105 protein-coding genes and 1 tRNA gene (2 of these 106 cut by a window edge) are annotated in these 115,343 nt (G+C 37.6%); 38 read left to right on the top strand and 68 right to left on the bottom strand.

Annotation, left to right across the window (positions count from 1 at the left end; genetic code table 11):
* From P0077_RS06890 to P0077_RS06865, 6 genes are all read left to right on the top strand, one after another.
* Nucleotides 1–81: the 3' end of a FecR family protein gene (locus tag P0077_RS06890; protein ID WP_276168392.1), read on the top strand. Its footprint begins 1,041 nt before the window's first position; the window shows 81 of its 1,122 coding nt (coding positions 1,042–1,122); its start codon lies beyond the left edge, outside the window; its stop codon occupies nt 79–81.
* Between the two features lie 225 nt (nt 82–306).
* On the top strand, nt 307–3,708 hold the full coding sequence (locus tag P0077_RS06885; protein WP_276168391.1) for a TonB-dependent receptor: 3,402 nt from the start codon (nt 307–309) through the stop codon (nt 3,706–3,708).
* A 10-nt stretch (nt 3,709–3,718) separates the two neighbouring features.
* Nucleotides 3,719–5,449: a RagB/SusD family nutrient uptake outer membrane protein gene (locus P0077_RS06880; RefSeq protein ID WP_276168390.1), complete on the top strand. Its 1,731-nt coding sequence runs from the start codon at nt 3,719–3,721 to the stop codon at nt 5,447–5,449.
* Nucleotides 5,450–5,524: 75 nt separating this feature from the next.
* Nucleotides 5,525–8,230 carry a GH116 family glycosyl-hydrolase gene (locus tag P0077_RS06875; RefSeq protein WP_276168389.1) on the top strand — a complete coding sequence of 902 codons (2,706 nt, stop codon included), beginning with the start codon at nt 5,525–5,527 and terminating at the stop codon, nt 8,228–8,230.
* 74 nt (nt 8,231–8,304) lie between these two features.
* Entirely contained in the window at nt 8,305–11,049 is a 2,745-nt protein-coding gene (locus P0077_RS06870; RefSeq protein WP_276168388.1) for a GH116 family glycosyl hydrolase, read from the top strand.
* A 6-nt stretch (nt 11,050–11,055) separates the two neighbouring features.
* A complete protein-coding gene (locus P0077_RS06865) occupies nt 11,056–11,637 on the top strand; it encodes an RbsD/FucU domain-containing protein (protein ID WP_276168387.1) in 582 nt (193 codons plus the stop codon).
* 20 nt (nt 11,638–11,657) lie between these two features.
* Here P0077_RS06865 and P0077_RS06860 read toward each other — a convergent pair whose 3' ends face one another.
* Nucleotides 11,658–12,842 (bottom strand): helix-turn-helix domain-containing protein, encoded by a 1,185-nt coding sequence (locus tag P0077_RS06860; RefSeq protein ID WP_276168386.1) that lies wholly within the window; start codon nt 12,840–12,842, stop codon nt 11,658–11,660.
* 155 nt (nt 12,843–12,997) lie between these two features.
* Here P0077_RS06860 and P0077_RS06855 point away from each other — a divergent pair, with 155 nt between their 5' ends.
* The 9 genes from P0077_RS06855 (at nt 12,998) to P0077_RS06815 (ending at nt 23,144) form a co-directional block, all read left to right on the top strand.
* The gene (locus tag P0077_RS06855; protein ID WP_276168385.1) at nt 12,998–16,192 is read left to right on the top strand and encodes a DUF1553 domain-containing protein; all 3,195 of its coding nucleotides are present in this window, start codon (nt 12,998–13,000) and stop codon (nt 16,190–16,192) included.
* A gap of 10 nt (nt 16,193–16,202) precedes the next feature.
* Nucleotides 16,203–17,681: a DUF1501 domain-containing protein gene (locus P0077_RS06850; protein WP_194528991.1), complete on the top strand. Its 1,479-nt coding sequence runs from the start codon at nt 16,203–16,205 to the stop codon at nt 17,679–17,681.
* A gap of 26 nt (nt 17,682–17,707) precedes the next feature.
* Complete coding sequence (locus tag P0077_RS06845; RefSeq protein ID WP_276168384.1) at nt 17,708–18,754, top strand: NHL repeat-containing protein; 1,047 nt, start codon at nt 17,708–17,710, stop codon at nt 18,752–18,754.
* Nucleotides 18,755–18,873: 119 nt separating this feature from the next.
* Entirely contained in the window at nt 18,874–19,410 is a 537-nt protein-coding gene (locus P0077_RS06840; protein ID WP_276168383.1) for a RidA family protein, read from the top strand.
* A 3-nt stretch (nt 19,411–19,413) separates the two neighbouring features.
* Nucleotides 19,414–20,424, top strand: a complete 1,011-nt coding sequence (locus P0077_RS06835; RefSeq protein WP_276168382.1) for a TRAP transporter substrate-binding protein — start codon at nt 19,414–19,416, stop codon at nt 20,422–20,424.
* A complete protein-coding gene (locus tag P0077_RS06830) occupies nt 20,414–20,878 on the top strand; it encodes a TRAP transporter small permease (RefSeq protein ID WP_276168381.1) in 465 nt (154 codons plus the stop codon). Before P0077_RS06835 ends, P0077_RS06830 begins: the two co-directional genes overlap by 11 nt.
* On the top strand, nt 20,875–22,149 hold the full coding sequence (locus P0077_RS06825; RefSeq protein ID WP_276168380.1) for a TRAP transporter large permease: 1,275 nt from the start codon (nt 20,875–20,877) through the stop codon (nt 22,147–22,149). Before P0077_RS06830 ends, P0077_RS06825 begins: the two co-directional genes overlap by 4 nt.
* 11 nt (nt 22,150–22,160) lie before the next feature.
* Nucleotides 22,161–22,976, top strand: coding sequence for an alpha/beta hydrolase (locus tag P0077_RS06820; RefSeq protein WP_276168379.1), 816 nt, complete (start codon nt 22,161–22,163; stop codon nt 22,974–22,976).
* Nucleotides 22,977–23,072: 96 nt separating this feature from the next.
* Nucleotides 23,073–23,144, top strand: a tRNA-Arg gene (locus P0077_RS06815).
* Nucleotides 23,145–23,658: 514 nt separating this feature from the next.
* Here P0077_RS06815 and P0077_RS06810 read toward each other — a convergent pair.
* The 3 genes from P0077_RS06810 to P0077_RS06800 form a co-directional block, all read right to left on the bottom strand.
* On the bottom strand, nt 23,659–24,087 hold the full coding sequence (locus P0077_RS06810; RefSeq protein ID WP_276168378.1) for a hypothetical protein: 429 nt from the start codon (nt 24,085–24,087) through the stop codon (nt 23,659–23,661).
* A gap of 194 nt (nt 24,088–24,281) precedes the next feature.
* Complete coding sequence (locus tag P0077_RS06805) at nt 24,282–24,902, bottom strand: hypothetical protein (protein ID WP_276168377.1); 621 nt, start codon at nt 24,900–24,902, stop codon at nt 24,282–24,284.
* A 210-nt stretch (nt 24,903–25,112) separates the two neighbouring features.
* Nucleotides 25,113–26,231 (bottom strand): PIN domain-containing protein, encoded by a 1,119-nt coding sequence (locus tag P0077_RS06800; RefSeq protein WP_276168376.1) that lies wholly within the window; start codon nt 26,229–26,231, stop codon nt 25,113–25,115.
* 529 nt (nt 26,232–26,760) lie between these two features.
* Here P0077_RS06800 and P0077_RS06795 point away from each other — a divergent pair.
* A complete protein-coding gene (locus P0077_RS06795) occupies nt 26,761–26,898 on the top strand; it encodes a hypothetical protein (protein ID WP_158499738.1) in 138 nt (45 codons plus the stop codon).
* 139 nt (nt 26,899–27,037) lie between these two features.
* Here P0077_RS06795 and P0077_RS06790 read toward each other — a convergent pair whose 3' ends face one another.
* Together P0077_RS06790 and P0077_RS06785 are read right to left on the bottom strand one after the other, a co-directional pair.
* A complete protein-coding gene (locus P0077_RS06790; RefSeq protein WP_276168375.1) occupies nt 27,038–27,553 on the bottom strand; it encodes a hypothetical protein in 516 nt (171 codons plus the stop codon).
* A 670-nt stretch (nt 27,554–28,223) separates the two neighbouring features.
* Nucleotides 28,224–28,955, bottom strand: coding sequence for a DUF4488 domain-containing protein (locus P0077_RS06785; protein ID WP_276168374.1), 732 nt, complete (start codon nt 28,953–28,955; stop codon nt 28,224–28,226).
* A 452-nt stretch (nt 28,956–29,407) separates the two neighbouring features.
* On the opposite strand from P0077_RS06785, the gene P0077_RS06780 reads away from it, so the two are divergent.
* From P0077_RS06780 to P0077_RS06730, 11 genes are all read left to right on the top strand, one after another.
* A complete protein-coding gene (locus P0077_RS06780; RefSeq protein ID WP_276168373.1) occupies nt 29,408–30,865 on the top strand; it encodes an arginine decarboxylase in 1,458 nt (485 codons plus the stop codon).
* A gap of 15 nt (nt 30,866–30,880) precedes the next feature.
* The gene (gene speB / locus P0077_RS06775) at nt 30,881–31,822 is read left to right on the top strand and encodes an agmatinase (RefSeq protein ID WP_194528987.1); all 942 of its coding nucleotides are present in this window, start codon (nt 30,881–30,883) and stop codon (nt 31,820–31,822) included.
* Nucleotides 31,809–32,786: a deoxyhypusine synthase family protein gene (locus P0077_RS06770; protein ID WP_276168372.1), complete on the top strand. Its 978-nt coding sequence runs from the start codon at nt 31,809–31,811 to the stop codon at nt 32,784–32,786. The genes speB and P0077_RS06770 overlap by 14 nt, the downstream gene beginning before the upstream one ends.
* Nucleotides 32,783–33,115, top strand: a complete 333-nt coding sequence (locus tag P0077_RS06765; protein ID WP_276168371.1) for a hypothetical protein — start codon at nt 32,783–32,785, stop codon at nt 33,113–33,115. Before P0077_RS06770 ends, P0077_RS06765 begins: the two co-directional genes overlap by 4 nt.
* A 113-nt stretch (nt 33,116–33,228) precedes the next feature.
* Nucleotides 33,229–34,758, top strand: coding sequence for a bifunctional GNAT family N-acetyltransferase/carbon-nitrogen hydrolase family protein (locus tag P0077_RS06760; RefSeq protein ID WP_276168370.1), 1,530 nt, complete (start codon nt 33,229–33,231; stop codon nt 34,756–34,758).
* A gap of 1 nt (nt 34,759) precedes the next feature.
* Nucleotides 34,760–36,130 carry a 30S ribosomal protein S6--L-glutamate ligase gene (gene rimK, locus P0077_RS06755; RefSeq protein WP_276168369.1) on the top strand — a complete coding sequence of 457 codons (1,371 nt, stop codon included), beginning with the start codon at nt 34,760–34,762 and terminating at the stop codon, nt 36,128–36,130.
* Nucleotides 36,131–36,608: 478 nt separating this feature from the next.
* The gene (locus tag P0077_RS06750) at nt 36,609–37,103 is read left to right on the top strand and encodes a CAP domain-containing protein (protein WP_276168368.1); all 495 of its coding nucleotides are present in this window, start codon (nt 36,609–36,611) and stop codon (nt 37,101–37,103) included.
* A 582-nt stretch (nt 37,104–37,685) separates the two neighbouring features.
* Complete coding sequence (locus P0077_RS06745) at nt 37,686–38,183, top strand: CAP domain-containing protein (RefSeq protein WP_276168367.1); 498 nt, start codon at nt 37,686–37,688, stop codon at nt 38,181–38,183.
* A gap of 365 nt (nt 38,184–38,548) precedes the next feature.
* Entirely contained in the window at nt 38,549–41,530 is a 2,982-nt protein-coding gene (locus P0077_RS06740; protein ID WP_276169175.1) for a T9SS type B sorting domain-containing protein, read from the top strand.
* A gap of 42 nt (nt 41,531–41,572) precedes the next feature.
* Nucleotides 41,573–42,496 (top strand): PorP/SprF family type IX secretion system membrane protein, encoded by a 924-nt coding sequence (locus P0077_RS06735; protein WP_276168366.1) that lies wholly within the window; start codon nt 41,573–41,575, stop codon nt 42,494–42,496.
* An 11-nt stretch (nt 42,497–42,507) separates the two neighbouring features.
* On the top strand, nt 42,508–44,460 hold the full coding sequence (locus tag P0077_RS06730) for an OmpA family protein (protein ID WP_276168365.1): 1,953 nt from the start codon (nt 42,508–42,510) through the stop codon (nt 44,458–44,460).
* Between the two features lie 67 nt (nt 44,461–44,527).
* On the opposite strand, the gene P0077_RS06725 is transcribed toward P0077_RS06730, so the two are convergent.
* Nucleotides 44,528–45,469, bottom strand: coding sequence for an NAD-dependent epimerase/dehydratase family protein (locus P0077_RS06725; protein WP_276168364.1), 942 nt, complete (start codon nt 45,467–45,469; stop codon nt 44,528–44,530).
* A 64-nt stretch (nt 45,470–45,533) separates the two neighbouring features.
* On the opposite strand from P0077_RS06725, the gene P0077_RS06720 reads away from it, so the two are divergent.
* On the top strand, nt 45,534–46,028 hold the full coding sequence (locus P0077_RS06720) for a hypothetical protein (RefSeq protein WP_276168363.1): 495 nt from the start codon (nt 45,534–45,536) through the stop codon (nt 46,026–46,028).
* Nucleotides 46,029–46,093: 65 nt separating this feature from the next.
* Here P0077_RS06720 and P0077_RS06715 read toward each other — a convergent pair whose 3' ends face one another.
* The 5 genes from P0077_RS06715 to P0077_RS06695 all read right to left on the bottom strand — a co-directional run bounded on the left by P0077_RS06715 (nt 46,094) and on the right by P0077_RS06695 (nt 51,989).
* Nucleotides 46,094–47,395 (bottom strand): esterase-like activity of phytase family protein, encoded by a 1,302-nt coding sequence (locus P0077_RS06715; protein ID WP_276168362.1) that lies wholly within the window; start codon nt 47,393–47,395, stop codon nt 46,094–46,096.
* 161 nt (nt 47,396–47,556) lie between these two features.
* Nucleotides 47,557–48,264: a hypothetical protein gene (locus P0077_RS06710; protein ID WP_276168361.1), complete on the bottom strand. Its 708-nt coding sequence runs from the start codon at nt 48,262–48,264 to the stop codon at nt 47,557–47,559.
* Nucleotides 48,265–48,418: 154 nt separating this feature from the next.
* Nucleotides 48,419–48,790 carry a hypothetical protein gene (locus P0077_RS06705; RefSeq protein ID WP_276168360.1) on the bottom strand — a complete coding sequence of 124 codons (372 nt, stop codon included), beginning with the start codon at nt 48,788–48,790 and terminating at the stop codon, nt 48,419–48,421.
* A gap of 117 nt (nt 48,791–48,907) precedes the next feature.
* A complete protein-coding gene (locus P0077_RS06700) occupies nt 48,908–49,711 on the bottom strand; it encodes an SDR family oxidoreductase (RefSeq protein ID WP_276168359.1) in 804 nt (267 codons plus the stop codon).
* Entirely contained in the window at nt 49,704–51,989 is a 2,286-nt protein-coding gene (locus P0077_RS06695; protein WP_276168358.1) for a M28 family peptidase, read from the bottom strand. The genes P0077_RS06700 and P0077_RS06695 overlap by 8 nt, the downstream gene beginning before the upstream one ends.
* Nucleotides 51,990–52,195: 206 nt before the next feature.
* Between P0077_RS06695 and P0077_RS06690 the strand changes: the two genes are divergently transcribed.
* Nucleotides 52,196–52,663: a CBS domain-containing protein gene (locus tag P0077_RS06690; protein WP_276168357.1), complete on the top strand. Its 468-nt coding sequence runs from the start codon at nt 52,196–52,198 to the stop codon at nt 52,661–52,663.
* An 88-nt stretch (nt 52,664–52,751) separates the two neighbouring features.
* Here P0077_RS06690 and P0077_RS06685 read toward each other — a convergent pair whose 3' ends face one another.
* From P0077_RS06685 to P0077_RS06670, 4 genes are all read right to left on the bottom strand, one after another.
* On the bottom strand, nt 52,752–53,102 hold the full coding sequence (locus tag P0077_RS06685) for a hypothetical protein (RefSeq protein ID WP_276168356.1): 351 nt from the start codon (nt 53,100–53,102) through the stop codon (nt 52,752–52,754).
* Between the two features lie 4 nt (nt 53,103–53,106).
* Complete coding sequence (locus tag P0077_RS06680; RefSeq protein ID WP_276168355.1) at nt 53,107–53,595, bottom strand: DUF6265 family protein; 489 nt, start codon at nt 53,593–53,595, stop codon at nt 53,107–53,109.
* A gap of 62 nt (nt 53,596–53,657) precedes the next feature.
* The gene (locus P0077_RS06675; RefSeq protein WP_276168354.1) at nt 53,658–54,233 is read right to left on the bottom strand and encodes a pentapeptide repeat-containing protein; all 576 of its coding nucleotides are present in this window, start codon (nt 54,231–54,233) and stop codon (nt 53,658–53,660) included.
* Between the two features lie 83 nt (nt 54,234–54,316).
* Entirely contained in the window at nt 54,317–54,529 is a 213-nt protein-coding gene (locus tag P0077_RS06670; RefSeq protein WP_276168353.1) for a hypervirulence associated TUDOR domain-containing protein, read from the bottom strand.
* Between the two features lie 198 nt (nt 54,530–54,727).
* Between P0077_RS06670 and P0077_RS06665 the strand changes: the two genes are divergently transcribed.
* The gene (locus P0077_RS06665; RefSeq protein ID WP_276168352.1) at nt 54,728–55,267 is read left to right on the top strand and encodes an alpha-ketoglutarate decarboxylase; all 540 of its coding nucleotides are present in this window, start codon (nt 54,728–54,730) and stop codon (nt 55,265–55,267) included.
* A 52-nt stretch (nt 55,268–55,319) separates the two neighbouring features.
* Here the strand turns inward: P0077_RS06665 and P0077_RS06660 are convergent, their stop codons facing one another.
* Nucleotides 55,320–55,937, bottom strand: coding sequence for a chloramphenicol acetyltransferase (locus P0077_RS06660; protein ID WP_276168351.1), 618 nt, complete (start codon nt 55,935–55,937; stop codon nt 55,320–55,322).
* Between the two features lie 44 nt (nt 55,938–55,981).
* Nucleotides 55,982–56,839, bottom strand: a complete 858-nt coding sequence (locus P0077_RS06655) for a helix-turn-helix domain-containing protein (protein WP_276168350.1) — start codon at nt 56,837–56,839, stop codon at nt 55,982–55,984.
* Nucleotides 56,840–57,053: 214 nt separating this feature from the next.
* Between P0077_RS06655 and hxlB the strand changes: the two genes are divergently transcribed.
* Together hxlB and hxlA are read left to right on the top strand one after the other, a co-directional pair.
* On the top strand, nt 57,054–57,638 hold the full coding sequence (hxlB, locus tag P0077_RS06650) for a 6-phospho-3-hexuloisomerase (protein ID WP_276168349.1): 585 nt from the start codon (nt 57,054–57,056) through the stop codon (nt 57,636–57,638).
* Between the two features lie 54 nt (nt 57,639–57,692).
* Nucleotides 57,693–58,322, top strand: a complete 630-nt coding sequence (hxlA, locus tag P0077_RS06645) for a 3-hexulose-6-phosphate synthase (protein ID WP_276168348.1) — start codon at nt 57,693–57,695, stop codon at nt 58,320–58,322.
* A gap of 173 nt (nt 58,323–58,495) precedes the next feature.
* Here the strand turns inward: hxlA and P0077_RS06640 are convergent, their stop codons facing one another.
* The 21 genes from P0077_RS06640 to P0077_RS06540 all read right to left on the bottom strand — a co-directional run bounded on the left by P0077_RS06640 (nt 58,496) and on the right by P0077_RS06540 (nt 76,945).
* Entirely contained in the window at nt 58,496–59,212 is a 717-nt protein-coding gene (locus P0077_RS06640; protein ID WP_276168347.1) for a 3-ketoacyl-ACP reductase, read from the bottom strand.
* Between the two features lie 14 nt (nt 59,213–59,226).
* A complete protein-coding gene (locus P0077_RS06635) occupies nt 59,227–60,753 on the bottom strand; it encodes a Dabb family protein (protein WP_276168346.1) in 1,527 nt (508 codons plus the stop codon).
* A 28-nt stretch (nt 60,754–60,781) separates the two neighbouring features.
* Nucleotides 60,782–61,219 carry a GlcG/HbpS family heme-binding protein gene (locus P0077_RS06630; RefSeq protein WP_276169174.1) on the bottom strand — a complete coding sequence of 146 codons (438 nt, stop codon included), beginning with the start codon at nt 61,217–61,219 and terminating at the stop codon, nt 60,782–60,784.
* Between the two features lie 138 nt (nt 61,220–61,357).
* A complete protein-coding gene (locus P0077_RS06625; protein ID WP_276168345.1) occupies nt 61,358–61,930 on the bottom strand; it encodes a Crp/Fnr family transcriptional regulator in 573 nt (190 codons plus the stop codon).
* 57 nt (nt 61,931–61,987) lie between these two features.
* Nucleotides 61,988–62,410: a VOC family protein gene (locus P0077_RS06620; RefSeq protein ID WP_276168344.1), complete on the bottom strand. Its 423-nt coding sequence runs from the start codon at nt 62,408–62,410 to the stop codon at nt 61,988–61,990.
* A 170-nt stretch (nt 62,411–62,580) separates the two neighbouring features.
* The gene (locus P0077_RS06615; protein WP_276168343.1) at nt 62,581–63,228 is read right to left on the bottom strand and encodes a hypothetical protein; all 648 of its coding nucleotides are present in this window, start codon (nt 63,226–63,228) and stop codon (nt 62,581–62,583) included.
* Nucleotides 63,229–63,335: 107 nt separating this feature from the next.
* The gene (locus tag P0077_RS06610) at nt 63,336–64,310 is read right to left on the bottom strand and encodes an alpha/beta fold hydrolase (protein ID WP_276168342.1); all 975 of its coding nucleotides are present in this window, start codon (nt 64,308–64,310) and stop codon (nt 63,336–63,338) included.
* A 4-nt stretch (nt 64,311–64,314) separates the two neighbouring features.
* Nucleotides 64,315–64,722: a nuclear transport factor 2 family protein gene (locus tag P0077_RS06605; RefSeq protein ID WP_276168341.1), complete on the bottom strand. Its 408-nt coding sequence runs from the start codon at nt 64,720–64,722 to the stop codon at nt 64,315–64,317.
* Between the two features lie 141 nt (nt 64,723–64,863).
* Nucleotides 64,864–65,427: a TetR/AcrR family transcriptional regulator gene (locus P0077_RS06600; protein ID WP_276168340.1), complete on the bottom strand. Its 564-nt coding sequence runs from the start codon at nt 65,425–65,427 to the stop codon at nt 64,864–64,866.
* Nucleotides 65,428–65,527: 100 nt separating this feature from the next.
* On the bottom strand, nt 65,528–66,439 hold the full coding sequence (locus P0077_RS06595; protein WP_276168339.1) for a helix-turn-helix domain-containing protein: 912 nt from the start codon (nt 66,437–66,439) through the stop codon (nt 65,528–65,530).
* A gap of 1 nt (nt 66,440) precedes the next feature.
* Nucleotides 66,441–66,953, bottom strand: a complete 513-nt coding sequence (locus P0077_RS06590; protein WP_276168338.1) for a hypothetical protein — start codon at nt 66,951–66,953, stop codon at nt 66,441–66,443.
* A 39-nt stretch (nt 66,954–66,992) separates the two neighbouring features.
* Entirely contained in the window at nt 66,993–67,598 is a 606-nt protein-coding gene (locus P0077_RS06585; RefSeq protein ID WP_276168337.1) for an SRPBCC family protein, read from the bottom strand.
* Nucleotides 67,599–67,634: 36 nt separating this feature from the next.
* Nucleotides 67,635–68,585 (bottom strand): SDR family oxidoreductase, encoded by a 951-nt coding sequence (locus P0077_RS06580; RefSeq protein ID WP_276168336.1) that lies wholly within the window; start codon nt 68,583–68,585, stop codon nt 67,635–67,637.
* A gap of 164 nt (nt 68,586–68,749) precedes the next feature.
* The gene (locus P0077_RS06575) at nt 68,750–69,283 is read right to left on the bottom strand and encodes a leucine-rich repeat domain-containing protein (RefSeq protein ID WP_276168335.1); all 534 of its coding nucleotides are present in this window, start codon (nt 69,281–69,283) and stop codon (nt 68,750–68,752) included.
* Between the two features lie 50 nt (nt 69,284–69,333).
* Nucleotides 69,334–70,347, bottom strand: coding sequence for a DUF262 domain-containing protein (locus tag P0077_RS06570; protein WP_276168334.1), 1,014 nt, complete (start codon nt 70,345–70,347; stop codon nt 69,334–69,336).
* Nucleotides 70,340–70,936, bottom strand: coding sequence for a hypothetical protein (locus tag P0077_RS06565; RefSeq protein WP_276168333.1), 597 nt, complete (start codon nt 70,934–70,936; stop codon nt 70,340–70,342). Before P0077_RS06565 ends, P0077_RS06570 begins: the two co-directional genes overlap by 8 nt.
* A gap of 294 nt (nt 70,937–71,230) precedes the next feature.
* Nucleotides 71,231–71,761 carry a nuclear transport factor 2 family protein gene (locus tag P0077_RS06560; protein WP_276168332.1) on the bottom strand — a complete coding sequence of 177 codons (531 nt, stop codon included), beginning with the start codon at nt 71,759–71,761 and terminating at the stop codon, nt 71,231–71,233.
* A 282-nt stretch (nt 71,762–72,043) separates the two neighbouring features.
* Nucleotides 72,044–72,925, bottom strand: coding sequence for a PhzF family phenazine biosynthesis protein (locus P0077_RS06555; protein WP_276168331.1), 882 nt, complete (start codon nt 72,923–72,925; stop codon nt 72,044–72,046).
* A gap of 52 nt (nt 72,926–72,977) precedes the next feature.
* Complete coding sequence (locus P0077_RS06550) at nt 72,978–73,514, bottom strand: sigma-70 family RNA polymerase sigma factor (RefSeq protein WP_276168330.1); 537 nt, start codon at nt 73,512–73,514, stop codon at nt 72,978–72,980.
* Between the two features lie 14 nt (nt 73,515–73,528).
* Nucleotides 73,529–74,734, bottom strand: a complete 1,206-nt coding sequence (locus tag P0077_RS06545) for a serine hydrolase domain-containing protein (protein ID WP_276168329.1) — start codon at nt 74,732–74,734, stop codon at nt 73,529–73,531.
* 210 nt (nt 74,735–74,944) lie between these two features.
* Nucleotides 74,945–76,945 (bottom strand): tetratricopeptide repeat protein, encoded by a 2,001-nt coding sequence (locus P0077_RS06540; RefSeq protein ID WP_276168328.1) that lies wholly within the window; start codon nt 76,943–76,945, stop codon nt 74,945–74,947.
* A gap of 206 nt (nt 76,946–77,151) precedes the next feature.
* On the opposite strand from P0077_RS06540, the gene P0077_RS06535 reads away from it, so the two are divergent.
* Nucleotides 77,152–78,723, top strand: a complete 1,572-nt coding sequence (locus P0077_RS06535; protein WP_276168326.1) for a thiol-activated cytolysin family protein — start codon at nt 77,152–77,154, stop codon at nt 78,721–78,723.
* A gap of 242 nt (nt 78,724–78,965) precedes the next feature.
* Here P0077_RS06535 and P0077_RS06530 read toward each other — a convergent pair whose 3' ends face one another.
* The 15 genes from P0077_RS06530 to P0077_RS06460 form a co-directional block, all read right to left on the bottom strand.
* Complete coding sequence (locus P0077_RS06530) at nt 78,966–80,726, bottom strand: CocE/NonD family hydrolase (protein ID WP_276168324.1); 1,761 nt, start codon at nt 80,724–80,726, stop codon at nt 78,966–78,968.
* A 32-nt stretch (nt 80,727–80,758) separates the two neighbouring features.
* Complete coding sequence (locus tag P0077_RS06525) at nt 80,759–81,868, bottom strand: alpha/beta fold hydrolase (protein ID WP_276168323.1); 1,110 nt, start codon at nt 81,866–81,868, stop codon at nt 80,759–80,761.
* 69 nt (nt 81,869–81,937) lie between these two features.
* Nucleotides 81,938–83,983: a M13 family metallopeptidase gene (locus P0077_RS06520; protein WP_276168322.1), complete on the bottom strand. Its 2,046-nt coding sequence runs from the start codon at nt 83,981–83,983 to the stop codon at nt 81,938–81,940.
* 654 nt (nt 83,984–84,637) lie between these two features.
* A complete protein-coding gene (locus tag P0077_RS06515) occupies nt 84,638–85,015 on the bottom strand; it encodes a DUF2200 family protein (RefSeq protein WP_276168321.1) in 378 nt (125 codons plus the stop codon).
* A gap of 231 nt (nt 85,016–85,246) precedes the next feature.
* A complete protein-coding gene (locus P0077_RS06510; RefSeq protein WP_276168320.1) occupies nt 85,247–85,636 on the bottom strand; it encodes a DoxX family protein in 390 nt (129 codons plus the stop codon).
* A 23-nt stretch (nt 85,637–85,659) separates the two neighbouring features.
* On the bottom strand, nt 85,660–86,316 hold the full coding sequence (locus P0077_RS06505) for a peroxiredoxin-like family protein (protein WP_276168319.1): 657 nt from the start codon (nt 86,314–86,316) through the stop codon (nt 85,660–85,662).
* 69 nt (nt 86,317–86,385) lie between these two features.
* Complete coding sequence (locus P0077_RS06500) at nt 86,386–87,558, bottom strand: MFS transporter (RefSeq protein WP_276168318.1); 1,173 nt, start codon at nt 87,556–87,558, stop codon at nt 86,386–86,388.
* An 85-nt stretch (nt 87,559–87,643) separates the two neighbouring features.
* Nucleotides 87,644–88,546 carry a helix-turn-helix domain-containing protein gene (locus P0077_RS06495; RefSeq protein WP_276168317.1) on the bottom strand — a complete coding sequence of 301 codons (903 nt, stop codon included), beginning with the start codon at nt 88,544–88,546 and terminating at the stop codon, nt 87,644–87,646.
* Between the two features lie 74 nt (nt 88,547–88,620).
* Nucleotides 88,621–89,013, bottom strand: coding sequence for a hypothetical protein (locus P0077_RS06490; RefSeq protein ID WP_276168316.1), 393 nt, complete (start codon nt 89,011–89,013; stop codon nt 88,621–88,623).
* 125 nt (nt 89,014–89,138) lie between these two features.
* Nucleotides 89,139–89,543, bottom strand: a complete 405-nt coding sequence (locus P0077_RS06485) for a hypothetical protein (protein WP_276168315.1) — start codon at nt 89,541–89,543, stop codon at nt 89,139–89,141.
* Entirely contained in the window at nt 89,540–89,836 is a 297-nt protein-coding gene (locus P0077_RS06480) for a hypothetical protein (protein ID WP_276168314.1), read from the bottom strand. The genes P0077_RS06485 and P0077_RS06480 overlap by 4 nt, the downstream gene beginning before the upstream one ends.
* 432 nt (nt 89,837–90,268) lie before the next feature.
* Nucleotides 90,269–90,985: a hypothetical protein gene (locus tag P0077_RS06475; RefSeq protein WP_276168313.1), complete on the bottom strand. Its 717-nt coding sequence runs from the start codon at nt 90,983–90,985 to the stop codon at nt 90,269–90,271.
* A 213-nt stretch (nt 90,986–91,198) separates the two neighbouring features.
* On the bottom strand, nt 91,199–92,386 hold the full coding sequence (locus P0077_RS06470) for a M24 family metallopeptidase (protein ID WP_276168312.1): 1,188 nt from the start codon (nt 92,384–92,386) through the stop codon (nt 91,199–91,201).
* A gap of 236 nt (nt 92,387–92,622) precedes the next feature.
* Nucleotides 92,623–93,177 carry a GNAT family N-acetyltransferase gene (locus P0077_RS06465; RefSeq protein WP_276168311.1) on the bottom strand — a complete coding sequence of 185 codons (555 nt, stop codon included), beginning with the start codon at nt 93,175–93,177 and terminating at the stop codon, nt 92,623–92,625.
* Nucleotides 93,178–93,588: 411 nt separating this feature from the next.
* Nucleotides 93,589–94,014, bottom strand: a complete 426-nt coding sequence (locus P0077_RS06460) for a winged helix-turn-helix transcriptional regulator (RefSeq protein ID WP_276168310.1) — start codon at nt 94,012–94,014, stop codon at nt 93,589–93,591.
* A gap of 89 nt (nt 94,015–94,103) precedes the next feature.
* Here P0077_RS06460 and P0077_RS06455 point away from each other — a divergent pair, with 89 nt between their 5' ends.
* On the top strand, nt 94,104–94,547 hold the full coding sequence (locus tag P0077_RS06455) for a hypothetical protein (protein WP_276168309.1): 444 nt from the start codon (nt 94,104–94,106) through the stop codon (nt 94,545–94,547).
* 402 nt (nt 94,548–94,949) lie between these two features.
* Nucleotides 94,950–95,918, top strand: coding sequence for a transposase (locus tag P0077_RS06450; RefSeq protein ID WP_276166423.1), 969 nt, complete (start codon nt 94,950–94,952; stop codon nt 95,916–95,918).
* 131 nt (nt 95,919–96,049) lie between these two features.
* Here P0077_RS06450 and P0077_RS06445 read toward each other — a convergent pair whose 3' ends face one another.
* Nucleotides 96,050–97,588: a hypothetical protein gene (locus P0077_RS06445; protein WP_276168308.1), complete on the bottom strand. Its 1,539-nt coding sequence runs from the start codon at nt 97,586–97,588 to the stop codon at nt 96,050–96,052.
* Nucleotides 97,589–97,871: 283 nt separating this feature from the next.
* Between P0077_RS06445 and P0077_RS06440 the strand changes: the two genes are divergently transcribed.
* The 3 genes from P0077_RS06440 to P0077_RS06430 all read left to right on the top strand — a co-directional run bounded on the left by P0077_RS06440 (nt 97,872) and on the right by P0077_RS06430 (nt 100,789).
* On the top strand, nt 97,872–98,204 hold the full coding sequence (locus P0077_RS06440) for a single-stranded DNA-binding protein (protein ID WP_038237398.1): 333 nt from the start codon (nt 97,872–97,874) through the stop codon (nt 98,202–98,204).
* 84 nt (nt 98,205–98,288) lie between these two features.
* A complete protein-coding gene (gene recQ, locus P0077_RS06435) occupies nt 98,289–100,409 on the top strand; it encodes a DNA helicase RecQ (RefSeq protein ID WP_349292976.1) in 2,121 nt (706 codons plus the stop codon).
* 62 nt (nt 100,410–100,471) lie between these two features.
* The gene (locus P0077_RS06430; RefSeq protein ID WP_276168307.1) at nt 100,472–100,789 is read left to right on the top strand and encodes a GIY-YIG nuclease family protein; all 318 of its coding nucleotides are present in this window, start codon (nt 100,472–100,474) and stop codon (nt 100,787–100,789) included.
* 318 nt (nt 100,790–101,107) lie between these two features.
* Here the strand turns inward: P0077_RS06430 and flxY are convergent, their stop codons facing one another.
* From flxY to P0077_RS06365, 13 genes are all read right to left on the bottom strand, one after another.
* Nucleotides 101,108–102,397 carry a flexirubin biosynthesis putative acyl-CoA ligase FlxY gene (flxY, locus tag P0077_RS06425; protein WP_276168306.1) on the bottom strand — a complete coding sequence of 430 codons (1,290 nt, stop codon included), beginning with the start codon at nt 102,395–102,397 and terminating at the stop codon, nt 101,108–101,110.
* Entirely contained in the window at nt 102,397–104,073 is a 1,677-nt protein-coding gene (locus P0077_RS06420) for a C45 family peptidase (RefSeq protein ID WP_276168305.1), read from the bottom strand. Before P0077_RS06420 ends, flxY begins: the two co-directional genes overlap by 1 nt.
* Nucleotides 104,074–104,123: 50 nt before the next feature.
* Complete coding sequence (locus tag P0077_RS06415; RefSeq protein ID WP_276168304.1) at nt 104,124–105,005, bottom strand: cupin-like domain-containing protein; 882 nt, start codon at nt 105,003–105,005, stop codon at nt 104,124–104,126.
* The gene (locus P0077_RS06410) at nt 105,005–106,552 is read right to left on the bottom strand and encodes a phytoene desaturase family protein (RefSeq protein ID WP_276168303.1); all 1,548 of its coding nucleotides are present in this window, start codon (nt 106,550–106,552) and stop codon (nt 105,005–105,007) included. The genes P0077_RS06415 and P0077_RS06410 overlap by 1 nt, the downstream gene beginning before the upstream one ends.
* A complete protein-coding gene (locus tag P0077_RS06405; protein ID WP_276168302.1) occupies nt 106,552–110,238 on the bottom strand; it encodes an MMPL family transporter in 3,687 nt (1,228 codons plus the stop codon). The genes P0077_RS06410 and P0077_RS06405 overlap by 1 nt, the downstream gene beginning before the upstream one ends.
* Nucleotides 110,231–111,400 (bottom strand): DUF2062 domain-containing protein, encoded by a 1,170-nt coding sequence (locus tag P0077_RS06400; protein ID WP_276168301.1) that lies wholly within the window; start codon nt 111,398–111,400, stop codon nt 110,231–110,233. The genes P0077_RS06405 and P0077_RS06400 overlap by 8 nt, the downstream gene beginning before the upstream one ends.
* Before the next feature lie 92 nt (nt 111,401–111,492).
* Nucleotides 111,493–111,996, bottom strand: coding sequence for a hypothetical protein (locus tag P0077_RS06395; protein WP_276168300.1), 504 nt, complete (start codon nt 111,994–111,996; stop codon nt 111,493–111,495).
* 5 nt (nt 111,997–112,001) lie between these two features.
* The gene (locus tag P0077_RS06390) at nt 112,002–112,370 is read right to left on the bottom strand and encodes an ApeI family dehydratase (protein WP_276168299.1); all 369 of its coding nucleotides are present in this window, start codon (nt 112,368–112,370) and stop codon (nt 112,002–112,004) included.
* Between the two features lie 4 nt (nt 112,371–112,374).
* Nucleotides 112,375–112,962: a porin family protein gene (locus P0077_RS06385; RefSeq protein WP_276168298.1), complete on the bottom strand. Its 588-nt coding sequence runs from the start codon at nt 112,960–112,962 to the stop codon at nt 112,375–112,377.
* The gene (lolB2, locus tag P0077_RS06380; protein ID WP_276168297.1) at nt 112,959–113,570 is read right to left on the bottom strand and encodes a flexirubin biosynthesis protein LolB2; all 612 of its coding nucleotides are present in this window, start codon (nt 113,568–113,570) and stop codon (nt 112,959–112,961) included. The genes P0077_RS06385 and lolB2 overlap by 4 nt, the downstream gene beginning before the upstream one ends.
* A complete protein-coding gene (gene lolA2 / locus P0077_RS06375) occupies nt 113,551–114,168 on the bottom strand; it encodes a flexirubin biosynthesis/transport protein LolA2 (protein ID WP_276168296.1) in 618 nt (205 codons plus the stop codon). Before lolA2 ends, lolB2 begins: the two co-directional genes overlap by 20 nt.
* A complete protein-coding gene (locus P0077_RS06370) occupies nt 114,161–114,937 on the bottom strand; it encodes a polysaccharide deacetylase family protein (RefSeq protein WP_276168295.1) in 777 nt (258 codons plus the stop codon). Before P0077_RS06370 ends, lolA2 begins: the two co-directional genes overlap by 8 nt.
* On the bottom strand, nt 114,931–115,343 hold the end of the coding sequence (locus P0077_RS06365; RefSeq protein ID WP_276168294.1) for a beta-ketoacyl synthase N-terminal-like domain-containing protein. Its footprint extends 652 nt past the window's final position; only the last 413 of its 1,065 coding nucleotides appear in the window; the start codon falls outside the window, past its right edge — the gene reads right to left on this strand; its stop codon occupies nt 114,931–114,933. The genes P0077_RS06370 and P0077_RS06365 overlap by 7 nt, the downstream gene beginning before the upstream one ends.

Below are 115,343 nucleotides of genomic sequence, written 5' to 3'. Positions count from 1 at the left end.
GAAAAGGTTCTTTCTGAATTAAAGGAGAATTACGGAATTGATTATACGGTTAAAAGCCCAGGAACAATTCTTATTAAATAATCTAACTGAACTTTAATTTAAATAATAGCCAATGAACAAAGACTAATAAACCAAGAAAGTTGCACTGGTATATAATATAAAAAAATCGGAAAATGCGCCAACATTTCCCGATTCAATACCTGTGATTAGATTAAAACAAATAACCACATTTAACACCTTAAAAGTATGAAAAAACTTCTTAATTGTACAAGAAGCTCATATCCTATATTTAAATATGATCTAAAGATGAAACTCAGCACGCTGTTTATATTGGTAGCTTTCTTTTCCTTGCAAGCCAATGATACTTATTCACAGCGGATGAAAATTACATTAAAGTTGAATAAAGCTACGGTAGGGGAGCTTATAGACGAAATAGAAACAACATCGGAATTTCAATTTGTATACAAGTTGGAAGATGTTGATTTAGACCGTCCGGTCTCTATAAATGTAAAGAATGAGAGGATTGCTCAAGTCTTGAAGCAAGTTTTTAAAGGCACCAAAACCACTTACAATTTAAGCGGCAAACGGGTCTATTTGGTTCGCCAAAAGGAAGTGTCTATAGATACAATTTCCGGTATTAGGATACCTTCGCTAATTCAAAGAACAGAAATCAGAGGTACGGTAACGGATTTGGAAGGTATTCCTCTGATGGGCGCCAATGTGGTAGAAAAAGGCACGACCAACGGTACCCAAACCGATTTTGATGGAAATTTTTCCATTTCGGTTGCCGATGAAAATGCTGTTCTCGATGTGAGCTATATCGGTTTTGCATCGAAAGAAATACCGTTAAATAATCAAACCAATTTGACTATCACCTTAGAGGAAAGTGCTGCCGGCCTTGATGAGGTAGTGGTAGTGGGTTTTGGAACAAGAGGAAAAAAATCATTAACAGGAGCTATTGAAAATGTAGATGTCGGACCCATACAAAAAAGGTCAAGTTCCAACCTTATCGTAAACTTACAGGGGGCAATTCCTGGATTAGTGGTGTCACGCGGTCAGGGAGATCCCGGAGATGAACGGGCAGATATACAGATTAGAGGTGCTTCAAGTATAAATGCTACGAAACCTCTGTTGATTATTGATGATGTTCCCTATGATAACTTATCCGTTTTATCTTCACTTAACCAAAATGATATTGCCCAATTTTCTGTATTAAAAGATGCTGCTGCTGCTTCGCTTTACGGCGCTAGAGCTGCAGGAGGGGTCATATTGGTAACTACCAAAAATGGAAAACTAGGAAAGCCTAAAATTAGCTATTCAGGTAAGTCAACCTTTGAGTTTCTCGGTCGAGAGGTGCAACCGGCTACTCAATCCCAATATTATCAAATGTACGATGAGGCCAGTGTGCTAGACGGCATTTCAAATCATCGATATAAGGCAGGAGAAGAGTTTTGGCTAAACGGTGCCGAGGGAACTGGTCCCTCACCCTTTTTCGATGCTATCGATTTCACATATGCAGATAGAAATTTTGTAGACGAGATGTGGAAAGATTATGCGTTGGGTCAGATTCATAACCTAACCGTATCAGGAGGGTCTGAGAAGCATACCTATAATTATTCTCTAGGTTATATTGATACCGAAGGTTTACAGGCACCAGCCGAAAACAGTTACAATCGCTTTAATATAAGACTAAATAATAATCTGAAGTTTTCCGATAAATTGAACTTGGGTTTGTCTTTTTATATTGAAAGAGGTGTTAAAGATCGTCCCACTTTATTGAATAGCGTTTTTCATGGAGGAAACGATGTGTATTGGTATACGCTACCAAATATGGCCTACTTGAATTCACAAGGAGAAAATTATGGGTTTGGAGGCACCACAGACCCCATATCAATGCTTGAATTGGGAGGAAGAACAAAAGATGTTAGTAATAGATTGAATTCTAGGGTGAAATTGAGTTACGATATTTTACACAATCTTGATATAAATGTCATTGGAGGAATTAATGTTGATAAGAATTTTAGTGACGGAATCACCAAAATTATCACCTATTATGATTGGACTGGCGAGCAGGTCAATAAGAGAAGTCCTGATAGAAATCGGGTGAGCAAGAGTTATAATCAAAGAATTTTTCAAAATTATTCAGCTTTTGCCAATTACAATGAAAGCTTCAACCAGATTCATAACGTAAGTGTTTTATTAGGTGGGTCTTACGAAAAGAGCGAATTTGATGGGTTCTCAGCTTATAGAAGAGACTTGCTAACAGAAGAATTGCAATCGCTGCAATTGGGTGATGTTGACGAGCAGTATAATGATAGTTCCGCTAATGCTTGGGCTTTAGGGTCTTTTTTTGGTAGATTGAACTACTCTTTTGATTCCAAATATCTTATAGAGATTACTGCTAGACGCGATGGAAGTTCACGCTTTACAAAAGACAATCGTTGGGATAATTTCGGAGGAGTTTCAGCAGGTTGGAACATCTCTGAAGAGAAATTTTTTGACGTCAAATCTTTAGATAGGCTTAAGTTGAGGGTTTCCTATGGTGTGGTAGGTAACCAGAGTAGTATTGGTTTGTACGACTATATTCAATCAATAAATGTAAATAGTGGTATTTATCCCTTTGGTACCACCCAATCTAGAAATTTGGCAGCCTCACTTGGAGCATTGGCAAGTGAAAACAGAACATGGGAGCGAATATCGACCACAAATTTCGGTGTAGACTTTGGTTTGTTCGATTCTAAGATTACAGGTTCGTTCGATTATTTTAAAAAACGGAACAAAAATATGCTAGTGGGTATAACCCTTCCGTCGGTTTTGGGAGCGACACCGCCTACTAGTAATTTCGGTGAGTTGGAAACTACCGGGTGGGAAGCATCTTTGGTCTATAAAAACCATGATAAAGAATTTAAATATCAATTCGATGTCGGGGTAAGTGACAATAAGAACAAGATTGTCTCTTTAGCTGGATCAAATGTGATTTCTGCTAGTAGAATGGGAGCTGTTGAGGGGTATCCAATGAATTCACTATTTGGGTATAGCCGAGAAAAACTATTGACGAGCCAAGAAGAATTAGAGGCATATAAACAATTAGATGGTGTACCTCAAGGTCTTAGAATCGGCGATGTCAAATTTGCCGATTTGAACAACGACGGTAGAATTAGTGTCTATGATGATAGCGGTAATTTGGCGGATGTTAAGTATTTGGGAAGCAATAATCCCCGGTACAACTACTTTTTCAACACGAGTTTTATGTGGAAAAATTTTGATTTCTCAGCTTATTTTAGTGGATGGCTGAAAGATGATATGATTCGCATGGGTACCTCTTCAATACCCTTTAATCAATGGTGGCATAATCAAGATTCTTATTTCTATAATAATACTTACCACTCAGAATTAAGACCTGAGAAAGAATTACCATCCCTTAGTGTTAACGGCAGTATTGTTAATTGGAATTATCGCTTTGCTGATTGGAGAGTGTATAATAACAGTTTCATTAGGTTAAAAAATATCAACTTAGGATATACACTTCCCGAATACCTATCCAAACAATTGAGAGCTACTAGTATTAGAGCTTTTATTAGTGGAGATGATCTATTTGAGTTTATTAATGCTCCTGATAAGGCTAAAGATCCTGAAAGACCTTATAACTGGGCCGGTGGTATACCGTTCACCAGAAGAGTGACTGTAGGAGTGGATATTAATTTTTAAGAGAATAAAAATGAAAAAACATAATACATACAAAAGCATAAAAATATATGGCCTTTTTATGCTTTTACTAGGCACCCTTTCTTGTAACGATGATTTAGAATTGTTACCAGAAGATAGTATTTCAGATGTGTCTTTTTGGAAAAATGCCAATGATTTTGAATTGGCCGCCAATAATTTCTATTTTTCGTTAAAGACCTATTCAAATGAACCTGATGCCAATTCAGATATAGTAACATCTTGTGAAACTTATAATACGGTAAGTGACGGTAGTTACATACCCTCCGAGCAAAGCTCGGTCTGGAACAATACATACAATGAGATTAGGGGTGTCAACAATTTAATTTCCAAAGCCCAAGAATATGAAGGGGAGGTTTCTGAAATTCAGCAGTACGTAGGAGAGGCTAAATTTTTTAGAGCCTATCTGTATTTTAGGCTATTGAAGAATTTTGGGGGAGTTCCTTTGATTTTGAAACCTTTGGACATTGATTCCGAAGAACTCTTTGCAAAGAGAGCGGATAGAAAAGAGGTTGTGGCCCAATTGCTTGAAGACCTTCAAGAAGCCATAAACATGCTGCCTTCGGCAGCTAACCTGGCAGATGAAGAAGAAGGGAGAATTAGTAGCGAGGCAGCAGAGTCATTTATGGCAAGAGTGGCCCTTTTCGAGGGTACTTGGCAGAAATTTAGAAATAATGGTTCAGATGCAGCGGAATATTTAAAAATAGCTGCCGATGCGGCCAATAATGTCATCAATAGTGGTGCCTATGGAATTTTTGACCAACTCGGAGATGACAGTTACAGGTACTTGTTTTTAATAGATAATAATGCCGTGGCCAAATCTAATCCTCTTAATCTCAACAAATCCGATATAAACGAATTTATCATTACCAGAAAGTATTCCTTTGAATTTGGCATTACAAATGGCCATTCTCACGGAGTGACACAAGAGAATGCGCCAACCAAAAAAATGGCGGATTTTTATTTGTGCTCCGATGGGCTTCCTATTGACAAATCACCTTTGTTTCAGGGTAGGTCAACATTTACCTCCGAGTTTGAGAACCGTGATAATAGAATGCGTAACTCTTTGGCCATTCCAGGTATTCGTTATTACAGTTATGGTGCGTTAGGTAGGGATTTTGATAATTCTGAAAACCCTGGGGAGGGCACAGGAATCCACAAAGCTAACTTTGGAGAAAACACCTGTACCGGTTATACTTTAATTAAGTTTACTACAGAAAAAAAAGACATTAGCTTAGGGCAAGAAGAAACTGATTACCCTGTTTTGCGCTATTCTGAGGTTCTCTTGATTTTTGCCGAAGCCAAATATGAGTTAAACGGTAGTATAACGGACGAAGAATTGAATAGATCGATCAACTTATTGAGAAATAGGGCCAAACTGCCCAGTTTGACGAATGCTTTCGTAGAGTCTAATGCCCTTGATATGCGTGAAGAAATTAGAAGGGAACGTACTGTTGAATTATTTATGGAAGGTTTTAGGTTAGAAGATTTAAAGAGGTGGAAAACTGCCGAAACCGAATTGCCAAAGTCGCTCAGGGGAATTCTGTACGATAATACGGCCTATGCGGATGATCCTGATTATGATAAGCTGGAACGTTTCGACGAAAATGGTTTTTATGTATGGCAATTTTCCGCAAATAGAAGGTTTGAAGAAAAACACTATTTATTCCCTCTACCCACACAACAGGTAGAATTAATGGGCATAGAGCAGAATCCGGGGTGGTAAATTAGTGATTGAAAAAACGGCGGACTGCCTTTAATTCCTATCTATCAAAAGTCATAAAATCAAGAAAAAATTATTATGAAACATAAAATTTTAGTACTAGGTGTTTTATTTTGCTGCGCCTTGTGCGTTCGTTCACAAAGTACCATAACGAAGGATCAATTAGAGTTGAATTCTGATAAAACTCCTGTGGTCAAAAATTTTCCTGAAAATTTCGAGGCACAATTGGTAGAAAGGGGAGAGCCTCTAATTTATACCAAAGAAAACTCAAACAACTTTGAGTTTATAGGCATGCCCATAGGAGGTATAGGTGCTGGGCAGCTGTATTTGGGTGGAGATGGAAAACTTTGGTTTTGGGATATTTTCAATACCAATTACAAAAAAGGACAATTAAAAGGTGAGGAAGCCTATGAACATCCCTACAAAAGAAGTGAAGAAGGCGAGTATGGCACGCACGAAGTTGAGCAGGGTTTTGCCGTAAAGGTCAAAAGAAATGGGGCTAAGGCAATCATAAAAAAACTTGATCGTGACCATATTTCCGATATTCAGTTTAAGGGTCAGTATCCCATTGGTGAAGTCAAGTATGCAGACAATGAACTGCCAGTAACATTGAGCTTAGAGGCCTTTTCGCCCTATCTGCCATTAGATGTCGAATCGTCTAGTTTTCCGGCTACGATATTCAATTTTACCATTACCAATGAATCCGATCATGATTTGGATGTTGAACTTGGAGGGTGGTTAGAAAATGCAGTATTTATTGAGACTCGTGGTAGTCACACCATTGAGCTTCAAAATAAAATAGCTAAAAGTTCAGATAAAACTTTGCGGTTGAACTGTAGCTCGGTAATCGAGAATGAAAGTGATACATTGGTGAATAAATATGACTACGGGTCTATGGGTTTGACCTTACTTGAAGGTGGTGCCAATAGTTATGCGGTTAGTGCTATTGACGTAACCAGACTTGACGAAAGTCTCTTCGTTGAAAATGGTAAACTCAGCGCTTCCAGTAAAAATAACCAGAAACCTTTAGTAGGTGCATTGATTAAGAAGCTGACTTTAAAACCTGAAGAATCTAAAAAGGTAAGTTTTGTTTTAACTTGGTATTTTCCCAATAGTCAAGTAGCCCAAATAATTGATAAAAAGGGTAAGTCTTATAATAATGCCTTCAATGACGCTGATGAGGTGGCAACTGGCATTGTGTCTGATTTCAAAAGACTATCCGCGAAAACCAAACTTTGGCGAGATACCTGGTATGACTCAACTTTACCTTACTGGTTTTTAGACAGAACGTTTTTAAATACTTCCATTCTTGCCAGTAGTACAAGCCATATTTTTGAGAATGGTCAATTTTATGGTTTTGAAGGCGGGTATCAAGGTTTAGGAACCTGTACCCATGTTTGGAGCTATGTTCAGGCAATGGGTCGCTTATTTCCGGAATTAGAGATTAGTTTGAGAGAACATACTGATTTTTCCTCTTTCCCTGATGGTGGTCTGTTCCCCTCCGGTGTTGTTAATTTTAGGGGGCGAACCAAAATGGGAGAAGGCTGGGGTAACGGTATGGCCGTTGATGGCCAATCTGGTTTGGTGCAAAGGTCGCTCTTGACCCATCAATCTTCCGTCGATAATCAGTTTTTAAAGAATAATTACGATGGAATTAAGACGGTAATGAACGGACTTATAAATGCCAATGATGATAATCATGATGGTATTCTAAGTGGCCCCCAGCACAATACTCTAGATGCTGATTGGTACGGAGAAATTACATGGTTGAGTTTACAATACCAGTCAGCCTTACGTGCAATGGCCGTTATGGCACAAGAAATGAAAGATGAGGCGTATGCCCAATTTTGTATTTCTCTTGCCGATAAGGGAAAGCATTTTATTGAAAATAATTTGTTCAATGGTGAATATTTTATTCAAAAAGGCGATCCAGAACACCCTCACTCACCGGGGGTTTATAACGGATGTGAATACAGTCAATTATACGGTCAAAGCTGGGCCTATCAATTAGGTCTTGGCCAAATTATCGATTCAAGTAAAGTAACCGAGGCGCTAAATAGTTTGTGGAAATTTAACTTTACCACTGATGTAGGCCCATACCGTGAAATTAAACCGGCAGGCAGATGGTATGCCATGACAGGTGAAGGAGGATTCGTTGCCTGTACTTGGCCTAATGGCGGGTCTGAGGTGTTGGAAAAAGGCAATCCTAGATTTGCAGCTTACAATAACGAAAGTCAAAACGGATACGAATATGCCCTCTCTCATTTGATGATGTCACATGAGATGCCGTTGCGTTCATTGGCACATACTTGGTATATGCATAATAATAGATATCATGGTTCAAAAAGAAACCCGTGGTGTGAAGTAGAATGGGGAATACATTATTCGCGGTCTATGGCCAGTTACGGTGTATTTATTGCGGCCACCGGGTTTGAATACCACGGACCTAAAGGTTACATTGGTTTTGCACCAAAAATCACACCTACGGATTTTAAAGCACCTTTCACTACAGCACAAGGTTGGGGCACTTTTGAGCAAAAAATAGCTAAAAAAGAACAGCAGGTACAAATCGGCATAAAACACGGTCAAGTAAAATTGAAAATGCTCGCGTTTGAGGTACCGGTCAATTTTGGGGTCGCTCAGGCCGTGTTAAATGTCAATGGGAGAGAATTGAAAAACTTTGAGTTCAATCAGAGTCTAGATAAGGTAGTGGTAACGTTGCAAGATGATATTCTACTTGAGGAAAATCAATCGCTGCAAATACACTTTAAAAATGCCAATTAGGCTTCAGCGTATAGTTTTTGCGATCAACTAAAATTTGATTTAATCCATATTTAAAATAGAAGTACCGTATTTACATGAATATTGAAAAAAGCGAAGTTCAGATGTGTGTCCGTTATTGGCTAATCCTGATTTTTATATCCGGTTTTCTTAAAAGTTTTGCTCAAGAGCAAGTACCTTATATTCCTTTAGAAAAGAACCTCGATTCAATCTGGGTGAAATCGCTATACGAAAAAGGGGAACGTAAAATATATACGGGCGATGAGCTTAATTATATTTACATGCCTTGTGGTGGAATCGGCGCTGGACAAGTCAATGTAACCTCCGATGGAAGGCTAGCCTTTACCGAATCGGTCTATAATGTTTTAGAACGACCGAATAGTGGTCATGGTTTATCAACAGGGTACAATTACCTGCATCCTGAGATGCCCACATCCAAAATAGAAAACTCCTTTTCCCTAAAAATTGAGACTGAAAAGGGTTCTGAAAGCACCTTTGAATTGAATAACAGTGATTTTGACGATATTCGTTTTATTGGCGAGTACCCAATGGCCCAAATTCAATACAGAAGTAAAAACAGTGATATTCCTTTGCAGGTAAATGCAGAAGTTTTTTCCCCTTTTGTGCCCTTGAGCGTCCGTAGTTCTGCAAACCCGGTCACCGTAATTAAATACACTGTTGAAAATAAAAGCAGCGAAAAACTAAAAGTTTCCGTTGATGGATTTCTGAAAAATATCGAATTTCCTGATGCGTCAAAAGTGTCTCATGTTAACTCGGTCTTTAGAAAAAAGAACTTATCCGGAGTTTCTTTTGAAATGCAACCGAAAGTGAAAGATAGTGCTTTGGCCAAGCATCCTCAATTGGGAGGTTTTTCCTTAAGTGTCTTAGATCATAAGGCTCAGTTATTGGTGAGTGAAGACCCTAATGCAGGTAATTTGAAAGTTTATGTTTCAGATAGCCCAGAATGGGGAAAAGTAGGGTCGACCGTCAATTTAAAACCTGGTCAGGCCAAAGAAATTACTTTTTTAGTGAGTTGGTACTTTCCTAATAAATATGAAAATGGGAAAAGATATAAAGATGCCATGGCAGAGGCACCGGGTTGGGTAGGTCACATTTACAACAACTGGTATTCAAATTCCTTCGAAGTTGCTGAATATATTGCCCTAAACTTTGATCGTTTATATGAGGAAACCGAGCGATTTAACAAAACGTATTTTAATACCACTTTACCATATTGGCTGGCCAACCGAATTACTATGCCAGTCTCAACCTTGGCCGCGGGTAACATTTCTATTTGGGAAAATGGGCGCTTATATGGTTACGAGGGTATCGGTTTCTGCCAAGGCACTTGCGGTCATGTGTACAATTTTGTAACTGCTATCTCTAAACTGTTCCCAGAATTGGAACGTTCGGTACGTTTGTTACAAGACTTCAATAGTACCGAAAAATACAGTGGTTTTAGTCCGTCCGGTAGAATCAATTTTAGAGGGTACGGAGTAAACAAGCCAGAAGTTCCCCATAGTTACGCCTCAGATGCCCAGAGTGGGTATGTATTAAAGGCTTATCGTGAACATTTAAATTCTCCGAACAATGAATTCTTGGATACGGTTTGGGAGAAAGTAAAAATGGCAATCGGATATCATATTTTTAAAGATGGTGCAGAAATCGGTCTAGAACCAAATGGGGTATTGGAAGGTGAACAGACCTTTTGGGATCCCATGTGGTACGGCCCCAATCCGTATAACAACACTTTATACCTTGCCGCATTACGGGCGGCCGAAGAGATGGCCAAGGTAAAAGGAGAACCTGAACTGGCCAGTCGTTACCATAAACTATTTGAATCTGGACAAAAGTTTATGAACGAAGAAATGTGGAACGGTCAGTTTTATGTCCACCTCTACCCTGTGGGCCTTAACGGAAATGTTGGCGTAAAAAACGGATTTAAATTACCTTCGGAAATAGATGATAATGCAGAGAGCTACATAAAGGCGTTCAATGCAGGCCAATCGGGCTATTATAAAGGTACCGCTTGTGATGCTCAACAATTGTTCGGTCAGAATTGGGCACATCAACTTGGTTTGGGTTATATTCTTGAACCTGAAAAGGTAAAAAAAGCCGCACAAAACATTTTTAAGTATAATTGGACACCAGACATAGCTACCATCTATAATTTCGAAAAACCAAATGCCAGAACGTTGGCAGCTACCGGAGAGGCGGCTATGATAAATGGGGGATGGTCTAATGAGAGACCCAAAGAGTTTGAGAATACCCATGACAAAACCAATGTTTGGACCGGGCTTGAATACGAAGCATCTTGTGATATGATCAACGAAAGTCTTTTAGACGAAGCACTGGTAGCACTAAAGTCCATTGACGATAGATATGACGGAGCAAAAAGAAGTCCGTGGAACGAGGTGGAAGGATCAAATCACTACTCACGCGCCATGCACTCATGGAACGTATTGTTGTCTCTTAGCGGATTTACTTATGATGGTCCTCAAGGAAATATCGGTTTTAACCCTAGATTACGTCCTGATGATTTTAAAAGTTTCTTTTCCGCTGCTGAAGGTTGGGGGAGTTTCTCCCAGAATAGAGATGTTAAGGGGCAGACAAATACAATAGAGCTAAGCTATGGTAAACTAAAACTCAACGCAATTACGATTAATATAGATGATAGATTACATGTAAATAATATAGCGCTAAAGTTGAATGGAAAAACTATAAGATCCACCTATGAGCAAGATGGTCAAAAAATTAAAATTTTAATCGATAATGCTATTTTACTTCGGGCAAAAGATATATTAGACATCAATTTAAAGTAAATTAAAATGAAAAAATATATAGTTCTATCCCTCATGCTTTGTTTGGTTGTTGGATGTGTAGATACCAATCCTAATTCGCCAAAATTAGAGTCAATTAGAGAAAATGGCTCAACCTGGGAAGACGTTCTTCAGGGTCAGATAAAATTCTTAGGACATAGAAATTGGATTGTAGTGGTTGATGAGGCCTACCCGTTACAAAGCAGTCCGGGTATTACTATGGTTAGAAGTACTTCTGGGCATGTCCAGACCTTAGAGACAGTTAAGAAAGTTCTTGATCGGCAGGGGCATATAAAACCGATTGTTTATTTGGATAAGGAAATCGATTATATTGATGAAAACATGGCCAAGGGAATAACCGAATATCGTGAATCTTTAAAGGATGTAATTGGTGCAAATGAAGCCAAAAAGATAATTCATGAAGATATTATTGGCATGTTGGATAGAGCTTCTAAGCAATTTAATATTCTCGTAGTAAAAACTGATTTTACTATACCTTATACTTCTGTTTTTTTTGAACTTGATTGTAAATATTGGAATGCGGAATCGGAGAAAATAATGAGAGAAAAAATGGAAGAATCTAGCAAATAAAGGTATTGGACAAAAAAAAATTAATCCAATTCCAATTCTTTCACGTGAAGAATCTTTGAACTCAGTTCCATTCTGTCAATACCGTTTACTTCCATAAAGACCTCAAAATAGGCAGGTATTTTTCCTAAGTCGGCTTTCATTCGGTTTTCCAATTGCTGGACCAATATAGGGTTGGTGAAATTTTTCAGGCTCTGTGATGCGCCAGTATCCCACAAACCCGCAAAAACATAGATGGAATTATTGTTTGGTCCCGGCGCCTTTATGATTAAAGCGTAGTCCTTATGGTAGGTTTCAGCATCTCCACTGGGTTTAAAAAAGGTTGAGGTGTTCTTGAAATTAAAGTTATCCGTATCCGCATTGTAATTTATGCTGGTCTTGTTGATGTAATCTTTGAAAATACCTAGGGTCTTTGCCATTCCAACAACCATAAAGTCGTTTTCAGGAAGTTCTTTAGGGCTAAAACGTAAAACTGTACGCACGTTAAAGTCTTTATCTTTTGAAGTCAAAACTTTACCTACGTCCTTTACCCATTCAGTACTATTTCTAATTAGAAAACTATACTCCATAGGTTCATACTCATTTTTCAACGAGGAAGGAAGGGAGTCGTAGAGTTGAGTTTCTGAATTAATAAAGGGATTACGAATAACCTTTTCTTTATGGGTAGTGGTATTAATTTCACGATAAATAAAGAGGTCCCCCAATACCAATATCATTGGTTTTTTTGAATTGAAAATTTCGGTCCATAGGACAGACTCTGAAAAGGGGTTTGGCTGCCTATTTTTTGTCCAGAGAAACCAATTTCCGATAATTGATAAAAGGAGAACTGATGAGACTAAAAATAGAAGCTGTTTTTTGGTTATGATTTTATTTGATGGTTTGGGCTCTTTTTTTCTACTATCAAACTCTACTTTGTAACTCCCCTTTGGAATGCGCAGAATAATCTGGTCTTCTATCCCTTCCTTTTGGTAGTATGTTCTCAGTTTTTTTCTAAGATTATAAATGTAAACCCTAATGAGTGTACTCTGAGAAGGGTCAAATTCCTTTTTCCCAAATATTTCTGTGGCAATTGTGGTTTCTTTTGGCACGTCTTCCTCTATAGTGCATTGAACGAGGTACCTGAGCAAATTGGCATAAGTGGTTGAATTGCCAAAAGATTTGCTGGAAATTATTTTATTGACATACGTATGGTAATCCTTGGTATTCATAGCCTCAAAGAAGGAATTTTTTAAAGATAATTAAAATTATTAACAGTTAATGAAACTGTTTTTTAACTCATTAACAGTTAAAATGCGGTCGTATATTGAAGAAAATTCCAAAACCAATGCGATTCTTATCGAGATTTTTTTCTGTACTCTGCATCATGTTATTACACAGTTGTGGATGGAATGCACCTGACGAAATTGAAGAGGCAATGGCTAGATTGCCAGAGAAAATAGATTTCAATTACCATGTTAAACCTATTTTGTCCGATAAGTGTTTTGCTTGTCATGGACCGGATATGGCAAATCAAAAAGCGGGCCTTCGTTTAGATATTGCAGAAAGTGCATATGAGGCTTTAGAAGGTTCGGGAAAGCATCCTATTGTTCCTAATAAACCGGAAAAGAGCGAAGTTGTTACACGTATTTTATCTACTGATCCGGACATCACAATGCCGCCTCCAGAGTTTAATATTACACTTAGCAAAAATGAAATAGCCACCATCACAAAGTGGATTGAGCAAGGAGCGGAGTACAAGCCGCATTGGTCTTTTATAAATCCCCAAAAAGAAGGCGTTCCGAACATAGTGAATAAGGAATGGCCAAATAATACTGTTGACCAATTTGTTTTGGCCAAATTGGAAGGTAAAGGCTTAAGTCCTTCACAAAAAGGTTCAAAGGAACATCTCATTCGCCGCCTCAGTTTCAACTTAATAGGGTTGCCACCAACTTTGTTGCAAATTCAGGATTTCGTAAATGATACATTGCCGGATGCTTATGAAAAAGTGGTAGATCGCCTTTTGGCTTCACCTGCCTATGGAGAACGCATGGCTGCCGAGTGGATGGACGTTGCTCGTTATGCGGATAGTGATGGGTATTTGGATGATAAACATCGCGATTTTAGTCCGTATCGGGATTGGGTCATAAAGGCGTTTAATGAAAATATGTCGTACGAGCAGTTCGTAACATGGCAATTAGCGGGAGACCTTATAGAAAACCCATCGCAGGATAGTATTTTAGCAACGGCCTTTAATCGGTTACATAAAAAGAACTCTGAAGCGGGAATTGTTTTTGAGGAGTACCGGGTAGAGTATGTGGCGGATCGTACCTTGTCTGTTGGTAAAGCATTTTTAGGATTGAGTGTGGAATGTGCCAGATGCCATGACCATAAGTATGACCCGATCAGCCAAAAAGACCATTATGAGCTTTTTGCATTTTTCAATAGTACAAATGAGATTGGGACACCAGTGTATGGGCCGGGTCAAGTACCTGGACCTTCACTTTTATTGACCAATGACGAGCAAAAAGAGGTGTTGGAGTTCATTGATAGGGATATCAATCTAACACAAAAACAATTGATATCTGTTGAAAAGGAAACACCTGAGGAGGTACGTACTTGGTCTAAAAAACCATTGGTTCTGGAGACAGTGTTGCAAAAAAGCTTAAAAAAAGGATTGCAGGCCAGTTTAAATTTTGATTCGTTTTCATCAGAAGATAAGAAATCGTTCAGTACCGAAAATAGTGGGGGTGATGGACGGTCGGTAACCATCAAAGAGCCTATAATTGAGAATGGGATAAACGGAAAAGCTGTGTTTCTTGGTGATTATACCACTATGAGGATGCCCGGAAAAGTAGGATGGTTTGATCAATCCGATCCTTTCACCGTTTCCATAGCCGTTAAGCCGGATAGAAACTATGAAGAGGCCGCAATTTTCACGCATTCCGAAGAAGTTAGGCAAGGGCTAAAAGGGTATTCCATGCATCTAGAGGATAACAGGCTTAAGTTTATAATTGCGCGTTCCTGGCCATCCAATGCCATTCAAGTAAAAACGGAGGAATCTATACCTGAGAAAGAATGGAGCTCCGTAACCGTGTCCTATGATGGGTTGGGCAAAGCGGATGGGGTCAATATTTACGTAAACGGAAAAGAGGTGCCGGTAGAAATTGAAATAGACAACCTGTATAAATCTATACTGTTCAAGAAAAATGCGCATAACTACGCATTTAACGGTTTCACTGTAGGGGTAAGTGGCAAGTTTAAATCTTTTAAGGATGGCGGTGTGGATAATCTCAGGATTTATAACCGGCAACTATCGGATTTGGAAGTGCTTTACAGCATAGCCCCAAAAACGGCAATGGATAGAGTAAAAAGTAGTGAAAAGGAATTAATTACGGATTTCTATTATCTGAGTATAGACAAGGAAACGGAAAGGACAAGGATTAAACTGAAGGAACAAAGAGAAAAACAGATGGATGAACTGGAACCTATAAAAGAGATTATGGTTTTGGGAGATTTGCCAAAGCCCAGACCTACTTATATTCTTGATCGTGGGATGTACGATGCTCCTACGGAAGAAGTGCAGCCAGACGTGCCCGAAGCGGTAATGCCTTTTAGTGAAGATTTGCCAAGAAATAGATTAGGGTTGACCAAATGGTTGTTCGATAAGAACAATCCGTTAACAGCCAGAGTTTTTGTGAACCGTTTATGGCAAATGCATTTTGGACAAGGGTTGGTGGCCACTTCTGATGATTTTGGCAACCAGGGTAGTTTGCCCTCGCATCCTGAGCTATTGGATTGGCTTGCCGTAGCGTTTATGGAGTCCGGTTGGGATATCAAGAAAATACAAAAGTTAATCGTTATGTCTGCTACCTACCGGCAAAGCTCTGAACTAACCCCGGAATTGTTGGAGATCGATACGGACAATATTCTATTGGCGCGAGGACCTAGTATGCGAATGACTGCGGAAATGGTAAGGGACAATGCATTGGCTATCAGTGGGCTATTAGTTTCAAAAATTGGAGGAACAAGTGTTTACCCCTATCAGCCAGAAGGGCTTTGGGACGAAATTAGTAACAAACCTTGGCGTTACAAATACAAACAGCAGCCAGGGGAGGGTTTGTACCGAAGAAGTCTTTATACGATTTGGAAGCGAACCTCGGCACCACCGTCTATGCAAATTTTTGATGGCGGAGACCGTAGTGTTTGTACGGTTAAGAGAAGGGAGACCAGTACGCCATTACAAGCATTAGTGCTTTTGAACGATCCCCAATATATAGAAGCTTCATATGTCCTTGCCGAAAGTTTGATTGATGAGGTTGAAGAAAATAAAGAACTACAGTTAAAGAAGGCATTTCAGTTGAGTATAGGACGAAAGACCTCAAAAGAGGAATTATCGATTTTAAAGAAATTTCTTGACGAAGAGTTAGAGCGCTTTTCGAACAATAAAGAAGATGCGATCGCCTATTTGAATATGGGCGAAACCAAAATTAAAAACACCTCCGATCCTGTTAAAGTAGCAGCATTGGCAACGGTTATTAACGGAATTATGAATACTACCGAAGGATTCACCATACGATAAGAAGAAGATTATGAGAGATATTCATGAACAAAAAAAGTTTGAAGATACCCGTAGGGGGTTTTTAAAGAAGGCATCCTTGGGGTTTGGGTCTATTGCACTATCCAGTCTTTTAGGACCAACGGAATCCTTTGCCAACGATTTGTTGGTTTCCAAAAGGCCTTCGCTAGTAAATGCCAATGGAGGGGCATTGGGCGGAACCCATTTTCCCGCCAAGGCAAAGCGCATTATTTATTTATTTCAAAGTGGTGGTCCGTCTCAAATAGAAACGTTTGACTATAAACCTTCCTTGGCAAAATGGCATGGTCAGGAAATACCTGATTCGGTTAGGGGAACACAGCGTAATTCTGGAATGGTAACTTCGCAAAGTACTTTTCCCTTGGTGCAGTCCATTTTCGATTTTAAACAACATGGTCAATCCGGAGCTTGGGTGAGTGAACTTTTCCCCCATACTGCTGGTGTTGTAGATGACCTATGTATAATAAAATCAATGTATACCGAAGCCATTAACCATGAGCCGGCAGTTATGTTTATGCAAACGGGGTCCCAGTTAAGCGGGAGGCCTTCAATTGGGTCGTGGTTAAGTTATGGTTTGGGGAGTGATAATAAGGATTTACCCAATTTTGTAGTTATGCTTTCCAAAGGAGGAGGCGCCCAACCCTTAAGCTCGGCGGCATGGGGCAATGGATTTTTGCCTTCTCATCACCAAGGAGTTCAGTTTCGTTCTGGGAAAGATCCGGTGTTGTATTTGAACAATCCGCATGGGGTGCATGATCATGACCGTAGGCGTGCATTGGACTATATTTCCGAATTGAACAACCAACAGTATGATATCTGGAAAGATCCGGAAATTCAATCTAAAATAAATCAATATGAAATGGCGTACCGTATGCAGAATTCGGTGCCGGATGCTGTAGACACTTCCAATGAGCCGGACCATGTTTATGAATTATATGGTGAGGATGCTAAAATTCCGGGAACCTATGCTGCAAATTGTATTCAGGCAAGACGACTTGCTGAGAAGGATGTAAAATTCATTCAGTTGTATCACATGGGGTGGGATCAACATGGTGGTCTTCCCAATGGTATAAAAAGACAGGCATTGAGTACGGATCAAGCAACAGCTGGTTTAATTACGGATTTAAAACAACGTGGACTTCTAGAGGATACTTTGGTAGTTTGGGGCGGAGAGTTCGGGCGCACTAGTTTCTCGCAAGGTAGACTAACTGCGGAAAGTTATGGCAGGGACCATCACCCGGGTTGTTTTACCATGTGGATGGCGGGTGCAGGAGTGAAGGCGGGGATGGTCTACGGCGAAACCGATGATTTTAGTTATAATGTTTCTCGCAACGGGGTACATGTACATGATTTTCAGGCTACCCTAATGCATTTATTGGGTATAGATCATGAAAAGCTTACCTTTAAACACCAAGGGAGAAGATACCGTTTGACCGATGTTCATGGTCATGTAGTAAAAGATATTTTAGCCTAGTTAGCATGTCAACAAGAAGAGAATTCATGAAAAAAACAACCATGGGTACAGGAGGGCTTTTAGCAATGTCCACTGTGCCGTTCTATATTAATAATTCAAAAGTAAATCTGAGTGAAGAAATAATTGGTCACGGTGATTTTAAATATAGGGTTGAAGTGGGTTGGGGAGATTTAGATCCTAAAAAATATCCGGTTAACAATTGCCATGAAATGGTGATGGATAAAAAAGGTAGGCTAATTATGCTTACCGATCATGCTAAGAACAATGTGTTAATCTATGACAAATCTGGAGGGCTTTTGCATAGCTGGACACTCAATTTGCCGGGTGCACATGGCCTTACCATTCATGAGGAAGGTGGAGCTGAATTTTTATATATCACGGACCCTTCTCTAGGAAGGGTTATAAAGACCAATTTAGATGGTAGGGTTCTTTTAGAAATTGCATCACCTACTAAAATTGGAGCTTATGATCTGCATGCGCCTTTTAAACCAACGGAAACCGCTATTGGTCCAAACGGAAATATTTATGTGGCAGATGGGTATGGTTCTCAATTTATCTTGCAATACGATTCTAAAGGAAATTTCATTCGTAAATTTGGGGGTGATAGTTTTCTTTCTCCGGAAAAATTCAAACAAGCACATGGGGTTGTCGTAGATTATAGAGACCCTTCCAATCCCACTTTATTATGTACCGCGCGGATAAAAAATTCTTTCAAAAGATTTTCTTTGGAGGGTGATTATATTGAGGATTATTATATGCCCGGACTTTTCGTAAGTAGACCGGTAATAGATGGTGAAAATGTATATTCCGGGGTTTGCTTTGGAATGGAAGACGGTAATTTCAATATGCATGCGAACAAGGGCTTTGTAACCATTCTGGACAAGGATAATAAAGTAATCTCTAATCCGGGTGGTACTGAGCCGGTTTACGAGAACGGAAAATTAAAGTTAATGTTCCAAGAAAAACCCATTTTTAAGCATTGTCATGATGTGTGTGTAGACAATGATAAGAATCTATACGTTTGCCAATGGAATGCGGGTGGAGTCTATCCTTATAAACTACATAGGATTTAGAAACTAGTTTCATATATGAAACTAGTTGAAACCCATTAAAAGTTTGTTTTCTGTTTTTTAGGGTGTTAAGAAATGTAAGAAATCCTTATATTGTAGCTCTAAGATTGAACTCAAACTTTATGAAAGGACTGTTTTTAGTTGTATGTATTTCCGTTTTTGCTTCGTTTAGCGGATTCACTCAAGAGGAAACCGAATATAATCCCGAAGCCAAACTTTTAGAGTTGGGAATAGAACTTTCAAAACCTTCGGCCCCTATGGCCAATTATGTAAATGCGGTACGTACGGGAAATTTAATTTTTTTGGCGGGTAAAGGCCCAACTAAAGCTAATGGTGAAAATATAACCGGTAAACTAGGTGCGGACCTTACTATTGAGGAAGGGTATGAAGCCGCTAGAATTACGGCTATCAATCAAATTTCCGTCTTAAAATCGGAATTGGGAGACCTTAAAAAGGTAAAGCGTATTGTTAAGGTTCGCGGTATGGTAAATGCCGTTTCTGATTTTACGGATCAACCTAAAGTTATCAACGGATGTTCAGACTTAATGGTCCAGGTTTTTGGTGAACGCGGCAAACATGCTAGAGCTGCAGTAGGTATGGGTTCTTTGCCCGGTAATATTGCTGTAGAAATTGAAATGGTTGTTGAAGTAGAAGACTAGACCATGTACAGACAATTGTTAGCCAACTCTCTTTTTCAAAAGACCATTCTTTGTATTCTCATTCTCTTCAGCTTTAATAGTTGTAAATCCGATAAACCGGAACCGGAATTTTTGTTGCGAACCGCTCTTTTGGTGAACGAAGAACACACGTGGTTTAAGGCTTTCGTGTATTTTGGACAAATTCTTGAAGAACGAACCGAAGGGCGAATCAAGGTAGAGATTTATCCTTCCGAGCAGTTGGCCAAAGAAGTTGAGGCCATCAGGCTCATTCAGGCAGATGTTATAGATATGACCACTACGGGTTCTATCCTAACCAATTGGTTTGAGGTGGCCACCTTCTGTGAGCTTCCCTTTTTAATGCAGGATTCTACGGATATGAATAGATACATCAATGGCCCAATTGGTAAATTGATGGAGGAGGAAATGATAAACAAGGCCGGTTTGCGTTCACTAGGCCATTTTGAGCGTGGCCCTAGGTATTTAACATCCAACCGTCCAATCCGACATCCGGATGATTTAAACGGACTCATCGTAAGAATACCCAACGTTCCTTCTTTTGTTACGCTTTGGAAAGCTCTTGGGGCAAAACCTACGCCCATGGCCTTTTCGGAAGTTTTTACTTCTCTGCAACAAGGCACTATAGAAGCACAGGAAAATCCGTTTGCATTAATTAATAATGCAGGTTTTTCCGAAGTACAGAAATACTTGAACCTAACAAGCCATGTTGTAAGTTGGGTATATCCTGTTATAGGCGAAAAGCAGTTTCAAAGGCTGCCTCCGGATTTAAAGAAAATTTTCATGGAAGCCGCAAGGGATATGCAGGCGTACGAGCACCATCTTTTTCTAGAGAATGAGAAAAGTGTTCAAGAAGAATTAAAAGCAAAAGGCATGGAATTCATAGAGGTGGATAAAGATGCTTTTCAACAAAAATGTGAGGAAGCCATTTACAATAGCCTTTCGCCGGAAATGCAAAAAATTTACCGTCAACTGAAAACAGAAAAGGATGCTTCATAAAGCTATTGGACGTATTTTAAAAGTGGGTGCGTTGTTAAGTACATGGGGGCTAATTGCTACTGTATTATTACAAATTTTTTGCAGGTTTACACCGCTTGCCACCCCATCTTGGACGGAAGAAGCCTCAAGGCTCTTTTTTATCTATGCAACTTCTTTTGGTGCCGGTCTGGCCATGAAAAGTGACTATTATGTTCATTTGGATATGTTCTTTAGCCGGTTCCCTGTGCGTATGCAGCGTACATTGGTTAAGATTATTCCCGTAATCGTGTTGTTTTTGTTTATCGTTATGGCTATTTACTCTATCCATTTTGTGGTGTTGGGTATTCCTGAGAAGTCTCCCAGTATGGGTTTTAATATGGGCATTGCGTTTTTTAGCATGTTTATTATGTCGGCTTCTATTAGTTATTACTTGTGGAAAGGAATTCAGAAAAATTATAAAAATTCTAAAGCATGATTTGGATTCTCGTTCTTGTGTTTGTAGTCTGTCTTGTGTTGCGTTTTCCTATAGCCTTTGCGCTCGGACTGTCTTGTTTGAGTTATATTTTAGTAAAGGGTATTCCAATGATTATTGTACCTATGAAAATGTATGCGGGCATAGATGTGTTCGTGCTTTTGAGTGTTCCCGGTTTTATTATGGCGGGAAACCTTATGAATCAAGGAGGCCTAACGGAAAAAATCATCGCTTTTTGTAATCATTTATTAGGACATATTAGAGGTGGGCTTTCATTGGTGAACATTGGGGCATCAATGCTATTTGCCGGTATTTCCGGTACGGCTATCTCAGATACGGCAAGTATGGGGTCCATCATGATTCCCGCGATGAAAAAGGAAGGTTATGATACCGGTTTTTCATGTGCGGTAACGGCAGCTTCGTCTACCATAGGCCCTATTGTGCCTCCTAGTGTACCAATGATTATTGCCGCTACCTTAAGCGGACTTTCTGTTGGTAAACTATTTTTGGCAGGAGCCGTACCTGGTTTGCTTTTGGCTTTAGGATTGTTGATTACGGCCTATGTGATATCTGTAAAGAAAAATTACCCTAAACATAAGCGAAGTACCCTTAAGCAGGTGGGGCGTGGTTTTATTGATACGTTTTGGTCCTTATTGATGACCTTTATTATACTGTATGGCATTATTGGAGGAATATTCACCCCTACGGAGGCATCTATAATAGCCGTTGTGTATGCTTTGATTATTGGAAAGTTCGTTTACAGACGATTGAATTTTAAAAAGATTCAGGTAGTCTTTTTAGATAGTATGAAAACTTCCGCCTCATTGATGGTGCTGGTGGGTTTCGCTAATTTGTTCGGATATATTTTAATTACGGAACAGATTCCCCAAAGCATCTCAAACGAAATTTTAGGCTTTACGGATAACAAATATGTGGTGCTTTTACTTATCAACCTGCTTCTAATAATAGTGGGTACGTTTATGGAAACCATTGCCGCACTTCTGATTCTGTTTCCTATTCTATTGAAAGTGGCTTTGGCGGTAGATGTAGATCCAATTCATTTTGCGGTGATAGCGGTCTTAAACTTAATTATAGGTCTGACAACCCCACCGGTTGGCGTCTGTCTATTTGTTGCATCCAGTATTGGTAAAATTTCTATTGGCGAAGTCAGTAAGGCAGGACTTCCATTTTTGTTGGTCAGTTTTGTTGTGTTGATTTTGGTAACCTTATTTCCTTGGTTTTCGTTAGCTTTACCTAATCTGTTTTTAGACTAAAAATACGGTGTATGGCATGTATGGCGAGGTTTATTTTTTTCAGTTTGTTAATGGTAGTCACTACTTCCTTTGGTCAGGAGGGGTACATTTTAAAAGAGAATATAGCCTATTACCCAGAAGACGCTCAATCACAGGATACATACTTAAAAGAGCGCTGCAAGTTAGATGTTTACTATCCTAAGGATAATGTTAGTGCTCCCGTTGTAGTTTGGTTTCATGGCGGAGGATTGGAAAATGGAGAGAAGAATATTCCAGAGGGCCTGGAGGAAAAAGGTATTGTTGTTGTAGCCGTTAATTATAGGATGCATCCTAAGGTAAAACATCCTGTTTATATAGAAGATGCTGCAGCGGCAGTGGCCTGGGTTTTTAAGAATATCTCGGAGTATAATGGCAGTGCCAATAAGATTTTTGTTTCTGGTCATTCTGCTGGAGGGTATTTGGCCAGTATGGTAGGGCTGGATAAATCCTACTTGAAAAAACATAGTATAGATGCCAATAAAATTGCAGGTCTGGCTCCGTTAAGTGGGCATACCATAACCCATATGACCATTCGTAAGGAAATGGGAATAGAAGGCACCCAACCTATTGTTGACAAATATGCACCCTTGTTTCACGTTCGTAAAGATGCCCCTCCAATGTTGTTGGTAACTGGCAATCGTGAGTTGGAATTGCTAGGGCGTTATGAAGAGGTAGCCTATTTTTATAGGATGATGAAGGTTTTGGGACACACAAATGTTCAGCTCATGGAGCTTGATGGTTATGACCATATCATGGTCTATCCGGCATTGCCATTGATCGTTAATTTTGTAAAGGAAATAACAGAGTAGTTACAAAGGCTTTTTTACCTGAAAGGGTTTAAAAATTAGTTGTCCGGTTGTTTCAACACTTCTAAAAAAACTTTATTTTTGCCCTCTTGTTTTATGGGCCCCGTAGTTCAATGGATAGAATAGAAGTTTCCTAAACTTTAGATGCAAGTTCGATTCTTGCCGGGGTCACTTTTTGTAAAAACTGGACTTCACAAGCTCCAAAGTTGGTTTCCATGCCCTGTAAAAGCAATGTATTTAAAAAACAAGACCGCCTTAAAAAGCGGTTATGGAGGTCATTGTTTTAATCATTACGTGCTTGTGCAACGGTTACTTTTGTTGTCATTAGTAGCGACACGTTGGAGTAAACACTTTCCACTAAGTAGATTAGGATTCGATTCCGCAAAGATTCGAGAACGATTCTTTTTTGATTGCGCAGATTGACACGTTTTAAAATCAGTTCGGTTGTAAGGGAAGCTTACAATGCACCTCTCGGCGATTGCCTATAATCTGAAGAAGTACCTGAAGTTCGAACAAAAAAGTTCCAAAAGTGGGGCGGGACGGCTTAATTTGGCAGCCTTGGTAAAAAGTGCCCTTCAATACTTGTTCGGGACTTGCATAAAACATCGAAATTTCGTGCCTCGATTCTGACCCGAGATAAAAAAAGCTCAGTAAAGAGGCTTATGTGAATACGGTCCGTGGAGAATCAACGGCTTGTGCAACGGTTACCTTTGTTGTGTGTAGTTTTTATTCTTTTCATACTTGCATATTCAATTATTTTTCCACAAATAAAAACAAACAATGATATAATTCCAGAAAAAATAAGTCCAGTTATAAATGAAAAATTCCGTCCTGTATCTGAAATCATTTTTTGCATCGCTTCTTTTTGTTCAGTCGTGATTTCCTCTCCATTCAAGTCAAATTTTTGTAGAGTCAGTTCCGATGTAATGTCAGAATAAGTCGCTCCTCCAACAATCAGAAGATAAATTCCGAAAAATACAGTTGTGCTTATCCAAAACCATTTCCATTTTCCATTCGCGAATAACTTTTTTCTTTTCAGAAATATTATTCCCAAAGCCAATATTGAAATCAGGCTTGGAATTATTAAGTGATATGGTAAACTTATTTCGTTCATTAGTTTCGTCTCGGTTTTGTCAAATTACACATAACGGTTTAGCTATGCGTAGTGCGGAGGCAAGGAAACTTTTCGTTTCCGTCTACGCACGAAGCTAAAGCTTATTGTTTATTTTTTTTGTTCGAAAGCTAAATCCATAAGATTTGGCGGGCTTAGTAAATAAACCCAAGCCATTAAATTTAGCACTTTATGCCCTATTTGCTATAGGTATTGTTGTAATGCGTTATTTCTTTTTTAAAGTCCTGAATTTTATTATAATCTTCGATTCCTAATATGTCAATAAGTGGTAACCATCCAAGAATTCCATTTTTATGATAGTGCGTCAGTACTTCTTTAAAATGACTCAGCCTTTCAGATTCGGTTTGTAAAAAATTACATTTTATTTTTTGTCCATTTTTCAGTTCAAGAGTCATTACGTTGTTTAATCCATTGGACAAGTGTGGAGTGAATTCCAGCATAGAATTAACAAACATTCCTCTAATATCATATGCTTGAGTAAAGTCCAATTTTGATATTTGAGATAGGTTATAATTTGTCTCGTCCACTTGTATTCTGTCTTCCCAAAAAGTCAATTTACCGCAATATTTACCTATTTCTCGTTCATAGCGAAAGAAGGTGCTAATCATAAGTCCGATTACATAAACTAGCCATAGAATTAATAGAATAGTGTCCCAACCATTATAATCATATCCGCGAGATTGCTTTAAATATGCCGTTAAAAATACCAAGGCTGTCCAAAAAATACCGACCAATTTTTCAGGAGAAATATAAATACCTTTTCTTTTTTGAAATATTCTAAGACTTCTAGGTCGCATTCTATAATTATTGCCAACATTAAATATATGGCAAGTTGGGCAGAAAATAAATGATTATTCTCGGTTTAGCCACAAGCTAAATCTTTTGTAATTTGTTTTAATTTTTTCTTTTAATACCAAATCAAAAGATTTGGCGACTTTGCAAATAGACAACAACCTTTTGATTAAGCACTTATCGCCCAATTTGCTATATAGTGTTAGGCAACGTTTTTATTCATCTAAATACATATCTGGTATATAATCTAAAAATCTAATACTTTTAATTGATTTACGGTCTAGATTAACTAATCCACCATAAAAGAACATTATAGGTTTTTGAAAATAGGGTCTTTTTTGTTCATCATATGTTTCTAAACTTCTCCATCTACTTTCTTCTATTTTTAAACTTTCCTTATATCCATTTTCATCTTTCTCAAAAACAACTCTAACCCATACTTTTAAGTTAGCGGTAAATTTATGTTTATTGTCATTTGAATCGATATAAGTATAATGTTCTAGCACTTCTACTTTTTCAATTTCAGATTCTTCAATTTTTTTGTCATAGCAATTTGAATTATACCTTTCGCTAACATAGCTCAAAAGTGCTCCGATATCTTTGCTTAAATCCTTCAGAATGCGATTAAAAGTAATTTTTTCTTTAATTAGTTCAGATGTTACAAAATCAAAATAGAACCCTTTTCTTTCTAAGAATTCTGGAATTGAATTTATTACCTCCAAATTATCAATTTTGTATTCCCTAAGGAGGTTTTGGAATATTTCATTTTTCCCAAAACCTTTGTCTTTAGTTATGAAAGTGACAATGCTTTTATTGAATGTAATTTTTCTACAACCAATCTTAGTTATCCTATCTTCGTTTTCTTCTTTTGCAAAGTTTAAAACAGAATCCCATATTAAATAATCTCTTATCTGAATATTACTATCTTTTGTTTCTTTACTATCTAATATGAATTTTGTAAGTACTAAACCACTAATTAAAGTAGGTCTTAAAACAGATATATTGTGATTATGAATGGGGTCTTTTTGTAAAGTGTCTCTAAAATTTTTAATTGCTTTGTCTAATTCCTTTTTTACACCACTTTCAATTTCATTAGGTGAATTAAAATATGGGTCGCGTACTAAATCTTTATTAGCTTTTATATAAGCACTTGTTTTGTAATTCAATACCGATTCATAATAGTTACTGAATTCTTCCAGCACTATGTCAGATAGCAAGACTTCGCCATCTGTATTCATTGTAAATGCGCAAAGATTTTTGTAATCCAAGTTTTCATTAAACTTAAGACCAAGTTCTCTATAAATTGAAGTATCTAAAACTACATAATTTGCCATTCTTTAAATGTTGCCTAACGTTTTAGCTATGAACAGTACGGGAGCAAACTGGCGTTTGCTTTCCGCCACGTACATAGGGAAATCTTTTGGTTTTGTTTTTTCTTTTTTATTTATTAATACGAAATCCCAAAGATTTCGCGACCTCATAAAAATACTCAAACCTTTCGTTTAAGCCCAAAGCCCGTATTGTTTATAGGTTTTGTGTGTGCCCAGTATGGGCATCTTTTAACTACAGAAAAGTAGTTAATTAATCTAGAGGGTGCAAGTCCCTTATGCGCTGGAGTAACGTCTGGAAGCATTAGTAAGTCGCAAGGGTGGTAACCGTGAGGTTACATCTGAAGAAAGCGAGACTACAAAACTCGGTACTGACGAACAGGAACCGTATACAGAGGCATATTTACTTGGGGTAAGCAAGCACATCATTGTAACGCCCTAAGAACATCAAAAGGGTAGATATGTAGATACGGCAGGGATCGAGCGAAAGAAGATGTTCTTACCTGGGGAGGTCTCCAAAGTTACGTGTAGCTACATGGAGAAGTCAGCAGAGGTCATAGTACTTACGGGAAACGAGCTAGGGCAGTACCCTAGAGGTCTCACAAACAAGGAAGGACCGAACGTAATTCTCTTCAAAATTCGCATAGGAGCACATGTTGTAGCCTATGCCTAAATTAGAAGATAGTGCCAAGGGTGAAAAGAGCCTTGGTTTGATGATTTACGAACCGCCGTATACGAGACCCGTACGTACGGTGGTGTGAGGGGTGCACTCCGTCATTTGATGGCGGAGCCATCCACTCGATTGTAAACAGTTATTTTACATAGCTTCTATTTTCTATGCTTTCAGAGTTCCATTGAATATCAATAATCCATTTTCCAAATTTTGAGCATTCTAGATAAATTTCATCTCCAATGTTTACTTTTTCAAAAGTATTTTTACTAACCGCATAAGTAGTTAAAAACTCATTGTCATTAAAATATATTGCATACCCCGAAATAAAATACGAACCAGCTTTTTTAGTCAACTTTTTATTTTCAATTTTAAGTTTAGTTATTATTTTCTTCTTTTGATTAAGATCTCTTATCAGGCTGTTAGGACTAAAAAATAATCCTAAGAGATTTAATAGACCCATAAAAAGAAAAAATCCAAGAATTATTAAAAACATCAATGTACCTATTTGAAAGGGTTTGGAGTGACTATCATAAACGAGGTAAAAAATGAAAGAGAATATAGTACCAAAAAAAAGCATTCCAAATATTGAACTAATCCATTTATTATAGATTTTTTTCAATTCTTTTTGATTCATTTTTACTTCTTTAAAACTCATTTAATGATAATTGTTTACAACGTAGGAATATAGATCATATGATCTATATATATTATATATGCGGAACTAAGATAAGAGATCTTTTATGCTTTTAAACGAGGTTTCTGCCACATGAGTGTAAATTCTCTTGGTAACGATTGACCTGCACCAACTATAATAAAGCAAGACGGAGAAAATAGGTGAGGATTACTTGGTGAGATTATATGTAGGAAAGTTTTGGGCCGAACATATAATAGAAATAGAATACCGGTTTAATCTAACGAAGCAGTTTCTTATGTGCTTTATACACTTTTCTTTAGATGCAATGTACACGTTGGCTATAGCGGAACTAAAATTACAAATGGAAAATATTGTAATCAGTACGTTTTGGTAATACCTCAAAAATAGCGGTAGCAACTAAAGTGCTGTTGTTGCCAAGGTCAGTAGCTTTAAAGATTACTAAATTTCATAGACATCGAATTTTTTCACCAATTCGTCTATCCTCTTTTTATTTTCTTCTAGCTTTTCCTCAAGTTCTTTAATCTGTTCTTTCGTAAGGGGGTTCATACCATCATTATTATGATTGTCCGTTTATAACGGCGCATGAAGGCTTACATTGTGTTTTATTTTTATCAATTACGATATTTTTATCATAAGAATTGTTGATAACTTGTTTTCGTATTATATAATTTTAGCTTTTTCTCTTTGCCCAAATCTCATACATAGGTTCTCCTTTGCTATTGTTTCCGGTATGATGCCAGTCGTTTTCTTTTAGGTTATAGTCAAATTTTAAAGTGGCTCCAACCCGTGAATCATCTTTGGAGAAAAATTCAATATGCTCCGTGTATTTACCATCTTTTGATGTAAAAGAACCACCGCCTGTGCCGGAAAATTTCATAGTTTCGGTTTGGTAGGCAATCCATTGAAAACGGCCGTTAGTTAAAACTTTTAGTGTCTTTCTGGGGTTTTCCTCTCCTCTTCGCTCTTGTCCTTCATCCGGCCCACGGGTAGCAAACAACCATTGCCCGTCTAAATCTTGGGACTGGGAAGGGATTGGGGTAAACACCTTTTCTGATTTCATGTCCAGAACTAGCTTCTCCCCATCTTGTCTAAAAGGGATGCTCAGCTTTCGGAGTTCATCATTTTGGTAATTGGAATTGAATTCTAACAAAACCACGAGTCGGTTCCCTTCAATCTTGGCAAAACCGCCACGGGTCATTCTAAAATGAGCAGGGTTCTTTTCATACGCAGTATGTATAAAATAATCACCATCCCAATGAAGCTCATGAGTAATTGTTTTTTCATCTATTTTCTCTTCAGAAAAGTAGGTTTTTGACGGTACTTGGGCATGTAGTATGCTCATTGAGGTCAAAAGAAGACCTAAAATGATACCGGTAACGTGTTTTTTTATGCTATTTTTCATTTTTCTTATGGTGTTTTAAAGACTTAAAAATAAGGGATTTGCACTGTATTTCATAACATTTTTTAAGCTGTAAAAACTTTTTTTATCGTTTTATCGTAATTTCTTCGAAAACGCTTGTTTTTACATTTTTTTTGTTTTCATTTGTCCTGTCTTTAGCGAGTTAAAACTGAAGGCATTTTGAGCTTTTAGCTGAACAACATGCAATGTGTTTCTATGTTCGGGCTATGGGAGATTAGGAAGTCAAATCTCATAGCAACCCATCAGATGGGCGGCCGAATTTTAAAGCTAACTTCCGATTTCTTCACTTCAATTGTGCAAAGCCAGCACAACTATTTTTTTATTCCTACTACTCAGGAACAAATTCTTATATGATACCATCGGTAACAATTTCATAACTTATATAGCACACATTAGTTAAAAAATATCCCGATTTTCATTCACAAGAATTCACAATGAACAATAAATATATCGATCTAATCGATCAGACTTACTTTTTCCCTCAAGAAGAGTTTACACTTGAGAACGAGCATTTAAAATTTCACAATATACCACTCCAAGAGTTGGTTGAGAAATATGGTAGCCCGTTAAAATTCACCTATTTGCCTAAAATATCCGACAATATCAATAAGGCTAAAAATTGGTTTGCAAAGGCTATTGAAAAGAACGCGTACAAAGGTAAATACCATTATTGCTACTGTACTAAAAGTTCTCATTTTCAACATGTTTTGCATGAGGCGCTTAAAAATGATATACATATTGAAACGTCTTCTGCTTTTGATATTAATATAGTTGAGCAACTAAAAAAAGATGGCAAACTAAAAGATAGTGCATACGTTATCTGTAACGGTTTTAAACGCGAGCAGTATATTGATAATATTGCTAGACTTATTAATAATGGACACAAAAACTGTATACCGATAATCGATAATTATGAAGAAATCGATTTGCTATCGGATGCAATTGATGATACTTTTAAAATAGGTATTCGTATAGCTTCGGAAGAAGAGCCCAAATTTGAGTTCTACACGTCCCGTTTAGGCATTGGCTACAAAAATATTGTGCCTTTTTATGAAAACCAGATTAAAGATAATGACAAGGTGGAGCTGAAGATGCTTCACTTTTTCATCAACACCGGTATTCGTGATAATGCGTATTATTGGAACGAATTGGTTAAATGTTTAAAGGTGTACACCAGATTAAAAAAGATCTGTCCGTCTTTAGATAGTTTAAACATAGGGGGCGGTTTCCCAATTAAAAATTCCTTGGCTTTTGAGTACGATTATCAATATATGATCGATGAGATTTTAAATCAAATCAATATTACTTGCCAAGAAGCAGATGTGCCCGTACCTCATATTTTTACAGAGTTCGGGAGTTTTACCGTAGGTGAGAGTGGTGGAGCTATTTATGAAATTCTTTACCAGAAACAACAGAACGACCGTGAAAAATGGAATATGATAGATTCATCTTTCATTACCACTTTGCCAGATACATGGGCTATTAACAAACGTTTCATCATGTTGCCTATTAACCGTTGGAACGATGAATATGAGCGTGTGCTTTTAGGCGGGCTAACGTGTGATAGTGATGACTATTACAACAGTGAGCAAAACATGAACGCTATTTATCTTCCAAAATATAGAAGGGATAAGCCTTTGTATATAGGCTTTTTTAACACAGGGGCTTACCAAGAGACTATAGGAGGTTATGGTGGTTTGCAACACTGTCTGATTCCACAGCCTAAACATATATTGATAGATAAAGATGCCGAGGGCAACTTTACCTATGAGCTTTTTAGTCCGCAACAAAAAGCGGAGGATTTACTTAGTATCTTAGGTTACGAAACTGGGAAATCTGCAAATAAGGGCAGTGAAGCTGGTATTGAAAATAAAATTACATCAAACCTATAAATTCATTTAATCAAGATGAGCACAACAAAGAATTACGCGGGTATTCCCGATAAATTCGCACAATTAGAAACGGCAAAGGTTATTTTAATACCTGTGCCTTATGATGGAACAAGTACCTGGGGAAAAGGAGCCGATAAAGGCCCTCAGGCATTTTTGGAAGCTTCTGAAAATATGGAGCTTTATGATATTGAAACCAATACAGAAGTCTATGAACAAGGCATTCATTTGGCTGAAGCTATCACAGAAAATAGTTCGCCGGAAGCAGTGGTAAATGCGGTTCATAAGAGAACTAAAAAGTACATAAAACGTAACAAATTTGTTACGTTGTTTGGAGGTGAACATTCTATTTCAATTGGTACCATTCGTGCCTTTAATGAGTGTTTTGATAATTTAACGGTTCTTCAGATAGATGCCCATGCAGACCTACGTGAGTCGTATGAGGGAACGAAGTACAATCATGCCTGTGCAGTTCATGAAGCTAGCCAAACTACGAATTTGATTCAGGTTGGTATTCGTTCAATGGATAGTATTGAAAAGTCGTTTATGGATGAAGAAAAAACATTCTTCGCTCATGATATGGCCCAAGATGAGTATTGGATGGATAAGGTTATAGAGGCTATGACGGACAACGTTTTAATTACTTTCGATCTTGATGCTTTTGACCCGTCCATCATGCCGTCTACCGGAACCCCGGAACCAGGTGGTTTGTTCTGGTACGAGACTTTGGAGTTTTTAAGAAAGGTGTTCGAAGAGAAAAACGTAGTTGGTTTTGATATTGTTGAGCTATGCCCTAATCCGTCAGAAAAATCTTCAGATTTTCTTGCTGCAAAATTGTATTATAAAATGCTTAGCTATAAATTTATGGGTGAAGCGGCAGATGACGAGTATGACAATACCTATGATGTAGATAGTAAAGTAAACACTAACGGATTAAAATTTGAAGATGACGAAGACTAAGGGAGCGATTTCCGAATTTATTGAAAAATATTATTTGCATTTTAATGCTGCGGCTCTGGTAGATGCTGCAAAAGGGTACGAAGAGCAATTGAACAAAGGTTCTAAAATGCTTGTTTCGTTAGCAGGAGCTATGAGTACTGCTGAATTAGGTAAGATTTTTGCCGAAATGATTCGCCAAGATAAAGTGCAGATTATATCTTGTACAGGTGCCAATCTTGAGGAAGATATCATGAACTTGGTAGCACATTCACATTACAAGCGTGTACCTAACTACCGCGATTTGACCCCAAAAGATGAATGGGCTTTGCTTGAAAAAGGATTGAACCGTGTTACGGATACGTGTATACCGGAAGAAGAAGCTTTCAGAAGGTTGCAAGAGCATATTTTCAAAATTTGGAAAGATGCCGAGGCAAAAGGAGAGCGTTATTTGCCGCATGAGTACATGTATAAAATGTTACTTTCCGGTGTTCTTGAAGAGCATTATGAGATTGATTTAAAAGATTCTTGGATGTACGCTGCCGCGGAAAAAAACCTTCCTATTGTTTGCCCAGGTTGGGAAGACAGTACTATGGGTAACATTTTTGCCTCCTATGTGTTGAAAGGCGAATTGAAAGCCAGTACCATGAAATCCGGTATTGAGTATATGACCTTTTTGGCAGATTGGTATACCGATAATTCTGAAAACGGAATTGGGTTTTTCCAAATTGGTGGTGGAATCGCGGGAGATTTTCCTATCTGTGTGGTGCCTATGCTGTACCAAGATATGGAAAGAACAGATACACCGTTTTGGAGTTACTTCTGCCAGATCAGTGATTCTACAACAAGTTATGGGTCGTACTCCGGTGCGGTGCCCAATGAAAAAATCACTTGGGGTAAATTAGATATAGATACGCCCAAGTTTATAATAGAGAGTGACGCGACCATTGTTGCGCCGTTAATTTTTGCTTATCTTCTAGACTTATGAGCCCTAAAAAAGAAAATGCAAATTTAAAACGTGTCATCGTAGATTTTAAAAAGCTGACACCAGAAGTCCTAAAACTATTAGTAGAGGCATACCCTGATGGGTATGATGACCGAAATATTATTTCATTCAAAAATGCTAATGGTGAACGTATAGAAGCTGTTGAAGTGTTAACTGAGGATACCAAATATTTGGTAAAAATCAGCGCGAAGCTAGAGTATACCATGGAGAATTATGATGAGGATGATTACGAAGATTTTGAAGATAATGATCCAGAAGCAGTGGTTGAGCCAGCCCCAGAAGACATGGCTGACGACGAAGACGATGAATAACATCATAATTGGGTTTGTAACGAACCTGTCTGCGCTTGTCGTTCAAGCGGAGAATCCCCTTGTTCTATCCCGAGGTTTTATTGATAGCAAAAAATGTATTTAATGTCTATTCGATGAAAATAGAGGAAATAGAAAATATAGAGTTGAAGTTTTTGGACCTTGATGATTATCAGGAGCTTAAAACGGCCATGATATCTGTGTATACCAATATGCCAGGCTCTTACTGGAAAGAGAAGCACATAAAATCGCTGATCGATAAATTTCCTGAAGGGCAGGTCGTTATAAAGATTAATGGACAGTTGGCCGGTGTGGCACTGTCCATTATCGTAGATTATGATAGGTTTGATGACGAACATACTTACGAGCAGATTACTGGCAATTATACCTTTGCGACACATAATGATGAAGGTGATGTACTATATGGCATTGAAATCTTTATAAAGCCCCAGTTTCGAGGTCTTCGTTTAGGTAGGCGATTGTATGATTACCGAAAGGAGTTGTGCGAAAAATTAAACCTAAAGAGTATTGCTTTTGGTGGTAGAATGCCCAATTTCCATAAATACATGGATGAGCTTACACCAAAAGAATATATTGCCAAGGTGCGTAGAAAAGAAATAGCCGATCCGGTTTTGAACTTTCAGATCAGCAACGATTTTCATCCTGCCAAAGTGATGAAAGGTTATTTGGAAGGGGATAAAGATTCTAGCGATTTTGCGATTTTGATGGAATGGGATAATATCTATTATCAAAAACCCTCTAAAAAAGCATCCGCCAAGAAAACAGTTATTCGCTTAGGCCTTATTCAATGGCAAATGCGGCCGTACAAAGACTTGGAGGAGCTGTTGCAGCAGGCCGAATATTTTATTGATGCCGTATCCGGATATAGGTCGGATTTTGCTCTGTTTCCTGAGTTTTTTAATGCACCCTTAATGGCGAAGGACAATCACTTGTCCACGCCGGATGCCATTCGTGAGCTTGCAAAGCATACAGATGCTATCGTACAGAAGTTTTCGGAGTTTTCTATTTCGTACAACATCAATATCATTACAGGTAGTATGCCCGAAATGATTGATGGACGTTTGTACAACGTAGGTTACCTGTGCAGGCGTGACGGAAGTATGGAACGTTATGAAAAGCTACATGTAACTCCAGATGAAGCTAAAGTTTGGGGGATGCAGGGTGGAAACCAGTTAAAAGCATTTGACACAGATTGTGGTAAAATCGGAATTTTAATCTGTTATGATTCGGAATTTCCGGAACTAAGCCGTTTATTGGCAGAAGAAGGTATGGATATTTTGTTCGTTCCCTTTTTGACGGATACGCAGAACGGGTATTCCAGAGTACGGCATTGTGCGCAGGCAAGAGCCATTGAAAATGAATGCTACGTAGCCATTGCTGGTAGTGTGGGCAACTTGCCCAACGTACAGAATATGGACATTCAGTTTGCACAGTCCATGGTGTTCACGCCTTGTGATTTCTCGTTCCCCACAAACGGAATAAAAGCAGAGGCCACACCCAATACAGAAATGATATTGATTGCAGATGTTGATATCGATTTGTTACGCGAACTCAATCAATTTGGGGCCGTTCGCAATTTAAAAGATAGAAGGAAAGATATTTTTGAACTTAGAAAAAAAGTATAGTTTGACTGATTTAAAGATTATAGGTAGTGAAGAATGGTGTGTTTTTGAAAACTTGGGTATTCCCGCTATAAAAGCGAGGGTGGATTCAGGGGCTAAAACATCATCCATACAAGCCACCAATATTAAAATTATCATGAAAGGTACCCAAGAATGGGTAAAGTTTGAGGTGAGTCCTTTACAGGAAAACCGAAGTATTGCCATACCCTGCCAAGCCAGATTGGTAGATCGTAGAATGGTAAAAAGCTCTTCCGGTATATCAGAAGAACGCTTGGTAGTACGTACGCCTATTACAATGGGTGAAGATACTTTTGAGGTAGAGCTTACCTTGGCAAACCGTGATACAATGGAGTTTCGTATGCTGTTAGGTAGAGAAGCTATAAATGATAGATATATTGTAAACTCGGCGGTAAACTACCAAATACAAGATTTTGACGATGCGGCCATTACTAAGATGTATGCGCCCTATTTTAAGGAAAAATCCGGATTGAAAATAGCGTTGTTGGCTAGCAATCCCAACCTGTATAGTAACAAACGTATTATTGAAGCAGCGGAAGCACGCGGGCATGAGATTGTCTTTCTTAATGTTGAACATGCCTATATGAAGCTGGATGCACGTTCACCTGAGATACGTTATAGGGGCGGTAATATTCTAAATGCTTTTGATGCGGTCATTCCCAGAATAAAACCATCGGTAACTTTTTATGGTTGTGCGCTAATCAGACAATTTGATAATTTGGGCGTGTATTGCCAAAATAGTGCGGAAGCGATTACCCAATCTAGGGATAAGCTTTTTGCATCGCAATTATTCTCTAAGAACGATATACACATACCTATTACTGGTTTTGCAAAATCTCCAATGGATACCAAAGACCTGATTAAAATGGTTAACGGTGCTCCATTAATTATAAAATTATTAGAAAGTACCCAGGGTAAAGGTGTTGTACTTGCTGAGACCAATAAAGCGGCCGAGAGTGTAATTAACGCATTCAAAAGTGTAAACACCAACATTTTGGTACAAGAGTTCATTAAGGAAGCCAATGGTCAGGATATTCGCTGCTTTGTTGTAAACGGAAAAGTAGTGGCCTCAATGCAACGTCAGGCAGAGAAAGGAGAATTTAGGGCGAACATACACCAAGGTGGTAAAGCTTCTATAATAAAAATTACCTCGGAAGAGCGTAAATTAGCCCAAAAGGCGGCCAAAGTATTGAACCTTGCCGTGGCTGGTGTAGATATCATCCGCTCCAACAAAGGACCGTTATTATTAGAAGTAAACTCTTCACCAGGTCTTGAAGGTATTGAAAATGCTACCGGCAAAGATATTGCCAACGAAATGATTGTGGCTATTGAGAAAAAGTTGAGGTTTAGTATTTAGCCTTATATATAAGACTAACAATTTAACCGATGTTAAATGTATGATGCGGTTGTCGCTACTTAGAAGTAGATGACAACCTCATTTTGCATTTAGAAATCCATCTACAAAATACTATAGAATTTTAAATAGTTAAGGGGAACGCTGATTTCAGGAATTCCAGAAAATTTATTCTTACAACTAATAAAACATCGTTTTTAAGCTAAAAGTGTTTTTCATCTTCATTTTTTAGTGCCTCACCGATATTGATAGAACGAGGCTATCGTTCAACTAATTTCTTTCTCCGTTAAAGTGTCAAATCATCGGTATAGTGTATTATATCTTCGATGTAAATCTAACTATTTCGCATTGTAACTAATTGATTTACAATTTTTTACACTTTAACGAGTAAAACGTACCACTTAAGAGAATTTCCTCAGGCAGCCTACAATGTGCCGTTCATAAATGGAGGAAACGAATTACAAAAACAAACTCTTAAGCTATGTTACGATTCAACATTTTACTTCTTATCGCTTTTGCAACCTTAATGACATCATGTTCAACTTCTACTACTGAAGAAGATGAATTGTACAAGGCAGTTGCAACAACAACTGAAGAAGTAGAAATTTCTTCTATAGAGCAAGAAGTTATAGATGTTGTTAACGAATATAGAGTTTCTGTTGGTTTAAACGAAGTAGTGTTTAACGGTGTAGCTTACGGTTATGCAAATGCGCATAACGAGTATATGATTTCTGAAGGAGTAATCAGCCATGATAATTTTGATAAAAGAGCTTCTGACTTATCCATAGATGCTAATGCCGATTTCGTTTCCGAAAACTTGGGTATGGATTTCACAAATGCCGATGATATTCTTGAAGCTTGGAAAAATAGCCCAACACACAAGAAAGTAATGGAAGGTAATTTTAAGTATACTGCGGTTAGTGTTACTGCAGATGAGAACGGTGTTCTTTATTTTACTCAGTTGTTTTTTCAATAGGATAAGGGTATTTAATTTGGTTTAAGTCAATTAATAAAAAGTAACCTAACTATATAATAATGATTATGAACTTAAAGTAGAACTAGAATACAAACATTAAAACTAAGTACGTTTCCTATCCACATAGTTTCCATAACTGATTTTAGAACTAAAAGAATGTTTAATTATAAATTTAAAAACCACTGTACATGAAATGATATTTATGAATTGCTTTTCAATATATCTATATGTTACCCAAAGTTCGAGTCATTTTCATCCTTTTAGAAGATTTCTTTTCTACAAGTCAATACTGCCTGATTTTTGAAAGAAAGTGTTTTTATCCTCATTTTTTAGTGCCTCACCGATTTTGACAAAACGAGGCTATCGTTCAACTAATTTCTTTCTCCGTTTAAGTGTCAAATCATCGGTATAGTGTATTATATCTTCGATGTAAATCTAACAATTTTTGGTTGTAACTAGTTGACTTACAATTTTTTACACTTTAACGAGTAAAACTTACCGTTTAAGAGAATTTCCTCAGGCACCCTACAATGTACCGTTCATAAATGGAGGAAACGAATTACAAAAATAAACTCTTAAGCTATGTTACGATTCAATATTTTACTTCTTATCGCTCTTGCAACTTTAATGACTTCATGTTCTACTTCTTCAACAACGGAAGAGGATGAATTGTATAAAGCGGTTGCCACAGCAACTGAAGAAGTAGAAATCTCTACTATAGAACAAGAGGTTATGGATGTTGTTAATGCGTATAGAGTTTCCGTTGGTCTTAATGCAGTTGAGTTTAACAGTGTAGCTTACGATTTTGCAAATGCACATAATAAGTATATGATTTCCGAAGGGGTAATCAGCCATGATAATTTTGATAAAAGAGCTTCTGATTTATCTGTTAAAGCTAATGCCGATTTTGTTTCTGAGAATTTAGGTATGGATTTTACAAATGCCGATGATGTTCTTGAAGCTTGGAAAAATAGCCCAACACACAAGAAAGTAATGGAAGGTAATTTTAAGTATACAGCGGTTAGTGTTACTGCAGATGAGAACGGTGTTCTTTACTTTACTCAGTTGTTTTTTCAATAAGATAATTGAATTGGTCTGTTATAGAGTTTCTTGCAATTTTGTAACCTCCTATTTCCTATGGAATAGGAGGCCTATTTTTTGAAATAGTTTCTGTATGCCATAGCTTTTATTAGGAATAAACAATAAGGATATTCGTGTAGGTTATAACTATATGATACTGTATTACTTTTATTCGATTAAATGTAGTATTAAACTGTATTTTGTCGATTTAGTAACCGTTTGTCGAAAAAATTAACACTTTATCGATGGTATATAATAGCATAGGCAATAAGGTGTGGGAAAACACTGTTTTTTATAGGACTTAACCTACAGTTATTTTGCCTATGATACATAAAACTACTCTAAAACAATTTTTTTTATGTTTGGTGTTATTTCTTAGTGCTATCTCTTACGCACAGAACAGGGTTTACGCTGATGCCATCACAAGTGAAAGTGAAGTATACCAGCCAGATAATGCTATTGATTCAGATTTGTCAACCAACTCAATCGTACGTTCCAGTTCGGGTATCCTTTTAGGTGTGGGTGCTTATGCAGGTCATTTAGAACTGGCTTACCCAAATACACTACCTGCAAATACAACAAGTTTCATAAAGATTGCCACTGAAGATGATATATTGTCCAGTTTATTAGGAGGTAGCCTTGGTGGTTTACTTTCTGATATTGTTGGTACGCTCCTTGCCGGAAATCAAGAATTTTCCGCAGAAGCATTTAATATTGATGATAGTGTACTTCTAACCCATTCAGGTCTAGTTGACGCGTTTTCTACGGATGAAGCCCGTGTTGTAACAGATATGAACGGCGATTATTTTCTTGCTCTAACCCCATCTAGTCCTTACGATAGAGTTCGTATAACAAACAGTGTTGGGTCTTTAATAGGGTTAGGTCAAGAAAGGGACTTGAATGTATCTGGGGCCTATTACGGAGAGGGAGACGCTACATGTGGTGATTCCAACTATACTTCTTTTAGTGGAGATGGTCTATCACTAGATTTTTTAGGTTTGGGCGGGGCAGGAGTTACTGATCCTAAATTAGCCATAGATGATGATGACGATACTTTTTCTGAATTAGGTTTAGGGCTTGTTGATGCTTTAGCCAGTATTGAACAAACCTTCTATTTTGATAGCCAGGAAGGCACCAGCGATAATTATTATATAAAAATGGCTATGGATCCTTCTTTACTTCAATTGGGTATTGCTAATTCTATTGGTGTAATTGGTCAAAATGGTGCGGAGATTCCCATATTTACGGAAAACTTATCAAGTCTATTAGATTTAGATGTATTGGGGCTATTAGAAAGTGGACAAACTGCTATTGTTGGTTTAAATCCTACAGCTCCTATTGATCGGGTAACTGTGCGTCTATCATCCTTACTTGGTGTGGGCATTGATCAGGAACTTAAGATTTTTGATGTATTCAGAGCTCCTGCCAGTCCAGTTGTAACTTCTACAGCAGATGATTTGAATATCTGCGCTGGTTTTAGTACAAGCGTAGTTGCAGAAGTAGAGAATGATACTAATGTTGAACTAAGATGGTATGATGCCCAAGAAGATGGTAATCTATTGGCAACTTTAAATTCAGGTGAAGCTTTTGTTACGCCTGTGCTGAATACGGATACTACGTATTATGTGGCAGCTGCAGAAATTGGCTGTCTTAATGAATCCCCTAGAACTAAGGTGTTAATTACTGTAGAACCTATTCCAACAGCAAGTGATATAACTGTTTTAGGAAATGAGAATCCTATTTGTTCTTCAGATAATGTATCCCTTGTTCCAACCAGTTCTATAGATGGTACGTTTTCGTGGTATTTTGATACTAATAAAACTAATAAAATCACAGACGGAATGGTTTCTGGAGGCGCTGCCTATGAAATAGATTCTAATGGAGTGATGACCGTAGCAGGTCTTACTGAAGCTGGTGGCCCATATACTTATTTTGTATCGGTAAAACATGATTTGGCTGGTTGCGAGAATGCCCCTGGGGATTTACAATTGGTTGAAGTTGATATAGTTGACTTTTCAAAAGCAATATCTATTGATTCTAATCCAATGATTAATCTAAATGGTCTAATTGATATTTTTAGCGGGAACGATATAATAAACGTAACCGGAACTGTTTCTGGAGATGTTATGGTTGGTGAGCCTATATCCTTAAATATAAATGGAAAAGTTTTTGACGGTGTCGTAGCTGCAGATTCATCTTTTAATATTTCTGTAAACGCAATAGATTTAGTTTCGGACGTAGATAATACAATCGAAGCTTTTGTACAAGGTGCCTTGTGTTCTGTGTCTGACGAGATACTGGTAGATTTACCGGACTTAATTATAGATGATATTTTTCAAGTTTTTTGTGCCTCGGATTTTGCTACCATAGCAGATTTGGAAGTTGGCCTAAATGACATTGCTTTGTTTAATGACATTACAGCAGGGGTGGAACTAAGTGCATATACACCTTTGGTTGATGGCGAGGTTTATTTTGCAGGGATTGCGGGTATACCTGCATCCGTATTGGCTAGGGTACGGATAACAGTACAGGTTAATGATGTTCCAATGCCAACTACAAATTCTAGAAGTCAAGTATTTTGTGAGAGTGATGGTCCCACAGTTGGGGATATTCAGGTTGATCAACCCAATGTTGTGTTTTACGATAGTCGTTTACGTGGAAATGCAATTGACCCTTCTACACCCGTAGAAGATGGTCGTTGGTACTATGTTGCCGCAGTCGAAAACGGTTGTGAAAGTAGTGAACGGTTAAGAATTATGACAAATATTTTTGCCGATGGTATTTCTCCTATTACTATAATTGGTGAATCCGAAGAAGTATGTCGAGGGCGTTCATATACATATGAAACCAATGCTGATAAAGAAGATTATGTTTGGACAATAGTAGGTGGTACTATTACAGAAGGAGGAACTTCTACAGATAACATGGTAACCGTTCGTTGGACGGAGTTAATTGATACCCAAATTAGTGTTTCATATACAGATGATTCTATATGCAGCCCAAGTAAGATGCTCACTTTAGATGTAGAGGTAGGTACCTGCGGAATGGTTTTAGGAGAGGAATTCTGTCTAAAAGTATTCAATGAATTCTCGCCTAATAATGACGGTTTTAACGACTTTTTTACCGTACAGTGTATAGAAGATTATTCTAACACAGTAGAAATCTATAATCGTAATGGAAACCTTGTTTATAAAACAGCGGACTATCGTAATACTTGGAACGGTCTAGCAAATGTAAACGGAGTTTTAAGCAGTGGAGACCATTTGCCGTCAGGAACTTACTACTACGCTATTAAGATACCTGAATTAGAAAGAAACCTAGTGGGCTGGTTACAATTGGCCAGATAACAAGTTGTTCTTTAAACTATTCACACCAAACCTTTACTTATCATGAAATCAGTTTATACTATTATAAATATAGTTATGCTCTGCTATCTCACATTTAATATGAGCACGGCATACGGTCAACAAGCACCGCAATACACACAATATATGTATAATACAGCGGTATTGAACTCAGGCTATTCCGCTAGAGGAATTCTAGAGGCTACTCTTTTGCATCGTTCGCAATGGGTTGGTATAGATGGAGCTCCAGAGACACAATCGCTTTCAGTACAAGGAAGATTGCGAGAAAGAGTTGGTGTAGGGTTAACGGTCATTAATGATAACATTGGTGCTGCAAACGACCTTGATATAAACGGTACTTTTTCGTATGAGATACCAACAGGGTATTTCACCAAATTATCATTGGGAATCAATGCTGGTGTTGATGTCCTTAAAGTAGATTGGTCCAAAGGAACGTATCAAGATGGTCAGGACCCTATTTTTGCTGAAAATGTAAATAAATTGCGCCCCGTTTTTGGAGCCGGCGCATACTTTCATAGCAGCAATTGGTACATAGGTGTTTCTACTCACAATTTTTTGAATTCTCAAATCTACAATGATAATGAACTAGAAGTAACAGATAGAAAAAGCCAATATTACCTAATGGCAGGTTATGTTATGGAACTTTCTGATAACTTAAAATTTAAACCGGCTATTTTAACAAAGCATGTGGCCGGAGCTCCCATAACAGTAGATATATCAGGTAATTTTTTAATAAAAGAAACTTTGGCATTGGGCTTGGCATATCGTTATGATGATGCTATTAGTGCATTAGCGGGTCTGCATATTTCTAAGAGTTTCTTTTTGGGGTATTCATACGATTACTCCGTAACTGGCCTTCAAAGTTATAATGATGGTTCACACGAGATCATTCTTAAATACAATTTATTCGATGCTTCAAAAAGAGCGTTGTCACCTAGATTTTTCTAAAACAGACCATCATGAAAAAAATTGTACTATATATTTTTATGGGTACGTGCCTTATGGTTACTGCGCAAAGTAAGGAAGAAAGAGCCAAGGCTTATTTCTCAGATTTTAAGTTCGATAAGGCAGTTGAGTTGTATAGCGATTTGGCAGCGGAGAAAAAGAGACCTTCTCTTGATGTTATTCAGCATTTAGCAGATAGCTATTTTAATATGAACAGATATCAAGAGGCCGTAAAGTGGTATGATAAATTGTATCTGATCAAAGGTAAAGACGTTGGTGAAGGTAACATTATTAAACTGGTACAAAGCCTTAAGGCTAGCATGCAAAATGAAAGAGCCGACCAAGTACTTCGTGATTTTTATACAGATGAGGATAGGTTGAATATGATGCTGGCTCAAAAGAAATATTTGGACAGTATACTTGGGGAAAAAGAAAAATATGCCACAACTAACTTAGCATTCAATAGTAAGAAGTCAGATTTTGGGCCTATGCTTTTTAATGACGGCTTAATTTTTGCTTCCGCCAGAGATACTATAAAGGCTAACGGGGAACTATATCCATGGAACAAGCAGCCTTATTTAGACTTGTATATTACAAGACCAGATGACCCTAACTTTATTCCGGAGAAATATTTAGAGAATTTAGAATCTTCCTATCATGATGCTACCTTGAGCTTTTCTTGGGATGGGCAGACGGTATATTTTACCCGTAATTATCTTAAGAAGAAAAATAAGCTGAGCGCTAATGAAGATGGATTGTCCAATATGCAGATTTTACGCGGAACCATACGTAATAACCAATTGGTAGATGTAACTTCTTTGAGCTTTAATAGTAAAGAATACTCTTGTGGGCACCCTGCTTTGAGTCCAGATGGTAGACACTTGTATTTTACCTCTAATATGCCAGGTGGATTTGGTGAGAGTGATATTTACGTGGTGGATTTGAATAATGATGGCGATGTACTTTCAGACCCTATGAACTTGGGGCCTGCTATCAATACGCGAGGTAGGGAAATGTTTCCTTTTGTGAGCAATGAGGTATTGTATTTTTCTTCGGACAGTCATTATGGGCTGGGCGGGTTAGATATATTCGGGTCCGTGATTACGTCTAAGACAGATCATTCTTTACCTCTTAATATGGGCAAACCTTTAAACAGTAATATGGATGATTTTTCATTCATTAGAATGGATAAAAAAGGGAATGGTTATTTTGCCTCTAACCGGTCGGGAGGAAAAGGAGATGATGATATTTATCAATTTGAAAAGGTGAAAGCTGTAGATTGTCTAGAGTATTCTGGGTATGTATTGAACGAGCAAACAGGAGAGCCTATAGCCAATGCCAATGTAGAAATCAAAAATGTAGTTGATGAATTGGTTGCCATTTATAGAACTGATGAGTTTGGTTATTTCAATGTGATTCTTCCTTGTAATAAAAAAAACGTGCTTGTTTTTTCTAGAGCAGGATTTTCTAAAGAAACTGTGGTAATTGAAACAGGAGAAAACCCTGAAGAGCCTTCCAAGAATAATAAAGTGTATTTAACCCCTTTTGATAGCTTGGTGGAGAAAGAAGGTGATATTGAGAAAATTAAGGTAGACCCTATTTATTTTGAATATGACAAGTATGCTGTAACCGAGAGGGCGGAAATAGAACTTGAAAAGGTGCTATTTGCCATGGAGAAATTCCCCGAAATTAAAATTAAAATAGAGTCGCATACAGATGCTAGAGGTTCTGATGCGTATAATTTGGAGTTGTCCGATAACCGGGCAAAATCTACAAGAAGGTACCTGCTTTCAAAAGGTATTGATGCAGATAGAATTGAGAGCGCTTATGGCTATGGGGAATACCGCTTAAAAAACGAATGTTCCAATGGTGTAAAATGTAGCAATCAAAAACACTTTGAGAACCGTCGGTCAGATTTTATCATCGTATCCAAACAGATGTATGAAACCAGAAACGCAAAAAAATAACTTAAAGTTTGGAAAAACTACTTTGCGTAGGGTATATAAGTTTACGGTAGGGTGTTGGGTCATTTGACTAGGGAGCCAAATTTCCCAACATTTCTTTCGTTGTTTTTTCCAAATCAAATTCTGCTTGCCAATTCCAATCTTGTCTTGCCTGTTGGTCATCAATGCTCGCAGGCCAAGAATCGGCTATGGCTTGTCTAAAATCGGGTTCATAGGAAATCTTAAAATCAGGAATGTGTTTTTGAATGCTTTTTGCCATTTGGGCAGGGGTGAAATTCATGGCGGACAGATTGTATGAAGAACGTACCTGCACGTTTTCAGTATCGGTTTCCATGAGTTGTAATGTGGCCTTTATAGCATCATCCATAAACATCATGGGTAGTTCCGTATCTTCTTTTAAAAAGCAAGTATATGCGCTTTCGGCAAGTGCTTTGTGGTAAATTTCTACCGCATAATCCGTTGTACCTCCACCAGGCATGGTTTTCCAGCTAATTAGTCCAGGATACCGAATACTGCGCACATCAACCCCGTATTTATTATGGTAGTAATCGCACCAGCGTTCCCCAGATTGTTTGCTTATTCCATACACGGTACTAGGCTCCATAATGGTGCTTTGCGATGTGTTTTCTTTTGGAGTGTTGGGACCAAAAACGGCAATACTGGAAGGCCAGAATATTTTGTCTATTTTCTTCTCTTTGGCCAGATTGAGCACATTAAAAAGCGAATTCATATTCAGGTTCCAAGCGCGCATAGGAAATTTTTCTGCTGTGGCGCTAAGCATAGCGGCCATTAAATAGACTTCCGTAATTTCGTAATAAGCCACCACTTCTTCCAGTGCATCATAATCGGTAGCGTCTAGAATCTCAAACGGACCGGAATCCATTAAATGTTCATTACCCTCACGAATATCACTCGCAATTACACTTTCATTTCCGTGCATGGTACGTAATGCAAATGTTAGCTCCGTACCAATTTGGCCACAAGCACCTATGATTAGAATCGATTTTTCCATTAATGTCGCGTTAAATGAATTCGGGAATAAAGGTAACGCTTCTTAAAATTTGTACATTCGCTTTATGAAAAGAATCTTCTTTTTTAGTCTGATGCTATTATTGGCAATAGCTTGTAAAGAACAGAAACAAGAACTGGTCGTAGAGGATGTAAATGCCCGCGAAATAAGCAGGGAAAAATGGGCCAAGAAACTTCCTATAAAGCCTAAAGCGGAAGATATGCTGAAAGATTGGATAGAGTTTTCATCTCTAGAAACTAGTTTTGATGCACTTCACACGGTTGCCAATAGGGAGGACTTAAGCTTGGTAATTGAAGATATGCTTACCAAACAAAAGCAGTTGGAAGAATCAACTTACCCTAAGGAATTTGATATTCCGCAGATAAAAAGTAGGCAAAAAGTATTTAAGACCTATATGCTTAAGGTAAAGGGCGATTTGTTTTATAGAACAGATCCTCAGGAATCGCTAGCACAAATGATAGAGGCTTATAACGATTTTCGGAACCAGTTCAATGTGGTTGTGAGCAACACGTTGGATACCGATTTAATTCTGGAATTCTAATAAAATAAAGCGACCTACACCAGAATAGGTAAGCCGCTTTTATATATGAACTTGGTAAGAATGGTCTATTTATAGTTGGCTTTAACCAAGTAAAGCGAACTAGCATCTATATCCGTACTGCCTGGCAATATCTTTTGTTCTATTACACCATCTCCATCGTTATCGGATACGGTAAAGTCGTCATCGTTTATAAAACCTAGCGTGTGGTCATCAACAAGCCAAACACCTTCCAATTTATCATGGGGGTATCCTAGTTCGGCAACTAAATCGACTACCAATTCTTTTTGGACAGGAATAATATTGGCTGCGGCCAATTCTTCGGCTGTAGATTGCTCAATAGTTTTATCATTGATCATTAATCCAAACTCATCTTTGGGGTTAGTACCGGAAATATCCGTAGCACCCATTAAATTTATTTTGTAAATGTGTTTTTGCGCAGCACCTGCACCCGCAAATTTTCCATCGCGCTCTACTACTAAAAACTCGGTATTAGAAATAGCGGTAATTTCTGAGTTTGACAGATTGGCGGCCTCTTGAACATAAACGTATTGTCTTGTGTAGTCAGTTTCTAAATCAAAAGTTACGATACGGGTAATGTTGGATTGAATTTTCTCAGGATTGTACAATGTAGATTGCATAATGCCTACCAAAGTCTTTTCGTCTGGGGTAATGGCTAAACCTTCCATACCTCTATTAGCTCTTCGGCTTGCAAAAACGGCGGGCAACTTACGATCTCCGGTGCCTTCATTTACTCCAATAGGAGATATTCGCTCTAGTTGCGTACCGTTAGCATCGTAATGTACTATATGTGGACCATATTCATCGGATACCCAAAAAGTACCGTCTTTAAGCGCAACTATTCCTTCCGAGTCTAATCCATAGTCATCAAAACCTATAGCATTTCCAGCATCATCATAAGGAATCTCACCTGTGGCTCCTTTTCCTTCTGGATTAGGTATGCCGGAAATCAGTTTTCCCATTGGGTCTTTTAAAAGAATTTCTTCTAAGAGTTCTATTTTCCCTTCGGCGGTTACGGCATAATGACCAATACGTGGTGTATACTCGGCAACTGGAAATTTTTTTCCATCTAAGTAGTTTGTGTTAGGGCCGCGATCAGTGATAGCGTAGAATTCATTTTCTTTGGTAGGGTGAGCCGTTGCTCCTGATCCAAAACCTCCGTTTCTAACCTCAACATTCCCGTTTATAGTAGATAGGACATTATAGGGTAAGGGGTATTGGGTGTTCATCTCAAGCACTTTGGTGGGGGATACGGCAACGGGTGTGGGACCGCCACCTATAAAATCATCAATGTGATCGCAAGAATTTAGAAGGCAAACGCTTACAAATAGAAATACTAATTTTTTCATTGTGTTCAATTGGATTAAAGGTTATTTCTGGTAGCCTTAAAGTTCCAATAATAATACAGGCCTATTGTTAAGTCTGGATAAACAGATAGTTATGAAAAAAATATGCCGCACATTCCATTAAGGAATGTGCGGCAAAATTCTATGTAGAAAATGCAAAAATCTTATTGCTTTGGTTCAGCTTCTTCTGCGGGTGGGTTTTTTCTAGATAGTAGAGCTTGCTTGCTCAGACTTGCTAAATTAAAATTGGGGTCCAAGGCAAGAGCTTCATCTATTTTGGCAATTGCGGCATCAATATTTGCCTTGTCATTATTATATATAGTAAGTGCTTTTAAGTGGAAGAAAGCAGCTTTTAAAGGAACCTCGTAAGGCTGTTGTCTTTCGTAGAAAGCATACTTCATGTCATCTTTAGCATTGGCAATACCGTAATCAATGTTGGTAATAGCATCTTGGGTTGCTCCGGTCTGTATCTTTAGGTCCGCAATTTCATATGCTAAATAAGGGTTGGGTGTTCTTTTAAAAAGTTCTTCAAACTGCTCTAGGGCACGTTTTGGTTGGTTTAGCGCTTTTAAAGAAATGGCTTTTACCTGAACGGCCATGTCAGAATCCGATGATTCCTTTTCAATACCAATAGTGTTCAATGCTTGCATATGCTGGTTGTTGTTCGCATATACAAAGGCTAAAGTGTCTTTTCGTTGTTTAGAAGGGGTAATTACGTTAAGGTGGGTCAATGCGTTTATTACACCATTAACATCTCCTTGAAGTCTCATTTCTTGATAAAATGCTTCATAATGCTTTTGCAAATCGCCTTTGGATTGTGCAGTGGCCGAAAAACTGATGCTTAAAAGCAGTACGACAATTAATTTTTTCATGTGTTGCTATTTTACGATTCTCTCGTTTTGGTTGCGGTTGGCAAAATTAGCAATATAATTGGTATGTAACTGTGAATAAAAGCATAATGAAAGGGAGCAAAAGAAAAAAGGATGCCCTAGGGCATCCTTTTTTATGTCGGTTTGGTTGTTTGTTCTAGGCAACAAGAGAAATCTCGTTGTTTTGATACGATTTTAAAAGCATGGCGTAAAAGGCCAGGCTTTTAGGGTCTTGATCAATACATGACATTAAAAAATCATATAAATTCTTAAACCATAGGTTGGTGTGCAACGTTGGAATAGACAGATTTACCTTTTTAGGGTCGTAATCTTTATCATCCATAACAATGTCCATTTCAACCCTTCGTCTATGATAATCTATAGACACATTTGCGGCATTATAGTGATTTTTTAATATCGCTATATGCAACTTTTTTAATTTTGGGGGAACTTTTTGCTTGGTGCAGCTCGAAGCTATAAGAGTCTCGATGTCCTCAAGAATCCTGCTTCTTAAACCCGAATTTTCCATGGCAAATAGTTTTAAATTATATGCCAAAGTTAGTTCTAAATCGATGAAATGCATGGTGTATTAACAACTATCCAATTAGTTTGTTGTGAAACGGTAAATAGCTGTGGTGAAAATTAACTATAACGTTGTAGTAAACTTGAATTTCTTAACGTTTGTAAGGGTGTAGGAGTGTATTAGCTTGCCTTTTTTTTCTTTATCGGTATCATATTCAGGTATTTGTAACTTATTTTTAATAGCCTGTAATGTGTAATATTCCTTTTTGGTAGGATGGTAGGGAAATACGCCGTTAAACAACCCTGGTGTCCAATTTTCATGAACGGATTTATAGATTATGCGTACGCAATCATTTAGATGAATGAGATTAATAGGTGCATTTCCGTTTTTGAGATTTTTTCGCTTAGATAGCATCGTAACCGGGTTTCTATTTGGACCGATCAATCCGCCAAATCTTATGATAGTGGTTTTAAGTTGAGGTTCATTTTGAAATAGCTGCTCGCATTCTAACAGTTGTCTTCCGGATTCTGTGGAAGGTTGAGGCGTAGTTTCTTCCGTTACCTCGCCATTAATATTTCCGTAAACCGATGTACTACTGACGAAAATTACATTTTCAACTGTAGAAGATTCAAGTGCATGCAATACCAATAGCATTTTCTTGACATAATTTTCTTTATGGTCGCCACGTAATTTAGGAGGTACGTTTATAATTAGAACATCCATATCACTTAAAAATGAATCGATATCTCCCGTGATTTTTGTTTCCGAAAGTGAAATTATAAAAGGTTGAATGCCTTCAGCTGATAATAGGTCTAGTTTTCCTTCTGCAGTGGTGCTTCCATTTACGGTGTACCCCTTTTCAATAAACTTTTTGGCCAATGGTAGTCCTAGCCAACCGCAGCCCATAATAGCTATGTTCTTATTCAAATCTGATAGTTTTAGTAGTTATAATTGCATCATTTAGCACAAATGGCATGGGAATGCTGGTTTCTGGTCTTTTGGGTACCTCAAAGAGAGGATGGGTCAAAAGGTCATTGGAAGCCTCAGAGAAAGTGAGCTCAAGAACATTGTCTTTTGGGATGCTTATTTCAAGTTCGGTATAGGCATTGTCCGTAATATAATGGGTGAGCAACTTGTTCGTCTTCCTTGCGTTTAAATAGAAGGGAGAGAGTTCTTGCCCATTAACTTTTACATTTTTGAAACTGGTACTTTCTGTAAAAATATCCAAACGGTTTATATTACGTTGCGGTGTTATACATAATTCAATGACTCTATTGTTGCCAATTAAGGTATCTCTTGTGGTTTCAATTTTAGGTCCTTTTAACGGTTTTAATGGGGCATCTGCAGCTTGGGTAAAAAGTGTGTTGTACTTGCTGCTAATGATATTCTTGTTTAATGGTTCGGATAGTCCTTTTTCGTTTCCTAAAAAGGCTTGGTTCCATTCAATAGGTAGGTGGTCATAACTTGCCCATTGTGCCGTATTTGTATCCGTATCAAGAAGATATACCAAACTACTTGGTTTTCCGTTTTCAGAATCAAAACCGGAGCGGACATGGACATACACCATAGTTATTCCAAAAGCCAGTAACCCTACATAAGCCCATTTCTTTTTGCGTTTATACATGCCGAAGATGGGAAGTAATAAAAAGAAAGTAAGGGTGACCAAAAGCGTACAGCCTACCATCATTTTAAGACCAAGACCAACTGGGAATCCTTTTACGAACGGTGCGTAAAGCCAAATGGCCGGTAACCCTAAAAAGACCATTAAAAGTACGTTGGGCGCTTTTTGATGTAGAACTACGTACCAAGACGCAAGAAGAGCAAATACCGGTATGGTAAAGAAACTGGCACCAGGCAAATATTGGGCAATTGCAGTACAAAGTATCAGCCATAAAAATAAAGGGGCTACCACTAAATCTTTTGTAGATAGGCTTTTAAATTTATGATATATCCCAAAACAAATAGTTAAGGAAAGGAATACAAAAGCTAAAATATAAGCATATCCGTTATAGGTGAAGCCATGTAAAATGTCATTATAAGCAGGGTACGCCCATTTTAAGGTAGACCAACTGAAGTATCCAAAAAGTCCGTTTATAATCAATGAAAGTAGTAACGGAACAAAACCGATGAAAACGCCCTTAGCGGTCAATAATTTTTCCTTGAATCCGTAAACCAGAACACAAAGAAATAGGAGCGCGGCTAGACCTAGCATAGGCCAAATCCAATCAAACGGATAGGACACGACTCCAAAAAGCGGCATATTGAAATACACATAATCATTTGGGCTTTGCAGCTGGTCCAGTTCGGTAGCGCTAAAATGTTTCAGGAGGGGCATAAGATAGCTGCCCTGGTGCGCTAAAGTTTTTTTGTCTAATCGTTTATAAGAGTCCTGAGCGGTGTGGTAATCAAAATGGTCGTCTATAAAAGCAAAATTGAACCCTTGGATATCGCGGTCCTCTCTAAAAATGGTCAGGTCAGTGTCATTGGGGAGCATTTTATATATACTATAGTAAAGGGAATTTGCCATGGGGTACTTTGGGTTGGCCTTTATAAATTCACTTATTAAATGCTGATTTCCTGTATTGGTCTCAACGAAGGTATAACTTGGGCCACCACTTCCACGAGCTTCAAAATTGAGCACCAGGCCTACGTCTTTTGCCCATTCATGTTGGTTTACAAAGAGGTCGGCGCCATTTAGTCCTAACTCTTCCCCATCCGTAAATAGAATAATAATATCATTTTTAGGTTGCTTTTCTTCGGATAAAAAAGCCCTTACACTTTCTAAAATAGTAGCAACACCGCTACCGGCATCGCTAGCGCCCAAGGATGAATGTGGGTGACTATCATAGTGAGAAAGTAAAAGAAGTGCTTTACCTGGGCCACTACCTTTAATTTTTGCTATAATATTTTCAGGTTTGCTCATATTTCCCCAATCACCAATAGTGTACCCTGTTTGTATGGAAGTTGGTAGACCCAGCTTTTCCAACTCGCCAACAATGTAATTTTTGACTTTTTTATGTCCTGGAAAGCCTATGCCATGTGGTTCTTTTGAAATTTCCTTTACATGTTGTAATGCACGATCTGTAGAAAACGAGCTTTCGGGGGTGGAGGTACCTTCTTCATACACCGGCATGGATGAATGGAAACCCCAATAAATGGCAGCCAATAGAAGAAGAAAGGAAAGGGACGAGGAAAATCTTTTCATACGTTAAAGTTCTTGAATAAAAATATGAAATTCTAATGGAGATTGTGTTTTATTACGGGTAGATGTAAAACAACAATCGACATATTTTTAATGAAAATAGTAAGAATGTGACTAGTAATTCGTCGAATAAGTGAATATTCCATTAAAAAATTTACTATCTTTAGTAATTAACCTAACCCGCCGCTAGGCAATAAAAACTAAATTATATGGGAATAAAGAGTTTTCAAGGCCCAAGGGCAAAAGTAGATGTTAAGAAAGAATACAATGCGCCCATATTGGTGTCTGACTATATGACCAAAAAACTGGTGACTTTTACTCCGGACCAGTCTATTCTGGAGGTCATGGAGCAGTTTGCCAAATACAGTATTTCGGGTGGCCCCGTCATGGATGACAACGGTTTTTTAGTAGGTATTATCTCTGAGGCCGATTGTATGAAACAGATTTCTGAAAGTCGATATTTTAACCAACCTATACTTGATAAAAGTGTAGAGAAATTTATGACTAAAGAAGTTGAGACCATTCCCCATGATATCTCAATTTTTGACGCTGCAGGTATCTTTGACAAACACAATAGAAGAAGGTTGCCTGTTATGAAAGACGGTATTCTAGTGGGCCAAATAAGCCGAAAAGACATTGTTATTGCCGCTCTAAAATTGACGGGCCATAGTTGGTAATGTCACTTTAGCCCTAAACGCATTACTTAAAATGAACGTAAAATGCTTTCCTAGTAAGGGGAGCATTTTTTTATGCTCTTATTATTGATTATTCACGTTTCACAATCATGTAAAAATCATTGTCTAGAGGTAGGTAACCCAAGTCATATACAAAAAAGTACACTGTACCTTTTTTGGTAGTGTAGAGGTTTGTTATAAAATCAAAATCAAAACCTTTGTCCTGTAGTTTGGCTTTGGTAGTCGTGGTTTTTCCTTCTTTTAGTTTGTAGCTATCTAAAATTCTGTAATTTTTTCTAAGGCGATTGTTCGTATTACGGATAAGGTTGTTACTGTCCTTGTTCGCATTATTATGATATGCGTTACGACAGTAATCAGAGCAGAATTTTTTATCTGCCCTACCCATAATCTCAGTACCACAATCTAAACACTTTTTCTTCAATCTATTACTTTTTAAAGTTGAAAGTCACCTCTTCGGAGGAACCATCTTCGTTACCTATTTGAGCGTAAATATTAATTTCGTTGCCACTCACTTTTTCAAAAGTAAAACCTTCAAAATAGACACGGTTACCATCTACTTTAACCAATTTAAACTGTTGTACCTCATCTTTTTCTTCCCATCCTTTTAAATCCCCATGAAAATGTTTGAGTTCATATACCAAGGTTTCATCAAGCTCACGAATGTGTCCAAGTTCATAAAAAGAGACTTTCCCATCTGATATTAGTTTAAAGGAAAAAAGCATAGATCCACCTGATGGGGCTCCCCAAAACTCTTCGGTTTTACCTCCAAAAGCTTCACCGGACCAGTTGCCTTGCATCCAAGAAATGTCCGCTAGAGTTGCGCTTGGAGAGTTTGAGCCTTCGGGTAGGGTAGTAGTGTTCTGAGCGTTAATATGTAGCGAGACCAGAAAAAAGGTATAAAGGAAGTATTTCATTTTATATACGGTTAGTGGTCTGTAAGATACAGATTTATCCGTTTGCAAACGCATAAAACCGTTTAGGCTTCAATAGAAAGGTTGTATTTCTTTAGTAGGCCGATGACACCGTTTTTTGAAAATCGTGCTTTTGTAACTTTATTTTGCTCCGGGTCTATAGTGAAGTTAAGGGCGGTTCGTAAATCGGCTTTTTCTAGGTTCGTTCGGCTAAAAATAGCGCCTTGCAAATCACAGTCGTCAAAAGTGGCATTTTTAAGAACAGCTTCCGTGAAATCCGTTTCAACCATTTTGCAAGAAACGAACTGTTGTTTCAGTAAGGTCAAACCATAAAAAGAGGAATAATCTAGATTACAATTGTGAAAACTAAAGTCGATTAAAAAGGTATTACAGTCTTCAAATTTTAGACCCATCATTTTGCAGTGAGAGAAGGTTACTTCTTTAAATGTAGTATGTCTAATATTTGCGTTGCTGAGATTACAATCTATAAACTCACACTCCATAAAATTTTGGTTGTCCAAATAACCATCAGAAAAATTACATCCCTCAAAAATGCAGTTCTCATAATCTCCTTTAGCCAGGTTGTTTCCTGTAAAGTCTTGGGAAGAGAAGGTTTGGTCCGTGATAAAAGGTTTGTCCATAAACGAATAAACTGAATTTTGAGATTGAAAGCAATTTCTTATGAAAAATTTTAACCCCAATTTTATCTATCTGCACTAACCTGTTAATCCGCTCGCTCTACTTCGCTCTCCAGTTTCAATACTTCACTGCCATCCTCTTGCTTAATTAATAGGGCTTTGTTATCTTTTGAACCTTTGCGTGTAATTTCATTCCCTTCAATTTTCCGGGTTATTTTCTTGTTGTAGGTGTTCTCTACTGTTCCTGTAGCGCTGCCTGAGCCCCATTTCCATTTTACTTCTGTTCCTTTTCTAATCATCTTTTTAGTATTAAGGTTTCAAAAAAGAAAAAATACAGCAGATTCATGCATCTAGAAAGAAAAAATTATAATCTAATGAGTACGCCTGAAAAGCACCGGGCAATGAATGCAAATAAAATGTTAAAATTTATTATAAAAACTTTATATTTATCGCCAAGAGGGGAAGTCGTAAAACTCATTCTATATTAAATGATTAAAATGAAACTACTTGGTATTCAGCTTGCACTGGTAATCGGAGCATTATTTTTTTCAATAAACACATCAGCACAGGTTACAGAAGTTGCTGTGCAGGATAGTATGGCCGTTGTTAACAAACGCTTAAGATTTGGCTGTGGTTTTGGGCTAAGTTTTGTTGGCGGGACAAACATAGCTCTATCTCCAAATTTAATGTATAGCCTTAGTAATAAAGTTAGTCTTGGTTTAGGACTTCAAGGAAGTTATACCTCCATCAAAGATTTACAGAAAACTACAACTTTTGGCGGTAATATAATAAGTCAATATCAACCAATTGAGAAACTAATGCTATTGTTAGAGTTTGCGCAACTTAAGGTAAATACAACAACGGAGGCGGTTACTGGGGATATTGAAACCGACTATTGGGACTCAGCATTATTTATTGGAGCAGGTTTAAACATTACCAAGAACATTGCAATTGGGGCAAAGTATAATGTTTTATATGATAAGGATGAAAGTGTTTATACAAGTCCTATACTTCCTTTTGTGAACATTGCTTTTTAAGCGAAGCAATCCTATGCTGTAATTTCATTCCTGTAACGGTTAGACCTTTTCTTTACATCAGTTTTTTAAGCCTTTCCATAAACTGTCCTACATGATAGCCATCTACAAGTGCATGGTGCACATGAACTGAAACGGGCATAAATAACCGATCACCTTCAGCGGTCATTTTTCCAAAGGCGATTTTTGGACAGCTATCTGGGCGAGCATAATGCCTGGCATGTGAAATTGAAGTAAAATCAATCCACGGAATAGCGGAGCAGTGTATCACATTTTCACCGGATTCATCGGGCATGAGTCGGTTTGAATTCCGTACTTTTTCTATCGCAGGAAGGGCCAAAGCTAGGAAGTCTTCAAAGTTTTCACGGTACGTTAAATGAGAAAATCCAAAAGTTCCATTTTCCCTATTAATAGTAGGTGAGGCATTAACTGTCTCGTATTCATATAATTTTCCATCAACAATTCGGTATCTGAACTCTACGGTTTTGTTAACCGCTACCAAAGCTTTGTGCAAGTAGGACAAAAAGAAAGAATGACCTTTTTCTTTTGCCGTATGATAGGTTTCCGTACAGTCTACTTTAGCGGTAATACCGTAAAAAGGTTCGTCAAATTTTGAAAAGAATTCAAAGTGGTCTTTTCTGTACCACGTCTCAATATCTATTTCTTTACGCATAACTTTTTTGGAAGGGGATGTAGTATTCGGTTGTGAAAACATTTCTAGTTGTAAAGGGTATTCTCATGCGAAATAACATGTCTTTTTACATCGCTTTGAAACTCTTGTGGTGTTTGCTCTGCATGAAGTTTAAAAAAACGACTGAAATAAGAGTGGTCCTTAAAACCAAGGTTGTAGGCTATTTCCTTAATGGTATTTTCGCTATGTATGATCTGCCGTTTCGCTTCCAGTATAAGACGGTCGTGAATAAGTTGTACACCGGTTTTGTCTAGCTTCTCCTTTAATATTTGATTAAGTCGCTTTGCGCTAATCCCCAATTCACTGGCGTAAAAATCGGCGTTTCGCTCATCTTTATAATTATTTTCGAGCAGAAGCATAAATTCATACACCCGCTTTTCATTAATATCGTGCATAGTAAAATGCTGCTCTTTTAGGTGAATTAGTTTTAATAGGAATACTTTTAAAAGCGCTTTGATCATAATAAGGTTTATGCTCTCCTTGTTGTAATCCTCCTCTAAAAGTTGGAGCACGGAAGCCAACCCTTTTGATGTTTCCTCATTAACCTGTAAACAAGAAAACTCACCTTGAATATTGAACATTCTAAAGACATCCAATAAAAATTCTTTTAAGTCGCCTTCCAAAAGCTCTTGCTTAAAAGAAATTAATACCCCGTTCTTACCGGCCTTATTTAATTGATGTACCCTGTAAGGAGGAATAAGATATATCCAATCTCCTCTTAAAGTTTGAAAGTCGTGTTGTGGCTCGTGGAGCGCATCTTCATTATACAACCATACAATTTCAAAGAAATCCCTTCTTGCGGGATCGTTCAAATAGGCAGGAGGACAGTTGCCCAAATCTCTAATGTATAAAACTTTATCACTGAGCATAGTTTCTGTTTTCATAGTTATATATGGTAACGAAATATAAGAATAGGTATGCGCTTGAAAACTTGCGGTTTCCAAAATGTACCACAAAAATAGCAATTAACACCACACCTTTAGTTAATATGGGCAAATTGTACCATACATCTATCAAATTGTGTAACTGTATAGCAAGCATGGCAGCATACCTTTGTACTCGGTTTTGATGCCGTAAGAGATTTAAGCCCATTTAGTTATGAAAAATATACTTGAAAATAGGAACAGAAAATTGGTTGAAAGTGCTATGAATACCATAGTAAATGAGCATATAAAGCTTGTTGGTGCCATTCATTATGATGAATTGGCGGCTTTAGTTCCAACCATAGAAAATGCAGAGCATATTTTTATAATGGGAGCGGGGCGCACCGGACTAATGATGAAAGCGGCAGGAATGCGCTTAATGCATTTGGGATTTAATGTTCATGTTGTAGGAGAAATCACTGCGCCGGCCATAAAAGAAGGCGATGTCCTTATAGTGGGATCCGGATCTGGAACTACAAGCGGAATTGTACGGGCAGCTGAAACCGCAAAAACGGTAGGAGCAGGTATCATATGCTTTACCACCAATAAGGAATCTAGATTGGCTTTATTGGCAGAGCATACAGTGGTTATACCTGCTGCACAAAAACAGGAGCGAGATGAGACTGTTTCCAAACAATACGCTGGGAGTCTTTTTGAGCAATCACTGTTGTTAATGTTTGATGCTTTAATACAAACGCTTTGGGAATTAGATGGTAGTACGGCTTCAGAGCTATGGAAGCGTCATGCCAACATGGAATAAATTAAGAATAGAAAATAGAGATTAATTAGTTAAGAACATTTTAAATATAAAATTATGGCAAAGTTACAAGTAGCGATCGATTTATTGATTATAGAGGATGCAATTGCATTAGCAACAAAAGTGGCTCCTTATATTGATATTATTGAATTAGGTACCCCACTTATTAAAAGTGAAGGGTTGGCAGGAATTAGAAAGATGAAAGATGCTTTTCCTGATAAATTGGTTCTAGCCGATTTTAAAACTGCAGATGCAGGTGAGTTGGAAGCAAATATGGCTTTTGGTGCAGGAGCGGATTATATTACCGTTTTAGGTGCAACTGGGGATTCTACCATAGCAGGAGCGGTAAAAGCTGCAAAAGAGCACGGTAAAGGTGTTGTTGTAGATACTATTGGTGTTAAGGACAGAGTTAAACGTGCTCAGGAAGCTATTGCATTAGGTGCGGAGTTTGTTGAACTACATGCAGGTCTGGATGAGCAAGCGGAAGAAGGATACTCCGTTCAAGTTTTGATAGACGAAGCAGCAAGAGCTGGTGTACCTGTATCTATTGCAGGTGGAGTAAACCAAGGTAGTATAGATGCGGTAAGAAACTCAGGAGCAATAATAGCAGTTGCGGGAGCAGCTATATACGGAGCAGAAGACCCTGCAGAAGCAGCTAAGGAATTAAGAGGATTGGCCATAGCGTAAGCAATTGGAAAGGTTTTGCTAGAGCCTCTTTTAATGATTTGTACAGGACAGATTCCCATAAAATATTTTATGGGAATCTGTTGTTTTATACTGTTTCTAGAGTTGTTGAGGTTGTAGATAAATAAATAACAAATTCATTTTTTATCTATGACTACTATCTTATGTCGGTTATACTATGGGTTTGTTGACCATAACGCAGCACTTTTTAGCATGGCTCTTCTTGGTAATTTTAGGCCTGCAATAATTAATTCCGCAAAATCCTCAGGTTGTAATACATTTTCTGAACCTTTGGTTAGCATGCCCAACTCTATGGTCATCTCAGACTCTATGGTACTTGGTGTTAATGTATTTACCCTAATATTGTTTTTACGAACTTCTTTCATCAAAGATTCGGACATGCCAATAACAGCAAATTTTGATGCCGAATAAGCAGATACATTCGCATTTCCGTTTAGCCCTGCGGTAGAGGAAATATTCACAATGTCCCCTTCGTTCTTAGCGATGAGATGAGGTAAAACTTCTTTGGTTACATGGTACATACCCAAGACATTGGTCTGTATAATTTGAGTCCAAACACTAACTTCCATTTCATTAAACGAACCAATGGCTGCTACCCCGGCATTATTTACTAAAATATCAACAGTGCCTAAAGTTGAAATTATATTCTTTATACTGCTTTTTACCTCTTCATAGTTACCAACATCAAATACCGAATATATTGCTTTGACACCAAAGGCTTCTAATTCGGCAACAGTTTCTTTTAAAATACTTTCTGTTCTTCCGGTAATGGCAATATCAATTCCCTCTTTAGCAAATGCTATGGCGGTTGCTTTTCCCAACCCTTTGCCACCTCCGGTTATAATGGCCTTTTTATTCTTAAGATCTTTCATGGTATTCTTTTGTGTTATTCAATAGTTGTCCAGTAGTCCATTACCAGAACATCGCCTATTATCGGACCAATTTTGTTAACCAAGGCAATATGTGCTTCGTGAAATAAATAAATTTCCCTGCCATGGTCATCATTAAAGGTAAGGGTAAACGTATGGGTCAACCCTTTGCTTGCGCCTTCCTTACTGTCGTTAACACCCCATTCTAAATGTTTGATTTCAGGAATCTCATTTTTTAGATTTTCAAAAGCTTTAACCGCTTCGTCAACTTGAGCCTCGGTTGCCTCGTCTTTATATTTTAGGTTTACGATATGTCTTAATACTTTTTTGCCTCTATCAATTTTTGGGGCAACCTTGTAAGTGGCCACTTTTTTTAGATCAAACCTGTTAGAACCTGCTATCAAGAAGCTGGTATCGTCTATTTGATGAGATCGTAATCCGTAATAAATAGAAAAACCGGTTTCTAGATAATTTAATGGAGTGAGCGTTCCGTTTATGTCTAATTTAATAAGTTGAATACTGGCATCGTCTCTTGTGCCAACTGCCAGTACAGCTTCATTGTTTTTTACCGAAACAATTTCAATTCTTGTCTGTCCTTGCAATTTCGTGCTTTCATCATCCTTTAAAACAAAATGTGGTACCAATGCTCCTTTTCGGTTTATTTTAAAAACACTTACACCATCACCGTGATAGGTAAAGTCGGTTCGTTTAATGAATCCATTTCTCTCGTAATATTTATGGTGCCTGTGACCGACCACCACATAATAATTATCTCCTAATTGTACTCCGGTTACGGGATACGCCCCGGTTAAATATCTATCCGTAGTATTATCACCTATGTTATTAATGTTTTTAAAGGTGCCATTGTCATACACTCTAAAACTACTTACACCATTGTCTTGAAACCCTCCGGTATATAAAAATGTTTTTCCTTTTATTTTATGAATGAACATGCCAATGATACCATCGGTATAAATTTCTTCATCATCTTTCACGGATTGTACATGGGAAAGTTTTCCATCATTCTCTATCTTAAAACTGCTGAGACCTGGAGTTTCTTCCAAGCCGCCCACAAACAGATAAGAGCCTTGTTTCATATGAACCACCTGAAGGGTTATGGCAATACCAAGATGGGTTTCATCGGTATCCATGGTCAAGGAAACCTGTTCCAGCAATCCATCATCCAAGATCTTAAAAGTTTCAATGGCATTGCCGTGCTTGTTCGCTACGAATAGAAAATCCGTTCCGTTTATATTATCGGCCACCATTCCCCTAGCTGGCCCTTCTTCTTTATAAAGCGCTTGCGTACCTATTGGCGTTAACTTACCTGCTTTGTCTAAACTAAATATATCTATACCTCCAAATCCACCGGCATATGCATAATGATTTCCATCTTTTTCATAACTGGTAACCGTTACGATATTATTGGCGGAAACACTTTTAAAGTCCTGCAGATACGGCATTAAGTCATCCGTATTCTGCGACCAACAGATGGGTGATAGAAGCAATGCGAAGAAAGCAATGGATATTTTTATACTATTCATGATTTTTTAACCTTTTTAATTTTTATGACTATTCTATAATAGCAGTTGCTCCGTCAATGGCAATGGCGCGGTCTTGTTCTATAGTTCCCCCGCTTACACCAATGGCTCCTATAATTTTACCTTCTTTATTTTTGATGGGAATTCCCCCAGGGAAAGTTATTAAACCATCATTAGAATGTTCAATGTTATAAATTATACCGCCAGGTTGTGTTAATTCTCCCAGCTCTCCGGTATCGATATTAAAATACCTTGCCGTTTTGGCTTTCTTGATGGCTACATCAATACTTCCTAAAAAGGATTCGTCCATACGGATAAAAGCTTTTAGGTTGGCACCTGCATCAACGACAGCGATATTTGCCAACACCTCTGAAGCTTCGGCATTTTTCTTAGCGGCCAGAAGGACTTTAAAAGCCTCGTCATGGGTTATGTCATTGGTAATTTGTGCATGTGCCATAGACAGCCCCATGAGGGTGAATACGGCAACCAAAGTTCTTATTTGCGAGAGTAAAGGCATCATTTTCGTTTTCATTTTATGATGCAAAAATTATAAACTACGCTGAGAAAAGAGTTGAACAAGTTCAACTTGCCACAAATTTTATTGCATTTAGAACTGCTTTTTGATCTTACTTAAAAACTCGTGCGTGATACCTAGGTAGCTAGAGGTTTGCCTATCCGTTAGTTTAGCGGCGATTTCCGGGTAATGGTCCATAAAGTGGACATACCGCTCTTTTGCCGTTAAACTATGGTTTCTGACCAGCCTGCGTTGCCATGCCACAATAGATTTTTGAAACATGATACGGAACAGTTTCTCTGCCAGCGGAACGGAACGGTAAAGCTTTGATTTATCCGTTTGGGAAATAAGAAGCACCTTACTGTCTTCCAATGCCTGCATGTTCAAGTCAGATGGGTTATGGTTCATAAAACTGTCTATGTCCATCAACCACCAATTTTTAGCGGCAAAGTACAATGTGTTTTCGTTTCCTTTTTTGTTTATTGTAAAGACCCTAAAACAGCCTTCCAATACAAATCCTTCAAATTTGCAGACCTTTCCTTGCTCTAATAGAAAAGCCTTTTTTTCTATGGATTTTTGGTGAAAGTAACCACAGAATTCCTCCTGCTCCGCGGCGGAAAGCAGACCTTTTTCATCTATATTTTCCAGTAGAAAGGTATTTGTCATAAATGCGTTTGTTCTTTTAAATATACACCTCCTTGGTATTTAAACCATGCCCCTAAATTAACTAAAACTGATTTTCCAGTTTACGCCAAATTGATCTAAGCAAATGCCATAATAGGAACCCCAAAATTGCTCGGCCATTGGTAGTTTTATTTTGCCATGTTCAGAGAGTGACCGGAACAGTCTGTCCGCTTCTTCTTTGCTCTCCGTACTCACATAGAGCGAGAAGTATTTTGCCGAATTATTGTCCGTATTTGTAGTGTCTATTATATCCGCCCCCATTAGGGTTGTTTCGTTGCTAATGGGTAGCCTAACGTGCATAATATGGTCATCTTTACAGTTTGAGAAATTCTGTCTAGCTGCTTCGGGAACGTCTTTATAGCGCCCTATAAATTGAAATTCCTTTTTAAAAACAGATTTGTAAAAGTTGAATGCTTGTTCGCAATCCCCGTTAAAATACAAATAGGTGTTTACTGTTGTCATTGCCTTCAATCTGAATTGTCCGGTCTAGAATAAAACTGGGAACTTTTGTTTGATAAATATAGGCAAACCTTTTGGGTAGGGGCGAAAACGGGAAAAAGCCCCGTTAAGGAGCTTTTTTTATATCATTCTTATAATTTTTAGAAAGGATTTTATGGTTGCAGGTGAATGCGCTATTCGTTAGGTCTCATTACTATTTCACTGAGTATCAATTCTGATTTTTGTGCAAGTGCTGAGGAGCTTTCAATCTCATGGTCACCTATTAAACCGTCCAACTCAACGGGCACATCATTGTTGAGGTAGGCCAAGCTACCATAAATTTTACGGTCATCAAGATGTCCACCGTTCCAATCAATGCTTCCGCCATAATCCCAATCTAAGCCATAGAAGGTAAAGGCCTTTTTGTTATGAGCTTCAAGCGCCTTAAGCTTCGTGCCAATGGTAATACCTTCGCTGGTTTTCCAATCTGTATTTTTACCATATAATTTAATAGAAACCAGTTTTTTAAAGTTCACCGTATCATCTTGCCACACAAACTCCACCTCGTTTTTTGAATCCGGAAATATCAACGTATTGGCATACTCGCCCATCCCTTCGGGATAGTAGCCAACGGACCTTTTTACATGTTTACCAAAAACTGCTTTTAGCGCTTCCTCGGAATCAAAGGATAACAAACTATCCAAAGGAAAATCAATTTCAAAAGCAGCTACTTCTTTTGCTTCGGGAATTGAGGCTTTGTCAATTTCGCTCTTTTTTTGCGTCGTTTCACCGCAACCCGCAATGGTTAAAATTAGCAAGGCGATCGGAACTAGGTTTCTCATGGTTTTGATAATAAGTTGATGGCTGGTTAAAGCATCCGTTCGGTAATCACTTATAATCAACGGTCTAGACGATTCTTTATTTTGGTTTTCTGTATCTTTTTTACCTGTTATAGATCAATTTTGGAGAGAAAGTCTCTAATTTTTCCTATGATTTTGTCTCCGTCTTCTTCTAATGCAAAATGGCCCGTGTCATAAATATTGTAATCTATGTTCTTTACATCTTTTTTAAAGGCTTCCGCGCCACTTTCAGGAAAAAAGGCATCGTTCTTACCCCAAACAATTAATAATGGAGGTTGATTTTCCCTTAAATAGTGTTGCCATTTTGGATAGAGTTTTAAGTTGTTTTGATAATCATAGAACAAGTCTATATTAACGGCATGAGCATTGGGTCTAGATAAACGCAAATAATCTAAATGCCAAGTGTCAGGATTTACATTTTCAGGGTTTCTGGTGCCATGGGTATATTGCCATTCCAAACCTTCAAGGGAAAAGGCATGCAACATGGCATTTTCAGTCTTTTCATTTCTATTGGCCCAAAGGTTTCTTGTGCTTTCCCAGGCATCCCCTAATCCCTCTTCGTATGCATTTCCATTTTGGTTTATTATTGCGGTAACCCTTTCCGGGTGTGCGGTGGCAATTCTAAAACCAACTGGTGCGCCGTAGTCTTGTATCATTAGGGCATAGCTTGCAATACCTTTCTTTTCTAGGAATGCATCTATGGTTGTGGCAATATTGTCAAAAGTGTATACATAGTTCTCCGCCGATGGAAAATCGCTGTTTCCAAAACCGGGATAGTCCGGAGCTATTAAATGATAATCGTTGGAGAGCTGATTCAATACTTTTCTGTACTGGTGCGATGAAGACGGAAAACCGTGTAGGAGCACTAGGGTAGGGTTAGTGTCCGTTCCCGCTTCTCTGTAGGCAATTTTTATACCATTAACGTCTAGTTTCTTGTATTGTACTGCGTTCATTGTATTGTCTTTTTTAATTGTGGATTCTTTATGTTCTATGGTGTTTTGTTGCGCTTGAAAGGAAGTTGTTGTTGCCAAGGCAAATAGGTATAATACATTTAGTTTTTTCATAGTTTCAAAGCTTTCTATCGGATTTCTTAATTTCTAAATCGTTGATGCTGGCGTACCGTTTTTGCATAAGTCCGTTTTCGTCAAACTGCCAATTTTCATTACCGTAGGCCCTGAACCATTGCCCCTTTTTATTCTGGTATTCATATTCAAACCGTACGGCAATTCTATTGTTTCTAAATCCCCAGAGCTCTTTTTTTAGCTTGTAGTTGAGTTCATGGGTCCATTTATCTTTCAAAAATTCTTGTACTTCTGTACGCCCGTTAATAAAGCTGGTCCTGTTTCTCCATTCGGTATCCTCCGTATATGCCATAGATACGGTTAGGGGGTCTTTACTGTTCCAGGCATCTTCGGCCATTTGTACTTTCTGTTGTGCCGTTTCTTCATTGAAAGGCGGTAGCGGATGTTTTTTCATAACTTCTACGTTTATTACCGAACATTCGGTAAAATTTATTAGTAAACTACTTCGGGGCAAGCCCGCGAGGCATTAAAAGGAATACACCTTAATTTCGAGGCAAGCCTCGTAGTATTTAATCTCGATTATCGAGTAAATTTTTTAAGGGTTTATATATTGATTTTCTATACGTACCAGGGTGTTTTCAAAAACGGAAATATCGCCTAAACCTTTGGTAACAATCAGACTTCCCTGAATAGCAATCAATACCTGCAGCGCCCTTTGCTCTGCTTCGGTAGGGGATAACTGTAGGGCAATGCCAACATTCTTAAAAGCAGCTATCCATTTCTGCATTCCGTTTTTTACTTGTTCTTCAAATAGTTCCAAACCGGCTTGCATAGATAAAGCTCTAAAAATGCAAACTTTATTACCTCCGTCGTACAAGATTCTAATTTCTTGTAGAGCGGTTATGATGCGTTGTTCAGGAGCAATATCTTCATTTAACAGTTTCTGAAAGACATTCTCTTCGACCCAGTTTCCTATATGATTGAAAACGGCATCGGCCATTTCTTGTTTTCCGTTGGGAAACCTGTGGTATAGACTTGCTTTTTTTAAGCCCGTAGCTTCGGATAAATCCGCTAAGGAGGCTCCTTCGTATCCTTTGGAGCGAAACACCTTTGCCAAACCGGTCAATATCTCTATGTCCAATACCTTTTGTGGTCTCATGGTGCAAATATATACAAAATTTTGTAATTACCGAACGTTTGGTAAAATTGTGATAATTTTATCTTTTTGTATGCGAGAGCCAACGGTTGGTGAGAACATCTTAATTCATGCTATACTTTTCTCTATAGGCAGTTGGGCTAATGCCTTCTTTCTTTTTGAACAATCGTGAAAAATAAGGAGGATATTCAAAACCTAGCTCATAAGCCACTTCCGCAATACTTTTACTGGGTTGTAACAACATATTCTTGGCCTCGTCAATTAACAGCAATTGCAAATGTTCGGTAGTGGTCTTACCGGTTTCTTTTTTGAGGGTGTCACTAAGGTAGCGTTGCGAAACGGACATTTTATTGGCTATCTGTTCTATGCTGGGAATGCCTTTTTCTTGAAGTTGACCCGATTCAAAATATTCCGATACTTGGTGGTTAAATTGCTCCAATAAGGTGGTGGAAAGCTCTTTTCTGTTCAAAAACTGCCGTTCATAAAAACGGTTGGCATATTTTAAAAGAGTGCTCAGTTGTGAAATGATAATGTCCTTGCTAAACTCATCCTGATTGTTTTGATATTCTATTTGAATATTCTCCACAATGGATTCCATCTGCTTTTCCTCTTTTGGCGAAAGGTGCAACGCTTCGTTCACCGAATACGAAAAGAAACCATATTTCTTGATCTGGTGTGCCAGTTCCGTTCCTTTTAAAAAGTCTTCGTGAAAGTTGATTGAAAAGCCCTTTTGCTCAAAAACCACGGCTTTGTTCCATTGCAGTACCTGTCTGGGCGCTAGAAAAAATAAGGCTCCGTTATTAAAATCGTATTTGGTACGGCCATAGTTAAGATCGCCATCTACAATCTTTTTAAAACTAATGGTATAGCAATCATTGGTAATGGGCGGGGAGCTTTCTTTTGGGCACGGCAAAAAACCATCGCCCGTAGCGGAAAACACACTCAGCATAGGGTGCTCCGGACCTGGTAGTTCTAAATAATCTATGTACGCCGATAAGGTTTTAAAATGCTGCATATTACTTCTTCAATTCTTTTTCTGCTGCTAATAACTGTTTGTTGTACCCATCTATTCTGGCATGGGCAGTTCCATCCACCAATAAAATAACCACCAACATGGCTATAGTTGTGATCATGCTAGCTCTCCAACCGGGAGTAGGAACAAATACCAACACCAAAGCACAGACAACGATTATAATGGGAATAGCCGTAAAAACAATGGTATTGTACTCTTTTAAAGTGGCTTCGGCACGCTCTAACTCCGAAGCGATAAAAGCAGTGGCATCTGTATGGTACGCTGTTTCAAATTGTGTAATTCTAGATTTGTTGGTAAAAAATAAACCAAGGCCAATAATTAAAAGTAAGGTACCGGCCACCAGGGTGGGAATGATGTAGGCTCTTGCCATATCCGTCTTTCCCAATTGCCAAAATCCTAAGCTTGCCACCAAAAATACCACTCCAAAGAGCATGAAAAACGGGGTTGAAAAAAGTTCGGCCTTTGCCCAGTCTGTTGCTGCTTTTAATATATCCATATCTTTATGTTTTAGATAGTCTATTCTACTAAATTACACTTATTCCATTGAACCTATATTTCTAACTATGTTTGCGGGGCCTTCTGGAAACCAAGTTTTTATTAAGAAATTTGGAATAGAGCCCACGGGAACGTAATCTGCGTTATAGGTTATTTTTGTTGTTGTGGCATCTACTTTTTCAAACTCGTAGATTACTTTATAGCTAGACATTCTTTTAACATCCTCTGGTTTATAGGTGTTTGATACTGCATTCGCAGAAAAAACAAGCTTATTATCCTCCTTAACGCGATTGAACTTTATGACAATATCGCTATTCGCCATAGGCCAAGGTGCATCAAAATAATAGTAGCCCAGCCATTCATTATCCGAAGTTTTTTCTATTTCCTTGGTGATGGGTGTTCGCTCCAGAAAATTTTTATGATTTGCCGTGTTGGAAAAATAGGTGTCCAATTCGTCTAATGATATCTTGGCCGTGGTCTGCGCAATGTAGTAAAAGTGCGTTCCTTCTTCCTCCTTTACCAAATCATACTTTACCGTAGATTTTCCGTCTTTAGTGGTTTCCGTGGTCCAGTTTCGGCTTTGTGCAAAAACATTCATGGACGTTAACAATAGTACAATTATGCCTATGTTTTTTATCCTCTTCATTTTACTCATTTTACCATTATTAAATCATCTACCCAGCTATACATTCCATTTTACACCTACGGCATCTTCAGAAACTTCCCAAAGCTTTTCCATTACCGGTTTGTCTTTGGCATGTGGCTCTAGTTTACATTCGCCAACCGGACCTGTCCAATAATTTTTGCCAGTTGGACCGTAAAAAGCCTCTTGATCCAAATCTGGTTCTGTAGCACACATTAATTCTGGATATGCCCCCTTTTCTGCGGATTGTACCATGGGTGTCAACTTCATTATTTGCCAAATAAAACGCGTTAACAGGCTGCCGCTGGTTTTAATGAGCGATGTTGAAGATGCGCCCGGATGGCAGGCATATGCCTTTACACCGGACTTGCCTGCTGCTTTAAGTCGGTCTTGTAATTCAAAGACGGACATAATCTGCGCCAATTTACTTTGGCTGTATACGCCATTGGGACTGTAATTTTTATCCCAGTTCATATCATCAAACTGTATGGTCTTAATTCCCAGATTATAGCCCATACTACCTACCACTACAATGCGGCCTTTGGATTCCTCTATTCTTGGGAACAACAATGCTTGAAGTAAAAAATTACCGTAATGGTTTACGCCCAGCTGACATTCAAAACCATCTTCGGTAAAGGTTTGTTTGGGTACTTGTGCAATGGCGGCGTTACAGATTAAGGCATCTATTTGAGGAACCGTTTCAAGCACTTTTTCTGCGGCTCTACTTACGGAATCCAGAGACGCCAAGTCCATTTGAATATTGGTTACGTCTATTGTATTGCCAAGTTCCTGCTTTAATGTAGCTAGGGTATCCTCGGATTTTTTTGGGTTACGGTTCAACATCACCACTTTTGCCCCTTTGGACAAGAGTCTTTTGGCAGCCTCAAACCCTGTGCCGCTGGTAGTACCTGTTATGACGTATGTTTTGCCGGTAAGACTATGTATTCTATTGGGTGTCCACCCTTGCTTACCAAATTGTGTTGTACTCATTATGCCTATTTTTTAAATGTCTAAAAGAATAGGACAAAGGTAAAATGGAAGCTGCGGTAGCGACTTACACGCATTTTCGAATCTTGTATACTTTTTGGGGGGTGTTAGTTTGTTAGTGGGATGGTGAAATGGTTGAAAAGTGAAATTAGCTCAACTTTAGAAGGTTATTCATCACCATACCGTATTTGAAGATTTGGGTTTTCTTTTCTCCATTTTTCTAATTCGAGCTTATTTATTCTATTTCCGAACAGCTCTACACATTTTAATTTTTTTAGCTTTTTCAGTTTGGCCAGTTCTTTTGAGACGGTCAGTTTGTTCATTGATAAATTTAGATATTCTAGATTTTGGAGTCTGTATAAATCTTCGGGTAAGGTTTTAATATCTAGGTCATATAAGGTTAGTTGTTCTAGACCTTCAAGTTCTAATAATTCTGGTGGTATGGTTCTAAACGGTGGTTCGTCTATATATTGATCCATTGCGCTCAGTGGCGGATAAATAGTCCAACCTTCTAAACTATCAACGTAGATTTCTAATTTCTTTGCATTCTTTAATTGCCCAACCTCTTTGGGTATATCTTTTAACCCATATTTAGACAGCTCAATAAAGACCTGTTCTTGATTTTCTATATCCTTAAAAAGGTGATTAGGCTGGCAAGAGAAAATGAAAATTGGTATTGCTAGTAAGGTTAAAATCTTCATTGCTTGGTTTACGCATTGGTGTTGCTGTCCCGCAGAGCTGCTATGATTTTTTAGGCATTGTTAGCAATTGCCTTTTTTATTTCATTTTCGACTAATGTTCCTCTAGCAATTCGCCCTGTACGACCACTAGTACCTTGGAATACATATTTATAGAATTTCGCATATCCATTAGTTTCGGGGTCGGTGGACTTGTTTGCTAAAATTTGATTTTCTAAATCTGTCAATACTGTGTTTAAATTAATCTTATTAAAGTCAGTTCCAGTTCGTTTTAGTTTCACTAATTCAACAAGCAGAGTAAACAAACTTGTTTTTCTAAACCAAAGTGAGTCTAGTTCTAACTGCAAATCAGTAATCATTTTGCAAGTTTCTGTAATATCTTTTTCAATTTTTTCTGAGTCATTGTACTCATCATTATACAGTTTAATATATCTTTCAATTTCTGAATTACCTGTAAAATATCCGCCTTCTTCTATAGTCGCCATAATTAATAGGATATACTCAGTGTCTTTCATCCTAGCATATTGATTTTGGCTGAAAATATCTAATGCCTCAAATTCCTTTGATTCTTGAATAGCCTGTGCAGTAGAAATAAACACTCCTTCATATAATGCATTATTGATTTCCATTGCGTTCAAAGCATAGCTAACAGAATTAATTCTTTGAAATATTTCAATAATTTGATTTTCGTCTAATCTTCCCAGGTCACGAACTACTATCTTATAGTCATAGAAATCAGTTTGTTGCTTAGGCGATAAATCTTTAAACAATGGTATACCACGAGTAGGTATTTCTCCATTGACATATGAAAAAATTGTATCCAAACGCTGTTGTCCGTCAACTACAAGTCTAGTAGACGTTTGAGTTTCCAAGTCTATATCTCCATCTGCGAGATAAATCTCCGGAAAAGGATACCCTCTAAGGATAGTGTCAATAAATTTTTCTTTGTGCGAATTGTTCCAAACCAAATTTCTCTGAAAGGTAGGACGTAAAACGAGAGTCCCATTTTTTAAATGATTGTATAAGTCGAGTAATTTCTCGTTGTCTGCTGTCCCTATATTATTCATAGTTTTCTAGTCTTAGTCTATTGATATTTCGAGAATGGTATTTTTCGAAAAAGTATTCATTTCGAAAAATAGCTCCCGCAATTTTATAATTCCCATACTTCCCATAAGAAATGCTCTTGAAGAATTCAAACCAATCATTTTTCTTAGGATAGTTGAATGGGAATAAATCTGGTCTAATCCATCCTTTTAAGAAGTACTCTAGGAATTCTCTATATTTTTTATCCTCTTGTTCACTCCTAGCTTTAACACTAATATTAAAGTTGAGTAGTTCCTGCCAATATTCATCAAATATGGTTTCACTGATAACTACAATGTCAATGTCAGATTCTTCATTAAAGTCATTCCATATCTTTTTTGGAGCTATGCTAAATCCTAGTTTAGCTGAACCCACCATAACCACTTTTGTGGTACTGACGTTGAAGAAGTTTGCAACTCTTTGTTTTAAGAAAAAGTATTTGTCCTCATCATCAAGATAAATTATTGGATTTCCGTGAAGTAGATTCTTTCTGATAATTACTGTGTCTGATATGAGATCATTATTGAGTTCTGCTTTAAAAGCAGATTTTCTATTTCCAATAATTTCTTTCATTTCTCTTTTTTGGTTGTTGCTAACAATTGTGTAAAACAGCAAAGCACATTTTACCTAATATTAAATTATAAAGTAACATTCTAAAACGGCAGGGGGAAGTAATGTTTTAGAACCGACTAGAAAGGTAGTATTTTTCTTCAATGTAGCATTACGGATTACCGTAAAAGCCGGGAAAATATAATTTAATAGCGAGGATTTCATCTGGTGATTGTAGGCGGTGCAGTTCATTAAACAATAAAAAGCAAAACCCAGAACAAGCTTCTGGGTTTTACATTAACACTAAAGGTTTATTTATTATTCCGTAGGTGGTTGTAGCGTGTATCCCAGAGACGTCATTACGTTTAATTGATCGTAATAATGCGCCATCATTGTAATTTTACCGTTTTGAACAAGACACGTTACTTGTGCAGGAATCGCGATTTCTTGACCGGTTTTCTTATTTGAAATAGTGTCTGTAGTCCAAACCATAACCCATTCGCCCTCGTTTATGCCACCTGTTACCTTTATGGGCGCATATGACGTGTTTGGGTCAATGGAATGTTTGGTAGTTGCAAAACTTTCTTTATAATATTCGGACAATTGGGAAGGGTTCATTACGTTGGTAGGACCTCCGCTGAGACCATAAATTTTGGCGTCATCTGATAATTGCGCTACCATAGTATCCGCATCTCCGTTTTGCACCGCATTTACGTAATTCGATACAACAGCTATATTGGCTTCTGCATTCTCAAAATCCATGGTAGCCGAAACTTCTTGTGCGGTATTGATAAGAGGTGTTAAAAACACAGCAAACATAAAAAGCATAGTCATCTTAATAGTTCTCATAATATATAAGTATTGGTTAATATTCTACTCAATTGGTATTTTACCACATAGGGGGAATACTATTACCGGCAATACATACTAGGGGAACTTACTTGCTTCATTAAATGCTTTACCACTAAACATTTTTTAGATATACATACGTAATATCTTAAGCCTTAGGAATATAGTGATTATTTTACTATTTATATATTTCAAAATAAATTAATACGGTATTTCTGTTGTAAAGATGAAAATGCTTGAGAAATTCTATTGGAGTATAAAGTCATTGGTTGCTTTTTCTGCTTATACTTTAACTTCTAGTTCACGGGCTACTACTCCTTTTCCGCCTGCCATGAGTCCGGTGATTTTTTCATTTTCCAATTGCAATTTCACCGTAATAGCACTTGGTGATGGTGGCAACATGTATTTGCCTTGCTGTATTTGAAAGGTGGTTTTCTTGATCTGTAAAACATCATACATATAACTGGCCAACGGCCCTGCAGCCATGCCCGTACCGGCTTCTTCTAAAATACCATAGCGCGGGGCGAACATTCTAGCCGTAGCATCAATATCTGCCATGGTATCCGCAGTAAATACGTAATAACCTATTAAATTGAAATGATCGCTTAGCTGTTCTATGGCATCAAAATTTGGTGATAATCCTGCTAAAATCTTGGTGCTTTTTACGGGGATCATCAGAAAAGAATTCCCCGTATTGACCACTTGCAACGGTGCGTTTGGCAGTAAATCTTCTTTTGTTAATCCTAAAGATGTTAGAATATCGGTCTCTTTTTCGGTAACATCTTTATACGTGGGTGCTAATTGCTCCATAAATGCCAAAGCGCCCTGTATTTCTATTTTTCTGTTTCCATCTATGGTTTCTTTTGACGATGCGTTGCCATTTAATTTTCCCAACTGTTTTAAGTACGAGAATGCGGCTATAGTAGCATGCCCACAATGGGCTATCTGCTTGGTGGGTGTATAGAAATCGAGCTTAAAATCTGCCGTATTGGATCTAGAAATAAAAGCGGTTTCAGAGAGCCCCACTTTTTTGGCAACATGTAATTTGTCTTGATGAGATAGTGCATCTGCATCTAAAACTACACCTGCCGGGTTGCCGCCTTTATCATTTTCTGTAAAGGCATTTAGTATTTGTACGGTTACTTTTTTTAATTCGTCCATCATAATTTTTTTAAGATTATATCAGATAGACGGTAAACTTTAAAAAAAGACGTAGCTATTCTTCGTTATTTTCAAAATCGAGCAATTTTCCTGTTCGGTCAGCTATTACATTGGGGCAAGAAAGCAGCTGTACCTTTAATATGTCCCTAGCTTTTTGTACCCTTGATTTTGTGCCCGAATACGAGATGTTTAAATGCTTGGCCAGCTCTTTTTGCGAGTATTCTTGAAAGGTGGTCAATATAATGGCTTCTTTATGTTGCGCCGATAACTCGCCTATTTTCTGATTGATGCAATTGGTGAGCTTGGCATAATCAAAATCATCTGACTGTTCTTCTGCCAGCTCTATACCATCTATACTCGAAGTGGTTTTACCCTGTTTTCTAAAATAATCTATAATCGTATTTCTAGTAATTTGATACACCCAAGAAGTCAATTTAGAGGTATGCTGCAATTGATGGATCTTCGTCTGTATTTTCAAGAATACCTCTTGGTGAATGTCTTTTGACACTTGTTCATCTTTGATCTTGCCAAAAATGAAATGATACAATTCTTCATTAAGGTCTAGCCAAATGGTATTGATTTCATTTTTCATGCTGTACTATTTATCTAAAATTGATCTTCATGCGCCATCAGCGCCCTCCAAATAGCAATAAAGTCTTGAACGCTTTTTTTGTCTAAATCTGTATTGACCAATAACAGCTTACCGGTCTTTGTGTTTTCATTGAAGAACATATGGGTGACTACACTAGGGTCTCCGCCTGTATGCCCAATTTGCCCTTTTGATGACATGCCCATAAATACCCCCATATTGTATTCGTCATTATACTCCCTATCGCTACGGTCTTTATGGTTCTCGTCTGTTAACTGCGGTGTAAATAGCTCTTTATAGCTTTCTGCGGATAAAATTGTTCCGTTACCAGCATAACCTTTTATAATTTCAGTTAGATATTTTGCCAAATCGTGAGAAGAGGTGATCAAGCCACCATCGGGATAATTGATCAATCTATAAAAGGCAAGTTCGGTATCCGCATCGGCGTATAATTTTGAATGTTTTGAAAAGTCTATGGTATCAAAAGACCATCCGGAACCATTCAGATTCAAAGGGTCAAAAATATGTTTCTCGGTAAACTCCGGAAACGATGCTCCCGTTGCTTGCTCTAGCACATATGCCGCCAAACCAGCACCTATATTAGAATAATTGAACATACCACCAGGTGGGTATTTAGAAAAGGTTTTCTTTTTGTACCATTGTCCATCGGTACTTAAAATAGCTTTTAAATAATCGCCAAGGGGCATCATTTTACTAGGATCACGAAAATTGGCGTTGACCTTAGCAGCGCCGTTTTCGGCATCTTTTAATATATACCCTTTACCCTCATATTCTGCTGGATCCTTAATCCCCGAAGTATGACTTGCCAATTGGCGAATGGTAATAGGCGTATTCTTAAATTTAGGATGCACCACTTTAAAAGGCAGATAGTCATTGATAGGATCATCTAAGGTTAGCTTACCCAACTCTTGCGCTTTTAACAAAGCCACACCAATGAAGGTTTTAGATATCGATGCTATATTCTGTAGGGTATTTTCTGTATACTTTTTATTTACTTTTTTGTCGGCAAAGCCAAATCCGTCTTCATAGAGCGTGCCATCTTCATTGACTATGGCCACCGAAAAACCAACTAAATTTCCGTTAGCTGAAATTTGCTGTAATTCACTAGTGAGTTTTTTGGAAATGGAATCGTTGGTTTGCGCATGTGTTATGCCCACAAATAATGTAGCTAGTATAAATTGACCTATTTTTTTTAAGATCATGATTGTAATTGATTGATAAATAATTAGTTGCAAGTTAGGTATTTATGATGAAGGAGTTAGGTGTTAGGAGCAAAGTCGTATTTAGTAATTAGTGCAAGGTATCGGGGGTTGTTTTATATAAAATTTCTACTCCGCCTCTCAATATAGATGACACTTTAATGGGCTTTAGTAAGGGTTTGTAGAACAAAAACGCTGAAATAATTTAAGTTCTCATAGTGCATTTAAAAAAGTGTTCAGGTCTGTTTCCTTTTCCAGCCCCAATTTCTTTTTTAATCGGTATTTAGATTTTAGAATGCTATCGGGCAAGACATTTAAAGTGGTGGCAATCTCTTTGGTCGTCAGGTTCATACGTAAAAAGGCGGCCAATCGTATTTCCTTTTCACTGATTTCGGCATAGATGGTCTTCAGCTTTTGGTCAAAATCATTGTGCACTTCAGAGAAATAGGTTTTAAAGACCTCCCAATCTTTATCCGATGCATTTTCCTTTTTTAAGAGCATGACCATACGCCTAAATTCGGTCTTAAACTTATCAGGGGAGTTTTTAACGTTCTCCAGATTCTCCATCAACTCCTGTATAAATGTATTCTTTTGTACCAGGTGCAGGGTTTGGCTGGCCAGTTCCTTTTGTTTGTGCTCAATTTCCTGTTGGTAGATGGCTTCTTGTTTTTCGCGGGCTATCCTATTCTTTTTGATCCGCTGCTGGAATCCGAAGTACAACAGTCCGGATATAACTATAAATGCCACCATTCCTCCGGCGTACAGGCCTTTGGTGAGTTTATCCACTTTTACCTTTTCATTGAGCACGGCTATTTCCTCTTCCTGTAAAGCCAATGCCGCCTCTTTTTTTTCGGTTTCGTAAATGGTTTTCAGTTCTGCTATTTGTTGCGCTTTTCGGTTGGAATAAAGGCTGTCGTTAATAGTGGCGTACCTACTAAAATTGGCATATGCGCCATTCGTGTTGCCCATAAGCTTTTGTATTTCGGCTTTTGTTTTTAGGGCATCCCTTAACGTAGGTAAGGCTTCTATTTCTTCCGAAATGGCAATTACCTCATTGATATGGGTCAACGCACTTTGATATTCATTTTGGGCCATTTTTAAATTGGCCATTTCGTGAAGGGCGGCGGTCAGATTCAATTTAATGTCTTCTTTTTTGGCTATTTCAATAGATGCTTCCAATAGGGGAAAAGCCTTTAAATAATCCCCTTGTTTGTACTCCAATCTGCCCAAATCATTTAAGGAGGTGGCCATCATGCTCTGTATGTTCATTTCTTTGGCAAGCTCCAATGATTCTTCTAGTAGTTCTTTTGATTTTCCAATATCGCCAAGTTTTTCAGTAGCCAAACCAGCTGTGTTTAAGGCATAACTAGAGTATATTTTGTCATTGTTTTCTTTGTAAATAGCAATGGCCTTAGTGGCGTAGTCTAAGCTAGAAGCATAATTCTGTTGCTGAAATTCAATATCAGCTAATTGTTTTAAAGCATCGGCCTTTCGTACTTCATCTCCTTTTTTTTCAAAAAACCTGAGGGATTTTAAGGTGTGTTCCACAGCAATTAAATAGTTGCCTTTTTCAAAATAGATTCCTCCCAAAACTTCATATTCCGATCCTCTTAAATCGAAATTTCCCAAATCGGAATTACTCCTATTTTCTTCGGTATACATATTTAGAATGGACTGGGTAGTTTCAATAGCTTTATCAAAATCTCCTGATTCCCGTTGAATGGTGGCGAGGGAGTGTAAGGCAAAAATCTGTCCTTTAATGGATTTTATTTCTTTAAAGGCGTTCAAGGCCTTATTGTGAAAAAAGGCTGCAGAATCATTTTTGGATTGATTGTAGTAGTAATTGCCAAACTGTAAATAGCCATTGGCAACACCTCTATCATAATTTATTCGGTTGGCGAGGTCAAATGCTTCACGTGCATAAAGCAAAGCACCCTCGTTATCCATAAACATCATTCGTTCATGAATTCGTGAAAGCACCTGTGCCTTTTCAATATTATCCGGTAAACCCTGGGAACGTTGGATAAGACTGTCCAATTCTTGCTGTCGGTTTTGTGAAAAACAGGCGGAACAATAAAGATAGAAAAGAAGGAGTAGTTTGATATTCAGGTTCATAACGGTTGGATTAGGTATGGGAAAGATAAAAAGAAATGAGCTTGCTAAATAGGATTTGTCCATCACCAAAATACGCTGGTCCATGTCTAGTCTATACATTGTAGGAAGATGCTATATAAATTTTAATTTGTAAGTATTTGAAAAACAATAATTTAAGCTTTGTATTATAAAAGTTTATAAATGTGAATTCTATAATTATTTGAAGCGTTTTTTGATGCTTGTCCATGCTTTGTCCATACTTGTTTTTATGTTTCATGTTGATTATGAGGTAGTTTAGGGCTGTTGAATCCTAAATAACTTTTAAAATGAAAACAAGACCATTCCATTTCAGGCAGTTGTACGTGTTCCTAATTTTCCTGCTAATTGTAGGTTGTAGTAAAGATGAAAGTTCAGATATCAAAGAGCCGTTGGTTGAAGAACCAATAGCTAAAGACACTTTAAGTAAAGAAGAAACCGGAAAAATCAATGATTGGATCAAGCAATTAAATTATGATCCCAGCGAACTCTTAAATGTTCAGACCTCTACCGGAAGCACCTCCAACGAAGGGAATCCTTTAAAAAATACCGATAAGGGCTATATAACCGAATGCAAAACGGTTTATCATGACATCCGATCCAATTTTGAAAATGTGGTGATGTTCGATCCCACTTTAGGGGTAATCTACCCTGGAGCCTTGGTTTTGGGTAATAAAGTATTAATAGAGGGCGCACCGCAACCTCTACAAGTAGATAAAGCTCCGGTCAAATTAAGGGTGGAGCTGCCAGGAATTGGTGATGGTGGAAACCTTTTGATAGACGAGCCTAATTATCAAAATACTCAAGCAGAAATTGATAAAGCTTTGGAATATTGGAATTCCGATGTTGCCACGCAAGGCTATGCCATTGATGCCGACACCTATTTTGAGAAAACATCGGTCTATACGAGCGAACAGATGAGCTTGTCTTTAAAGGTAAGTGCCGATTGGGCCACTGGTTCTTCATTTGAGTCCCAATTTGACTATTCCAAGAGTACCGAAAAAAGAGTGGCAGCAGCACTTTATAGACAGGTGTACTATGATGTAGTCGCAGAAACCCCCGACAGCCCTGCGGCCGTATTTGGTAGTGAGGCGACTGTTAGTGGACTCCAGTCCTTGATTTCCGAGGAGAACCCGCCAGCATACGTAAGTTCCGTGCAATATGGTAGAATTATTATGATCCGTATGGAGACCACCGATACCACTACCGAAGTTAACCTTGAGGCCGTGTTGGACTATGCTACTAAAGCTAAATCTATTAAGGGCGAAATAGATGTAAACTATGAGAAAGTAATTCGTGAATCAACTTTTAATGTGGTGGCCATTGGAGGAAATGCCAAAGTAGCTACCAAGGTCATTACCGGAAACAGTCTGGAAGAAGGGGAGGGCGGTTTGTATTACGTAATTGAGGAAAGTGCCGAATACAATAGGGAAAACCCGGGAGCACCGGTAGGTTATACCGTAAAATACCTAAAGGATAATACCATCGCCAAGATGGGCTACCAGACAGATTATAACATTGAGACCTGTGGTACTTTTAAATACGACCATGAGAATATTGTTGTGGTAAACGATTCCAACTACGATACCCGTTTCCGATTCATTTATAAAAGTGCGGGAACCAATAACGTAACCCAAACAGGGTATTACACGGTAAATAACGATAAACGAGTTGCAAAAAGTCCGCCAAATGGCGCCCATGATGTGTATGTGCAGTTTGATTTGCAAAATGTCCTATTACAGTGGGACCGTATGGGAGAATTTCACCTGAAATACCTGAGTAGTGAACGGGACTTTAAGGTCTACTGCTCTGAAAAGGATTTTTTAGGGTTTTGTAAAACCATTAGCGTAAAAGAAGATTAGATTCTAAAAAGTTTAGGGGAACTACTTTTTTAGAATAAACAGTCCGGCACCTAAAGTTGCGATTCAACAACTTGGTGTCGGCTGTTGTTTTTATAGAGGGTGATACAACGGTTAAAGTCTATTTCTTATTAAACCGGTTTTTTCTTCAATCGATTTTGCAAGGTAGGTTTCATGGCAATAATATTGCTATGGTTTATAGTTTTATGCGGTTGTGCACCAGCTACCATTGTTTTGCACATTTTTTATTTCACTATTGGTAATTCTAAAAAAGATGAATTCGTTTTATTTCTGTAGATGCTTAAAGTTGGAGTTCCTTCGGCCGGAACTTTGTCAAATGTGTCCTTATCCGCCCCGGAAATCGCAATTCTTATAGCGTGTCCTTTTTTGATGAGAATAGATGTTGGATGTAATTTAAAACGGACTTCTTCAATTTTATCAATGGGAATTGGTGATGCATCTGATTTTCTAAATGAATGATACGGTATCTCCTTGAACATATCATTTTCGGATAATTTTCGATGTTCGAGCAAAAGCCCTCCTTCGGTGATATATCTACTTTTTCCAGTTGGATCAACATCTTCCAAGTAGACAAAAATGCTCCCTTCTTCGTGTGTGGACGACAGACTGAGGGAGATTACCGGTGTTCCTGTAATTTGAAGAGGCTCTGCAAGAGGTGCGGTTGTATACGTTAACATTAAAGAATCGGCGGCATTGCGATGATCGAGATTAAGAATGGATTTTCCCATTTGGGTTGTCCACCTATTGTTTGTACCGGTACTTACCGAAAAGTCAACGAGGTATTCATCCTTACCTTGGTGTTCATTAGGGGATGAAGTATTTAATTTTCCGTGGGTATCTAAATAGTATTTAATTCTTTCTTGCCCCTTTGGTGGCCAAATATCGGATTGTTTAAATGATTCTTCTCCAAAATTATAATACTTAATTAATGGCCAATCTTCAACATTTTTGTCATTCCCCTTTATGTAATGGTCAAAGAAGTCCAGTTGCAGTCTAAGTTGTTCAGCCACCGAAGGGACAGGGTCGACAATACTGTCAGAAACAATAAATGGGCTAGCATGAGACCCTCCTCCATGTGAAGTAGGCATCATTACAACTTTCTGGGGATGGGTAAAATGCTGTAATCTTAACAAAGTGCCTTCAGCGGTTCCGGCATCAAGCCAACTGGTAAGAACGAGCATAGGTACATTTGATTCCGAAATTTCTTTTTTCCAATGCAAAGGGTCAAGTTCTTCGAATTTAAAATCCCCAAATTTGGAATCCTTGTATGGTGATGCTGTCAGAGCTTTCAATACGATTGGATTGTTTTCATGTTCTTTGATGGCATCAATTGGAATATTAGTACCTATACGCCTCACACTTACACCTAGATTCTCTACGGAATTTTGGTCCAACCAATTAACATATTGACTCCACGGTGCTATAAAACTTGATGCAAGCATTCCATAGGGTCGAGAAGGACTTTCATATACATCAAAATCTGACCACCCAGGAATTACGGCTTTAATAGCTGGGTGTTGGGTTGCACATAAAAGCTCTGCAGTTGTTCCGGAGTAAGAGGTGCCATAGGCTCCCACTTTACCATCGGACCACGGTTGTTTTACGACCCAATCAACAATGTACCAAGCATCTTTTACTTCCGTAGGCGTGTATTCTCCAGTACGAACCCCATATGAGGCACCTGTTCCTCTGACATCAACTTTTGCGAGGACGTAATCATGGTCCAGAAAATATTTGTCCCGTTTACTGAGTGAGGCAATTGGCTTTCCTGTTTTTGGGTCTTCTTTGCCTCTCCAATAACGGGTAAACTCAAAGAGTAAGGGAAGTTTTTGATTGTTATAATTTTCTGGAAAGTAAACGTCCATAGCCAATTTGGTTCCATTGACCGCAGGTACGTAATGAGACTTAACATTATCTGCTTGCGAGAAACCTAATTGAAAGGACAAAAGGAAAAAGAATATGAGTAAAAATCTTTTTGCTGTCATTTTCTAGGTGTTTTAAAATGAGAACATCGTATTTAGTTCTTTACTATTTCATTACTATATATTGAACGATATTTTTCCGGATATTCAAGTTGTACCCCATGTGTTCCATTCTCGAATAAAAACCATTTTTTTGAAGGTGCAATGATCGAATCAAAATACGCCCTTGCCACTGAAGTTTCGGTAAAATGGTCATTGTCTCCATGTAATATATAAAATGGCACTTTCAACTCTGGGACATCCCGCATTAAATTTAAATTCATAGCAGTAGATTCTAATAGTTTGGAGGCAGGATAATAGGAGTCGGGACTATTCATCATATCCGTAAATTTTTCTGTGAACGTTAAGCCGTTATCCATGAACATATCTACCAAAAAGCCATAGCCAAACTCTTGATTTAAGGGCGCATATTTCTGAACCAAGCCTCGCTCTATGGCATAGGCTTCGGAAACACTGTTTTTTGAGTTTTTTACATAAGGCGGTCTTCCAATTTGTTTTAATTGTTTGATTGCAAGGGTATCATTATGCTCTTGTGCTTTCGCCATTACAAAATCGTAAGACAATGGTTCTGAAAGTGTATTATTTGCATCCATACCACTTGCAATGTACGCATGGAATAATTCAGGTCTTTTCTGAACAATAAATGCGCCTACAGCACTGCCCCAAGAAGTCCCTTCAATATATATTTTTTCCTTGTTAAAAGTCTTTATCAAGTATTCGGAAAGATAAATACCATCATCTACGATGTTATTTAGGGTAATGGATACATCCGGGATGCTCTCATCATAGCCAAGTCCGGAGCCTCTTTGATCCCAATAACAAACTGTAAATAGGTCCTCCAAATCAGCCCCTGAGAGTTTATAGATCACCGGTAATAATGGATAGCCCGGACCACCATGTACTATTAACAAAACAGGGTTGTTCTTGTCTTTTCCTCTAATAGTGACCCTTTGGGAAGCGCCATTTATTACCATATCCTCGTGGGTAGCAATACTATTTGGCAGAACGTTTCCATTATCATCTAAAAAAGGTTCTTCGTCTCCAGAACTGTTGATTCGGATGATTAATAGTACAACCAAAATAAATGCAACAAGTGATCCCAATAAAATCAGAAACCACTTTCCGATTTTCTTTAAAATTTTCATATTAATAATTCCTTCAATTTATATTTTCGCTTTTTTTTATATATGCTGTAAGCCAATGGATTTGAACCGTTACCATATTTTAACTCGTTTTTCTGGTGCTAAATACAAGGAGTCACCTTTCTGAACATTAAAGGCTGAATAAAACTCTGGAATATTACTGACCACTCCGTTTACCCTAAAATTGGCTGGAGAATGAGGATCAGTGTTAATTTGCACTCGTAAGGCCTCATCTCTGATTTTATTTCTCCAAGATTGCGCATATCCGATAAATAAACGTTGCTCTCCGGTGTAATTATCCATAACAGGCGACTCCTTACCATTCAATGCAATTTTGTATGCTTTTAAGGCGATGCTTAAGCCACCAAGATCTCCTATATTCTCGCCTAGGGTAAACTCACCATTCACATGTAAACCAGGTAAAGCTTCAAATGAGTCATATTGAGATACTAAAGCTGATGTTCGTTTTTTAAATTCTTCTAGGTCATTTTCTGTCCACCAGTTTCTCATTGTACCATCTCCATCAAAAGTACTTCCTTTATCATCAAAACCATGTCCTATTTCGTGTCCAATAACCGCTCCAATTGATCCATAATTTATGGCATCCTCAGCATTTAAATCAAAAAACGGAGGTTGTAAAATTGCCGCCGGAAATACGATCTCATTTAATGTTGGATTATAATAAGCATTCACTGTTTGAGGTGTCATACCCCATTCAGTTTTATCAATCGGTTGGCCTAATTTAGCCAGTTCACGATTGTATTCCATCAAAGATGCTCTTTGTAAATTACCAAAAAGGTCCTCCTTTTTAACGTCTATATCATAAGATTTCCATTTATCTGGATACCCTATTTTAGGAGTAAATTTGCTTAGTTTATCTAAAGCCTCTTTTTTGGTGTCAGCACTCATCCAATCAAGTTCCTTAATACTTTGTTCATAGGCTTTTAAAAGATTTGACACTAATATTTCCATCTTTTCTTTGGCTTCTGGTGGAAAGTGTTTTTTCACATAAATTTTACCGACCACTTCTCCTAAAGTGCCATTTACAGTTGAAACACCACGTCTCCATAAGGGTCTTTCCTCTGGTATGCCACGTAATTCCTTGCTATAGAAATCAAAATTTTGATCTGTAATTGCTTTGCTTAAACGCGAGGCATAGGTGTTAAGGGCACTCCATTTTAAATAGGTTTTCCAATCTTCAATGTTAGTGGATGTAATGATTTTGTCTAAAGCTTTTGTGTAATCCAGCATTAATACCCCAAGATTTTTTTCATCTTTTAGGCCAGCTTCTTCAAGGTAGCCCGCCCAATTAAAATTCGGCATAATGTTAGAAAGCGTATCCGTTGGAAACATATTATACAAACTAACTAAGTCTCTGGTCTTTTCCTTTTCTAAGTGCTTTTCTGCAATTGCTGTTTCAATCAACATTATTGTTTCAGAAGCTTTTTCAGCAGAAGGTAAACCTGCTAAATCAAACATTTTCTCAACATGTTTAATATATTTTGCTCTAATCTCTTTGGAACGATCATCATCTTTAAGATAATATTCACGATCTGGCAATCCTAAACCTCCTTGGTAAGTATATACGGTATAAACAGTTGGTTTTTTTAAATCTTGGTATACAAATAAAGTTATTGGCATGCTAATGCCATATTTATTAGCATAGGCAAAATAGGAGGCCAAATCATCATAATTATTTATTGAATCAACTTTGTCAAATTCAGGTTGTAAAGGAGAAACACCTAATTGATTTCTTGTATCAAGATCCATATATGACTTGTAAAGATCTTCTACTTTTTGTTCATCTGTACCTTTTTCAAATTCTCCGTCTGCTGAACCCTCTATAATTTCCTTTACACTATCTTCAGATTCTTCATGAAGTATGTATCCAATACCATAAGATGATTTATCTGAAGGAATTTCAGTATCTTTCATCCAAGTGCCATTAACAAAAGCAGTAAAATTATCGCCGGGCTTCACAGCAGTATCCATATATTCTTTTAAAACTCCGGAGGTAAGTACAATCTCTTTACTTTCTTCTTTACTATCACTTTTGCAGCTTATGCTTATAAGCGCTACAAAAAGCGATAAAATTTTAATTACAAATTTTGCTTCCATAGGATTAGTTTTAATAGTGGTTATCGTTTAGTATATAAGCGTAGCCTGCAAATTGTTGGCTATGATTTCATTTAGACTTATTTGTTCTAATATTTCCTTCTGAAAGTAAGTTTTGTCTAATTTTCTAAAGAATTTTATCATCGGTTACGGGTTGGTTATATTGAAAAACGATAATTGGCTATATCTATTAGTACAATTATTTCGTAATAGCAATGCATGTCGTAACGCGTACGTATAGCTGTTTTGTTACTAAAATATAGGGGGAGTGTGCACTGTAAATGCTACTGCAATATAAAACTAATTTGTAGGAGAATCTAACGATTTGCGTAATTGTCCTGATGTACAATTTTTATACAATAGTAAAGGTCAATATGTTTCATTCCTGACCTCACCAATATATAGCAAGTACATCTATTATACCTTACAGATTTTATGTGCTGTAAAAAAGTAGTGCTCTGGAGTTTGCTTAAGTAAGATAAACTTCATTAAAATTATGAGCACCGTCTATCATTGTTAGACCTTTAGATTCAGTCCGATTATCTTATGTAGTGAAGATTAATTCTTTAAAGGTTATGTCTTCTTTTTGGAGTAAAAAATTAGCTGCATCTTCAGCCAAATTCTAAAAAGAATTTTTACATGCTTTTGAAGCTGGAATTATTTTTTTTCTACGCGTAAAATCTTCTCCATTTTACGACCTTTCGCCAATTCATCAATAAGCTTTTCCATTTGCCTGCAGCGTTTGTATACTTCAAACTCCTCCTCTATTTCTTCAATGCGATAACCACAAACAACACCTTTGACCAAATATTCATTGGGGTGAATTTTAGCTTTTTCAAAAAACGTTCTAAACGTTATCTTCTCATCAATAAGTGCCTGTAATGTATCTTCATCAAAACCGGTAAACCATTCTAACACCTGGTTGAGTTCTTCTTTTGTTCGCCCATTTTTCACTAATCTGTTTAAGTATAGCGGATAAATAGAGGCAAATATCATATTTGCAACCTTTTCATTTTTCTCTGCAGTAACTTTCATTTGCTATCTTATTAATGCGATTAGTATTCCTAGCAGCTCAGTGAGCAGGTATAGTGATGAGTAGAGGTCTACAACATTATATACGGTTAACTAATTTAATAAAAATGAACTGAATAGAGATTTTACTGGGAATTTAGTAAATCAATTAAAACATCATGACACCTATAGTTTTAGCTATAATGGTCATGATGTTCTATTTTATAAATATAAGAACGTATATAAACATTCTTCTTATATCAACTTTATAACCAATTGCGAAACTGCAATAAGCAGTAACGTAATAGCTAGGCTTACCAACATAGGCACAGGAGTTTCTCTTATAAAATATTCGGTAACCAACGCTCCAGCCATAGTGCCAAATAGCAATATATAGCCGGTTATTGTAGTAATGTTCCCTACTTTTTCACTTAAAAAAACAGAAGCCAATAACATCAATGCAGTTAGCAATTCTAATGCACCGGTAAAGTGCATAAAACCTTTACCGCTAATACCTAAAACTTCGCCAAATTGTGTAAATGATTTTACGCTTACCGCTAAGCCACGTAGTTTAGGAAGGGCAAATGTAAACATCGCATAAGCGCTCAGTAATTTTAATCCTATTGTAATAATATTTAGTACCATTTTATTTTCTATTTATTGTTCAACTAAAGTGTTTTTAATACATCTATGATTTCTGAAATTTCTGCTCTTTTGCGGTAATCAGCATCAAGTAAAGCATATTGCACAATACCTTTTGCATCTATAACATAAGTAGCTGTTATAGGTAGCTCGCTACTGTCATCGCCATTGTAATTTTTTAAGCCCAATTTGTTCTGGTATATTTCAGATAGCGCATCGGTTAGTTTATACACCAGTCCGTATTGCTTGGCAACCTTGTTTCCCACATCGCTTAAAACTTCAAATTGTAAATCGTGCTTTTCAGATGTGCTAAGAGATTTGTCTGGCAATTCTGGAGTTAAAGCCAAAAGGTTTGCACCATATTTTTTAAATTCTGGCAGACTGTTTTGCAAGTACTGTAAGGTAATGTTACAGTACGGACACCAACCACCTCTGTACCACGTTAAAATCACAGGTCCGTTGTCTAAAACCGACTGTAAGTTGGTGCATTCTCCCAAGGCATTTTTTAATGTAAAATCGATTATTTTATCTCCAACATTTACCGCATTTTCTTTAAAATGGGTAGCTACAATAGCCTCAAGGTTTTCGGCTGTCATTTCTTTTTGTTCCTCGGAAGCATTGGTTTCCCAAGCTGCTTGTTTTGCACTTAAAGCGTCTTGTAAATTTGTATGTTCTGTATTCATTTGTATAATTTTTAAAAAGTGAATGTGTTTATTATCAATTGAAAGCGTAGTACAATTTCAATTGGTTTTTTATTTTGATTTTCTTGAAATATGGAAAAGAAGGGCAATTGCAGCTAAAGCAAATCCAAAAATGGTAAGTCCCGTCCAGCCAAACTTGCTAATTACAGATACACCCAATGCAGAACCTGCAGATGCGCCTATGTAATAAAAAAGCATATAAATGGCATTGGCTCTACTTTGTGCATTTACATCTACCGAAAAAACACGCACCTGGTTTGGTATTTGAGAGCCGAACACGCCCAAATCTAACAGTACAATACCAATACAAAGCACCACCATATTATTTTGCCCTAATGCAAGCACCACAAAACTTGCCAGCACCAAACTAATGGAAACGGTCATTACCTTTCTAGCTCCAATTTTATCTGCCCATTTGCCCGCTATTTTAGCGCCAAAAATTCCGGCAGCACCAACAAACCCTAACAGACCTACTTGTTGTACCGATAACGAAAAGGGTTCTTCCATAACGTGTATAGCAATAGTTGCCCACATAGCGTTAAAGGCAGCAAACCAAAGTGCACCCACAAAAGCAGCTTCGCGTAAAAGTGGTTTGGTTTTTACCAAGGTAAACATTGATGCCAGTAACTGGTTGTATTTTAGTTTTGCCGTAGGTTTGTTTGATGGTAAGTAAACGTGTAGCACAACACCAATTATAGCGGCAACAACGGCAGCAGTTAAAAACACACTACGCCAACCAAAATGCTCAGCTATAAATCCGCTTAAAGTTCTAGACAATAAAATACCTGTGGTTAAACCCGTCATTAAGGTAGCCACTACTTTGCCTTTATTCTCTGGTGTAGCTAAAGACGAGCCCAGTGGCAACAACTGTTGCGTAATGTTGGCTCCCAAACCTACCACAAAAGTAGCCGCCACTAAAATGCCAAAATTTGGAGCAAAATACACGCCCAGCAATGCTATAACCAAAGTGATAGATAAGTTTCTTATCACTGTTTTTCTGTTCGTTACATCACCCAAAGGGGAAATAAAAAATATAGCCATTGCATACCCAATTTGCGATGCAGATGGTATAAAACCTAGCACACTTTCGCTTAGTCCTAATGATTCTCCAATAGACGGAATTAAAGGCTGATTGTAATATAAATTAGCTGCCGTTGCCGCAATGCCAGTAGCCATTATAAATAGTAACTTATTGCTTAAAGGATTTGTTTGTATGGTGTTCATTGTACTCTTCTAAATTGTTATGGGACAAAATTAGAACAGAACAAAACCCTGTATAAGGTGAGTATTTTAGAGAAAATGATACTTTTTAAGGTAGTTTTCTAAAAGCGGCAGGTGTAATGCCTTCGTTGTTCTTAAAAAACTTGATAAAATTGGTAGGCTCATCAAAACCCATTTCATACGCAATTTGGGCAACTGAGCTGGTAGTTTGCTGTAACAAAGCCTTAGCGCGTAAGGTCATATAGTTAGATAAGATTTTTTTAGCCGTTACTCCTGTTGCTTTTTTTACACATTCAGACAAGTAAATGGGAGTAATGTTTAATTGATCTGCATAGTCTGCAATGGTTTTATATTTTGAAGTTTCTTTAAGGATTAATTCTTCAAAATTGGCTGTAATTTCTTGGTAGCGTTTTAGTTGCACCACTTCTGTAGCATTACCAACCACACGTTTTATTTGAAGCAAAAGTACCAGCAAGTAAGAGCGTACTATTTCTACTTTATGGGAATCGTCCTTTTTAAATTCTTCATAAATGGTATCAAACAGGTTTTTAATTAAAGGTAAATCTAGCTGTGATAATTTATAAGCCGGATTAGAGTTCAATTTAAAATAAGGAAACTCGTGCTGAATTTCGTATTGATGTTTTTTAGGCTCAAAGAAATCAGCCCCAAAAAGCAAGGAATAACCTTCTTCCCCTGGTATACCATTGGAGGTGTGAACAGAAAATAATTGTAAAGGCGAATTAAAAGCTATTGAATTGGTTAAGTCTTCAACCTTTGTGGTTCCTATTTGCCGTTTAGATAGGTTATCTGCATAAAAATCTATAGTAAAAAATGTTTTTAAATGTGGATGAAGTGCATCAGCGGCAATTTGGCTGGTCTCATTAAATTTAAAAATATGAAAACCTGGGTGTATAGATTCACTCTTTACACCCAAATCTTTTAGCAAGTCTACAATATGTTGGTAGGTTTTCATATTGGATAAGATACTCATGATATTGCTTACTTAGTGCAAATCTTAAGCCTATTTTTTATGTACTTAAATCTGTTTCTTCCCAAGAAATCCCTTTAGACAACATCCAAGTTAAAGTCCCCTCGGCTTTGATATTCCCATTTGTCAAAATAGTCTTCAACAACAAACTCTATTTTTTTAATATTGATTAATTCAATTTTAGTCTCATCAACTATTATTTCTGAGGTTTTGAAAACTAACCTTTTATTTAAATTTCCATTAAGTGATTTCCTTGTAAACGACTGTGTCATTTTAAAGTAAATCATCAACATGCAGCCTAAAATCCCACCTGCTTGTCCAATTCTTTCAATGGCACTTTCATCAAGGTACTTGTACGCGAAATATGCGATTCCAATAGAACCAAACAGAAGCGAGTAAACAATGACATTTACCGTTAACTGAAAACCATTGTTTTTTGTAAATATTTTGAATTCGATTTGGTTCGTCATTTTACATTACCGCCAACGTCTCGCGCATAACGAAAGTGGCGACTTAAAATGTGCAATCTTTTCGGTTAAACTTTAGGTTACTAAAAAAACCAAAATTTTCGTTTCAGCACAAATCTCGCCATTTTCTATGTGCAGCTATGTGCTGGCTTTATATTCCATAATCTCTTAAAATTCGGACTAATGATTAATAAAATTAGATAGTCAACTATTAAACTTACAATTAAATATATCCATTGATAATTTAAGTCAATTTTGTCTCCTAAATTTCCATTGATTGATTCTCCAATCAGCCAAGTAGGTACAATTCCTTTTGCGTAGTACAACATAAAATAATTCCACAAAAAGCTTTGAAGTCCTGCAACTTTTGAAGTCGGTTCAGGTAAAGTCAGATAAAGAATTAGAAAAAATATAGTTTCAATTCCTAAAAGTAAAAGCAAGGATTTTTTCGTTTGATTAAGACCAATCAAATTCCGATTTGGGCTTTTAAATCCAAATATTATCCAAGGAATTAATAATAAAATTGAAATCATCCTTCTTCAGTCCATTTTTTTGTTGACGACCTGAAAACTTTAGATTCTCCAACGCTCAATCCATACCAAACCATATAAGTTGAGTCAGTTTCCATTTGATAAAATGCGGGACTATTCATTTTTTCAGTTAATCCAAGTTCAGTTACGTCTTTTGGCAATCGGTTATTTATCTTCTTAAACTTCTCTACTTTTTCAATTAGCATTTCAGCATATTCTTTTCGGTCATTTTTAAATTCACAACTGTAAAGACCAATTAACAGAACTATGGTTAATATTTTAGTTATCGATTTCATTTTTTTCAGCTTGCACACAACGTTTAGCTATCCGTAATGCGGGAGCAGAAAATCATTGGTTTTCGAGCCAGCACTTAGCCAAAGTTTATGTTTTGTTTTGATATTTTCTAAAATACTAAATTTAAATCTTTGGCGATAAACCAAATAGACAATAACCTTCTAATTAAACCTAAGCCCGCATTGCCTATAACCTGAAGAAGTACCTGAAATTCCAACAAAAATACTCAAAAAGTGGGGCGAAAGAGCTTGCTTCCACAACGGTGGTAAAAAGTGCCCTTCAATACTTTTTCGGGACTTCGATAAAACATCGAAATTTCGTGCCTCGATTCTGACCCGAGGTAAAAAAAAGCCCCTGAAAGGAGTTTGTATGAATACGATCCGTGGAGAATCAACGGCTTGTACAACGGTTACCGGTGTTACAAAACGTTTTGATTACTCAATAGTTATTTCTGTTAAAGGACAGCTTTTTGGTATATAAATTTTCTTATCCGTTTTTATAAAATTAATAAGTTTTTCAGTATATCTTAATTTTCCGTAATAATCGATATAATATTTTTCTTTTATTAATCCTATAGGTGTTTTTTTATTTAATATCCATTGTTCAAATACGCTAAGTTGTGTAAAAAGAGGCAAATTAAAATTTGATGATTTATTAATAATAAAGTAATAAGTTCCAGTTTTTTTTCTTTTTGCTTTCTTTTTATTCCTTAAACTGTACTTGTAATGAAAAAATGATTCATTCTTAAGTAATGTATCTTTTAATTTAATAAAATCATAATCTTCACTTTTTAAAAGATTTGCTGAGCCTAAAACATATCTACAATTCATATCAATCAAATCAGCATTATTTAAATCTGATTTTAAGGTTACAGCATTTGCATGGACTTTTCTTTTGTGGTCATCAAAATTGAGTTGATAATTTAAACTATCTTTCTCAAAAATAACAGCAAAATATTCATTCTGTTGTGAATTTATTAAGCAATACCTTGTCATACTTTGTTCAGAAACTCTGTACTGTTCATTCTTAATTTTAACTGGTTTTTTGTAGAATAATGTTGCATCATATTCCATTATATAATCAAAATCATATAGTTTTTGTGAATAACCAATGGTTAATGATAAACTAAATAGTAAAGTCAGAATTTTCATCAGCAATGTTTTGTAAAGTCTCAGCTAAGCTTCGTGCGCAGGCAAGGAAATTTTTGGTTTCCGTCTACGCACGAAGCTAAAGCTTATTGTTTGGATTTATTTTTTCTATTCTAAAAGCCAAATTAAAAATTTGGCGGTCTTAGTAAATAAGCAAAAATCTTTCGGTTTTCAACTTATCAGCTATGTTTTATACACCGTGTTGGCGGTAGTTATTTATATTCCGAACATTTTCTTGATAAAATTTCCCTTTAACTTTTGCAATGGTTTTGAGTTTGTAAAAGTTAAACTTTTTATATCATCAGGACAGTCCGTTAATATCTGATAACCGTTTTTTGTTATTAATACGGTGTCAGAATGTCTAAAACCTCCAACGCCTTCGATATAAATTCCTGGTTCAATACTAACAACCATATTTTCTTTTAGAACTGTCTTGTCTCCCTCGGCTAAATAAGGACCTTCGTGATTTCCTAAACCTATTCCATGACCTGTTCTATGCATTAAGTTTTCTTTTAAATCTTGGTCAATTAAAAATTGTTTCGCAGCTAAATCTACATCTTCTGCAATAACACCAGATTTTAATACAGCATAACTTCTTCGCCTTGCTTCCAACATTAATTCAAATGCTTCTTCCTGTTCTTTGGTTGGTTTACTTGTAAAAAATGTTCTTTCCAATTCAGCCGAATATCCATTTACTCTTAAAAAAGCTAAGCTAATATGTGAGCCTTCAACTAATAAATCTGACACTTTTGGTATACCGTGAGGCTGATAAGAAATTCTACTAGGCCAAGCTGCAACTAAAATATTTGTGGCTAAATAGTCAAAAGGTGTTTCTTTGATTACTTTTTGTTGAATAGAACGTCCAATTGAAAAAACTTCAAGTTCCGACATTCCGAAATAGGCATTCTTATTTAATTTCTCAATACTAATATCACAATATCTCGATGCTTGTTTTATTAACTCAATTTCTGTATTACTTTTTATCCATCTATGTTCTTCCAATATTGAATTTTCTACAACATTAAGATTAACCGAATTCAAAAAAGTTGAAATCTCAAAAGGTGTTTTAGCCCCAACTCCTATGAGTTTACTGTTTTTAACTATTTCAAGAAGTACATCCTTCCAACGTTCTGGTTTTTGAGCAGGATATTCCCAATAACTTTTTATTTTATCGACATTATCCACTTTTTTTAAATGAGCAAGTTCCATTTTTGGAACAATAAAACTGATTTCGCTTGCTGTAATTATTAGTAGAAATAATCTTTCAAGACTTTTGTAAGTTAATCCAGTTAAATAGTAAATATCTTCCTCTTCAGAAATGATTAAGGTGTCAACTTTGTCATTCTTTAATCTTTCTTTAATTGAGTCTATTCTCTGCTTGTATTCTAATGTACTTATTTTCAAATTTCAGTTTTTAATGCATTGCTTTAATTACCGCCAACGTTGATTTTATGGCAAGTAGGGCAGTAGAAAGCTATAAACTTTCGAGTTTCCACTGAGCCAAAGCGGTGTATTTTGTTTTTTTCTTATTCATTTTAAAAGCCAAATCAACGATTTGGCGGTGTTGGTAAATAGCACTGAACTTTCATAACCCACCGAACGCCCTATTTGCTATATACATTGTTTTAGCCAGTAATTATTTATTTCATTGACATCCATTTCTCCAAACTTATTTCCCTAATGGGATATGCAGGATTCTTAAAAGTCCATTCGTTGTCAATCCATTTCTTTACTGTGCTAAACAGAATTGAGTCAAGTCCGTTTGCAACCTCACTTTGTCGTACCCACATATAAATTTCAGCATCAAAAGCAGCCTTTTTAGAAGGTTCAATATATAAGCAGCCAAGCACTTGACTTTCATCAAGGCTTACAACAGTATACGCAAACGAACTTCGCATTTGGGACTCTTTTTGATGCCATCCCAAATCAATCAAATCCTGTTCAAACGATAAATCCTCTGTTGGCCAGTTCCATACTGGAAGGAACATTTCTTGTAAATGGCTAAGACTTGTCATAACCGCGTCATAATCTTTTACAACGTCATTAACTGTCAGCATTCTAATTCTGAATTGTTGATTCTCAAGTGTATCAGGGATTTTAAAATCCGCAGGTACAAATGAGTTGCTTTGAGAGATAACTATTTGTGGAAGCACAAATAAAATAATTGTTGTCAGAATAATTATTGATTTTTTCATATGGTTGGTGTTATTGGCTACAAGGGTTGGGCTATGGCAAGTAGGTCAGGCAAGGAAACTTTTGGTTTCCGTCTGCGCACGAAGCTAAAGCTTATTGTTTGGATTTATTTTTCCTATTTTAAAGCTAAATCAATAAGATTTAGCGACCTTATAAATATACACAGAACTTGGATTTAAAACCTAAGCCCGCATTGCCTATAACCTGAAGAAGTACCTGAAATTCCAACAAAAATGCTCAAAAAGTAGGGCGAAAGAGCTTGCTTCCACAACGGTGGTAAAAAGTGCCCTTCAATACTTGTTCGGGACTTGGATAAAACATCGAAATTTCGTGCCTCGATTCTGACCCGAGGTAAAAAAAAGCCCCTGAAAGGAGCTTATATGAATACGGTCCGTGGAGAATCAACGGCTTGTTCAACGGTTACCAATGTTGTGGGTAGTTATTAATCTGTTTTTTATTTCCTCAACCGTTTTATCATAATCAGAATCTATCTTCTTTTTGAATTCCTTTTCCGCATTATTCTTTTCCGTATAATTAGCGCCCCATCGATATATGTCCATAACGATTGGAACAAGGTCAAGACCTTTTTTTGTCAAGGAATATAAATAGGCAGACCTATTATTTAAATCTACTTCCTTCTTGATAATTCCGTTTGCCAAAAGTCTATTAAGCCTATCTGTTAGAATATTTGTTGATATACGCTCAATATTCACCAATTGGTTGAAATGGCGATTGTCAAAAAAAATAAAATCACGAAGAATTAAGAGCGTCCACTTATCTCCAAAAATGTCGAGAGATAATGTTATCGGGCAATCTGACCTTCTTTTTTGTTCCTCCATTTTTCAAAGTTACGATAAGTACTTGCATAATAAAAGTTCTTTTGTATGTTTGTACTTGTAAAATGCAAGTGCTAATTAAAATTAAAACTATGTCTTATACAATAAGTGTTTCAATTAAAGCAAATTCAGAAATTATATTTAACGCAATAACACAATCAGTTCAAGCATGGTGGGGTAGTACCAATGCTACCGTATCAAAATTAAATGATGAGTTTACGACAAGTTTTGATAAAACATTCTGGAAATTTAAAATTTTAGAATTTAACCCTAACTCAAAAATTGTTTGGCAATGTATTGATGCAAAGCATATTCATTCTGGTTTCGATGGAATTGAAAAGGAATGGATTGGAACCAACGTTGAATGGAAATTGAAAAAGAAAAGTCATAATGAAACCATTCTAAATTTTACCCATAATGGACTTGTTCCAGAATTAAATTGTTACGAAATATGTTGTCCTGCTTGGGAAAGGTTTGTTACGCAAAGTCTCAAAAGTTTTGTCGAAACTGGAAAAGGAATGCCACATTTGTCTTAATGGGCACAACGGTGCGTATAAGAAAAGTAGGGCAGGTGGTAAGCGATGTTCTTTCCGCTTAGCCACAAGCTAGATCTTTTGCACTTTATTTTTAACTTATTTTTATAAAAGTCAAATCAAAAGATTTGGCGACTTTGAAAACACGCCCAAGCCTTTGTTTAAGCATATTCGCCCTATTTTTTTTATACATCTTAAGTTTGATTCTCAGTAAATTGTTGTTGTAACCAGAAAGAACAAAAGAGAGAATTAAGGTTATGTTATACAGTGAAGCTTTAAACTTCGACAACATTGATAATCCTCTCTCTTTTACTACTTAAACCACGTTCAGTTCTGTGAGACCTTAGATCTCGTTTTCAAGTTGTTGTGGGCAGAAGTAGCCGGTTCTTTCATAAAACATTTCTTATGAATAAATATAAAGAAACTTTTGGAGTCGACATCAGTAAAGATGTCTTTGATGTATATGGAAGTAGGAAGGGTCACGAGCAGTATAAGAACGATGAAACTGGATTCAAGAAATACCTTAAGGAATTACCCAAAGGTTCATTGGTCGTTATGGAAGCTACCGGATATTATCATTATAGACTTGCACAGTTTCTTTACAAGAACGACGTAATCGTTTCGGTAGTAAATCCATTGTCGATCAAACGTTTCATTCAAATGAGACTTGCCAAGGTGAAAACGGACAAGAGCGATGCGAAGGCTATATGTGAATATGCCCTGGTCAACGAAGTGTCTATTTATAATGCCTTGACAGATGTTCAGAGTGAATGTTTACAGTTGTTCCGGTTATTGGATAACTATTTAAAACAACGAACGGCGACCAAGAACAAGATACATGGGGAGGTAGTTTTAGGTATACCCTCAAAGTTTGTTTATCGTTCCTTGATACGGAACAGGAAGCAGCTGAATAAAGAGGTAGCTGCAATCGAATCAAAGATTTTATCATTGGTAAAAGAGGACCAACAGGAGCAATTGACCTTATTGATGTCAATACCTGGTATAGGTCAAAAGACAGCATTGTTCCTAATAGTGGTCACCGATGGTTTCAACAAGTTCGAAACGGCCTCGCAGCTTTGTAGTTATGTAGGTATAACCCCAACGATACGAGAGTCTGGGAGCAGTGTAAGAGGTCGAGCGAGAATAAGTAAGGTCGGTAATAGAAAGCTTCGTAACCTATTGTTTCTATGTTCTTTCAATGCTTGTAAACACAACAAGGCATGCAGAGAGGTATATGAGCGAATCGTGAACAAGGGCAAGAGCAAGAAATTGGCATTGATAGCCGTTGCCAACAAACTATTGAAACAGTCCTTTGCCATCGCAAAATCTGGCAAACCATATGATGAAACTTACGTATCTGTATTGCTGAGATAAAAGCAGATAAATCAAATAAAAAAAAGCTCAAAGAACCTGATTTTAGAATCTATGAGCCTAGAATAATATTGTCTCAGATTAAAGAAAAATTTGTTTGTTTTTTACCTCAGTTCTTTGTTAGCAAACGGTTTTTATTTAATCATTTTATCTATTTTTTCGGTCGAAAGATGAAATGGAAATTTAATCCCATTATTAATAGTTCCGTTTTTGTTTATGAATGCATAGGTAACTCCACCGTCACAAAATGCAGATATTTTTTTATCACTAAACTTATTTAAAATAGAATCATTTTTCTCAATTGGTAAAAAGTAGTGTTTGGATTTCCATTCATTATCTATGATTCTCGCAGCCCAAACTTTTTTGTTTACTTCTTTATCTATACAAATATTAATTACGTTAATTTTCTCTTTGTTTGCTTTTGTAAAATTTTTAATTGAAGGAAGGTTATTTACTAATGATGAGCCAGCAAATTGAGCTGACCAAAAAGTGATTAATAGTGGCTTACCTTTATACTTCTCTAATAAAGATTCGAACTTCAATTTGTCTAAAGTAAATGTATCCTTATTTAGTGCGTAAGCTTTATTGTCCAATCCGTTTTCTAATAGATTTTCAAATTCGTTTATTTTTTTTAAGTATTTATTGCTTTTATTAGGGTCAAGATTATCAGAGTATGTTTTATAATCTGCACCCAATGTCATTAGCCAAGTAGATAAATCAGCATAATATTTATTATATATTTCTCCATTTAAGTTATCCTTTAAAAAAGAATTAGCCCATTTTTTATAGTCAGAATTGTTGAAGAAAGATTGCCAATTTCCATATGTTACTCTAACACTATCTTGCTCTACTAATTTTTTTAAATATTCGATTTGTAAGATACTTTCTAAATTATTAGCTAAATGCCAATCATTAATATTATTTAACTTTTGGTATTCTTTTTTACTGAAATGTTTAAAGGCTTTATCTTTAAAATTGATTTCAATTGAATCTAAATTTTTGAGTCCCGAAATTTTATTTAAAAAATTAGTTTGTAACGAGTATCTCTGAAAATTTATGCGATTTAAAAGAAATTTATATTCTTTTTCGGTTAGTGGTGAATTTGCTATTATTTTTTGGATTTTAGCCTTGTTATCAGATTCTAATACTATTTTATCATTCTGTTTTTTTAAATAGATATAGTTTAATAAGCTTATTTGCCCCGAAATTACATCTTCAATATGATTAGAAAATTCATTGATATTCTCAATATTTTCGAAATCAAAATTGTCATATCCAAATTGTTTCAGATTTAGAGTATTTATTTTTCCTGCACCTTTACCTATGGCAAATAGTGATTCTTTCGGATTGTTTACATCAAAGTCAAGTTGAATATTGTCTCCACGGAAGAGGATTAATTGTATTCCATTGTTTTTAAATTCTAGACTATAATTGGCCCCATCTGTAATCTTATCAGAATTTAAGTTAAAATAGCCTTCTGAATCTATATTTGAACCAATACTTGTAAAATTGTCAAAACTTAAATTACCCCTCAATCGTGGTAGATAATTCAAATGAATATATTCCTTCTCTGAATTTTTGACATATCCACTAATTTCAATTCCATCATTTGAAGTTGTATAGCAAGCAACAAGTAAGATGCTAAATATTAATAGTAAAAGGAATTTTTTCATATCTAAATATTTAGTTTGTTGGTTGTGTCAACTGTTTGCTAACAATTGGATAAACGTACCTAGGTACGTTTATTTCTATTTTACCCCTAATTTAAACAAATCTTTCAAAGCATTGATATATAAAGGCTTTTAAGGGTAATTACAGTTATTTAATCGTTTTCAAACGTTTACAAACGAAAACAATTATTTTGTAACCGAATAGAATTTGGAGCTCGTTCTATGTTTGCAGTGTTGAATCATGGTGGTTCAATAGTATGAACTGTTTAACGTAAAAATTAATAATATGAACGCCTTAAAAAACAAAGTACAGTTAATCGGTAATTTGGGTCAAGACCCAGAAATTGTAAACATGGACAATGGTAATAAACTGGCCAAATTTTCCATAGCTACTACGGAGAGTTATAAAAACGCACAGGGAGAGCGTGTAGATGATACCCAATGGCACAACGTGGTGGCTTGGGGAAAGACCGCAGAAATTGTAGAAAACTATTTGACCAAAGGAAAGCAGGTTGCCGTAGAGGGAAAACTTACCCACCGCTCCTATGAGACCAAAGAGGGTGAAAAACGATACATTACAGAAGTACGTTGTAACGAACTTTTGATGTTGGGTAAATAGAATATGCCGTACTTTGCAAACGAAGCCTAAAGAAGTATTGTAGTACGATAGTTTCCGCCCGCTTCGTTTGCTAAAACGGCTCTTTTGAGCAAGAATCTCAATACGCATTGCATGACGCTTACAACAGAACAAGAACTACTTCCCCTTTTAAAGAAAAACTTTGGTTATGATTCGTTTCGGCCCAACCAATGGAACGTCATTAACGACGTATTAGCCCAAAAAGATGTATTGGCGATTATGCCAACGGGCGGTGGTAAATCGCTCTGTTTTCAGCTTCCGGCCTTGGCAATGAGCGGTACGGCAATCGTAATTTCCCCTTTGATCGCGTTAATGAAGGACCAAGTAGATGCGCTAACGGCCAACGGAATTTCAGCCGCTTATTTCAATAGTTCTTTAGAGGCCGAAAAAAGACAGAAGGTAGAGACAGATCTGTTTGATGGAAAGCTGAAACTTTTATACGTAGCACCCGAAAGTCTTTCGCTGCTGCAACATATCATTACCAAAATAGAAATCAGTCTGTTTGCCATAGACGAAGCACATTGTATTTCTTCTTGGGGTCATGATTTTAGACCTGCCTATACCCAATTAGGGACGTTAAAAAGGCAATTTCCAGAGGTTCCAATCGTAGCTTTGACGGCGACGGCAGATACAACTACGCAAGATGATATTTTAGATCAATTGCAAATTCCGCATGCGTTGCGGCACTTGGCTTCTTTCAATCGTCCTAATATTTCTTTGGAAGTACGGCCTGCGCAAGATCGCATCGGTCAGATTTTGGATTTTCTAGCGGAGCGTCCTAACGAAAGTGGAATCATCTATTGCCTGAGCCGAAAAAGTACACAGACCATTGCGGACAAGCTGTTGGCTTCCGGTTTTAATGCAAAATCATATCATGCCGGCCTTCCTTCCGAAGAGCGCAGCAAGGTTCAGGAAGATTTTATTACAGATCGCGTACCCATTATCGTGGCGACTATCGCTTTCGGGATGGGAATAGATAAGAGTAATGTGCGCTGGGTTATCCATTACAATCTGCCGAAGAATATAGAAGGGTATTATCAAGAAATAGGACGTGGCGGTCGGGATAGTCTTCCTGCAAAAGCATTACTTTTTTACAGTTTTGCCGATGTAGCGCAGTTACGACGATTTATTTCTACCAGTGAAAATGCCGATGTGGAGTATGCCAAACTAGAGCGTATGCAGCAATTTGCCGAAGCACTTAGTTGCCGCCGGATTGCTTTACTCAATTATTTTGGGGAGCACATGACCGAGAATTGTGGCAATTGCGATATCTGTAACCGACCTCCAAAATATTTTGATGCTACCGTTCTCACCCAAAAAATATGTTCCGGTGTAGCGCGTTTAAAGGAAAAAGAGGCCATGGGTATGTTGGTGGATGTTTTGCGTGGTGCCCAAAATGCACAGGTCTACGAAAAAGGATATCAGCATGTAAAAACCTATGGGGCCGTAAAGGACGTATCATGGCAAGACCTGCAGCAGTATATTATTCAACTGTTAAATCAGGGGGTGTTGTCCATTAATTTTAGGGAAGGTGGCCGTCTTGCGCTCACACCTTTGGCCAAACAAGTACTTTTTGAAGGCCAGCATATTCAATTGGCAATTTTAGAGAAAAAGGAAAAAACAAAAGTCAAGAAAACAAGTAAGGCCAAAGCGGCATCATCCGGACTCTTTGAAAAACTGCGGGTTTTAAGACAACAAATCGCTGCCGAGCAAAATGTACCTGCTTATGTAGTTTTCAGTGATGCCAGTTTAAAGGATATGGAGGCAAAACTACCCAAAAACGAAACGGAATTCATGGAAGTTTCAGGGGTAGGCCAGGCGAAGCTAGAGAAATATGCGGAAGCATTTATTAAAGAAATCAGGAGCCATAAAAAAGTAAAGAAAACAAAGAAGAACCCAAGTCATCAACTTTCATTTCAAATGCTGAAAGATGGTTTTTCAGTGGAGGATATAGCCATGCAGCGTGGTATACAAGAAAGCAGTATTTACAACCACTTGCAAAAGGCCCATGCCGAAGGTGCCGATGTAGATTTAAGTCAGTTTATTTCTAAGGATGAAATAGCGAAAATCAAAAAAGCACAATCCGAACTTGAAGATGCCGAAGGGCTAAAAGTATTTTTTGAACACTTTGAAGCGAAAGTTCCCTATTGGAAAATTCAAATGGGGCTGTATTTGATTGGGAAGTAAAATGCGTGGCTTCGGCTGCGCTCAGCCGCGCATTTTACGCTCACGCGTAAAGAGTAAATTTTATGGGTCCTTACTATGTTTACATCTTAGAATGTGCCGACAAGAGTTTCTATGTAGGTTTTACAAATGATGTTGACAGAAGACTAGCAGAGCATCAAACGGGATTTTATGAGAATGCATACACCAGCAGCAGACGTCCGGTGAAGTTGCTGTACCATTTACAATTTCCAAAAGCACATGAAGCTCTTAAGTTCGAAAGGCAATTGAAAGGCTGGTCAAGGGCTAAAAAGATAGCATTGATGAACGGTAAATTCGAGCGACTTCAAATACTTGCCGAATGCAGGAATTACACCCATGCGAAGTATAAGCCGGATTCGTGATCCTAAGCCCTCCATCGGCTATGCTCGGTGTATCCTTACGAATAGCATTAGAAAAAAACATTCTGACCTGAGATTGCTTAACTCAGTTAAGCGTAGCTATTCTATAGCGAGTTCGTTTGAGTAGTGCGTGTTATGTGCTTTTACAGCAGTTGTAGAACCGTTGCAGTCTATATAACTTGTAGACGATAGATATTATCAAACAGATACCAGTAATGCGAGCAGCATAAGTAAAAATGGGTAACTCCTGTAGAAGAGAAGGAATAGGATTGTCTATTTGTATGCGAGTAACACTTGGCTGAGCGCAGTCGAAGCCAGGTGTTACGCCCTTTTATCAATCACACTAATAGGTTTCCTCCCCAGTTTGGACATTCGCAGTTTCTGAATCTCTTCATTGGGACAAAGTTCAATATTTGGGGAAACCCTCAGTTTAGAACGAAAATGGTCCTTAATAGCCTGCATGAGTTTATGATTTGCCGATGAGGATGCAATTTTTATTAAAATCTCATCCGTCCCAATTTCATTATGATAAATCTCGAAAACATACCCGTCTACTTCTTCAAAATCATTCAGGAGATTGTCCATTGCAGGTGGATAGAGGGTAGTGCCCTTGTATTTTATCATCTGCTTTTTTCGGCCTACAACGGGACCTAGACGCATGGTATTCCTGCCGCAGGCACATGGCGAAGTGTGGGCCACCACAATATCGCCGGTCTTAAAACGCAGTAGGGGCATGGCCTCAACACCTAAGGTGGTAATGGTAAGTTCTCCTTCCGTACCCGCTTCAACTGGCTGATTATCCTCATCTAAAATTTCGGCAATAATCAGTTCGGGGTGATGGTGTCCTCCCTTTTGCTCCGAACATTCGGCAAAAGCGGTACTCATTTCGGTGGAAGCGTAGGTGGAAAAGAGTTCAATGTTCCACTTGGATTTAATTTTTTCGGCAAGAACATTCAATGAAAAATCTTGGTTCCGTAAGGATTCACCAATACAAATAGCTCCTTTCACACCTGAGGTATTAATATCTATTCCGTGATTTTCGGCATATTGAATCAGTTTCAAAAGAAAAGACGGCACCACAATAAGATAGGTTGGCTGAAATTTAAGGATGGTATCCCATTGCAGTTCGGGAATACCGGCACCCACACGAATGATTCCTGCCCCTAACTTTCTAACCCCAAGAAAATAGGCGAGACCTGCCATAAAACGACGGTCCATGGTAGTGGTCATTTGTAAAATATCATTTTCCCCAACACCGGAGCAAGCCAAAGAAATAGCCTCGTTATGGGCCAATCGGTCTAAATCTTTATCCGTCTGACCAAGGGTTACTGGTTCGCCCAACGTTCCGGAGGTGGTTACAAAATCGATAATCTGCGATTTAGGAACACAAAGAAAATCATCATTATGGCGTTGCAACTGTTCTTTTGTAGTAACCGGTATTTTGGTCAGATCTTCGAGGGTGTTGATATCGGAAGCTTGTATTTTGTACCTCTTAAAAACACGTCTGTAGTAAGGTGAGTTATCCGCAACATAACCTAACAGCCCACGAAGCTTTTCTTCTTGAAAGGCCTTTATTTCTTTTACGGATGCTTTTTCTATTTCTGGAATCATTATTTGAGCTTCCTTTTGGTTTTTTTAATGTATTTCTCCAGATTTTCTTGGTCTGGTACCGTTGTTATTTCTTTGGTCATGGCCATCTCAAAAGCATCTAATGCTTCCTGATAGTCGTCGTTTTGGTAATAATACTTCCCTACCAAAAAATGAACCTCCCAAAAATCGGGATTTACGGCAACAAATTCCGATACTATTGACGATTCTATTTTTTCTTCGGATGCCAATGCCGCAGTAATTTGCTCTTTTAAATCTCGGTAACGTTCATAATGCTTGTAGGCCAAAGTATGTAAAAATGGGTCTGCTTCAATATTTTCTGCAGGGGAAGAAATAGGTTTTGCCTCGGGATTATTTTTGACTGTTCCGAAAACTTCGTTCAGGTCATAGGTCACAAATTCACCAAGTTGATAGGGGTTGCTAGATACCCAAACTTTCAGGTCTTCGGGCTGAAAAACGATACCGTGGTGGGCCAACAGTTGGTTCAGTGCTTTCTCGTTACCGTAACCAATGCGTTTGTCATCTAGCCCCTTTTTGTTTCGCAAAATACGGACCGCACTTGCTGGAGTCACCTTAGGTGCTTCTTCTAAAAGTTCTTCCATGCGTTCATAGCGGTATTGCGAATGGCTCTCAAAAATATGCTTTTTGTTCTTTTTATCCTTAGCGTAAGCGGCACTTTGAAAGTGGTTGGAACAAACCAATTGATTACCGTTTTCCACTTCATATACTCCAAAGTTATGCGGGGAAACCTCAATAAGCGCTGCTTTTTTGTCTTTTGCACTTCCAACGAAAATCGATTCAGAAACAAAAACCTCACGTTTTTTTGCAATGGCAATGGCTTCGTCTATAGTTGAGGCGTATTGCAATATTTCACGGGTTACGAGTGAAATTGGAGTTTTGGCTACCAAAGGGAATTTAGATTTTCCAGCATTAATAGTTACCGTTAAACCTTGCTCGTTCATACCTGAGACCACACCTATCATACCTCCCCAGGTAACGGACATAAACTTGTGGCCTTCATCAGGAGCAACGAAAGCAATTATCTTGTTTTTAGCAAAGTCATCCCCGGCATAAAAATCAAAATTTCTGCCGATTAATAGTTTTCCGTCCGCAGTATGGTTTCCCCAAGCGGCGAAAGATGAACAGCCTACCAATGCTAAATCTTGCAGGGCATGGCCAATATCATGTGCCCCATGAAAATACATCACTCTCGGGTAGGGCTCTGCAATACGGTCGTAGTCTTTTGAGGCATATTGCGAAATGCCATAAATCTCCGCCTTGTATTGCTCGTCTACATGCTTGTACATTTTTCGGTTGAACCATGCTAAGAATTTACGAAGCATATTCTGTTTCCTTTCCGAAGGGACTAAATCGTCTATTTTTTCAATAAAGACCTGTTCTTGTTCTTGGAACAATTCTCGTGTTAAGCTTCCAGTTTTGAGACCCAGTTCATAGGCATTTCCGGAAACGTAAAGCTCGTAAAGCCCTTGTTGGTTTTTGGTCAAAAAGTTATTGCCGATTACAAAAGTGGAATCCGTAAGTTGATGTCGTTGCACCACATCGGTTTTATACTGACTGATGTTAGGCAGGTCATTCAAAGATTTTTTGACACCACAAGACACAAGAAGAAAAGTAAAGCCTAGAAGTACGTATATTTTTGGAAAGTGTATTTGCGGCATGATATCTATCGGCTATTCAAAAAACAAGCGTTGTGTAAAAGTACGTTGCCTTAACTATCTTTTTTCATTTTTAGGTTCTTTTCCGTGCGTTTAATGGCCAATCGGTCCTTATAATCCAACCACTTTTGCCCGCGGTATTTTCGGGTAATATTATCAATGTGCCTCATAATCATAACATTGTAGAGCATATTGGCAAAACGACCCGGATGTCTGGGTAGGGCCCGTAGCGTCATGGAAAACCCGCCGTTTAGATATCTAATGCTATGCCAATAGCCGCTGGGCATGTAAAGGGCGTCCCCATGTTTCATCTCGGCACGTATACATTGAGCATATTTTAGAGCGGGATACTTCTCAAAATCCGGGTTATCCATGTCTATATCCTCAATGTTATGTATGGAGAAAGGTACTTTATATAAATATTGGGTCTGTTCGGGGGAAAATAGGTTTACCACTTTATCCCCGTCAAAATGAAAATGCATACTGTCTGGCAAATCAATGTCATAGTGCATAAAGACTTTAGATTTCCCTCCGCCAAAGAAGAGTGCCGGTAGTTTTTTAAAGAATTTTAGTCCAATATCAGGGTAATGAAAATCTTTAAGCAGTTCGGGCATTTCCTTCAAGATATTATAAAAGAAAATCCGAAGGTCCGTTGGTTCAGTTTTTAAAATTTGGATGTATTCACTCAGCTTCATTTCCTTTACAGGAGCATAAACGCTTTGCTTGTCCTTAGCAGGTTCATTGTTGTATAGAGGTACAATTTGGTCACCGGCGCGTTCCTGGACATAATCAAGTTTCCATTTCTCATAAGCAGGCCAATCTTTGGTCAGTCCTGTAATCAAGACCGGCTTTTGAGGTTTGTAGTAATTTTTTATAAAGTCCGCTTTTGAGATGTTTTCTACCCGTTCTACCGGTGTTGTTTTAAACTGTCCCATTATGCATCAATTTTTTGGTTGGTCTTTGTACTTCCTTTGGTAATTTTATCTAACAGATATTCACTGCCCAAAATTTCCGAACAGGTAACGACGCTACTGATCGTTACACCTAAAATGCCGTGCATATTAATGCTTTGGCCAGTGAAATAAAGGTTTTTTATTTTGGTTTTAGGGGAGATAAATGTCTTTAAGGGGGTGTTTACGTCTTTGGCATAACCGTACATAGAACCCTCGTTGCAGCCAATATAATCCCTATAGGATAATGGGGTTGAAGTGTGAACCGATTGAATGCTTTCACGGATATTCGGAAACTTTTCTTCCAGTACATTTAAAAATGCCTCTATCTTGGCTTCTTTGAACTCTTCATACGTTTGCCCGCGACTATTTTTTTGAGCCACTGTATTGAAAGTTCCGGACCAAGGTTCTAATTCTTCATAGCGCATGTAGGTGATGGCAGTCAGCTGATCCGCCCATTCTCCTTGGTTTTTACGTGTTCCCATAGAGACCATGTACGCTTCAGGCCATGATTCTTGAGAGTAATTATGCGAGTTCCAAACGGACTCGTAATTTTTGAAGTGATAGTAATTATAATTCAGGTATTTGAATGTTTCTGGCTTAAGAACGATGTGAATGCTAAAAGCCGAAATAGTACTGTCAATACTCTGAATGCGGTTGGCGTACGATTTTCTAAAATGCTCTTGACCCACCATTTTAATGGTAACCTTAGGTTCTATATTAGAAATGAAGAGGTCTCCTTTTACAATATCACCTTTTGTTGTCTCCACCGAAACAATCTGTCTGTCTTCAACATTGAATTTGGTTACTTCACTATGTTTATAGGTCTCGCCGCCACTTTCTTTTAACCTTTTGATGAGGAGTTTAGTTATCTGGCTGCCCCCATCGGCACATCTGTAGGAGCTTTGAATGTAGGAGTTAATGGAGAGTGCATGTACATAAAACGGTGTCTTATCGGCTTCACCGGCATACAGGAGGTTAGAACCGGCAAGTACGGCACGTAGTTTTTCATTTTCAGTAACCGAGTCAATATACTCTTTCGCCGGCAAGGTAAAAAGTTCGGTATCGTCATGATACGGTTTGCCCAGTTTTAGATTGTAAAGCGGAAATTTAGCACAGGTTTCTTGCAGTTTTTTGCAATACTCATGAATGGCATGTTTTTCTTCAGGAAATTGTTCTACCAGTTGCTTTTCAAAATTTTCGTACCCTTGGGCATGCGGGTATTCTTTTTCGTCCCCATCAAAAGTAATCCGGTCAAAACCGTCTTCATCCAATCGGGTAAGGGAGAGTCCATCTAAAATATCAAGATATTCAAAGTAGCGATAGAGGTTCTGCCCTTTTTCCAATCCGCCTAAATAATGAACACCGGTATCAAAAATAGCACGGTCGCGAACAAAGGTCTGTAAGTTGCCGCCGTATTGGTTGTTTTTTTCCAATACGCACACACTTTTGCCCTCGCGCGCCATAATAATAGCTGAAACGAGACCGCCCATGCCACTACCTACTATAACAACATCATAATGTTCTTTCATTAACTGCGTGTCTTTTTAAGTAGCCTAAAGTTATCATTTTGTTCGCTAGTAATGAAACCCAATACTTCTAGTGGAGCTAAATCCCCTTGCAGCGCTTCCTTTAATAAAATGAGGGTTTCAAAGTTGTTTTCAATAAATTCGGTCAGTTGTGATGTTTCAAGTCGACTATCGATTATCAATACATCGGCCTCAGTGGTCAAGGCCCGTTCCAAGCTTTTGGCAATTTCTATTTTGCTATAATTTGTAGTGAGAAAATTATGTTCCAGTAAAATTGCAGCTTCGTGGTTTGAAAGGTGAACAGTTATTTTTCTATCTATGGAATCTAAGGCAAGAAGCAAATCTAGCTGGCCAAAATCATCGGAAAGGTGTACAATTTTACTCTTTTGACCAATTTTTTTCAGAAGTTGATAATAGGTGCTTTTATGGGTGGTTATATCGGACTCTACGGCCTTGAAAATAGCGTCCCCTTTGTATCTGTAATTTTCAAAAAGGGCTTTGTCCCAGTAATTTTCACCTTCTATTTCATCTCTAAGCCCTCTGAATTTACTTCTGAAGTAGGCTCCTAGCTGTTTGGCGCGTTCACTGTAATTTTTGCCGTATTGGGTATCGTTCGATTTGATTCTAGGTAAAAGTTCAATGGTGATACTCCCATCACGAATAATAAAACTTCCCTTTGGAAGTACTTCGGAATTTCCATGAATAAGTACGGGTAGGATATCCAATTCAAACTGTTGCGCCAAGTAGAAAGCCCCTTTGTGAAAACGTTTTATTTTATTGCTGGAGGAACGCGTGCCTTCTGGGAATGCAATAATACTGAACCCTTGCGCTACTTTCTCCTTTAAAAAAACCTCCCCATTTTCTATGCCTCCTGAAACGGGATACGCTCCGGCCAATTTTGCCGCACTACCAAAAACAGGGGAATTGTACACCCAGTCGTTTACCATAAAAATAATCTTTGGATGAAGCATACCAATAGCTAGAATGTCCAAAAAGCTGGTGTGGTTGGCAATGATCATTACGGGCTTTTCAAATGTCTCGTTATGCGGATTTCGTATTTCTTTGGATACAAATGGGTTGGTGTACAGTACGGAACCCATTAATTTGGAAACCGCTTTATGGTACATTTTATTTTCCTTTTTTAAGCTTTGAGGCGACAATTTTAGTTTAATCCATCCGTAGATAGAATACAAAAACCCTCCTGAACCAAAATAACCGAATGACAGTACGGAATGTATAAAATACCGCACATGAATTGGGCGTTTGTCCGCGCTACCAATAAATAACCGAAACAGAAGTGGTTGCACCGTAAAAGCCACGAATGCAGCAGATAGAATACCTATTAGCGACACCGTAGAAATCGTGTAAAGTACGGGGTGTTTTGCAAATATAAGGACCCCAACACCGGCAATAGTAGTGATTACAGAAAGTAATATAGAGGTCTTATGGGTATGGAGTACCTTTTCACCTGTACGGTATTCGGTAAGCAATCCGTTGGTAATAAAAATGCTATAATCAACACCCAATCCGAAAATGAAGCTGCAGATAATGATGTTGAAAATATTGAATTCAATATGAAAAAGGCCCATGATACCTACGGTCAAAAACCAGGTGAGGTAAATAGGAATACTCGTTACCACCGTTAGTGAAAGGCTGCGGTAGAACAGCAGAAGAATGAGCAGAACTACAATTAATGAATAACCGATGAGACCGTTAAAATCGTTTTTTAAGTTGCCCAAGAATGTTTCGTTCACCTGTTGCCGGTCAATAAGCAAGGTATTGGGAGAGGTTTCGAACCGTTCTCGTAAAGCTTCAATATGGTCGTCATCTACTTTTACCAAAGAAGTAATAGTAGTTCCGTTGTCATCTTTTACAATGTAATCGTCAAGAGAAAATGATTTTATAGGTTCAAAATCAGTCACTTCCATTGGACTAAAATCAGCATTTAATAAATTGTAAAATGCAGAGAAGGTAGTAGGTTTAAAACCGAATTCGTTACTGCTTTCAATAAGGTTATCTTTGGTGGTCTTTATTTTGGAAGAATTCCAGAACTTTTTCCACGCTTGAATTTTCTCTTCTTGAGTTTTTTTCGCTCGTATGAGTCCGCCAACAGAACTAAAACTTAGTATTTTATTATTTTGTTCAAGTGTTTTTAACTCGTTGTAAAGCGAATCATTTTGAGCCAGAACAGTCTCCGTATCGTTGCCGTAGGTAGAAAGGTAAATCGATTTTGAACTAATATCCGTTAGTATTTCCAATCGTTCTCGGGCCTTCTGTAATACTTCGGTCTCATAGTTTAATTTAGCAATATCCTTATTGAAAACCACGCGGTTATAGGTGAAAATACTAACGATAGAAAATGAGATGAGTATAATGATCGCCCATTTTGATTTATGAAAATCAAAGGAAGCAACTCGGTCTAGAATCGTACGTCTTGAACTCACCACTTTATTGGCCGAGTACACCTGTGGAATGAACAATAAGGCAAAAACTGACGCCCCCAAAACGCTTACCGCAGCAAAAATACCGAGGTCTTGCAGAGCTTGCGACTCTAAAAAAAGAAGGCATAAAAACGCGGAAGCCGTAGTAAGACTGCTCATTAAGATAGACGGGGCTACCTCTTTATATAGACTTTCGGCACCGTTTCCATTTCGTATGTGTGTTAGAATATGCAAGGCATAATCTAAGGTTACGCCCAATAGCACTGAACCGATTCCCAATGATATAGCCGAAATTTTATCGCGTAGAATACAGAGAAACGCAATGGATAAAAGTGCGCCAACTACGGTGGGAAGGAAAAGAATAAAAGGCAATGCCAACTTCCGGTAAAAGAGCATCAAAATAATGATGAGTAACGTCATGGCAATACTTACGGTAAACTGAATGTCACCTCTAATCTGCTTGGCATTGGCTACGGCCACCAGAGCGGCTCCGTAATACTCGCTGTGTACTTTGGTGGAGTATTCGGTATTCAGTTTATCCTGTAAATCGTAAAGTGCATTGGAAAAAGGAAGGTTTTTATCCGTTTCATTGGATCCGTAAGTTGGTGTAAGAAAGAGGAGGATGTTCTTTTCCGCTTTGTCCAGTAAAAACCCATTTTTCAATTTAAAATCATCGCCCACACCCAATTCCTGTAATCGCTTGAGCGCAATGAAAGAGAGCCGTAAAGGGTCTTTAACAATTGTTTTTTTGGCCACTATACCGGACGGGGATATGAGCGCACGGTAATTTTCTGCAGTTACTTTTGCAATACTATCCGGGTTTATCTTTTGGGTGATTTTTGGGTAGTCGTTCGCTTCTAAAAACAATGGGAGATTGTCGTAGACCAAATCCAAGGTCTTTGGAACGTCATCGGAATTGACCCTTCCTTGCACGCCTTTAATAAATTCCGATTGGTGCAGCTCAAGGCTATCCAATAGGTCCTTTGCGTATTGGGTAAGGTCGTCTACCGTACCTTCTTCATCTTTTTGAATATTGATGATGATTTTATCGGTAAACGTAATCGACTTTAAGACTTTTTGGACACGTTGTGCCTCTTCGTTGGCGGGAATAAGGGCTGTAATATCATCTTCAAACTGAATTTTTGATACAATTGACGCTAGCCCTAAGATTAGCAATAGTAATATGCCTAAGGACAACAGCCTTTTGTCCGCGATAAATTGATATGCTTTAAAGAAGAATCTACCCATTGTCAACCACCATTTTTTTCTTTCCCAAGAACAGAATCGTCAAATAACCGACGATTCCAAAAAATAGCGCGGACATGATTGCCAAAGCAAAACTGCCAATGAGATATGTTTTAAGATTTTGCAGCATTCCGAAGTTTTCGGTCATGTTTTCCATAGAAAAGGAAACCTCTTCCCCAGTTATCAATACGCCTATTTTAATACTAAAATAGATAATAAAGGGGATTAAAGGCGGAAGACTGATGTTAGAAAATGCAAAAGTAATTGCTTTGTTCAACCCAAAGAGCGTGGCCAAAGCAAAAACAAGGATGGTCTGAAAGCCCCAAAAAGGCGCAATGCCCAAAAAGACGCCCAATGCAATAGATAGGGCTTTAGTTTTTGGTGTATCATCACTCCGAAGTAAATCTTCTAAAAGGAACTTTTTAAAACCTTTTTTTTTTATTTTCCGAAAGAAATTTCGCGGTTTTATATAGAAAATAGTAACAATCACCAACCATGTATTGAGAATACTGATCCTAGTAAAATCGGTTACGGTCCTAAAATGGGAAACCCTTTCGGTTTCATCATACAAAATACGGACAGGTACATTTTTTACTAGGGTGCCTTCCCAAGCCAAACGAACTATAACCTCTATCTCAAACTCAAATTTAGGGGTGTAAAATTTTAAATTCTCTAGTTCTTTTAGGGGATATAATCGGTACCCGCATTGGGTATCTTGTAATTTAGTGCCCGTTTCAAACCAGAACCAAAAGTTAGAAAACTTGTTGCCGAAACTACTTTTTCCCGGTACATCTGCCTGTCTCATATTTCTTGAACCAATATAAAGAACATTAGATGTTTCTTCTTTTTGGAGTTCATCTAGGAATACGGAAAGGTCTTCAGGAAAATGTTGGCCATCAGAATCTATAGTTATCGCATAGTCATACCCTTGTGCGATGGCGGACTTAAAACCAACTTGAAGTGCATTGCCTTTTCCTTTGTTTTCCGGCAAATGGATTTGCTCAATATCTGAATATCCTTTTAATATCTTGGCGGTGCTATCAGTTGCCCCGTCATTAATAATGATAATAGTATGGGTGTACTCCAAAATACGGTCAAGCACTTTTTTTAAGGTGCCCGCATTATTGTAAGTCGGTACCAGAACACAGCAGTTGAGCTGCTCCATGGTATGTTGGAGTGTTGGAGTAGGGGTTGGCACGAGCAATTTTTTTCAAAAGGTTCCAAGAACCTGTCCTGAATTTTCTACAAAGATACGTATTACGAACCTTGTAGCAATTGCCTTTCTGATTCGTTAAACGCTTCCGATTTGGAAATATATCCTTTAACGAACTCTCTACTGTCTTTATTGGAGATGGAATTGAAATTTTCTATAATAAACTGCTTGTCTTCGTCAATCTCTTTGGTGTAGCCCGTAATCTTAGGAACGTTTTCTTGTACGCTTAACCTTATACAGCGTATTTCTACATTTTCTGGATTATTCTCAATGGCGTATTCCAAAAGTTCGGCACCTTCCTTAAATAAATTTTTCTTGTCCTTGATACCCTTGGCATATTTCGCCATCATGGTTGTGACAGCCCCTTTAAAAGCAACCAGTGTCTTGTCATCCGATTTTGACACGGAAACCAAATCGTCATGCAACGCTTTGGTAGCGCTTTCACTATCCGAAGCCTCAATATAGGCGGTTCGTACTTTTGGCAAGTCTGCGGGACTAGCTGCGTACAAAACGGAGAAAATGACGAGAAAAACAAGTTTTAAATTCATGATGTCTAATTTAAAATAGCAAAAGTTGCGCTAAGCTTAAGTGCCAATGTATCATCAAAAGATGTGGTGTTTTTTACTTTAACAGTAGCATCTTCTTCAGAAATTGTCAATGTAAGTTGAATAACATCATTTTTTTCAGGATTGATTATCGCCATAAACTTAATATTTGACGCAACCGATAGAAACAAAGATTTCTCTGTGGCCTGCTCGGTCAATTCTTTGATAATCTGAATCATACAAACCCCAGGCATAACAGGGTTCCCGGGAAAATGACCTTTAAAAACCTCGTGTCCTGCATTTAGTTTTACCGTTGCCTTTACGGTTTGCTCTTCTTTTTCAAAGCTTTCTACGGTATATAATCCTTCAATCAACATGTTTTTAGATTTTAAATTTATATGCGGCACCAATTTGAAATACACCGTTGAGATTGCTTCCTTCTTCTTCATACAGGTCGTCTTCGCCAAAGAAGTCAACGCTAATGGTACCCTGTTTATATCGTGCTTCGAGAATTAATCCGAAATCGAATTCGTATCCTATTCCTCCAAAAACGGAGAGGTCTACAGGGGAGATTTCATCATCCCCATTAAAGTTGGTCAAATTAACAAAATTGTTCTCAAAGTTAATGTCTAAACCAAGGCCAAGAATAAAATGAAACCCGCTATCCGGACCCATGTAAAACTTATTAGGTAAACCAATAGAAATGTAATTGATGTTGACATCTCCATACTGGTCGGAGTTGGATTTGCCGCCTTGATTTGAATATAAAAGTTCCGGTTGCAAGGTGTAGTATTCTGAAATTGGAATATCTACAAAAGCTCCAACGTAAATACCTGATTTAGTATCTAGCGTAGTATTGCTTATATTGGCATTGTTCAAGCCAATTTTAAAACCAGGACGAACCTGCGACATAACTAGGCTTGTGCTGCAGATGAGGCAAAGTGCTAAAAGTAATTTTAAGGTCTTCATTTAAATGCTTTTAGTGCAATGTGAAGTTTAAAGTTATGGTGGGCAATTTCTATTTCCTTGGCAAACCGATTTTCGATTTTAGTAAAGTTGAATTCTACTTTTTCTTTGTTTCGGTCCACTCTTGAAATTTTATTCAGCTGATCATCAGTGTAATAAAAATAATGTTTTTTGGAAAGTAGGTCCGTCTGCAATATGCTTTGGGTTTGTAACGTAAAGCTTTTTTTAACTTTAGATTCCTCTTGGATTAAAGCTTTAAAATCTCTTTTTAGAATATTGACCAATATTTTTTTATCCAAATCTTTTAGAATGCGGTTGACCTTAAAATCTTCTCCATCAAAAGTGAAATCGAAAATAGTGTTGCCAATTTCTGTTGTAAAAGCAATACGATGGTGTTCAGGACCAAGTTTCTTAATGATAAAAATACCTCCGAACGATTTGTTGAAGGCATCTATTTTTGCCTTGTACACATAATCTTTTTCGGCGTTCGAAAAATAAGGGTTGGATGTTTTCTCTAGCGAATTACTTTTGGTCTCAAACCCATTTTGAACAGGGTAGGAGGCGCATCCGATCAACAGAAAAAAACATATGCTATTGAGTAAATACCGCATCTGACAAGGTTTTGTTCACGACACGTTCTGTAAATTTAATTTGGGTATAATCATCTGAAGGCTCGATCATTTTTACTTCGGTAACATCGCCATTTGCATTAAAAGAAAGGTGAAAAGCCTTGATAAAATTTGATAACCGTTCGTCTTTGGGAAGAAAGTAGACCAAACTAGAATCATTGATCTTGAAATATTTGATATTGAATTCATCTTCATCGAACATATCACCACGAATACTAGCTGTTATCAATTGATTTAGTTGTTTGAAAATTTTATTGGAGCCCACGTCCATATTGCTTTTGTTGCCGTCGTCATTAATATAGAGTGTCTCATTTTTAAAAAGTACGGAGTAGGCAAATGGCTCGGTGTATTCCCATTTTACAAGGCTTGGGGCCTTAAAAGCAAGTTGGCCTTGAGAAACGATATCGTCAGATAAGAAATCCAAATGTTTGTACTGTGTAAAATCACTCAATACCGTAGTAACGGCTTCTGCCCTAGTTTTAACCTTGGTTCTTAAGGCAGTGGCCTCCGTGCTTGTCATCTCCTTTTGGGCGATGGACGAAACAGATATAAAAAAAACAAGAAAAAGTATCTTATGCATAAGCTTCGATTTCTAGTAAGCGGTCAATTGTGACCGAACTCAGATTTTTCTGTCGCAAAAATAACAATAACTGTTCCAAAACGACTATTGTTTTTTCGCTAGTATCATGAAGCAGAATAATATCGCCTTTAGAAACTTTGCCGGTTATGCGTTTCAATACCGCCTTTTCTGACCTAAATGTGGTGTCTAAGGAGCGTACGTTCCAGCCAATAGAATGCAATTGCAGCTGATGCGTTGCTTTTGCAATTTGTGGATTGGTCACCCCAAAAGCGGGCCGATACAGTTTCATTCTTTTTCCGGTCAACGAATGCGCTAGATTTTCGGTTTGTTTTAATTCATTCAATATTTTATCCAACGGAAAAAAACCGAAATTGTTGGAGTGTGTGTAGGTATGATTTCCAATACTGTGGCCCTCGTCTATGATTTGTTTGAGAATTTCAGGGTTTTGTTCAATAGTTTTACCTACACAGAAAAACGTTGCCTTTGCATTGTATTTGGCCAGTAAATCAAGTACTCTTGGAGTAAATTTGCTGTTTGGTCCATCATCAAAAGTTATGGAAACCCAATGGTTTTCAATGTTTTTATTAGAATGCCTAGAGGTCAGGTGGTAGTTCCATCTGATAAAAAAAGAACCAAAAACGGTAAAGGCAAACCAAATAAGCAGGACTGTAAAAATAGGCCACAAAGGTGTGTGTCCTAATAAATAAACTGCTATGGTTAGTAGCAAAAGAAGAATAGCAACGGTATTTACCCCTTTGCGCCTTAGCATTTGCGAATTAAAGTGAGACTGTGGTTTTCTCCTCTATATTGATTGTAAATCAGAATTGTTTTTAAGTAGGAAGGCTCAATGGCATTCAATTTGGTAACTGGCGGAATATGTTGCGTCTTTAAAATCTTGTTCGCCATCCAAAAAGCGAAGCCAGTTGCGGTATCAAACTCACCTGATAGGTGTTTGTAGTAGGCTTGGGCCGTGTTTTTGAATGTACCAACGCTCAATTTTTCGTAAAAATCATCAAAATTTACATCTCCGTTATTGCCCAAAATAACCAGGTCAATATCTTCAATAGTTGCATTCTGAGCTTCTAAAAATGAGTTGATTTTCTGTTCTAAACGTGCTTTAGAAAGGGTGTTGTAGGTTCGTACAGCAAGTAATTGCGCGTAGCACGAAGGTTGTT

It is taken from the genome of Zobellia alginiliquefaciens, assembly GCF_029323795.1.
GTDB lineage: Bacteria > Bacteroidota > Bacteroidia > Flavobacteriales > Flavobacteriaceae > Zobellia > Zobellia alginiliquefaciens.
The sequence above is the reverse complement of the archived record's forward strand: the minus strand, read 5'-3'. Positions and strand labels throughout refer to the sequence as shown.

Excerpts from the sequence above, each read along its gene's own strand:
- P0077_RS06695 (WP_276168358.1), bottom strand. The coding sequence starts at position 51,989 with ATGAAAAGATTTTCCTCGTCCCTTTCCTTTCTTCTTCTATTGGCTGCC.
- hxlA (WP_276168348.1), top strand. The coding sequence starts at position 57,693 with ATGGCAAAGTTACAAGTAGCGATCGATTTATTGATTATAGAGGATGCA.
- P0077_RS06735 (WP_276168366.1), top strand. The coding sequence starts at position 41,573 with ATGAAATCAGTTTATACTATTATAAATATAGTTATGCTCTGCTATCTC.
- P0077_RS06825 (WP_276168380.1), top strand. The coding sequence starts at position 20,875 with ATGATTTGGATTCTCGTTCTTGTGTTTGTAGTCTGTCTTGTGTTGCGT.
- P0077_RS06405 (WP_276168302.1), bottom strand. The coding sequence starts at position 110,238 with ATGGGTAGATTCTTCTTTAAAGCATATCAATTTATCGCGGACAAAAGG.
- P0077_RS06430 (WP_276168307.1), top strand. The coding sequence starts at position 100,472 with ATGGGTCCTTACTATGTTTACATCTTAGAATGTGCCGACAAGAGTTTC.
- P0077_RS06445 (WP_276168308.1), bottom strand. The coding sequence starts at position 97,588 with ATGAAAAAATTCCTTTTACTATTAATATTTAGCATCTTACTTGTTGCT.
- P0077_RS06765 (WP_276168371.1), top strand. The coding sequence starts at position 32,783 with ATGAGCCCTAAAAAAGAAAATGCAAATTTAAAACGTGTCATCGTAGAT.
- P0077_RS06490 (WP_276168316.1), bottom strand. The coding sequence starts at position 89,013 with ATGACGAACCAAATCGAATTCAAAATATTTACAAAAAACAATGGTTTT.
- P0077_RS06495 (WP_276168317.1), bottom strand. The coding sequence starts at position 88,546 with ATGAGTATCTTATCCAATATGAAAACCTACCAACATATTGTAGACTTG.
- P0077_RS06555 (WP_276168331.1), bottom strand. The coding sequence starts at position 72,925 with ATGATGGACGAATTAAAAAAAGTAACCGTACAAATACTAAATGCCTTT.
- P0077_RS06635 (WP_276168346.1), bottom strand. The coding sequence starts at position 60,753 with ATGAATAGTATAAAAATATCCATTGCTTTCTTCGCATTGCTTCTATCA.
- P0077_RS06525 (WP_276168323.1), bottom strand. The coding sequence starts at position 81,868 with ATGAAAATTTTAAAGAAAATCGGAAAGTGGTTTCTGATTTTATTGGGA.
- P0077_RS06450 (WP_276166423.1), top strand. The coding sequence starts at position 94,950 with ATGAATAAATATAAAGAAACTTTTGGAGTCGACATCAGTAAAGATGTC.
- P0077_RS06575 (WP_276168335.1), bottom strand. The coding sequence starts at position 69,283 with ATGAAGATTTTAACCTTACTAGCAATACCAATTTTCATTTTCTCTTGC.
- flxY (WP_276168306.1), bottom strand. The coding sequence starts at position 102,397 with ATGATTCCAGAAATAGAAAAAGCATCCGTAAAAGAAATAAAGGCCTTT.
- P0077_RS06415 (WP_276168304.1), bottom strand. The coding sequence starts at position 105,005 with ATGGGACAGTTTAAAACAACACCGGTAGAACGGGTAGAAAACATCTCA.
- P0077_RS06790 (WP_276168375.1), bottom strand. The coding sequence starts at position 27,553 with ATGAGTTTTAAAGAAGTAAAAATGAATCAAAAAGAATTGAAAAAAATC.
- P0077_RS06715 (WP_276168362.1), bottom strand. The coding sequence starts at position 47,395 with ATGAAAAAATTAGTATTTCTATTTGTAAGCGTTTGCCTTCTAAATTCT.
- P0077_RS06670 (WP_276168353.1), bottom strand. The coding sequence starts at position 54,529 with ATGATTAGAAAAGGAACAGAAGTAAAATGGAAATGGGGCTCAGGCAGC.
- P0077_RS06565 (WP_276168333.1), bottom strand. The coding sequence starts at position 70,936 with ATGAAAGAAATTATTGGAAATAGAAAATCTGCTTTTAAAGCAGAACTC.
- P0077_RS06485 (WP_276168315.1), bottom strand. The coding sequence starts at position 89,543 with ATGATTTCAATTTTATTATTAATTCCTTGGATAATATTTGGATTTAAA.
- P0077_RS06660 (WP_276168351.1), bottom strand. The coding sequence starts at position 55,937 with ATGCGTAAAGAAATAGATATTGAGACGTGGTACAGAAAAGACCACTTT.
- P0077_RS06655 (WP_276168350.1), bottom strand. The coding sequence starts at position 56,839 with ATGAAAACAGAAACTATGCTCAGTGATAAAGTTTTATACATTAGAGAT.
- P0077_RS06515 (WP_276168321.1), bottom strand. The coding sequence starts at position 85,015 with ATGAAAGTTACTGCAGAGAAAAATGAAAAGGTTGCAAATATGATATTT.
- lolB2 (WP_276168297.1), bottom strand. The coding sequence starts at position 113,570 with ATGCGGTATTTACTCAATAGCATATGTTTTTTTCTGTTGATCGGATGC.
- P0077_RS06400 (WP_276168301.1), bottom strand. The coding sequence starts at position 111,400 with ATGGAGCAGCTCAACTGCTGTGTTCTGGTACCGACTTACAATAATGCG.
- P0077_RS06750 (WP_276168368.1), top strand. The coding sequence starts at position 36,609 with ATGTTACGATTCAACATTTTACTTCTTATCGCTTTTGCAACCTTAATG.
- P0077_RS06465 (WP_276168311.1), bottom strand. The coding sequence starts at position 93,177 with ATGAAAAAATCAATAATTATTCTGACAACAATTATTTTATTTGTGCTT.
- P0077_RS06845 (WP_276168384.1), top strand. The coding sequence starts at position 17,708 with ATGAAAAAAACAACCATGGGTACAGGAGGGCTTTTAGCAATGTCCACT.
- P0077_RS06625 (WP_276168345.1), bottom strand. The coding sequence starts at position 61,930 with ATGACAAATACCTTTCTACTGGAAAATATAGATGAAAAAGGTCTGCTT.
- P0077_RS06690 (WP_276168357.1), top strand. The coding sequence starts at position 52,196 with ATGGGAATAAAGAGTTTTCAAGGCCCAAGGGCAAAAGTAGATGTTAAG.
- P0077_RS06830 (WP_276168381.1), top strand. The coding sequence starts at position 20,414 with ATGCTTCATAAAGCTATTGGACGTATTTTAAAAGTGGGTGCGTTGTTA.
- P0077_RS06505 (WP_276168319.1), bottom strand. The coding sequence starts at position 86,316 with ATGAATACAGAACATACAAATTTACAAGACGCTTTAAGTGCAAAACAA.
- P0077_RS06595 (WP_276168339.1), bottom strand. The coding sequence starts at position 66,439 with ATGCAGCATTTTAAAACCTTATCGGCGTACATAGATTATTTAGAACTA.
- P0077_RS06630 (WP_276169174.1), bottom strand. The coding sequence starts at position 61,219 with ATGGGGCTGTCTATGGCACATGCACAAATTACCAATGACATAACCCAT.
- P0077_RS06865 (WP_276168387.1), top strand. The coding sequence starts at position 11,056 with ATGAAAAAATATATAGTTCTATCCCTCATGCTTTGTTTGGTTGTTGGA.
- P0077_RS06545 (WP_276168329.1), bottom strand. The coding sequence starts at position 74,734 with ATGATCTTAAAAAAAATAGGTCAATTTATACTAGCTACATTATTTGTG.
- P0077_RS06850 (WP_194528991.1), top strand. The coding sequence starts at position 16,203 with ATGAGAGATATTCATGAACAAAAAAAGTTTGAAGATACCCGTAGGGGG.
- P0077_RS06720 (WP_276168363.1), top strand. The coding sequence starts at position 45,534 with ATGAAAAGAATCTTCTTTTTTAGTCTGATGCTATTATTGGCAATAGCT.
- P0077_RS06620 (WP_276168344.1), bottom strand. The coding sequence starts at position 62,410 with ATGACAACAGTAAACACCTATTTGTATTTTAACGGGGATTGCGAACAA.
- P0077_RS06410 (WP_276168303.1), bottom strand. The coding sequence starts at position 106,552 with ATGAAAGAACATTATGATGTTGTTATAGTAGGTAGTGGCATGGGCGGT.
- P0077_RS06885 (WP_276168391.1), top strand. The coding sequence starts at position 307 with ATGAAACTCAGCACGCTGTTTATATTGGTAGCTTTCTTTTCCTTGCAA.
- P0077_RS06860 (WP_276168386.1), bottom strand. The coding sequence starts at position 12,842 with ATGAATACCAAGGATTACCATACGTATGTCAATAAAATAATTTCCAGC.
- P0077_RS06510 (WP_276168320.1), bottom strand. The coding sequence starts at position 85,636 with ATGGTACTAAATATTATTACAATAGGATTAAAATTACTGAGCGCTTAT.
- P0077_RS06475 (WP_276168313.1), bottom strand. The coding sequence starts at position 90,985 with ATGAAAATTCTGACTTTACTATTTAGTTTATCATTAACCATTGGTTAT.
- P0077_RS06390 (WP_276168299.1), bottom strand. The coding sequence starts at position 112,370 with ATGTTGATTGAAGGATTATATACCGTAGAAAGCTTTGAAAAAGAAGAG.
- P0077_RS06535 (WP_276168326.1), top strand. The coding sequence starts at position 77,152 with ATGAAAACAAGACCATTCCATTTCAGGCAGTTGTACGTGTTCCTAATT.
- P0077_RS06455 (WP_276168309.1), top strand. The coding sequence starts at position 94,104 with ATGTCTTATACAATAAGTGTTTCAATTAAAGCAAATTCAGAAATTATA.
- P0077_RS06420 (WP_276168305.1), bottom strand. The coding sequence starts at position 104,073 with ATGCCGCAAATACACTTTCCAAAAATATACGTACTTCTAGGCTTTACT.
- P0077_RS06805 (WP_276168377.1), bottom strand. The coding sequence starts at position 24,902 with ATGCGACCTAGAAGTCTTAGAATATTTCAAAAAAGAAAAGGTATTTAT.
- P0077_RS06540 (WP_276168328.1), bottom strand. The coding sequence starts at position 76,945 with ATGTATAGACTAGACATGGACCAGCGTATTTTGGTGATGGACAAATCC.
- P0077_RS06665 (WP_276168352.1), top strand. The coding sequence starts at position 54,728 with ATGAAACTACTTGGTATTCAGCTTGCACTGGTAATCGGAGCATTATTT.
- P0077_RS06460 (WP_276168310.1), bottom strand. The coding sequence starts at position 94,014 with ATGGAGGAACAAAAAAGAAGGTCAGATTGCCCGATAACATTATCTCTC.
- P0077_RS06730 (WP_276168365.1), top strand. The coding sequence starts at position 42,508 with ATGAAAAAAATTGTACTATATATTTTTATGGGTACGTGCCTTATGGTT.
- P0077_RS06605 (WP_276168341.1), bottom strand. The coding sequence starts at position 64,722 with ATGAAAAAACATCCGCTACCGCCTTTCAATGAAGAAACGGCACAACAG.
- P0077_RS06680 (WP_276168355.1), bottom strand. The coding sequence starts at position 53,595 with ATGAAATACTTCCTTTATACCTTTTTTCTGGTCTCGCTACATATTAAC.
- P0077_RS06785 (WP_276168374.1), bottom strand. The coding sequence starts at position 28,955 with ATGAAAAATAGCATAAAAAAACACGTTACCGGTATCATTTTAGGTCTT.
- P0077_RS06440 (WP_038237398.1), top strand. The coding sequence starts at position 97,872 with ATGAACGCCTTAAAAAACAAAGTACAGTTAATCGGTAATTTGGGTCAA.
- P0077_RS06745 (WP_276168367.1), top strand. The coding sequence starts at position 37,686 with ATGTTACGATTCAATATTTTACTTCTTATCGCTCTTGCAACTTTAATG.
- P0077_RS06480 (WP_276168314.1), bottom strand. The coding sequence starts at position 89,836 with ATGAAATCGATAACTAAAATATTAACCATAGTTCTGTTAATTGGTCTT.
- P0077_RS06590 (WP_276168338.1), bottom strand. The coding sequence starts at position 66,953 with ATGGATATATTAAAAGCAGCAACAGACTGGGCAAAGGCCGAACTTTTT.
- speB (WP_194528987.1), top strand. The coding sequence starts at position 30,881 with ATGAGCACAACAAAGAATTACGCGGGTATTCCCGATAAATTCGCACAA.
- P0077_RS06610 (WP_276168342.1), bottom strand. The coding sequence starts at position 64,310 with ATGAAAAAACTAAATGTATTATACCTATTTGCCTTGGCAACAACAACT.
- P0077_RS06835 (WP_276168382.1), top strand. The coding sequence starts at position 19,414 with ATGTACAGACAATTGTTAGCCAACTCTCTTTTTCAAAAGACCATTCTT.
- P0077_RS06550 (WP_276168330.1), bottom strand. The coding sequence starts at position 73,514 with ATGAAAAATGAAATCAATACCATTTGGCTAGACCTTAATGAAGAATTG.
- P0077_RS06780 (WP_276168373.1), top strand. The coding sequence starts at position 29,408 with ATGAACAATAAATATATCGATCTAATCGATCAGACTTACTTTTTCCCT.
- P0077_RS06725 (WP_276168364.1), bottom strand. The coding sequence starts at position 45,469 with ATGGAAAAATCGATTCTAATCATAGGTGCTTGTGGCCAAATTGGTACG.
- P0077_RS06615 (WP_276168343.1), bottom strand. The coding sequence starts at position 63,228 with ATGAGAAACCTAGTTCCGATCGCCTTGCTAATTTTAACCATTGCGGGT.
- P0077_RS06675 (WP_276168354.1), bottom strand. The coding sequence starts at position 54,233 with ATGGACAAACCTTTTATCACGGACCAAACCTTCTCTTCCCAAGACTTT.
- P0077_RS06560 (WP_276168332.1), bottom strand. The coding sequence starts at position 71,761 with ATGAGAACTATTAAGATGACTATGCTTTTTATGTTTGCTGTGTTTTTA.
- P0077_RS06395 (WP_276168300.1), bottom strand. The coding sequence starts at position 111,996 with ATGAATTTAAAACTTGTTTTTCTCGTCATTTTCTCCGTTTTGTACGCA.
- P0077_RS06795 (WP_158499738.1), top strand. The coding sequence starts at position 26,761 with ATGGAGAAGTCAGCAGAGGTCATAGTACTTACGGGAAACGAGCTAGGG.
- P0077_RS06600 (WP_276168340.1), bottom strand. The coding sequence starts at position 65,427 with ATGAGACCACAAAAGGTATTGGACATAGAGATATTGACCGGTTTGGCA.
- P0077_RS06500 (WP_276168318.1), bottom strand. The coding sequence starts at position 87,558 with ATGAACACCATACAAACAAATCCTTTAAGCAATAAGTTACTATTTATA.
- P0077_RS06820 (WP_276168379.1), top strand. The coding sequence starts at position 22,161 with ATGGCATGTATGGCGAGGTTTATTTTTTTCAGTTTGTTAATGGTAGTC.
- P0077_RS06710 (WP_276168361.1), bottom strand. The coding sequence starts at position 48,264 with ATGAAAAAATTAATTGTCGTACTGCTTTTAAGCATCAGTTTTTCGGCC.
- P0077_RS06880 (WP_276168390.1), top strand. The coding sequence starts at position 3,719 with ATGAAAAAACATAATACATACAAAAGCATAAAAATATATGGCCTTTTT.
- P0077_RS06640 (WP_276168347.1), bottom strand. The coding sequence starts at position 59,212 with ATGAAAGATCTTAAGAATAAAAAGGCCATTATAACCGGAGGTGGCAAA.
- P0077_RS06870 (WP_276168388.1), top strand. The coding sequence starts at position 8,305 with ATGAATATTGAAAAAAGCGAAGTTCAGATGTGTGTCCGTTATTGGCTA.
- P0077_RS06810 (WP_276168378.1), bottom strand. The coding sequence starts at position 24,087 with ATGAACGAAATAAGTTTACCATATCACTTAATAATTCCAAGCCTGATT.
- P0077_RS06875 (WP_276168389.1), top strand. The coding sequence starts at position 5,525 with ATGAAACATAAAATTTTAGTACTAGGTGTTTTATTTTGCTGCGCCTTG.
- P0077_RS06705 (WP_276168360.1), bottom strand. The coding sequence starts at position 48,790 with ATGGAAAATTCGGGTTTAAGAAGCAGGATTCTTGAGGACATCGAGACT.
- lolA2 (WP_276168296.1), bottom strand. The coding sequence starts at position 114,168 with ATGCATAAGATACTTTTTCTTGTTTTTTTTATATCTGTTTCGTCCATC.
- P0077_RS06760 (WP_276168370.1), top strand. The coding sequence starts at position 33,229 with ATGAAAATAGAGGAAATAGAAAATATAGAGTTGAAGTTTTTGGACCTT.
- P0077_RS06855 (WP_276168385.1), top strand. The coding sequence starts at position 12,998 with ATGTTATTACACAGTTGTGGATGGAATGCACCTGACGAAATTGAAGAG.
- hxlB (WP_276168349.1), top strand. The coding sequence starts at position 57,054 with ATGAAAAATATACTTGAAAATAGGAACAGAAAATTGGTTGAAAGTGCT.
- P0077_RS06520 (WP_276168322.1), bottom strand. The coding sequence starts at position 83,983 with ATGGAAGCAAAATTTGTAATTAAAATTTTATCGCTTTTTGTAGCGCTT.
- P0077_RS06580 (WP_276168336.1), bottom strand. The coding sequence starts at position 68,585 with ATGAGTACAACACAATTTGGTAAGCAAGGGTGGACACCCAATAGAATA.
- P0077_RS06585 (WP_276168337.1), bottom strand. The coding sequence starts at position 67,598 with ATGAAGAGGATAAAAAACATAGGCATAATTGTACTATTGTTAACGTCC.
- P0077_RS06840 (WP_276168383.1), top strand. The coding sequence starts at position 18,874 with ATGAAAGGACTGTTTTTAGTTGTATGTATTTCCGTTTTTGCTTCGTTT.
- P0077_RS06800 (WP_276168376.1), bottom strand. The coding sequence starts at position 26,231 with ATGGCAAATTATGTAGTTTTAGATACTTCAATTTATAGAGAACTTGGT.
- P0077_RS06530 (WP_276168324.1), bottom strand. The coding sequence starts at position 80,726 with ATGACAGCAAAAAGATTTTTACTCATATTCTTTTTCCTTTTGTCCTTT.
- P0077_RS06370 (WP_276168295.1), bottom strand. The coding sequence starts at position 114,937 with ATGCTAAGGCGCAAAGGGGTAAATACCGTTGCTATTCTTCTTTTGCTA.
- P0077_RS06385 (WP_276168298.1), bottom strand. The coding sequence starts at position 112,962 with ATGAAGACCTTAAAATTACTTTTAGCACTTTGCCTCATCTGCAGCACA.
- P0077_RS06770 (WP_276168372.1), top strand. The coding sequence starts at position 31,809 with ATGACGAAGACTAAGGGAGCGATTTCCGAATTTATTGAAAAATATTAT.
- P0077_RS06570 (WP_276168334.1), bottom strand. The coding sequence starts at position 70,347 with ATGAATAATATAGGGACAGCAGACAACGAGAAATTACTCGACTTATAC.